The organism is Pseudomonas sp. GM50 (assembly GCF_000282375.1).
In the GTDB taxonomy this organism is placed as follows: domain Bacteria; phylum Pseudomonadota; class Gammaproteobacteria; order Pseudomonadales; family Pseudomonadaceae; genus Aquipseudomonas.
Window position 1 is genome coordinate 1 of sequence record NZ_AKJK01000005.1, and the last position, 113251, is coordinate 113251.

107 protein-coding genes, 2 tRNA genes and 1 pseudogene (1 of these 110 cut by a window edge) are annotated in these 113251 nt (G+C 58.1%); 44 read left to right on the forward strand and 66 right to left on the reverse strand.

Annotated elements, in window-relative coordinates; all coding sequences use genetic code 11:
- Positions 1-53: 53 nt before the first annotated feature.
- The 11 genes from PMI30_RS28555 to PMI30_RS28505 all read right to left on the reverse strand — a co-directional run bounded on the left by PMI30_RS28555 (position 54) and on the right by PMI30_RS28505 (position 11795).
- Positions 54-698 carry a methionine ABC transporter permease gene (locus PMI30_RS28555; protein ID WP_008005138.1) on the reverse strand — a complete coding sequence of 215 codons (645 nt, stop codon included), beginning with the start codon at positions 696-698 and terminating at the stop codon, positions 54-56.
- A complete protein-coding gene (locus PMI30_RS28550) occupies positions 688-1809 on the reverse strand; it encodes a methionine ABC transporter ATP-binding protein (protein WP_008005140.1) in 1122 nt (373 codons plus the stop codon). The genes PMI30_RS28555 and PMI30_RS28550 overlap by 11 nt, the downstream gene beginning before the upstream one ends.
- Before the next feature lie 2 nt (positions 1810-1811).
- On the reverse strand, positions 1812-2621 hold the full coding sequence (locus PMI30_RS28545; RefSeq protein WP_008005143.1) for a MetQ/NlpA family ABC transporter substrate-binding protein: 810 nt from the start codon (positions 2619-2621) through the stop codon (positions 1812-1814).
- A gap of 130 nt (positions 2622-2751) precedes the next feature.
- A complete protein-coding gene (locus tag PMI30_RS28540; protein ID WP_008005145.1) occupies positions 2752-4110 on the reverse strand; it encodes an LLM class flavin-dependent oxidoreductase in 1359 nt (452 codons plus the stop codon).
- On the reverse strand, positions 4110-5303 hold the full coding sequence (locus PMI30_RS28535; protein WP_008005147.1) for an SfnB family sulfur acquisition oxidoreductase: 1194 nt from the start codon (positions 5301-5303) through the stop codon (positions 4110-4112). Before PMI30_RS28535 ends, PMI30_RS28540 begins: the two co-directional genes overlap by 1 nt.
- 23 nt (positions 5304-5326) lie before the next feature.
- On the reverse strand, positions 5327-6568 hold the full coding sequence (locus PMI30_RS28530; RefSeq protein WP_008005148.1) for an SfnB family sulfur acquisition oxidoreductase: 1242 nt from the start codon (positions 6566-6568) through the stop codon (positions 5327-5329).
- A gap of 411 nt (positions 6569-6979) precedes the next feature.
- Positions 6980-7738, reverse strand: a complete 759-nt coding sequence (locus PMI30_RS28525; RefSeq protein ID WP_008005151.1) for a hypothetical protein — start codon at positions 7736-7738, stop codon at positions 6980-6982.
- A gap of 504 nt (positions 7739-8242) precedes the next feature.
- Entirely contained in the window at positions 8243-8992 is a 750-nt protein-coding gene (tcyN, locus tag PMI30_RS28520; RefSeq protein ID WP_008005153.1) for an L-cystine ABC transporter ATP-binding protein TcyN, read from the reverse strand.
- A 4-nt stretch (positions 8993-8996) separates the two neighbouring features.
- Positions 8997-9662 (reverse strand): cystine ABC transporter permease, encoded by a 666-nt coding sequence (gene tcyL / locus PMI30_RS28515; RefSeq protein ID WP_008005155.1) that lies wholly within the window; start codon positions 9660-9662, stop codon positions 8997-8999.
- A complete protein-coding gene (gene tcyJ, locus PMI30_RS28510) occupies positions 9662-10456 on the reverse strand; it encodes a cystine ABC transporter substrate-binding protein (RefSeq protein WP_008005157.1) in 795 nt (264 codons plus the stop codon). Before tcyJ ends, tcyL begins: the two co-directional genes overlap by 1 nt.
- Positions 10457-10802: 346 nt before the next feature.
- Positions 10803-11795 (reverse strand): D-cysteine desulfhydrase, encoded by a 993-nt coding sequence (locus PMI30_RS28505; protein ID WP_008005158.1) that lies wholly within the window; start codon positions 11793-11795, stop codon positions 10803-10805.
- A gap of 190 nt (positions 11796-11985) precedes the next feature.
- Between PMI30_RS28505 and epsC the strand changes: the two genes are divergently transcribed.
- The gene (epsC, locus tag PMI30_RS28500; RefSeq protein ID WP_008005160.1) at positions 11986-12912 is read left to right on the forward strand and encodes a serine O-acetyltransferase EpsC; all 927 of its coding nucleotides are present in this window, start codon (positions 11986-11988) and stop codon (positions 12910-12912) included.
- A gap of 400 nt (positions 12913-13312) precedes the next feature.
- Entirely contained in the window at positions 13313-15268 is a 1956-nt protein-coding gene (gene betT / locus PMI30_RS28495; protein WP_177318824.1) for a choline transporter BetT, read from the forward strand.
- Positions 15269-15285: 17 nt separating this feature from the next.
- On the opposite strand, the gene PMI30_RS28490 is transcribed toward betT, so the two are convergent.
- The 3 genes from PMI30_RS28490 to PMI30_RS28480 form a co-directional block, all read right to left on the reverse strand.
- Complete coding sequence (locus PMI30_RS28490) at positions 15286-15543, reverse strand: hypothetical protein (protein ID WP_008005164.1); 258 nt, start codon at positions 15541-15543, stop codon at positions 15286-15288.
- A gap of 142 nt (positions 15544-15685) precedes the next feature.
- Positions 15686-16573, reverse strand: a complete 888-nt coding sequence (locus tag PMI30_RS28485; protein WP_008005165.1) for an SDR family oxidoreductase — start codon at positions 16571-16573, stop codon at positions 15686-15688.
- A 40-nt stretch (positions 16574-16613) separates the two neighbouring features.
- Positions 16614-17354, reverse strand: a complete 741-nt coding sequence (locus tag PMI30_RS28480; protein ID WP_008005167.1) for an SDR family oxidoreductase — start codon at positions 17352-17354, stop codon at positions 16614-16616.
- Between the two features lie 125 nt (positions 17355-17479).
- Here PMI30_RS28480 and PMI30_RS28475 point away from each other — a divergent pair, with 125 nt between their 5' ends.
- The 4 genes from PMI30_RS28475 to mgrA all read left to right on the forward strand — a co-directional run bounded on the left by PMI30_RS28475 (position 17480) and on the right by mgrA (position 20347).
- The gene (locus tag PMI30_RS28475) at positions 17480-18370 is read left to right on the forward strand and encodes a LysR family transcriptional regulator (protein WP_008005169.1); all 891 of its coding nucleotides are present in this window, start codon (positions 17480-17482) and stop codon (positions 18368-18370) included.
- Positions 18371-18498: 128 nt separating this feature from the next.
- Positions 18499-18681 (forward strand): type II toxin-antitoxin system HicA family toxin, encoded by a 183-nt coding sequence (locus tag PMI30_RS28470; protein ID WP_008005171.1) that lies wholly within the window; start codon positions 18499-18501, stop codon positions 18679-18681.
- Entirely contained in the window at positions 18678-19142 is a 465-nt protein-coding gene (locus PMI30_RS28465) for a type II toxin-antitoxin system HicB family antitoxin (protein WP_008005174.1), read from the forward strand. The genes PMI30_RS28470 and PMI30_RS28465 overlap by 4 nt, the downstream gene beginning before the upstream one ends.
- Positions 19143-19309: 167 nt before the next feature.
- On the forward strand, positions 19310-20347 hold the full coding sequence (gene mgrA / locus PMI30_RS28460; protein WP_008005176.1) for an L-glyceraldehyde 3-phosphate reductase: 1038 nt from the start codon (positions 19310-19312) through the stop codon (positions 20345-20347).
- Positions 20348-20500: 153 nt separating this feature from the next.
- Here the strand turns inward: mgrA and tauD are convergent, their stop codons facing one another.
- From tauD to PMI30_RS28430, 7 genes are all read right to left on the reverse strand, one after another.
- Complete coding sequence (gene tauD, locus PMI30_RS28455) at positions 20501-21343, reverse strand: taurine dioxygenase (RefSeq protein WP_008005177.1); 843 nt, start codon at positions 21341-21343, stop codon at positions 20501-20503.
- Between the two features lie 126 nt (positions 21344-21469).
- Positions 21470-22318 (reverse strand): taurine ABC transporter permease TauC, encoded by an 849-nt coding sequence (gene tauC, locus PMI30_RS28450; protein WP_008005179.1) that lies wholly within the window; start codon positions 22316-22318, stop codon positions 21470-21472.
- Positions 22315-23109 carry a taurine ABC transporter ATP-binding subunit gene (tauB, locus tag PMI30_RS28445; protein ID WP_008005181.1) on the reverse strand — a complete coding sequence of 265 codons (795 nt, stop codon included), beginning with the start codon at positions 23107-23109 and terminating at the stop codon, positions 22315-22317. Before tauB ends, tauC begins: the two co-directional genes overlap by 4 nt.
- Positions 23110-23125: 16 nt before the next feature.
- Positions 23126-24103, reverse strand: coding sequence for a taurine ABC transporter substrate-binding protein (gene tauA, locus PMI30_RS28440; protein ID WP_008005182.1), 978 nt, complete (start codon positions 24101-24103; stop codon positions 23126-23128).
- A 243-nt stretch (positions 24104-24346) separates the two neighbouring features.
- Complete coding sequence (gshA, locus tag PMI30_RS28435) at positions 24347-25930, reverse strand: glutamate--cysteine ligase (protein ID WP_008005184.1); 1584 nt, start codon at positions 25928-25930, stop codon at positions 24347-24349.
- A gap of 318 nt (positions 25931-26248) precedes the next feature.
- Positions 26249-26632 carry a PaaI family thioesterase gene (locus PMI30_RS0129345; RefSeq protein ID WP_007903088.1) on the reverse strand — a complete coding sequence of 128 codons (384 nt, stop codon included), beginning with the start codon at positions 26630-26632 and terminating at the stop codon, positions 26249-26251.
- Positions 26632-28956: a Tex family protein gene (locus PMI30_RS28430; RefSeq protein ID WP_008005186.1), complete on the reverse strand. Its 2325-nt coding sequence runs from the start codon at positions 28954-28956 to the stop codon at positions 26632-26634. The genes PMI30_RS0129345 and PMI30_RS28430 overlap by 1 nt, the downstream gene beginning before the upstream one ends.
- 360 nt (positions 28957-29316) lie before the next feature.
- Between PMI30_RS28430 and ompR the strand changes: the two genes are divergently transcribed.
- Complete coding sequence (gene ompR, locus PMI30_RS28425) at positions 29317-30057, forward strand: osmolarity response regulator transcription factor OmpR (protein ID WP_007903084.1); 741 nt, start codon at positions 29317-29319, stop codon at positions 30055-30057.
- A gap of 114 nt (positions 30058-30171) precedes the next feature.
- Positions 30172-31485, forward strand: coding sequence for an ATP-binding protein (locus tag PMI30_RS28420; RefSeq protein WP_008005187.1), 1314 nt, complete (start codon positions 30172-30174; stop codon positions 31483-31485).
- 126 nt (positions 31486-31611) lie between these two features.
- Here PMI30_RS28420 and rimK read toward each other — a convergent pair whose 3' ends face one another.
- Both rimK and rimB read right to left on the reverse strand, forming a co-directional pair.
- Complete coding sequence (gene rimK / locus PMI30_RS28415; protein WP_008005189.1) at positions 31612-32517, reverse strand: 30S ribosomal protein S6--L-glutamate ligase; 906 nt, start codon at positions 32515-32517, stop codon at positions 31612-31614.
- Positions 32514-32993: a retropepsin-like aspartic endopeptidase RimB gene (gene rimB, locus PMI30_RS28410; RefSeq protein WP_008005191.1), complete on the reverse strand. Its 480-nt coding sequence runs from the start codon at positions 32991-32993 to the stop codon at positions 32514-32516. Before rimB ends, rimK begins: the two co-directional genes overlap by 4 nt.
- Before the next feature lie 214 nt (positions 32994-33207).
- Here rimB and PMI30_RS28405 point away from each other — a divergent pair, with 214 nt between their 5' ends.
- The 3 genes from PMI30_RS28405 (at position 33208) to PMI30_RS28395 (ending at position 36464) form a co-directional block, all read left to right on the forward strand.
- Positions 33208-33615, forward strand: a complete 408-nt coding sequence (locus PMI30_RS28405) for an RNA-binding S4 domain-containing protein (RefSeq protein ID WP_007903079.1) — start codon at positions 33208-33210, stop codon at positions 33613-33615.
- 225 nt (positions 33616-33840) lie between these two features.
- Positions 33841-34743, forward strand: a complete 903-nt coding sequence (gene hslO / locus PMI30_RS28400) for an Hsp33 family molecular chaperone HslO (protein ID WP_007903074.1) — start codon at positions 33841-33843, stop codon at positions 34741-34743.
- A 179-nt stretch (positions 34744-34922) separates the two neighbouring features.
- A complete protein-coding gene (locus PMI30_RS28395) occupies positions 34923-36464 on the forward strand; it encodes a phosphoenolpyruvate carboxykinase (RefSeq protein ID WP_008005195.1) in 1542 nt (513 codons plus the stop codon).
- 202 nt (positions 36465-36666) lie between these two features.
- On the opposite strand, the gene PMI30_RS28390 is transcribed toward PMI30_RS28395, so the two are convergent.
- From PMI30_RS28390 to PMI30_RS28380, 3 genes are all read right to left on the reverse strand, one after another.
- Positions 36667-37938, reverse strand: coding sequence for a type II toxin-antitoxin system HipA family toxin (locus PMI30_RS28390; protein WP_008005197.1), 1272 nt, complete (start codon positions 37936-37938; stop codon positions 36667-36669).
- Complete coding sequence (locus tag PMI30_RS28385) at positions 37935-38429, reverse strand: helix-turn-helix domain-containing protein (protein ID WP_008005199.1); 495 nt, start codon at positions 38427-38429, stop codon at positions 37935-37937. The genes PMI30_RS28390 and PMI30_RS28385 overlap by 4 nt, the downstream gene beginning before the upstream one ends.
- A gap of 220 nt (positions 38430-38649) precedes the next feature.
- Positions 38650-39003: a DUF1493 family protein gene (locus tag PMI30_RS28380; RefSeq protein ID WP_008005201.1), complete on the reverse strand. Its 354-nt coding sequence runs from the start codon at positions 39001-39003 to the stop codon at positions 38650-38652.
- 206 nt (positions 39004-39209) lie between these two features.
- Here PMI30_RS28380 and PMI30_RS28375 point away from each other — a divergent pair, with 206 nt between their 5' ends.
- Positions 39210-40418: a colicin E3/pyocin S6 family cytotoxin gene (locus tag PMI30_RS28375; protein ID WP_008005202.1), complete on the forward strand. Its 1209-nt coding sequence runs from the start codon at positions 39210-39212 to the stop codon at positions 40416-40418.
- Positions 40415-40642 carry a DUF7683 domain-containing protein gene (locus tag PMI30_RS28370; RefSeq protein ID WP_008005204.1) on the forward strand — a complete coding sequence of 76 codons (228 nt, stop codon included), beginning with the start codon at positions 40415-40417 and terminating at the stop codon, positions 40640-40642. The genes PMI30_RS28375 and PMI30_RS28370 overlap by 4 nt, the downstream gene beginning before the upstream one ends.
- Here PMI30_RS28370 and PMI30_RS30185 read toward each other — a convergent pair.
- From PMI30_RS30185 to PMI30_RS28350, 5 genes are all read right to left on the reverse strand, one after another.
- Positions 40625-40822, reverse strand: coding sequence for a YhfG family protein (locus tag PMI30_RS30185; protein ID WP_081501224.1), 198 nt, complete (start codon positions 40820-40822; stop codon positions 40625-40627). The two genes, PMI30_RS28370 and PMI30_RS30185, sit on opposite strands and share 18 nt — an antisense overlap.
- 127 nt (positions 40823-40949) lie before the next feature.
- The gene (locus PMI30_RS28365; protein WP_008005207.1) at positions 40950-41249 is read right to left on the reverse strand and encodes a hypothetical protein; all 300 of its coding nucleotides are present in this window, start codon (positions 41247-41249) and stop codon (positions 40950-40952) included.
- Between the two features lie 328 nt (positions 41250-41577).
- Positions 41578-41760, reverse strand: coding sequence for an antitoxin PaaA2 family protein (locus PMI30_RS28360; protein WP_008005209.1), 183 nt, complete (start codon positions 41758-41760; stop codon positions 41578-41580).
- Between the two features lie 76 nt (positions 41761-41836).
- Positions 41837-42964: a hypothetical protein gene (locus tag PMI30_RS28355; protein ID WP_008005210.1), complete on the reverse strand. Its 1128-nt coding sequence runs from the start codon at positions 42962-42964 to the stop codon at positions 41837-41839.
- Between the two features lie 113 nt (positions 42965-43077).
- On the reverse strand, positions 43078-43356 hold the full coding sequence (locus tag PMI30_RS28350; RefSeq protein WP_008005212.1) for a hypothetical protein: 279 nt from the start codon (positions 43354-43356) through the stop codon (positions 43078-43080).
- Between the two features lie 311 nt (positions 43357-43667).
- Here PMI30_RS28350 and PMI30_RS28345 point away from each other — a divergent pair, with 311 nt between their 5' ends.
- Complete coding sequence (locus PMI30_RS28345; protein ID WP_008005214.1) at positions 43668-44171, forward strand: hypothetical protein; 504 nt, start codon at positions 43668-43670, stop codon at positions 44169-44171.
- Between the two features lie 285 nt (positions 44172-44456).
- A complete protein-coding gene (locus PMI30_RS28340; protein ID WP_008005215.1) occupies positions 44457-46391 on the forward strand; it encodes a RecQ family ATP-dependent DNA helicase in 1935 nt (644 codons plus the stop codon).
- Positions 46392-46415: 24 nt separating this feature from the next.
- Here the strand turns inward: PMI30_RS28340 and PMI30_RS28335 are convergent, their stop codons facing one another.
- Positions 46416-47918 carry a Fic family protein gene (locus PMI30_RS28335; protein ID WP_008005217.1) on the reverse strand — a complete coding sequence of 501 codons (1503 nt, stop codon included), beginning with the start codon at positions 47916-47918 and terminating at the stop codon, positions 46416-46418.
- A 309-nt stretch (positions 47919-48227) separates the two neighbouring features.
- Between PMI30_RS28335 and PMI30_RS28330 the strand changes: the two genes are divergently transcribed.
- Both PMI30_RS28330 and PMI30_RS28325 read left to right on the forward strand, forming a co-directional pair.
- Entirely contained in the window at positions 48228-49454 is a 1227-nt protein-coding gene (locus tag PMI30_RS28330; RefSeq protein ID WP_008005218.1) for a 3-hydroxyacyl-CoA dehydrogenase, read from the forward strand.
- A 176-nt stretch (positions 49455-49630) separates the two neighbouring features.
- Positions 49631-50062, forward strand: a complete 432-nt coding sequence (locus PMI30_RS28325; RefSeq protein WP_008005219.1) for an acyl-CoA thioesterase — start codon at positions 49631-49633, stop codon at positions 50060-50062.
- A gap of 70 nt (positions 50063-50132) precedes the next feature.
- Here the strand turns inward: PMI30_RS28325 and PMI30_RS28320 are convergent, their stop codons facing one another.
- From PMI30_RS28320 to PMI30_RS28305, 4 genes are all read right to left on the reverse strand, one after another.
- Positions 50133-50621, reverse strand: coding sequence for a glycine zipper domain-containing protein (locus PMI30_RS28320; RefSeq protein WP_008005224.1), 489 nt, complete (start codon positions 50619-50621; stop codon positions 50133-50135).
- A gap of 335 nt (positions 50622-50956) precedes the next feature.
- On the reverse strand, positions 50957-53305 hold the full coding sequence (locus PMI30_RS28315) for an FdhF/YdeP family oxidoreductase (RefSeq protein WP_008005227.1): 2349 nt from the start codon (positions 53303-53305) through the stop codon (positions 50957-50959).
- On the reverse strand, positions 53302-54141 hold the full coding sequence (gene fdhD, locus PMI30_RS28310) for a formate dehydrogenase accessory sulfurtransferase FdhD (RefSeq protein WP_008005229.1): 840 nt from the start codon (positions 54139-54141) through the stop codon (positions 53302-53304). Before fdhD ends, PMI30_RS28315 begins: the two co-directional genes overlap by 4 nt.
- A 92-nt stretch (positions 54142-54233) precedes the next feature.
- Positions 54234-55121: a LysR family transcriptional regulator gene (locus tag PMI30_RS28305; protein ID WP_007895225.1), complete on the reverse strand. Its 888-nt coding sequence runs from the start codon at positions 55119-55121 to the stop codon at positions 54234-54236.
- A 137-nt stretch (positions 55122-55258) separates the two neighbouring features.
- Here PMI30_RS28305 and lysM point away from each other — a divergent pair, with 137 nt between their 5' ends.
- Entirely contained in the window at positions 55259-55699 is a 441-nt protein-coding gene (gene lysM / locus PMI30_RS28300; RefSeq protein WP_008005230.1) for a peptidoglycan-binding protein LysM, read from the forward strand.
- A 126-nt stretch (positions 55700-55825) separates the two neighbouring features.
- Here the strand turns inward: lysM and yrfG are convergent, their stop codons facing one another.
- Positions 55826-56488 (reverse strand): GMP/IMP nucleotidase, encoded by a 663-nt coding sequence (yrfG, locus tag PMI30_RS28295; RefSeq protein ID WP_008005231.1) that lies wholly within the window; start codon positions 56486-56488, stop codon positions 55826-55828.
- Positions 56489-56576: 88 nt separating this feature from the next.
- On the opposite strand from yrfG, the gene nudE reads away from it, so the two are divergent.
- Positions 56577-57143 carry an ADP compounds hydrolase NudE gene (gene nudE / locus PMI30_RS28290; protein WP_008005232.1) on the forward strand — a complete coding sequence of 189 codons (567 nt, stop codon included), beginning with the start codon at positions 56577-56579 and terminating at the stop codon, positions 57141-57143.
- Positions 57140-57973: a 3'(2'),5'-bisphosphate nucleotidase CysQ gene (cysQ, locus tag PMI30_RS28285; RefSeq protein ID WP_008005233.1), complete on the forward strand. Its 834-nt coding sequence runs from the start codon at positions 57140-57142 to the stop codon at positions 57971-57973. Before nudE ends, cysQ begins: the two co-directional genes overlap by 4 nt.
- 168 nt (positions 57974-58141) lie before the next feature.
- Here the strand turns inward: cysQ and PMI30_RS28280 are convergent, their stop codons facing one another.
- The 4 genes from PMI30_RS28280 to rfbC form a co-directional block, all read right to left on the reverse strand.
- Positions 58142-58600: a YiiD C-terminal domain-containing protein gene (locus tag PMI30_RS28280; RefSeq protein ID WP_008005234.1), complete on the reverse strand. Its 459-nt coding sequence runs from the start codon at positions 58598-58600 to the stop codon at positions 58142-58144.
- Between the two features lie 40 nt (positions 58601-58640).
- Complete coding sequence (locus PMI30_RS28275) at positions 58641-60029, reverse strand: sigma-54-dependent transcriptional regulator (protein ID WP_008005235.1); 1389 nt, start codon at positions 60027-60029, stop codon at positions 58641-58643.
- Positions 60026-61834 (reverse strand): sensor histidine kinase, encoded by a 1809-nt coding sequence (locus PMI30_RS28270; RefSeq protein WP_032834687.1) that lies wholly within the window; start codon positions 61832-61834, stop codon positions 60026-60028. Before PMI30_RS28270 ends, PMI30_RS28275 begins: the two co-directional genes overlap by 4 nt.
- A gap of 106 nt (positions 61835-61940) precedes the next feature.
- Positions 61941-62486 carry a dTDP-4-dehydrorhamnose 3,5-epimerase gene (gene rfbC / locus PMI30_RS28265; protein WP_008005237.1) on the reverse strand — a complete coding sequence of 182 codons (546 nt, stop codon included), beginning with the start codon at positions 62484-62486 and terminating at the stop codon, positions 61941-61943.
- Positions 62487-62663: 177 nt separating this feature from the next.
- Between rfbC and PMI30_RS28260 the strand changes: the two genes are divergently transcribed.
- From PMI30_RS28260 to PMI30_RS28245, 4 genes are all read left to right on the forward strand, one after another.
- A complete protein-coding gene (locus PMI30_RS28260) occupies positions 62664-65576 on the forward strand; it encodes an aminotransferase (RefSeq protein ID WP_008005238.1) in 2913 nt (970 codons plus the stop codon).
- 329 nt (positions 65577-65905) lie between these two features.
- The gene (aguB, locus tag PMI30_RS28255) at positions 65906-66784 is read left to right on the forward strand and encodes an N-carbamoylputrescine amidase (RefSeq protein WP_007895250.1); all 879 of its coding nucleotides are present in this window, start codon (positions 65906-65908) and stop codon (positions 66782-66784) included.
- Positions 66785-66787: 3 nt separating this feature from the next.
- Positions 66788-67894, forward strand: a complete 1107-nt coding sequence (aguA, locus tag PMI30_RS28250) for an agmatine deiminase (RefSeq protein ID WP_008005242.1) — start codon at positions 66788-66790, stop codon at positions 67892-67894.
- Between the two features lie 245 nt (positions 67895-68139).
- Positions 68140-68352 carry a hypothetical protein gene (locus PMI30_RS28245; protein ID WP_007895252.1) on the forward strand — a complete coding sequence of 71 codons (213 nt, stop codon included), beginning with the start codon at positions 68140-68142 and terminating at the stop codon, positions 68350-68352.
- Positions 68353-68544: 192 nt separating this feature from the next.
- On the opposite strand, the gene PMI30_RS28240 is transcribed toward PMI30_RS28245, so the two are convergent.
- The gene (locus tag PMI30_RS28240) at positions 68545-70638 is read right to left on the reverse strand and encodes a TonB-dependent receptor (protein ID WP_008005243.1); all 2094 of its coding nucleotides are present in this window, start codon (positions 70636-70638) and stop codon (positions 68545-68547) included.
- Between the two features lie 254 nt (positions 70639-70892).
- Between PMI30_RS28240 and PMI30_RS28235 the strand changes: the two genes are divergently transcribed.
- The 7 genes from PMI30_RS28235 to PMI30_RS28205 all read left to right on the forward strand — a co-directional run bounded on the left by PMI30_RS28235 (position 70893) and on the right by PMI30_RS28205 (position 75947).
- Positions 70893-71564: a DsbA family protein gene (locus tag PMI30_RS28235; RefSeq protein ID WP_008005246.1), complete on the forward strand. Its 672-nt coding sequence runs from the start codon at positions 70893-70895 to the stop codon at positions 71562-71564.
- Positions 71565-71581: 17 nt separating this feature from the next.
- Positions 71582-71977 (forward strand): nuclear transport factor 2 family protein, encoded by a 396-nt coding sequence (locus tag PMI30_RS28230; RefSeq protein WP_008005248.1) that lies wholly within the window; start codon positions 71582-71584, stop codon positions 71975-71977.
- Positions 71978-72212: 235 nt separating this feature from the next.
- The gene (locus tag PMI30_RS28225; protein ID WP_008005250.1) at positions 72213-73499 is read left to right on the forward strand and encodes an OprD family porin; all 1287 of its coding nucleotides are present in this window, start codon (positions 72213-72215) and stop codon (positions 73497-73499) included.
- A gap of 232 nt (positions 73500-73731) precedes the next feature.
- On the forward strand, positions 73732-74478 hold the full coding sequence (locus tag PMI30_RS28220; protein WP_008005252.1) for a 2OG-Fe dioxygenase family protein: 747 nt from the start codon (positions 73732-73734) through the stop codon (positions 74476-74478).
- Between the two features lie 46 nt (positions 74479-74524).
- On the forward strand, positions 74525-74938 hold the full coding sequence (locus tag PMI30_RS28215; protein ID WP_177318826.1) for a GNAT family N-acetyltransferase: 414 nt from the start codon (positions 74525-74527) through the stop codon (positions 74936-74938).
- Complete coding sequence (locus tag PMI30_RS28210; RefSeq protein ID WP_008005258.1) at positions 74935-75651, forward strand: AzlC family ABC transporter permease; 717 nt, start codon at positions 74935-74937, stop codon at positions 75649-75651. The genes PMI30_RS28215 and PMI30_RS28210 overlap by 4 nt, the downstream gene beginning before the upstream one ends.
- Positions 75630-75947: an AzlD domain-containing protein gene (locus PMI30_RS28205; RefSeq protein ID WP_008005260.1), complete on the forward strand. Its 318-nt coding sequence runs from the start codon at positions 75630-75632 to the stop codon at positions 75945-75947. Before PMI30_RS28210 ends, PMI30_RS28205 begins: the two co-directional genes overlap by 22 nt.
- Here the strand turns inward: PMI30_RS28205 and PMI30_RS28200 are convergent.
- Both PMI30_RS28200 and PMI30_RS28195 read right to left on the reverse strand, forming a co-directional pair.
- Entirely contained in the window at positions 75864-76790 is a 927-nt protein-coding gene (locus PMI30_RS28200) for a LysR family transcriptional regulator (protein WP_008005262.1), read from the reverse strand. The genes PMI30_RS28205 and PMI30_RS28200 overlap by 84 nt on opposite strands.
- Before the next feature lie 481 nt (positions 76791-77271).
- Entirely contained in the window at positions 77272-78429 is a 1158-nt protein-coding gene (locus PMI30_RS28195) for an AAA family ATPase (protein WP_008005264.1), read from the reverse strand.
- 317 nt (positions 78430-78746) lie between these two features.
- On the opposite strand from PMI30_RS28195, the gene PMI30_RS28190 reads away from it, so the two are divergent.
- The 4 genes and pseudogenes from PMI30_RS28190 (at position 78747) to PMI30_RS28180 (ending at position 80866) form a co-directional block, all read left to right on the forward strand.
- The gene (locus PMI30_RS28190; protein ID WP_007897514.1) at positions 78747-78968 is read left to right on the forward strand and encodes a tautomerase family protein; all 222 of its coding nucleotides are present in this window, start codon (positions 78747-78749) and stop codon (positions 78966-78968) included.
- A gap of 3 nt (positions 78969-78971) precedes the next feature.
- Positions 78972-79228: pseudogene (locus PMI30_RS0129350) on the forward strand (DsbA family oxidoreductase); the annotation flags it as partial.
- A 43-nt stretch (positions 79229-79271) separates the two neighbouring features.
- On the forward strand, positions 79272-79982 hold the full coding sequence (locus tag PMI30_RS28185) for an SDR family NAD(P)-dependent oxidoreductase (RefSeq protein WP_008005268.1): 711 nt from the start codon (positions 79272-79274) through the stop codon (positions 79980-79982).
- A 134-nt stretch (positions 79983-80116) separates the two neighbouring features.
- Entirely contained in the window at positions 80117-80866 is a 750-nt protein-coding gene (locus tag PMI30_RS28180; RefSeq protein WP_032834691.1) for a hydroxypyruvate isomerase family protein, read from the forward strand.
- Positions 80867-80895: 29 nt separating this feature from the next.
- Here PMI30_RS28180 and PMI30_RS28175 read toward each other — a convergent pair whose 3' ends face one another.
- Positions 80896-81798 (reverse strand): LysR family transcriptional regulator, encoded by a 903-nt coding sequence (locus tag PMI30_RS28175; protein ID WP_008005271.1) that lies wholly within the window; start codon positions 81796-81798, stop codon positions 80896-80898.
- Between the two features lie 92 nt (positions 81799-81890).
- Between PMI30_RS28175 and PMI30_RS28170 the strand changes: the two genes are divergently transcribed.
- A complete protein-coding gene (locus PMI30_RS28170; protein ID WP_008005273.1) occupies positions 81891-82898 on the forward strand; it encodes an aldo/keto reductase in 1008 nt (335 codons plus the stop codon).
- A 68-nt stretch (positions 82899-82966) separates the two neighbouring features.
- Here PMI30_RS28170 and PMI30_RS31185 read toward each other — a convergent pair whose 3' ends face one another.
- A complete protein-coding gene (locus PMI30_RS31185; RefSeq protein ID WP_008005275.1) occupies positions 82967-83104 on the reverse strand; it encodes a hypothetical protein in 138 nt (45 codons plus the stop codon).
- A gap of 108 nt (positions 83105-83212) precedes the next feature.
- Between PMI30_RS31185 and pyk the strand changes: the two genes are divergently transcribed.
- The 3 genes from pyk to PMI30_RS28155 are packed head-to-tail and all read left to right on the forward strand — an operon-like array spanning position 83213 to position 86321.
- Positions 83213-84646, forward strand: coding sequence for a pyruvate kinase (gene pyk, locus PMI30_RS28165; RefSeq protein ID WP_032834676.1), 1434 nt, complete (start codon positions 83213-83215; stop codon positions 84644-84646).
- Complete coding sequence (locus PMI30_RS28160; RefSeq protein ID WP_008005280.1) at positions 84647-85381, forward strand: hypothetical protein; 735 nt, start codon at positions 84647-84649, stop codon at positions 85379-85381.
- Positions 85382-85385: 4 nt separating this feature from the next.
- On the forward strand, positions 85386-86321 hold the full coding sequence (locus PMI30_RS28155) for an AEC family transporter (protein ID WP_008005281.1): 936 nt from the start codon (positions 85386-85388) through the stop codon (positions 86319-86321).
- Between the two features lie 418 nt (positions 86322-86739).
- Here the strand turns inward: PMI30_RS28155 and PMI30_RS28150 are convergent, their stop codons facing one another.
- From PMI30_RS28150 to PMI30_RS28145, 3 genes are all read right to left on the reverse strand, one after another.
- On the reverse strand, positions 86740-89112 hold the full coding sequence (locus PMI30_RS28150; protein ID WP_008005283.1) for a TOTE conflict system archaeo-eukaryotic primase domain-containing protein: 2373 nt from the start codon (positions 89110-89112) through the stop codon (positions 86740-86742).
- A 196-nt stretch (positions 89113-89308) separates the two neighbouring features.
- Positions 89309-89584, reverse strand: a complete 276-nt coding sequence (locus PMI30_RS30190; RefSeq protein WP_081501221.1) for a hypothetical protein — start codon at positions 89582-89584, stop codon at positions 89309-89311.
- Positions 89581-90561: an integrase domain-containing protein gene (locus tag PMI30_RS28145; protein WP_008005285.1), complete on the reverse strand. Its 981-nt coding sequence runs from the start codon at positions 90559-90561 to the stop codon at positions 89581-89583. The genes PMI30_RS30190 and PMI30_RS28145 overlap by 4 nt, the downstream gene beginning before the upstream one ends.
- Before the next feature lie 1139 nt (positions 90562-91700).
- Here PMI30_RS28145 and PMI30_RS28140 point away from each other — a divergent pair.
- The gene (locus PMI30_RS28140) at positions 91701-93689 is read left to right on the forward strand and encodes an RNA-binding domain-containing protein (RefSeq protein WP_008005286.1); all 1989 of its coding nucleotides are present in this window, start codon (positions 91701-91703) and stop codon (positions 93687-93689) included.
- 9 nt (positions 93690-93698) lie between these two features.
- Here PMI30_RS28140 and PMI30_RS28135 read toward each other — a convergent pair whose 3' ends face one another.
- The 7 genes from PMI30_RS28135 to PMI30_RS28105 form a co-directional block, all read right to left on the reverse strand.
- Positions 93699-95021 carry a tyrosine-type recombinase/integrase gene (locus PMI30_RS28135; RefSeq protein WP_008005288.1) on the reverse strand — a complete coding sequence of 441 codons (1323 nt, stop codon included), beginning with the start codon at positions 95019-95021 and terminating at the stop codon, positions 93699-93701.
- Positions 95022-95192: 171 nt separating this feature from the next.
- Positions 95193-95268, reverse strand: a tRNA-Thr gene (locus PMI30_RS28130).
- 521 nt (positions 95269-95789) lie between these two features.
- Positions 95790-97040 (reverse strand): methyltransferase, encoded by a 1251-nt coding sequence (locus PMI30_RS28125; RefSeq protein ID WP_008005290.1) that lies wholly within the window; start codon positions 97038-97040, stop codon positions 95790-95792.
- On the reverse strand, positions 97021-97710 hold the full coding sequence (locus tag PMI30_RS28120; protein ID WP_007897471.1) for an ABC transporter permease: 690 nt from the start codon (positions 97708-97710) through the stop codon (positions 97021-97023). The genes PMI30_RS28125 and PMI30_RS28120 overlap by 20 nt, the downstream gene beginning before the upstream one ends.
- Complete coding sequence (locus PMI30_RS28115; RefSeq protein ID WP_008005292.1) at positions 97707-98402, reverse strand: ABC transporter permease; 696 nt, start codon at positions 98400-98402, stop codon at positions 97707-97709. The genes PMI30_RS28120 and PMI30_RS28115 overlap by 4 nt, the downstream gene beginning before the upstream one ends.
- A gap of 78 nt (positions 98403-98480) precedes the next feature.
- Positions 98481-99227, reverse strand: coding sequence for an ABC transporter substrate-binding protein (locus tag PMI30_RS28110; protein ID WP_008005293.1), 747 nt, complete (start codon positions 99225-99227; stop codon positions 98481-98483).
- A 13-nt stretch (positions 99228-99240) separates the two neighbouring features.
- Entirely contained in the window at positions 99241-100014 is a 774-nt protein-coding gene (locus tag PMI30_RS28105) for an ABC transporter ATP-binding protein (protein WP_007897462.1), read from the reverse strand.
- Between the two features lie 116 nt (positions 100015-100130).
- Here PMI30_RS28105 and PMI30_RS0129355 point away from each other — a divergent pair, with 116 nt between their 5' ends.
- Both PMI30_RS0129355 and gabP read left to right on the forward strand, forming a co-directional pair.
- On the forward strand, positions 100131-100313 hold the full coding sequence (locus PMI30_RS0129355; RefSeq protein ID WP_032834679.1) for a hypothetical protein: 183 nt from the start codon (positions 100131-100133) through the stop codon (positions 100311-100313).
- A gap of 255 nt (positions 100314-100568) precedes the next feature.
- Positions 100569-101960, forward strand: a complete 1392-nt coding sequence (gabP, locus tag PMI30_RS28100) for a GABA permease (protein ID WP_008005295.1) — start codon at positions 100569-100571, stop codon at positions 101958-101960.
- A gap of 70 nt (positions 101961-102030) precedes the next feature.
- Here the strand turns inward: gabP and PMI30_RS28095 are convergent, their stop codons facing one another.
- From PMI30_RS28095 to PMI30_RS28075, 5 genes are all read right to left on the reverse strand, one after another.
- Positions 102031-102483 (reverse strand): hypothetical protein, encoded by a 453-nt coding sequence (locus tag PMI30_RS28095; RefSeq protein ID WP_008005297.1) that lies wholly within the window; start codon positions 102481-102483, stop codon positions 102031-102033.
- A gap of 6 nt (positions 102484-102489) precedes the next feature.
- Positions 102490-102906 carry a hypothetical protein gene (locus tag PMI30_RS28090; protein WP_008005298.1) on the reverse strand — a complete coding sequence of 139 codons (417 nt, stop codon included), beginning with the start codon at positions 102904-102906 and terminating at the stop codon, positions 102490-102492.
- Positions 102907-102943: 37 nt separating this feature from the next.
- Positions 102944-103885: an alpha/beta hydrolase family protein gene (locus PMI30_RS28085; protein ID WP_032834695.1), complete on the reverse strand. Its 942-nt coding sequence runs from the start codon at positions 103883-103885 to the stop codon at positions 102944-102946.
- A 90-nt stretch (positions 103886-103975) separates the two neighbouring features.
- On the reverse strand, positions 103976-105658 hold the full coding sequence (locus tag PMI30_RS28080) for an ATP-binding protein (protein ID WP_008005303.1): 1683 nt from the start codon (positions 105656-105658) through the stop codon (positions 103976-103978).
- Positions 105655-106713, reverse strand: a complete 1059-nt coding sequence (locus PMI30_RS28075) for a PDDEXK nuclease domain-containing protein (protein ID WP_008005305.1) — start codon at positions 106711-106713, stop codon at positions 105655-105657. Before PMI30_RS28075 ends, PMI30_RS28080 begins: the two co-directional genes overlap by 4 nt.
- 262 nt (positions 106714-106975) lie before the next feature.
- Between PMI30_RS28075 and PMI30_RS28070 the strand changes: the two genes are divergently transcribed.
- Complete coding sequence (locus tag PMI30_RS28070; protein ID WP_008005307.1) at positions 106976-107425, forward strand: hypothetical protein; 450 nt, start codon at positions 106976-106978, stop codon at positions 107423-107425.
- Between the two features lie 84 nt (positions 107426-107509).
- On the opposite strand, the gene PMI30_RS28065 is transcribed toward PMI30_RS28070, so the two are convergent.
- From PMI30_RS28065 to PMI30_RS28045, 5 genes are all read right to left on the reverse strand, one after another.
- Positions 107510-107585: transfer RNA gene (locus tag PMI30_RS28065), tRNA-Phe, on the reverse strand.
- A 103-nt stretch (positions 107586-107688) separates the two neighbouring features.
- Positions 107689-107961, reverse strand: a complete 273-nt coding sequence (locus PMI30_RS28060; protein ID WP_007897448.1) for an oxidative damage protection protein — start codon at positions 107959-107961, stop codon at positions 107689-107691.
- Complete coding sequence (gene mutY, locus PMI30_RS28055) at positions 107958-109025, reverse strand: A/G-specific adenine glycosylase (protein WP_008005309.1); 1068 nt, start codon at positions 109023-109025, stop codon at positions 107958-107960. Before mutY ends, PMI30_RS28060 begins: the two co-directional genes overlap by 4 nt.
- Positions 109022-111256, reverse strand: coding sequence for an AsmA family protein (locus tag PMI30_RS28050; protein WP_008005311.1), 2235 nt, complete (start codon positions 111254-111256; stop codon positions 109022-109024). Before PMI30_RS28050 ends, mutY begins: the two co-directional genes overlap by 4 nt.
- A 77-nt stretch (positions 111257-111333) precedes the next feature.
- Positions 111334-111738 carry an acetyl-CoA sensor PanZ family protein gene (locus tag PMI30_RS28045; protein WP_008005313.1) on the reverse strand — a complete coding sequence of 135 codons (405 nt, stop codon included), beginning with the start codon at positions 111736-111738 and terminating at the stop codon, positions 111334-111336.
- Positions 111739-111997: 259 nt separating this feature from the next.
- Here PMI30_RS28045 and PMI30_RS28040 point away from each other — a divergent pair, with 259 nt between their 5' ends.
- On the forward strand, positions 111998-113251 hold the 5' portion of the coding sequence (locus PMI30_RS28040) for an OFA family MFS transporter (RefSeq protein ID WP_008005315.1). Its footprint extends 411 nt past the window's final position; 1254 of the gene's 1665 nt are visible here — the first part of the coding sequence; its start codon is at positions 111998-112000; its stop codon lies beyond the right edge, outside the window.

The following is a 113251-nucleotide window of genomic DNA, read 5'->3' on the forward strand; positions in this document are numbered from 1 at the left end:
CAAGCCCCCTCGCCACAAAGGTGCTCTCTCCATAATGAGTGTTCGCAACATGCTTAGCGTTTGTTCAGTCCTCGCGCCAATCTGTCCCCACCCAACTGAATCACCGCCACCAACACCACCAGCAACACAATCACCGTCAGCATGATCTGGCTATCAAACCGCTGATACCCATATCGATAAGCGATGTCCCCCAACCCACCGGCCCCAATCGCCCCGGCCATCGCCGAGGAGTTGATCATCGTCACCAACGTAATCGTGAAACCACCGACAATCCCCGGCAGAGCCTCGGGCAGCAGCACATGCCAGACGATATGCCAGCGTCGGCAGCCCATCGCTTGCGCCGCTTCGATCAACCCATGGTCGACCTCGCGCAAACTGACCTCGGCAATGCGCGCAAAGAACGGCGTGGCCGCAATGGTCAGTGGCACCACGGCTGCCCAAACGCCGTAGGTGGTGCCGACAATCAGCCGGGTAAACGGAATCAGCGCCACCATCAAAATCAGAAACGGAATCGAGCGAAACAGGTTCACGAATGCACCCAATGCGCGGTTCAACGCAGGTGCTTCGTAGATCCCGCCTTTGGCGCTGGTGACCAGAATCACCGCCAACGGAATGCCCGCCAGCAGCGCAATCAACGACGACACGCCGACCATCAAAAACGTGTCGATAAACCCCTGAAGCAACCGATCAAACCACATAACCCAGCACCTCCACCTGTTGCGCCCAGTGGCCGGCGCGCTGACGCAATTCCTCGGCGCCCAGGGACGAGCCGGTCACCGCCAGCAGCAATTGCCCGAGCGCATGGCCCTGAATCCGTTCCACGCCCCCTTGCAGCAAGCGCACGCGGCCACCGAGGGCGCTGAACAGCGCCGCCAGGTCTGGCTCCTCGCTTGTGCTGCCGGTGAATTGCAAACGCAACACCACGGCGGCGTCCGAAGACTGCGGCTGCGCTCGCAAGCGGCTTTGCAGTTCTTCCGGTAGTCCGTGTTGCAATGGCGCGAGCAAGGTCTTGCTGACCTCATGTTGCGGGTTGCCAAAGACTTCCCAGACCGGCCCTTGCTCGACGATTCGCCCGTGTTCCAGCACCACCACCCGATCACAGATGTCGCGGATCACCGCCATCTCGTGGGTAATCAGCACGATGGTCAAACCCAGCCGTTGATTGATCTCGCGCAGCAGGCCGAGGATCGATTGCGTGGTCTCTGGATCGAGGGCCGAAGTCGCCTCGTCGCACAGCAGAATTTCCGGGTCATGTACCAGCGCGCGGGCGATGCCGACGCGCTGTTTCTGCCCGCCGGACAGCTGCGCCGGGTAGGCTTTGTGTTTCTCTTGCAGGCCCACCAGTTCCAGCAGTTCGCGAACTTTGCGCTCGCGCTGCTCCTTGGGCACGCCGGCGACTTTCAGCGGCAATTCGACGTTCTGCCAAACCGTCTTGGCCGACATCAGGTTGAAGTGCTGAAAGATCATGCCGATCCGTCGACGTAGCGCCACCAAGCGGTCTTCATCGAACGCGCCGATGTCCACCTGATCGATCAGCACTCGCCCGCTGCTCGGCTGTTCGAGGCGGTTGATGGTGCGGATCAGCGACGACTTGCCGGCGCCGCTGCGACCGATGATGCCGAACACTTCACCGCGCTGGATCGCCAGGTCGATGCCGTGCAAGGCCGCCACCGGACCTTGCTGACCGTTGTAGGTTTTGCCCAGGCCGATAAAGCGCACATGGGCTCGATTGAGGTCTGGGTGCAGTTCGGTTTGTGTGGCGTTATGTGGCTCCGGAAGTTCCAGTCGCCGTTGGATCGCGGCCGTCATGCTTAGCTTTCCCAACCGGCTTGATAGAGCTTGCCGTGGGCTTTATCCAGCGCTGCACGAACGGCTGGCGAATGCTGGTAGATGTCGACGAATTTGATCAGGCGTGGGTCGGTTTTGCTTTTCGGCTGGATCACAAACTGGATCACGTATTCCTTGTGATCGAGGCCATCGAATAGCAGGGCGGAGCTGGCATCGAAGGTCTTCGACAGACGGATGTAGGCCGGGTAGCCCTGGACCAGATCGGCGTCGTCGTAGGCGCGCACCAGTTGCACGGCCTCGACCTGAAGGATTTTGATTTTCTTCGGGTTGGCGATGATGTCTTCTTCGGTGGCCTTGTAGCCGACGCTTGGTTTAAGCGTGATCAGCCCGGCCTTGGCCAGCAGTTGCAGGCCGCGACCGCTGTTGATCGGGTCGTTGGCGATGGCCACGCTGGCGCCTTCGGGCAACTCGTCGAAGCTTTTGTATTTCTTCGAATAGAGGCCGACGTTGTTGATGATCCCCGGGGCGAACGGCACCAGGTCAAAACCGGCGGCGGCCTTGGCGTTTTCCAGGAACGGGATGTGTTGGAAGTAGTTCACGTCGATGTCGCCCGAGGCGAGGCTGACGTTGGGGGCGATCCAGTCGCTGAACTCCACCAGTTCGACTTTCAGGCCTTGTTTGTTGGCTTCTTCTACTGCGGCTTCCAGGGGGATGGCGAAGGCGGCGGTAGTGCCGACCTTCAGCGGTGCGTCGGCGGCGAAGGTGACGGAACTGAAGAGGCCGAGGGCCAGGGCCAGTGCTTTGACTGGGTGGGAGAGGTAGGTCTTTTTCATGATGGGGTTTCCAGTCAGTGCATGAATTTTTGGTGTTTGGGCGGGCCTCTTCGCGGGCAAGCCTCGCTCCTACAGGGTTTTTGTGAACACCGCAGATCCCCTGTAGGAGCGAGGCTTGCCCGCGAAGCTTCTAGCGGCGGAATGCCGAACCTGTGTGTTGCTCAGGTAAATGCGCGTCACGGTGAAACAGCTTTTCCCGCAGGCTGCCGTCGTCGTAAGCGGTCTTGTACGACCCTCTGCGTTGCAACTCCGGAATCACCAGTTCAATGAAGTCCACATAGCTTTCCGGGGTGACGATCCTTGTCAGGTTGAAGCCGTCCAGGCCGGTTTCGGCGATCCACGATTCCAGCTCATCCGCCACCTGCTGCGGCGAGCCGACCACGGTGATGTAGCGGCCACCGAGGGCGTGTTGTTCCAGCAGTTTGCGGCGGGTCCAATCGTTGTTTTGCAGGTTCTTGGTGGCGGACTGGATGGCGTTGCTCTTCACGTACTGGATCGGTTCGTCGAGTTCGTACTCGGAAAAATCGATCCCGGTGGACGCCGAAAAATGTGCCACGCCGGCCTCGGCGCTGGCGTAGCTCAGGTACTCGGCATGCTTGGCCCAGGCCAGCTCTTCTGTCTCACCGACAATCACGTTCAAGCCCATGAACACCTTGATGTCCCAGGGATTGCGCCCGGCCTCGACGGCGCTGGCGCGCACCTTGTCCACCTGAACTTTGGTCGACGGTTTGTTCTGACCGCTGATGAAAACGCACTCGGCGTGGCGCCCGGCGAACAGCAAACCGCGATCGGAACTGCCGGCCTGGAACAACACCGGCGTGCGTTGCGGCGACGGTTCGCAGAGGTGATAGCCCTCGACCTGATAGAACTCGCCCTTGTGCTCGACCTTGTGCACTTTGTCTGGCTGGGCGTAGATCCGTTGCTCGCGGTCGTTGAGCACCGCGCCGTTTTCCCAGCTGCCTTCCCAGAGTTTGTAGAGCACTTGCAGGTACTCGTCGGCCTGGTCGTAGCGGCGGTCGTGTTCCACCTGTTCGCTCAGGCCCATGGCCTTGGCGGCGCTGTCCAGATAGCCGGTGACGATGTTCCAGCCGACCCGCCCACGGCTCAAATGATCAAGCGTCGACATGCGCCGGGCGAACAGATACGGCGGTTCGTAGGTCAGGTTGGCGGTCAGGCCGAAGCCGAGGTTTCTGGTGACCGCAGCCATGGCCGAGACCAGCAGCAACGGGTCATTGACCGGCAACTGGATCGACTCTTTGAGTGGCACGTCCACCGAGTTTTGATAGACGTCGTACACGCCGACGATGTCGGCGATGAACAAACCGTCGAACAGTCCTCGTTCCAGCAACTGAGCCAGTTCGGTCCAGTATTCGATGGTTTTGTACTGGGTGGAATTGTCCCGTGGATGCGTCCACAGGCCATGGTTGATGTGCCCGATGCAGTTCATGTTGAACGCGTTGAGCAGGATTTTCTTTTTGGCATCAGCCATCAAATGGTCCCTCGCAATGGAGGGTTTTCATCGTTGAGGTAGTAATTGCCGATGGCGTGATATTTCCAGCGCACCGGGTCGTGCAGGGTATGCACCCGGGCATTGCGCCAGTGGCGATCCAGGCCGTGTTCGGCCAGGGTCGCCTGGCTACCCGCCAGTTCGAACAGTGTGCTGCCGGCGGCGAGGGAAATTTCGGTGCTGATGGCGCGGGCTTCGGCAATGGCAATCGACGCGGCGGCGACGGTCTCGGCATTGGTGTTGGCCTGGGCCTGGTCGAGGAATTCGCCGGAGCGTTCCAGCAGGGCTTCGGTGGCGTGCAGACGGATACTCAAGTGGCCGAAGCTCTTGATGGTCAGCGGGTCTTCGGTGGCTTTTTCATGAGTGGCGTCGATCCACGGCCGGGTCTTGGTGCGTACAAAATGCAGCGCATCTTCATACGCGGCGCGGGCGATGCCAGTGTCGATGGCGGCGTGGAGAATCTGCGCCAGCGGGCCCACGGTAGTCGGGCGCTCGAAAGCGCTTTGAAACGGAATTATGTCCTCGGCGGCGACGTAGACATCCTCGAACACCACCGAACCGCTACCGGTGGTGCGCTGGCCGAAACCGCTCCAGTCGTCGATCACCGTCAGCCCTTTGCTGTTGCGCGGGACGAACGCCAGTTGCTGCACGCCGTTTTCGTCCACCACCGACGTGGGGATGCGCTGGGCGTAAATCGCGCCGGTGGCGTAGAACTTGCGACCGTTGATGCGGTAGCCGTTGCCATCGCGAGTCAGGCTGGTGACGCGATCATGGGCGGTTTTTGTGCCCAGTTCCGCGAGTGCATTGCCGAAGCGCTGGCCGGCCAACACTTCGGCGTACAGGCGTTTTTTCTGCTCATCAGTGCCGTTCACGCGCAGCACTTCGAGGGCATAGAAATGGTTCTGCGGGATTTGTCCGAGGGAGCCGTCGGCCTCGGCGATCAACGCGATGACCTTGGCCAGGGTGACGTTGGAAACCCCGGCGCCGCCGTATTCTTTTGGCACGCTGATGCCCCAAAGACCCGAACGGGAAAACACTTCCAGTTCCGGGTATGGCAAACGACGTTCGCGGTCGCGCAGGGCGCTGTCGCGTTTGAAATCGTCGGCCAGGTCACTGGCGACAATCAGGGCTTGCTCATCGCTGGTGATGACCGCGACGTGGTGAGAAAGAGTCATGTGTTTCTCCAGATGTCTGGTCGTCAGATCCAGGAATGCCGCGCAGGCAAGGTTCCATTGAGGTGGTAAGCGCCAACCGCGTGATACTTCCAGCGCACCGGGTCGTGCAGCGTGTGCACCCGGGCGTTGCGCCAGTGGCGGTCGAGGTTGAATTCGGCGAGGGTGGCGCGGCTGCCGGCCAGTTCGAAGAGCTTTTCGCTGGCCAGCAGCGAGATCTCGGTGGTCAGCACTTTGGCTTCCGCCACGGCAATCGAGGCGCGTGCAGCGGACTCGGCGGTGAGCGGCGCGGCGTTGACCTGATCGAGTACTTGGCCTGCCTTGCGCAGCAGTGCTTCGGCGGCGTGCAGTTCGATTTTCAGCTTGCCGATGTCGGCGATCACATAGAGGTCGTCGCTGGCCCGGTCGACCTTGGCGTCGATCCACGGCCGTGCGCGTTTTTGCACGAATTCTATGGCGTCATCGATGGCGCCCCGGGCAATGCCGGCGTCGATGGCTGCTTGAATCAGCTGCGACACGGCGCCTTGAGTATTCGGGCTGTCGTTGATCTTCCAGTTATCCACCACCAGCTCGGCGTCGACCCGCACGTTGTTGAGCAAAATGGTGCCGCTGGCTGTAGTGCGCTGGCCGAAACCCGACCAGTCATCCACGATGCGCAACCCCGGGGTACCACGCCGGACGAAGGCCAGCACTTGCTTGCCGTAGTCATTCAGCGCCTTGACGGCCACCCAGTGGGCGAACAGGGCGCCGGTGGAATAGAACTTCTGCCCGTTGATGACGAAGCCATCGCCATCGGCGGTGATCCGCGCTTTGAGCTCCAGGGTATTTTTGGTCCCGCGTTCTGGTCCCGCGTTACCGATTCGCCAGCCTTCGAGCACACTTTTGAACAGCTGTTTTTTTTGCGATTCGGTGGCGCTGCCGAGTATCAGGTTGAGAATCCCGAACTGGTTCTGCGGGATCTGCCCCAGTGCCGGGTCAGCCGCGGAAATGATCGCGAACACCGAGGCCAGGGTGACGAATGAAACCTGCGGGCCGCCGTACTCACGAGGGATGGCAATGCTGCCCAGGCCGCTGCGGGTGAACTGTTCGATTTCCGACCACGGCAACTTGCGTTGCTGGTCACGTTTGGCTGCTTGCAGGCGGGCGACTTGCGCCAGCTCATGGGCAGCCTTGATGGCTTGTGCGTCGTTGCGCAAGACCTGCGCGGGCAACAACAATGGGGCGATGTCCAGATCACTCTGGACGATTGCATCTGCCAGACTGGACATCAGTGCCGCTCCTTGGCTGCACGCAATGCCCTGGCGATTTGCACTGGGGTGATTGTGTTCCGGACCATACCTACCTCACATCTCATGAAAGCGCCGCATGGGTTGCGGCGAACGAAAAACACGAATGTCCGGTGGTCCGGTGTATATACCCTAAACGTGTATAAATAATTAATGAACTAACTTTTAGGAATATGCATAGAAGGTCTGTTCTGAACCCCGTGGCGAGGGGGCTTGTCGGAACGCCGCATCGCCCCGTTCGGCTGCGAAGCAGTCGTAAATCCGGCCTATGCGGTTTGCCTGACACAACGTCGGGCGTTCAAGTTTCGGGGGCCGCTTCGCGACCCAACGGGGGCGAGCCCCCTCGCCACAAAGGCCCCCTCCCCACAGAAGTTGGTGTTTACAGCAAGGGCTTCACTTCTTTCGGGATTCAGCGGCCATGAGCGCTTCTTTCGGCGGCACTTTCAGGTAGGGATTGGCACAGCCGATCTTCAGCGTGCGTGCCGGTGCCCACCGCGAGTTGTTACCCACGCGGTCGAGGATGCAGTAGGTCACTTCCAGTCGAAGGTCTTCGCCGGCTTCGACAATGATCGCCGGTGGCACCCACACCTGAATTGGCTGACCCACATCGCAAGCCTTGAGCTTTGGCAGGTCCATGCGCACATCGCCCCAGCGCAGGGTGATTTCGTCGTCGACGGCCATGTTCAGGTACGGTTCGATGGTCAACGGGACGCCGCGTTTTATCTGGTTCGGATTGACCCCCTGACGGCGAATGGTCTCGGGGATAAGCACGGGTGCCAGGCTCTGGTTTTCCTCATCGCAAAGAAGCAGGCCGCCCGGGCAATCGAGTTTGATCTGGACGCGCGCCGCCGGTGATACCGCCGGCCCTTGCCCGACCTGCATGACCTTGTAATGGACGCGGGCAGAACCATTGGCAATGAAGCTTTCCGGAACCCGCAGGCTCACGGCTTTGCTGTCATGGTCGGACCCCAACACGCTGGAGGCGACATAGCAGTTGTCCCAAAACAGCTCGATCAGATCGCCTTCATCCATGCCGGGGTAGGGTGGCACGTCGATCATAAGGTGCGCGGCCGAGGTGATGTTGATACCGGCCTTGTGGCTTTGCGCCAGGGTCGGGGCTGCAAGTTCAGGTTTGTTTGAAGTGCTTGTCATGGGTTTCTCTCCTTGAAGCTTTGCCGCGAAGTCCATTTCTGAAAGATCGAAAGGCGTGAATTACCAAGCAACAAAACGATTCGTTATTTGCGCGCTTAAACAATAGTTGAAGGTGAAGGTTGTTGCCTGTTGGCACCTAGATAAGAGTGCGCTCGAATAAGTGTCAATAGCGCTGGTTGGTTAAAGGTTAGTTCTTGCGTGATTCAGAAAGCTCCTACGCGGTGTGGTTAATAATCCGCATCGCTCTGTCGAATATAGTCCGGTATTTGATGAGTTTTAGCCTCCCAGGCAGCAACCCTTTGAGCGTGGACAGCGAGGTGTTTTATAGATTTTAGGCGATATGAATCTGTTGCAGGACATATATATGTACCGCATGGGACGGCGGGAAGTTATTTAGTATGGGGGTGAGTCATGTGAGTCGTTGAAAGCTGCTATACGATTTTATAAAGCGGAGTTAATGTCACTTCCATCCATGGAAGTTGACAGTTTTCGAGCGGGGCAGCACTAGGCGTTATTAAGAAACTTGCTGAGAAACTGCTTCGTCCGTTCCTCTTTCGGATTGGCAAACAGTGCCTTGGCTTCGCCTTGTTCGACGATCACACCCTTGTCGAAAAACACCACGCGGTTGGCCACGTCCCGGGCAAAGCCCATTTCGTGGGTGACGATGACCATGGTGCGTCGCTCTTCGGCGAGGCTGCGGATGGTCGCCAGCACTTCACCCACCAGCTCCGGGTCGAGGGCTGAGGTCGGTTCGTCGAACAGAATCACTTCCGGCTCCATCGCCAGCGCGCGGGCAATCGCCACACGCTGTTGCTGACCACCGGAAAGGCGTCGCGGGTAAGCGTCTTCCTTGCCCGCCAGGCCGACCCTGGCCATCAGCTTTTTACCCAGGGCAACGGCTTCGGCGTGCGGGATCTTCTTTACGATGATCGGGCCTTCGATAACGTTTTCCAGGGCGGTGCGATGAGGGAACAGGTTGAAGTTCTGGAACACGAAACCCACGTGCTGGCGCAAGCGCCGTACCAGGCTCTGCTGCTGGTTCAGCGGACGGCTGCCATCGATCTCGATGTCACCGACCTTGATCCGGCCGCTGGTGGGTTCTTCCAGGAAGTTCAGGCAACGCAGGAACGTGGTTTTACCCGAGCCGCTAGGCCCGATGATCGCCACCACCTCGCCTTCCTTCACTTCCAGATCAATGCCGTTGAGCACCACTTGACCCTTGAACTGCTTTGTCAGTTTTTCCACGACAATCATTGGGTCAGGACTCCAGATCGTGCCGATTGACCCGTGCTTCCAACTGGTTCTGCAGGTGCGAAAGCACCGTGGCCAGAACCCAGTAGATCAGCGCGGCGGCAAGGTACATGGTGAAAATTTCAAAGGTACGGGCGGTAATCAGCTGCGCCTGACGGAACAGTTCCGGCACCTGAATGGTGGCTGCCAGCGCGGTGTCCTTCACCAGCGAAATGAAACTGTTGCCCAATGGTGGCAGAGCCGTGCGCATCGCTTGCGGCAGGATGGCCCGGCGCAAGGTCTGCGCGCGGGTCATGCCGATACTGGCGGCGGCTTCCCACTGGCCGCGCTCGATGGAGCTGATGGCGGCACGCAGGATTTCGCAGGCGTAGGCGGCCATGTTCAGCGAGAAGCCGATCAGGGCGGCCGGCAGCGGATCAAGTTCGATACCCAATTGCGGCAAGCCGTAATAGATCACGAAAAGTTGTACCAGCAACGGCGTGCCGCGAAAGAACGACACGTAGATGCGGGCGATCCAGCTCACCAGTTTGAAGCGCGACAGGCGCATCAATGCCAGGCCGAAGCCCATCAGCAGGCCGAAGAACATTCCGCCCAGGCTCAGGATGACTGTGTAGTACGCGCCCTTGAGCAGAAAGGGCGCGGAGTCCAGCGCAAGTTGGAAAGCTTCTCCCATTATTGAGTGACGTCAGCGCTGAAGTATTTTTCCGAAAGCTTTTTCAGCGTACCGTCGGCACGCAGCTTGTCGATGGCTTTGTTCACTGCGGCCAGCAGCTCAGGCTCGCCTTTGCGCAGGGCAATACCGGCTTCCTGGCGGGAGAACGCTTCGCCGGCGGCGGCAGTGTCCTTGGCCTTCCTGGCATATTCCAGCGCGGCCAGGCGGTCGATCAGAATGGCGTCGATGCGGCCGACGCGCAGATCCTGGAACTTGCTCGGATCATCTTCGTAGGTGCGGACGTCAGCCTTGGGCACATTCTCTTTCACCCACTGCTCGTAGTTGGTGCCCAGGCCTACGCCGACTTTCTTGCCGGCCAGATCGGCGGCGGTCTTGATGGTGTCTTTGTTTTTGGTCAGGGTCAGCGCCTGAATCCCGGAAACGGTGTAAGGCGTGGAGAAGTCGTACTTCTTCTTGCGCTCTTCGGTGATGGTCACCTGGTTGATCACCGCGTCCAGACGCTTGGATTCCAGGGCAGCGAGGATGCCTTCCCATTTGGTCGGCTGCAGTTTGACCTTCACGCCCAGCTCTTTGGCCAAGGCTTCGGAGAACTCGACTTCGAAGCCGCTCAGTTTGCCGGCCTCGTCGACGAAGCTGAACGGTGGATAAGTGCCTTCCAGACCGACGTTGATCACGCCTGCGTCCTTGATTTTTTGCAGTTGCTCACCGGCCACTGCCTGCCCGAGCAGACCGGCGCTCAGCGCCAGGCCCAGCGAACCCACCAGCAGATTTCGACGTAATGCGGAAAAATTCATGACAAGCCCCTGTGTTTTCTTATGGAAGACGCTTAAGGAAAGTTGGCAAATTCGGGATTTGAACGACTGCGATATCCTGCCCTAAAGCAGCTTATGCGTCTTGCTGCAAATTCGCCTGCGGCGCGACTATATGATGTTGCCTTTAGATAGGAAAATACTAAATATAAAGTTTGTTATTCTTTAAATGAATATTGTGGAGTGCGTTCCTGTGGCGAGGGGGCTTGCCCCGTTCGGCTGCGAAGCAGTCGCAAAGCCAGCCAACGCGGTCAACCTGAAAGAACCCGATCATAGGTTTTGGGGCCACTTCGTGACCCAACGGGGGCAAGCCCCCTCGCCACAGGGGAACTTAAAAGACAGAAGTATAAGCAAACAACGCCGGCGCCCCGCCGGTGTGCAGGAAGATGATCGGGCCGTCATTGAAGCGCTGGCGTCCGATGCCGTCGAGCAAACCGGCCATGGCTTTGCCGGTGTACACCGGATCCAGCAACAACCCTTCCTGGCTCGCCAGCAGCTTCAGCGCTGACAATGTCCCGGCATTCGGCTCGCCATAACGCGGGCCGAAATATTCGTCCCACAGTTCGATTTTGAAATTCGCCGGCAGGCTCACGCCCAGCAGTTCGGCCGTACGCTCTGCGAGGCCCTGGACTTTCGGTCGTTGCGCTTCATCGCTACGGGAAACCGTCACGCCGATCACTGGCAAATCCGGCAGTACTTCACTCAATGCCAGCGCCAGGCCGCTGTGGGTGCCGGCACTGCCGGACGCCAGCACCACTGCGGCGAATTGCAGCCCGGTGTCCTTGATCTGTTCGGCCAGTTCCAGGCCTGCACGGACATAACCCAAAGCGCCCAATGCATTGGAGCCACCAATCGGCACCAGATACGGTTTCTTACCATTACTGCGCAGACGCCCGGCCAGCGCTTCCAATTGCTCGTCGGCGTTGTCGAGGTTTTCCACCAGCTCGACCTTGGCATCGAACAGGTCCAGCAACAGCCGATTGCCGTTGCCGACATAGTTGCTGTCGTCGGTGCCCAGCGGATTTTCCAGCAGAGCCACGCAGCCCAGGCCAAGCTTGGCCGCAATGGCAGCCGTCTGGCGCACATGGTTGGACTGGATGGCGCCAGCGGTGATCAACGTATCAGCGCCTTGGGCCAAGGCATCTGCGGCCAGGTATTCGAGTTTGCGCAGCTTGTTGCCGCCCAGTGCCAATGGCGTCAGGTCATCGCGTTTGACGTAGACATCGCGGCCCAGCCAGGTCGACAGGCGTTCGAGTTTTTCCAGCGGAGTAGGATGACCGAGCAGGTCGAGGCGGTTAAAGCGGGCAAGCTGTTGTTTGATCATGGGTCCGTACTGGCGGAGGAAGATGTCAGGACTATAGGCACGGGTATTTAGTCGGGCAACTGTCAATCGCTTATAGCCAAAAGTATTGAGCACAGCACTATTGGTTCTTAATTCGGCTGCAAGCCGTTGCCGTAAAGTAATCGCGGTTAACGCGGCCAGACCGTCCGGCCGCCCGTGAGGAGTTTTTACCGTGAGCGAGCGTTCCAGCCATTGGCAATTGCAGACCATCGTCAGCCAACTGCGTACGGCACGCGACCAGTGGCGCGCACAAAACGGCCGTGCCAGCGGTGAGCAGGGCGGTCGCGAGTTGCCGTCCCGAGCGGCCATGGCGGACATTCTCGAAGCCTTGTGCGGTGCGTTGTTCCCGATGCGATTGGGGCCAGTGGATTTGCGTGAGGAGAGTGAGGACTTCTACGTCGGCCACACACTCGACGTCGCATTGAACGCGTTGCTGGCGCAGGCGCGGCTCGAACTGCGTTACGCCGCGCGCCACAGTGCCCAGGCCGACACTGAAGTCGAGGCCAAAACCATCCAGATCATTCAGGATTTCGCCCTTGCTTTGCCGGGGCTGCGCACTCTGCTGGACACCGACGTACTGGCGGCCTATCACGGCGACCCGGCGGCTCGCAGTGTCGATGAAGTATTGCTCTGCTATCCGGGAATTCTGGCGGTGATTCACCATCGTCTGGCCCATCATTTGTACCGCGCCGGCTTGCCGCTGCTGGCGCGGATCAGCGCGGAAATCGCCCACTCGGCCACCGGCATCGACATCCATCCGGGGGCGCAGATCGGGCGCAGTTTCTTCATCGATCACGGGACGGGTGTGGTGATCGGCGAGACCGCGATCATTGGCGAGCGGGTACGGATTTATCAGGCGGTGACCCTGGGCGCCAAGCGCTTCCCGGCGGATGAAGACGGCCAGTTGCAGAAGGGCCATCCGCGGCATCCGATCGTCGAGGACGATGTGGTGATCTATGCCGGTGCGACGATTCTGGGGCGGATCACCATCGGCAAAGGCTCGACCATCGGCGGCAACGTCTGGCTGACCCGTAGCGTGCCGGCGGGGTGCAACCTGACCCAGGCGAATCTGCAGCATGATGATGGGACGCAGAAGTAGGTCCCTGAGTATCGGGTGACTGATCTGGCCCCATCGCGAGCAGGCTCGCTCCCACACTGTTCCTTGTCGTTCACAGTTCTTGTGTTCACTGGAGATCCACTGTGGGAGCGAGCCTGCTCGCGATTGATTTCATGCCGAACCGAGATAAGGCATTCCAAACCCCAAGTCATATCCTCCCCCTGAACTAATGTAGGAAAGCTACCGCCGAGCCCTGCGATTAGTCCTTAGCCCCCTATCCATGTTTAACTTGAACGCTCATTCAAGTTAAACCGCCGGTTTGCTGCCCGCTCACAACAGGAGGCTTGCCTTTGCCGAGTCCGTTATTGATTGCCCTGTTTCACCCCCTTGAGGTGCACCTTTCATGAGTGCACCGTCCACCCCCGCAAGCGGCCAGGTCCGCATGAATCCGCCGGTGTTTTATTTCGCGGCGACCTTCATTCTGTTGTTCGCTGTTGTCGTCATGGCGATACCCGAACAGGCCGGTGCCTGGCTTCTGGAAGCGCAAAACTGGGCGGCCAATACGGTCGGCTGGTACTACATGCTCGCGATGACGCTGTATCTGGTCTTCGTGGTGGTCACCGCCTTGTCTGGCTACGGCAAGATCAAGCTCGGTGCCGACCACGACGAGCCCGAATTCAGCTACCTGTCCTGGGCCGGCATGCTGTTCGCCGCCGGGATCAGCATCACGCTGTTTTTCTTTTGCGTGTCCGAACCGCTGACGCATCTGGCACAACCGCCGCAAGGTGAAGCCGGCACGGCGGATGCGGCGCGTCAGGCAATGCAGATTCTGTTTCTGCACTGGGGCCTGCACGGTTGGGGCGTGTTCGCCTTCGTCGGCATGGCGCTGGCCTATTTCGCCTATCGACATAACCTGCCGCTGGCCCTGCGTTCGGCGCTGTACCCGTTGATCGGCAAGCGCATCAACGGCCCCATCGGCTACGCGGTGGACGGCTTCGGCATCATCGCCACGGTATTCGGCCTCGGTGCCGACATGGGCTTTGGTGTTTTGCACCTCAACTCAGGGCTGGACTATTTGTTCGGCATCGCCCACACCCAGTGGATTCAGGTCGGGTTGATCACGCTGATGATGGGCGCGGCGATCATCGTTGCGGTGTCCGGCGTCGATAAAGGCGTGCGGGTGATGTCCGACATCAACATGCTGCTGGCCTGTGCGCTGCTGCTGTTCGTGTTGTTCGCCGGCCCCACCCAGCACTTGCTCAATACGCTGATCCAGAACCTCGGCGATTATCTCGGCGCCTTGCCGATGAAGAGTTTCGACCTCTACGCCTATGACAAACCGAGCGACTGGCTGGGTGGCTGGACGGTGTTCTACTGGGCCTGGTGGATTGCATGGTCGCCGTTCGTGGGCCTGTTTATCGCACGGATTTCCCGTGGCCGGACCATCCGTGAATTCGTCTTCGGCGTGCTGCTGATCCCGCTCGGTTTCACCCTGGCGTGGATGTCGATCTTCGGCAACAGCGCCATCGACCAGGTCCTCAACCACGGCATGAGCGCGCTCGGCATGTCGGCCATCGACAACCCGTCGATGACCCTGTACCTGCTGTTGGAAACCTACCCGTGGAGCAAAACCGTGATTGCGGTCACGGTGTTCATCAGCTTCGTATTCTTCGTGACATCCGCCGACTCCGGCACTGTGGTGTTGTCGACCTTGTCCGCCAAGGGTGGCAACCCGGATGAAGACGGGCCGAAATGGCTGCGAGTGTTCTGGGGCGCGATGACGGCGCTGGTGACCAGCGCGCTGTTGTTCTCCGGCAGCATCGACGCATTGAAGTCAGCGGTGGTGTTGACCTCGTTACCGTTCTCGTTGATTTTGCTGCTGATGATGTGGGGACTGCACAAGGCGTTTTATCTGGAATCGCAGAAGCAGATCGCGCAACTGCATTCCCTCGCTCCGGTGTCCGGCTCGCGGCGCGGCGGCTGGCGTCAGCGCTTGAGTCAGGCGGTGCATTTCCCGTCGCGCGATGAGGTCTATCGCTTCCTCGATACGACGGTGCGTCCGGCGATTGAAGAAGTGACGGCAGTGTTCGTCGAGAAGGGCTTGCACGTGGTCACTCAGCCCGATCCGGCCAATGACAATGTCAGCCTGGAGATCGGTCACGGCGAACTGCATCCGTTCATCTATCAGGTGCAGATGCGCGGTTATTTCACGCCGTCCTTCGCCCGTGGCGGCATGGGTTCCAAGCAACTCAACAACCGCCGTTACCACCGCGCCGAAGTGCATTTGCGCGAGGGCAGTCAGGACTATGATCTGGTGGGCTACACCAAGGAGCAGGTCATCAACGACATCCTCGATCAGTACGAGCGGCACATGCAGTTCCTGCACCTGGTGCGTTGATCGAGCGCCGGTGGCGCTCAGGCGTTGCTCATCGCCATGAACAACACCAGCGCCGCCACCGGCACGCCGAACACCACACTGCCGATCACCAGCTCCGAGGTCACTGACTGGTTGGCGGTGACCACGCCGATGGCGCCGTTGATGACGCTCAAGGCCAGCCACAACGCCACGAAACTGTAGGTCAGCGTGTGGCGGCTGAAGCCGAGTTTCTGGCCGATGTACAGCATCAACGCCAGCAGGACCAAGCCGAAGGTGATGATGATCGTGGTGTGCATGATGTGTTCCGTCCTTTAGATGTGTGCTGCCCTTGAGGCCGCCTTCGCGGGCAAGCCTCGCTCCTACACGGGTTCGCGTCGATTACGGGATTGCCGTCCGACACAATCCCTGTAGGAGCGAGGCTTGCCCGCGAAGGCGTCCTTACAGATTCACACCAAGCAAATCATCAATACCAATCCGCTTGGCGAAATCCACCCGAACCCGCTCCGCAACCTCAAGCACTTGTGCCGCGCCATCCCCGACAAAGTCGATCACCGACCGTGCCGGCCGCGAACCCTGCGCCAGGCCGACAATCCGCACGATGTCATCGGCCACCGCTTGTGGGTCGGCATCTTCCGGGGTCAACGCGCTCAAACGTTCGCCCACTTTATCCATCACCCCGTCATATCGAGCATAGGCGTCGCTACGTGCTACGTCGGCCGGTTTGCCCGCGCTCGGGAAATGATCGGTACCGCGAGTGAACGCCCCGGGCACCACGATCGAGGTTTCGATGCCGAAGCGCGTCAGCTCGTAGGACATGCTCACCGCCAGGGAATCCATCGCCGCTTTCGCCGCCGCGTATGGCCCCATGAATGGTGGGAAACCGCCCTTGGTCGTGGTGCTGCTGATCCACAACACTAATCCTGAAGCCTGGGCCCGCATCTGTGGCAACACAGCACGACTGACTCGCTGGGCGCCGTAGAAGTTGGTGTCGAAGACTTTCATGATTTCTTCAGCGGTGAAGGCCTCGGTCGGGCCGATCACCAAGTGCCCGGCGTTCTGCATCACTACGTCGAGACGACCTTGTTGCGCGACGATGGTCGCGACCGCGGCGTCTGCGGAATCTTGCGACAGCACGTCGAGTTCCAGCGGGTGCAGTTCAACATTTTGCTCTTTGGCCCAGAGGCGAATGTCCTCGGCCCGTGCAGCGTTGCGACCGTTCACGTCACGCATGCTGGCGTAAACGATGTGCCCGGCCTGGGCGAGGGACTCTGCGGCGAGTTTGCCGATACCGGTACCGGCGCCGGTGATGAGAATGACGTTTTTCATGAGCTTCACCTTGATCTCGGATATTCGGAAAAATTGAGGCTTAAGCCAACCCGCCGTTGACGCGCAGGATTTGCCCGTTGACCCAGCCCGATTCAGGGCCGACGAGGAAGGACACGACGCGGGAAATGTCTTCCGGCTGAGCCAATCGCTCCAGCGGAGGCATTTTGGCGAAGGTCTGGATCTGCTCTTCGCTCTTGCCGTGCAGGAACAGGTCGGTGGCGACCGGGCCAGGAGCCACGGCATTGACGGTGATGTTGCGACCGCGCATTTCCTTGGCGAACACTTGGGTTAGGGATTCCACCGCCGCTTTGCTGGCGATGTACACCGCGTAGCCCGGCAGGTTCATGCCGACGGTACTGCTGGAGAAGTTGATGATCCGGCCACCGCTGTTCAGGCGGGTTGCCGCTTCACGCAAGGTGTTGAAGGTGCCGCGAGCGTGAATGTTGAAGTTCTGGTCGAACAGTTCATCGCTGTGTTGCGCCAGTGGCAGAACCTTGAGGATGCCGGCGTTGTTGACCAGCACGTCGACCTTGCCCAGTTGGGTTTCGGTTTCGTCGAACAGTCGGCGTACATCATCGGCGTTGGCCACATCAGCCTTGATCGCTATGGCGCGGTGGCCGGCCTGACGCAGTTCCACAACCAGTTTCGAGGCTTCAGTGGCGCTGCTGGCGTAGTTGATGGCGACGGCGAAACCTTCGCTGGCCAGTTGCTTGGCGATCACAGCGCCGATGCCGCGGGAGGCGCCGGTCACAATGGCAACTTTCGAAATTTGAGTAGTCATGGCGTTGATTCCTTGGAGTGGCTTGGGTGTGGAGCCAATTTCACATGTTTACTCAGGCCGATAAATGCACGAGAGTTGCCTTGACTGTTCAATAATCGCCAACAATCGAGCGCCAGGAGTGACCCGTGGATCAAGTCAAAGCGATGAAGGTGTTCGTGCGCATTTACGAGCGCAGCAGCTTCACCCTGGCGGCCGATGACCTGAACCTGCCCCGGGCGACGCTGACCCACACACTGAACCAGTTCGAAGCCTGGCTCGGCACCCGTTTACTGGAACGCAGCACGCGTAAGGTCCGTCCTACGCTGGATGGCGAGGCGTATTACTTGCGTTGTGTGCAGTTGCTGGCGGAACTGGAAGAAGCCGAGCTGGCGTTTCGCGGCGTGGCGCCGAAGGGCCGATTGCGAGTGGATTTGCACGGCACGTTGGCCAAACACTTCGTGATCCCGGCATTGCCGCAATTCATGGCGCGCTACCCGGATATCGAATTGTCCATCAGCGAGGCCGACCGCTTCGTCGACCTGATCGCCGAAGGCATTGATTGCGTGTTGCGCGCCGGTACCTTGGGCGACTCGGCGCTGATCGGTAAACGTGTCGCCAACCTGCGACAGATCACCTGCGCCAGCCCCACCTACCTGCGCAAATATGGCGAACCGAAAAGCCTCGATGACCTGAGCCGCCACCGCGCGGTGAACTACGTTTCGCGTACCACCGCCAAGTTGTTTCCGTTCGAATTCATGGTCGATGGCGAACTCAAGGAAGTGGCCATCGAAGGCGCAGTGTCAGTGTTCGGTGCAGAGATTTACGCGGCCTCGGCGATTGCCGGATTGGGCCTGATCCAGTGCCCGCATTACCGAATGGAAACCCTGATTTCCCAAGGGCTGGTGCAGGAAATCCTGGTCGACACACCACCGCCGCCGATGCCGGTTTCGGTGCTGTACCCGCACAACCGACACATGTCGCCGCGGGTTCGGGTGTTTGTGGATTGGTTGGGGGAAGTGTTTGCGGATGCCCGGTAACCGATGGTCTGCGGGCAATCCGGCCTGCTTGTGTTCGGCTAATATTTATCAGAGTGTGTACCGTGTGTATTGAGGGTGTGATCATCGCGTAATGTGCTCAGCAGATGCTGCCCACAAGGACGAAGGTGATGCGAAGTCGGGAAATGATCAGGATGATCGAGGAGGATGGTTGGTATCTGGTGGCCGTGAAAGGTAGCCATCATCAGTACAAGCATTCGTGCAAGTCAGGCAGGGTGACGATAAAACACCCTGATTCGGATCTTCCAAAAGGAACGATCAACAGCATATTGAAACAGGCGGGTCTGAAATGAGGCCCGACATCGGAAACGAGAGCCTCGAAGGGGCCACATCACAGGAAGGACTCATCGAAATGAAATTCCCGGTCGTTCTGCACAAGGATGCCGACTCAGAATACGGAGTGATTATCCCGGACGTGCCGGGGTGCTTCTCCGCGGGCGCTACTGTGGCGCAGGCATTTGAAAACGTGAAAGAAGCGTTGGCTTTGCACTACGAAGGTCTGGTCGCCGATGGTGATCCACTTCCGCAGGTGCGTGAGATTGACGCTCATCTGGATAATCCTGATTACGCTGGCGGCGTGTGGGGTGTGGTCGAATTCGATATCACGCCTTATTTCGGCAAGTCGGTGCGCTTCAATGCCACGCTTCCTGAGCAGTTGCTTGAGCGTATCGACCAGACGGTCAGACGAGATCAGCGATACAGCTCAAGATCTGGCTTTTTGGCGGCTGCCGCGCTACGTGAGTTGTCGGCGTAAGCGTTGGGCGTGGATATCGACACTATGGAGGTAGGTCAGTTTTAAATAATCTATGAAACGTTTCAGCAATTAGTCGAAACCGGGGTTTTCTGGCGTTTGTCTGGGCGTATGCTGGGCTGCTTGCAAAGCAGTCGACACCCCATTCAAGACCGACAAGAGAGGACTCGATGACCTACACCGCTGCCGAAAATCGCTACGATTCCATCCCTTACCGCCGCGTGGGTCGCAGCGGGTTGGTGCTGCCGGCACTGTCCCTGGGCTTGTGGCACAACTTCGGCGACAGCACGCCGATCGACACCCAGCGTTCGTTGCTGCGCACGGCATTCGATCTGGGCATCAACCATTTCGACCTGGCCAACAACTACGGCCCGCCGTATGGCAGCGCCGAGATCAACTTCGGTCGTTTGCTGCGTGAAGACTTCAAGCAGTACCGCGATGAGTTGATCATCTCCAGCAAGGCTGGTTGGGACATGTGGGCCGGCCCGTACGGTCAGGGCGGTGGTTCACGCAAATACGTACTGGCCAGCCTTGACCAGAGCCTGCAACGCCTGGGCCTCGACTACGTAGACATCTTCTATTCCCACCGCTTCGACCCGGACACGCCGCTTGAAGAAACCGCCAGCGCACTGGCCACCGCCGTGCAGCAGGGCAAGGCGCTGTACATCGGCGTCTCGTCCTATTCCGGGGTGAAAACCCGGGAAATCGCCGGGTTGCTGAAGGAGTGGAAAGTGCCGTTGCTGATTCACCAACCGGCCTACAACCTGCTGAATCGCTGGGTGGAAAAGGATCTGCTGGATACCACCGATGAACTTGGTACCGGCGTGATCGCCTTCACGCCATTGGCTCAGGGGCTGTTGACCGACAAGTACCTCAATGGCGTACCAGCGGATGCGCGGGTCAATCGTCCGGGCGGTGGTTCGCTGCAGGCGTCTCACCTGTCCGAAGCCAACATCGCCCATGTGCGGGCGCTCAATGAAATCGCCAAACGTCGCGGTCAGAGCCTGGCGCAGTTGGCGCTGGCCTGGACCCTGCGCGATCCACGGGTGACCTCTGCGCTGATCGGTGCGAGCCGGCCGGAGCAGATTATCGAGAATGTCGGGGCGTTGAAGAATCTGAGTTTTAGCGTGGAAGAACTGGCGGAGATTGACCGGTTTGCCCAAGAGGGTGGGATCAATTTGTGGGAGAAGCCTTCGACGGCGGAGTAAGTGTTCGGCGCCGGTTTTTCCGGCGCCTGTTCCGGCCTTTTCGCGAGCAAGCCCGCTCCCACAGTTGACCGCATTTTCAGCAATGACTCGGGATAATGTGGGAGCGGGCTTGCTCGCGAAGAGGCCCTCAAAGTCGATAAAGAACTCCGTGGTTCACCGGAAAAACGGCACATCCCCCAACACCGTCGCCCGCTGCATCACCCGCCGCGCCGGGTGGTAATCATCCACCGCGTAATGCTGGGTCACGCGGTTGTCCCAGAACGCGATGTCGTCTTTCTGCCAGCGCCAGCGGATGGTGAAATCCGGCCGTGTGGCGTGGGCGAACAAGAATTTCAGAATCACTTCGCTTTCCGTCTCAGACAGCTCATTGATCTTCGACGTGAACCCTTCATTGACGAACAAAGACCGGCGCCCGCTCACCGGGTGCGTGCGAATCACCGGGTGCGATAACGGCGGGTTCTTGCGCCGGGCTTCTTCCCACTGGGCCAGGGCCTGCGGTGTATTGCCATAGCGTTCCAGCGGGAACGAACGGGTGAAGTCGTGAGTAGCGGTCAGCCCTTCTAGCAAGGTTTTCATCGGTGCGGACAGCGCTTCATACGCCGCAATACCGCTGGCCCATAGTGTGTCGCCGCCAAATTCCGGCAGCAGTTTGGCGCTGAGCACCGCGCCCATGGCCGGGGTCGGCAGGAAGGTCACGTCGGTGTGCCAGATTGCGTTGTCCCTCACGTCGGTGACGGCGGTGTCGAGGATCAGTACTTCGGGTTGTTCCGGCACGTTCGGGTAGATCGGGTGGATGTGCAGGTCGCCGAAATAGGCGGCGAATCGCGCTTGTTGTTGCGGCTCGATCGGCTGGTCGCGGAAGAACAGCACTTGATGCTTGAGCAGCGCCTGCTCGATGGCGTCGCGTTGTTCCACGTTCAGCGGCTGGCTGATGTCGAGGCCGCTGATTTGCGCACCGAGTGCCGAGCTTAAAGGGACAATAGTCAGGCCGCTCATGGTATTTCTCTTCGAATTCGGGGTATCGAGCTTTTGTGGGAGCGGGCTTGCTCGCGAAAGCGGTCTAGCATTCAACATCTAAGTTGACTGACACGGCCTCTTCGCGAGCAAGCCCACAATGAATATTCAGTGAGCCTGACCGTGCCACGGCACCAGTTTGCGTTGCAGCGCACGCAGGCCCATTTCCATAGCGAAGGCGATCAGCGCGATGACCAGGATCCCCAGCACCACCACATCGGTGACCAGGAATTGCGCGGCCGATTGCACCATAAAGCCCAGACCACTGGTGGCGGCGATCAACTCGGCGGCCACCAACGTTGACCAACCCACACCCAAACCAATCCGCACGCCGGTCAAAATGTCCGGCAAGGCACTGGGCAGAATCACATGCCGAATCAACTGCGCCCGAGTCGCGCCCAGCGACTGCGCGGCGCGCAATTTCGCCGGGTCGACGGTGCGTACGCCAGTGGCGGTGGCGATCGCGATCGGGGCGAAGATCGCCAGGTAGATCAACAAGACTTTCGACAACTCACCGATGCCGCACCAGATCACGATCAAGGGCAGATAAGCCAGCGGCGGAATCGGGCGATAGAACTCGATCAGTGGATCAAGAATGCCGCGAGCGATGCGGTTGTGGCCGATGGCGATGCCCACCGGAACGGCGGTCAGCACCGCGAAGCCCAGGCCCAGGCCAATACGGCCAAGGCTCGCGCCCAAATGCTGCCACAAGGTCGAATCCATGTAGCCGGTGGTCACCAGCAGCCAGCCTTTTTGCAGCACGGCGGACGGCGGCGGCAGGAACAGCGGTTCGATCAAACCTGTGGCCGTGACGGCCCACCAAATGGCAACGAGAGCGACCAGTGTCAGCATGCTGATCCAGCGCGTGTTCAAACTGCGACGCAGCGGGATTACCGCCGAGCTCTTCACCTTTGAGCCCGGTTTCACCGTCGCGGCGGGAATTTCATAGGTGCTCATGCGCGCTCCTGCCGCTGGACGGCACTGCGTTGGGAGAACACTTTGGCGAGCACGTGTTCGCGGGTTTCGATAAAGCGCGGGTCGGATTTGATCGCCCGCGCCGATTCGCCGGCGGCGTAACGCTGACCGAAATCCAGGCTCAGACGCTCGACGATTTGCCCGGGGTTGGGCGCCAGCAGAATCAGATCCGTGGCGAGGAACACCGCTTCTTCAATGTCGTGGGTAATCAGGAACACCGGTTTGGCGGTGCGTTGCCAGACTTGCAGCAACAGCTCTTGCATCTGTTCGCGGGTGAAGGCGTCGAGGGCGCCGAAGGGTTCGTCCATCAGCAAAACCCGAGGGTCTGCTGCGAGGGCGCGAGCGAGGCCGACACGTTGTTTCTGCCCGCCCGAGAGCTGCCAGATTCGGCGATTTTCGAAACCGGAGAGGTCCACCAGCGCGAGCATTTCCCGGGCACGGATTTCGCGTTTGTCCCGGGCGACGCCAGCCAGTTCCAGACCGAAGCCGACGTTGGCCAGCACATCCTGCCAAGGCAGCAGGGCGTCGTCCTGGAACACCACGCCGCGCTCGGCGCTCGGGCCTTTGACTGGCACGCCGTCAAGGGTGATGCGCCCGGCACTGGGTTCGACGAAACCGGCAATCAGGTTCAACAGCGAGGTCTTGCCACTGCCGGACGGGCCGAGGGCGACCAGCAACTGCCGGGGCCCAAGGCTCAGGGAAATATCCGCCAGCACAGGTTCCGCTGCGCCGGGGTACTGTGCGCAGATACGCTCCAGCTGTAGCAAAGCCATCGCGGTTAACTCCCGATCAATTGGTGATGTATTTGGCGCTGACGTACGGCGCGTAGTCCGGCAGCACGGCCTCGACCTTGCCCTGTTCCTTGAGGAACACTGCTGTGTCGGTGATGGCCTTGGTGGTCGGCGCGCCGAGGGTGAGCACCTGATCAGCCGCGAGTGGGAAGACGTTGCCTTGCAGCAGCAATGGAATGTCGCTGGCCTTGGCACCGGAGAGCTTCACCAGTTTGTCGACATTGCTTTGGTTGGCGAGCCAGGCTTTCGGGTCTTTGCGGTAGTCTGCATAGGCATCGAGGGTCACTTTGGCGAACGCGGTGACGATTTCCGGGTGCTTCTCGGCGAAATCCTTACGCACGATCCAGGCATCGAAAGTCGGTGCGCCGAACTTGGCCAGTTCGCCCGAGGTGATCAGCACTTTGCCGTTTTCCTTGGCCACACCGAGGGCCGGGTCCCACACGTAGGTGGCGTCGATATCACCGCGTTTCCATGCCGCGATGATCGCTGGCGGTGCGAGGTTGAGCACGGTGACTTTCGACGGGTCGATGTTCCAGTGTTTCAGCGCGGCCAGCAGGCTGTAGTGGCCGGTGGAAACGAACGGTACGGCGATTTTCTTGCCGATCAGGTCTTGCGGAGTCTTGATCCCGGAACCGTCGCGCGCAACCAGCGCTTCGGCGGCGCCGATCTGGGTGGCGATGAGGAAAGTTTCCACCGGGACTTTGCGGGTGATTGCTGCCGTCAGGGGGCTGGAGCCGAGGTAGCCGATTTGCACATCGCCGGAAGCGATGGCGGCAATGATGTCGGCGCCGTTATCGAATTTGCGCCAGTCGATGTTGGCTTTGGTGGCTTTTTCGTAGGTGCCGTCGGCTTGGGCGACTTTGGCCGGGTCAACGGTGGTCTGGTAGGCGACGGTCACATCTGCCGCCTGAGCCAGGACACTCGCCGACGCCAGGAACGCGGCGGCCAGAAGGCGAAGAGGGGAAGTCAGTTTCATCGGGAAGCTCCTTGTCAGGCGACCGAGAGTCGGCGTGAAAAGGAGACTAAATGATATAAGAATCCGAAAATAAATAACTTTTTCGAATTACCTTATGAGCGGAAAATTCTAAGGGAGACCGTGGTGTGGCCTTTGCGGGCAAGCCTCGCTCCTACAGGTTTTATATGTGCCGCATGATTTGGCACGGCACATACTTGTAGGAGCGAGGCTTGCCCGCGAAAAGGTCCGAAGGACCTTCAGAGATTAGTTGCTGATCGCCAGAATACTCGCCTGATACGACCCGACAAACACATCGAAATCGCCGACTTCGTTCTGCTCCAGCTCAATCTGCTCGGCCAGCGACGAACGCGCCCGGTCTTCAAATTTCGCCTGATCTTCGCTTGAAAGCGGCTCGCTACGGAAAAATTCCGCATGCACCTGACTCTGACGCAAGGAGAACTGAGCAAAGCTTTCCTTGTGCTCGGCCATCGCCGCCAACACCTGGGCCGATGGCGTCAGGGACGAGTCCTTGACCTTGGCCAGTTGTGCGTCCAGTGCCTTGCTGTGGGCATCGCCGCCGTGGCTTTGATCCAGCAACGCCGCCAGTGGCGCAATCTTTTCCAGCAATTCGCCGGCCCATTCCTTGAGGTCTACCGGGAGCCCGTCGCGTTGCAATTGCAGGCCCGGACGACGACCTTCCTTGACCACGCTGAGGAAGTTCGAGGTTGCGTTGCCGCAGCTGGTACTGGTCAGCAGCGGGCTGTCGTTCAGCGCGCAGTACAGCAGGAACGCATCGAGGAAACGCGACTCGGTGAGGTCGATGCCCATCGGCAGGAACGGGTTGATGTCCAGGCAACGCACTTCGACGTACTGAATGCCGCGGGCCACCAGCGCCTGGATCGGCCGTTCGCCGGTGTAGGTCACGCGTTTCGGACGGATGTTGGAGTAGTACTCGTTTTCGATCTGCAGGATGTTGGTGTTGAGCTGAACCCACTCACCGTCCTGGTGCGTACCGATCTCGACGTACGACGGGTAAGGCGTGGCCACCGCTTTGCGCAGGCTGTCGGTGTAGCTGGTCAGATCGTTGTAGCACGGCGTCAGACCGGCCTGGGCGTTACTCTGGTAACCCAGGTCACTCATGCGCAGGCTGGTGGCGTATGGCAGGTACAACGTGTCCGGATCCAGCTGTTCCAGCTGATGCGAGCGACCGCGCAGGAAACCGGCGTCCAGCGCAGGCGAGGCGCCGAACAGGTACATCAGCAGCCAGCTGTAGCGACGGAAGTTGCGGATCAGCGCGATGTAGGCCGACGACTGATAGTCGCGATCGGTGCCGACAAAGCCTTCGGCTTCTTTAAGCAGCGGCCAGAGCTTTTCCGGCAGGGAAAAGTTGTAGTGGATCCCGGCGATGCACTGCATGGTCTTGCCGTAACGCAGAGCCAGGCCCTTGCGATAGACGTACTTGAGCTGACCGATGTTGGAGGTGCCGTAATAAGCGATCGGGATGTCTTCCTCGGCCGGCAACGGGCACGGCATCGAAGGGCTCCACAGGTACTCGTTGCCGAGCTTGCTGTAGGCAAACCGGTGAATCTTGTCCAGGCTCGCCAGGGTATCCGCCGGGTCTGGCAGGGCCGGCGTGATGAACTCCAGCAGCGACTCGGAATAGTCGGTGGTGATTTGTTCGTTGGTCAGCGCGGAACCCAATTCTTCCGGGTGCGGCGTTTGCGCCAGGCGCCCTTCGCCCGTCACGCGCAGGCATTCACGTTCGATGCCGTGAAGGCACTGTTCGAGCAGAGAGAGGTTAGCGCGCTCGCCGAGCAGAGCCAGGCGGCGGTTGAGAAGTTCGCTCAAGTTGGATTCCTTCACGCGTCAGTCGCCCCAATATGGGGGTGGGCAAGACGGTCTACAAGGGTGAAGTTAAAACTGGCGTTTTCGCCTGGTTTTTTCGAGCCGCACAGGCCTAATGCCGGTCAGTCAGGAATTGCACAATCCCTGTGGGAGCGACCTGTGGCGAGGGGGCTTGCCCCCGTTGGGCTGCGAAGCGGCCCCAAAATCTCTGAGTTTCCAAAATCTTGTGAGTGCTACGCACTCAAACGGGGGCAAGCCCCCTCGCCACAGGGTTCCACAGGTTGCATTGCGCAGAAATTAACTCAAATTGATGAAGAGTATCTACAGGACAGCGAACGTGCCTTGTGCTTTTGCGACGAGTTTGTCGCCTTGCATCACGTCGGCTTCGACCACCAGCGTGCGGCGGCCCGGGTGGATCACCCGTGCCGTGCACATCACTTCACCGTCGGCGACGGCGCGGATGTAGTTGATCTTGCACTCGATGGTCGCGCTCTGCTGGTCAAAGCCGTGGGTGCTGGAACAAGCCAGCCCCATGGCAATGTCGACCAGACTGAACAAGGCGCCGCCGTGCAGTTTGCCGCCGCGATTGCGCAGTTCTGGCGCAAGCCCCAGGGCGACTTGCGCCACCCCGGTTTCCAGACTGTGCAAGCGACACCCCAGCAGCTTGAAAAACGCGCTTTCGGTCAAGCCGGCCGGGATCTCCATCAGCGTTTTTTCAACTGTTTGGCGTTAGCGAACAGCGAGGCCATGGCGTTGTTGGCCGGGGCTGCTGCCGTGGTTTCCTTGCGCGGAGCGGTGTTCTGGGATTGGCGTGGTGCCGATCCCGGACGCGCACCACGGGCACCGTCGATCTTCTCGCCCGGGGTATCGCTCATGCGCATCGACAGGCCAACGCGTTTGCGCGGGATGTCGACTTCCATGACCTTCACCTTGACCACATCACCGGCCTTCACCGCTTCGCGCGGATCCTTGATGAACTTCTCCGACAGCGCGGAGATGTGTACCAAACCGTCCTGATGCACGCCGATGTCGACGAAGGCGCCGAAATTGGTCACGTTGGTGACCACGCCTTCGAGGATCATCCCCAGTTGCAAGTCCTTGAGGTCTTCGACGCCTTCCTGGAACTCGGCGGTCTTGAACTCGGGACGCGGGTCGCGACCGGGTTTTTCCAGCTCTTGCAGGATGTCGGTGACCGTCGGCAGACCGAACGTTTCGTCGGTGTACTTCTTCGGATCGAGACGCTTGAGGAAGCTCGCGTCACCGATCAGCGAGCGAATGTCGCGATCGGTTTCAGCGGCAATGCGCTGTACCAGCGGGTAGGCTTCCGGGTGGACCGCGGACGAATCCAGCGGGTTGTCACCGTTCATTACACGCAGGAAGCCTGCGGCCTGTTCAAAGGTTTTTTCACCCAGACGCGCGACTTTCTTCAACGCTGCACGGGTTTTGAAGGCGCCGTGCTCGTCGCGGTGGCTGACGATGTTTTGCGCCAGGGTCGCGTTGAGGCCGGAGATACGCGCCAGCAGCGCCACGGAGGCCGTATTGACGTCGACGCCCACGGCGTTCACGCAGTCCTCGACCACCGCGTCCAGGCCGCGCGCCAGTTTCAGCTGCGACACGTCGTGCTGGTACTGGCCGACGCCGATGGATTTCGGATCGATCTTCACCAGCTCAGCCAGCGGATCCTGCAAGCGACGGGCAATCGACACTGCGCCACGGATCGATACGTCGAGGTCCGGGAATTCCTTGGAAGCCAGTTCCGACGCCGAGTACACCGATGCACCAGCCTCGGAGACCATGACTTTGGTCATCTTCATGGCGGGGTATTTTTTGATCAGCTCAGCGGCGAGCTTGTCGGTTTCGCGGCTGGCGGTGCCGTTGCCGATGGCGATCAGGTCCACCGAATGCTTGGCGCACAGGGCGGCAAGGATCGCGATGGTCTGGTCCCACTTGTTGTGCGGCACGTGCGGGTAAACCGTGGCGTGGTCCAGCAGCTTGCCGGTGGCATCGACCACGGCGACCTTGCAGCCGGTGCGCAGGCCCGGGTCGAGACCCAGGGTGGCGCGCGGGCCGGCCGGGGCCGACAGCAGCAAGTCGTGCAGGTTGTGCGCGAACACGTTGATCGCTTCGGTTTCCGCGCCGTCGCGCAGCTCGCCCAGCAGATCGGTTTCCAGGTGGGTGTAGAGCTTGACCTTCCAGGTCCAGCGCACCACTTCGCCCAGCCATTTGTCGGCGGCACGGTTCTGGTTGTGGATGCCGAATTGCTGGCCAATCATGCCTTCGCACGGGTGCATGGTGCCGGGCAGTTCATCGCCGACTTTCAGTGCAGAACTCAGAATGCCTTCGTTGCGGCCACGGAAAATCGCCAACGCACGGTGCGAAGGCATGCTTTTCAGCGGTTCGTCGTGTTCGAAGTAGTCGCGGAACTTGGCGCCTTCCTCTTCTTTGCCGGCGATCACGCGGGCACTGAGGGTGGCTTCCTGCTTGAGGTAGTTGCGCAACTTGTCCAGCAGGCCCGCGTCTTCGGCGAAGCGCTCCATGAGGATGTACTTGGCGCCTTCAAGGGCAGCTTTCACATCGGCCACGCCTTTTTCGGCGTCGATGAAGCGTGCGGCTTCGGCGTCTGGCGTCAGGGTCGGGTCGTTGAACAGGCCGTCGGCAAGCGTACCGAGGCCGGCTTCCAGGGCGATCTGGCCCTTGGTGCGGCGCTTCTGCTTGTACGGCAGGTACAAGTCTTCGAGACGGGTCTTGGTGTCGGCGAGTTTGATGTCGCGTTCGAGTTGCGGGGTCAGTTTGCCCTGCTCTTGAATGCTGGCGAGGATGCTGATCCGCCGTTCGTCGAGTTCTCGCAGGTAGCGCAGACGCTCTTCCAGATGACGCAACTGGATGTCATCGAGGCTGCCGGTCACTTCTTTCCGGTAGCGGGCGATGAAGGGAACGGTAGACCCTTCATCGAGTAGCGCGACGGCCGCTTCGACCTGTTGTGGGCGTACACCGAGTTCCTCGGCGATGCGGCTGTTGATGCTGTCCATAAAACCACCTGACAAATTGTGAAAGCAGGCTCGCAGGCGCAGAGATAAAGGCTCGGCGAGTCTGGTTGAGCGGCCTGGCGTGCGCCGCTACCTGAGCCAACAGGCTTCCCGTTGACCCGTGAAATCGAACAATTACTGCCAGCGCCATGAAAAAAAAGCGGCTGCCTACAGTAACGATCAGACGTTGCCTGACACAAAAGGCCGCGCATTATAACCAGCGTTCTGTCCATTCGGGGGCATCGCGGGTTGTAGGCACAATGCCCGGTTTTCTGGCGGTGAAGGAAAAATCTGCTAACAATGCACACGGTGCGTATAACGGCAGCTACGCCATAATGCGCGCCGAGATCAAAGGAGCATCCAATGAGCAGCACTGCAAACATTGCTGAAGGCGAAAAAATTCTTATTGTTGACGACGATCCTGGGCTGAGCAGCCTGCTGGAGCGTTTTTTCGTCAGCAAGGGCTACCGTGCCCGCGCCGTACCGAATACCGAACAAATGGACCGCCTGCTGGCGCGTGAGGTGTTCAACCTGGTCGTCCTCGACCTGATGCTGCCCGGCGAAGACGGCCTGACCGCTTGCCGCCGCCTGCGCACGGCGAACAATCAGATTCCGATCATCATGCTGACCGCCAAGGGCGATGAGCTTAGCCGCATCAAGGGCCTGGAACTGGGCGCCGACGATTACCTGGCCAAGCCGTTCAACCCGGACGAGCTGATGGCTCGTGTCAAAGCGGTTCTGCGGCGTCAGGCGGCACCAGTGCCGGGCGCACCGGGCAGCGAAGACGAAAGCGTGACCTTCGGTGACTACGAACTGTCCCTGGCCACCCGCGAACTGAAGCGCGGCGACGAAGTGCACATGCTCACCACCGGTGAGTTCGCGGTGCTCAAGGCGTTGGTCATGAACGCGCGTCAGCCACTGACCCGCGACAAGCTGATGAATTTGGCCCGTGGTCGCGAGTGGGATGCCCTGGAGCGTTCCATCGACGTGCAGATCTCCCGTCTGCGCCGGATGATCGAACCCGATCCATCCAAACCACGCTACATCCAGACCGTCTGGGGCGTGGGTTACGTGTTCGTTCCGGATGGCGCCGCCACGAAGTGATCGGTGATTTGTAGGCGCGGGTCTTGCGGGCAAGGGGTCAGATGACCTTTCCCGCAGACCCGCGATCCGCAATATGCGAGCATGCTCGCTCCTGCAAGTGTGTAGCGGTTACCCATGAAAACCCCTGTTTGGTTCCCCCAGAGCTTCTTCTCCCGCACCTTGTGGCTGGTGCTGATCGTCGTCCTGTTCTCCAAGGCGCTGACCCTGGTTTATCTGTTGATGAACGAAGATGTGCTGGTGGATCGCCAATACAGCCACGGCGTCGCTCTGACGCTGCGTGCCTACTGGGCCGCCGACGAAGAAAACCGCACCAGGATCGCCGATGCCGCGACCCTGATCCGGGTGGTGGGGGCCGGTGTGCCGGAAGGCGAACAGCACTGGCCCTACAGCGAAATCTACCAGCGACAAATGCAGGCCGAACTGGGTGCCGACACCGAAGTGCGATTACGCATGCATTCGCCGCCGGCGCTGTGGGTTCGGGCGCCCAGCCTGGGCGATGGCTGGCTGAAAGTACCGCTGTACCCGCATCCGTTGCGTGGCCAGAAAATCTGGAACGTGCTCGGCTGGTTCCTCGCCATTGGCCTGCTGTCCACCGCCTCGGCGTGGATCTTCGTCAGCCAGCTCAATCAACCGCTCAAACGTCTGGTCTATGCCGCGAGGCAACTCGGTCAGGGCCGCAGCGTGCGCCTGCCGATCAGTGATACACCGAGCGAGATGACCGAGGTTTATCGCGCCTTCAACCAGATGGCTGAAGACGTCGAACAGGCCGGGCGCGAACGGGAACTGATGCTGGCCGGGGTGTCCCACGACCTGCGCACGCCGCTGACCCGTTTGCGACTGTCCCTGGAACTGATGGGCGACCACAGTGACCTGACGGACGACATGATCCGCGACATCGAAGACATGGACGCGATTCTCGACCAGTTCCTGGCGTTCATTCGTGACGGACGTGACGAGTCGGTGGAAGAAGTGGACCTGAGCGATCTGGTTCGCGAAGTCGCCGCGCCGTACAACCAGAACGAAGAGAAAGTGCACTTGCGCCTGGAGCCGATCCAGCCGTTCCCGTTGCGTCGGGTGTCGATGAAACGGCTGCTGAACAACCTGATCGGCAATGCCCTGCATCACGCTGGCAGCGGCGTCGAAGTGGCGGCTTACGTGTCCGGGGATACCAGTGCGCCGTACGTGGTGCTGAGCGTCATGGACCGTGGCGCGGGGATCGATCCGTCGGAGCTGGAGGCGATCTTCAATCCGTTCACTCGTGGCGATCGGGCCCGGGGCGGGAAGGGGACCGGGTTGGGGTTGGCGATCGTGAAGCGGATCGCTTCGATGCATGGCGGCAATGTCGAGCTGCGCAATCGGTCCGGTGGTGGGCTGGAAGCGCGGGTGCGGTTGCCGTTGGGGTTGATGTTGCCAAGGGATGCCGTCTAACCCGATCGTTCCCACGCTCTGCGTGGGAATGCCTCTTCGGACGCTCCGCGTTCGGCTCTGGAGGGGACGCGGAGCGTCCCGGGCTGCATTCCCACGCAGAGCGTGGGAACGATCACCGAGTCAGCTTCAGCCTTTCCCTTTGGTCCGCGTCATATTCGGCCCGCCATTCTTCTCCAGATGTTCGATGATGATCCCCGCCACGTTCTTCCCGGTGGTGGTTTCAATCCCTTCAAGCCCCGGTGACGAGTTAACTTCCATCACCAGCGGCCCATGGTTGGAGCGCAGGATGTCCACCCCCGCCACCGCCAACCCCATGACCTTCGCTGCACGCAATGCGGTCATGCGTTCTTCCGGCGTGATCTTGATCAGGCTCGCACTGCCACCGCGATGCAGGTTGGAGCGAAATTCCCCCGGCTTGGCCTGACGCTTCATCGCCGCGATCACCTTGTCGCCGACCACGAAACAACGAATGTCCGCGCCGCCGGCTTCCTTGATGTATTCCTGAACCATGATGTTTTGCTTCAGGCCCATGAAGGCCTCGATCACCGATTCCGCCGCCGTGGCCGTTTCACACAGCACCACACCGATGCCCTGAGTGCCTTCCAGTACCTTGATCACCAGTGGTGCGCCGTTGACCATCTCGATCAAGTCAGGGATGTCATCCGGAGAGTGGGCAAAACCGGTGACCGGCAAACCGATCCCTCGGCGCGACAGCAGTTGCAGCGACCGCAGTTTGTCTCGCGAACGGGCGATGGCTACCGATTCGTTGAGCGGAAACACCCCCATCATTTCGAACTGGCGCAGCACCGCGCAGCCATAAAACGTTACCGAAGCGCCGATCCGCGGGATCACTGCATCGAAACCTTCCAGCGGTTTGCCACGGTAGTGGATCTGCGGCTTGTGGCTGGCAATGTTCATGTAGGCGCGCAAGGTGTCGATCACCACCATTTCATGGCCACGCTCCATACCGGCTTCGACCAGACGACGGGTGGAATACAGACGCGGGTTCCGCGACAGCACAGCGATCTTCATGCAACACCTGTGGAGAAGGTAGATACCGGGAACACCGGCTTGTCTTGTACATACTTAATGCCCGGATTGACCACCAACTGGCCGTCGATCAGGGCTTTGGAACCGAGTAACAGGCGATAGCGCATGGACTTGCGGCAGGCGAGGGTGAACTCGACCCGCCAGACCCGATCACCGAGGGCCAGGGTGGTGCTGACCACATAGCGCATCTGCGCATGGCCATTGGAGCTTTTAATGGTTTTCCTCGTTACCAGCGGGGCTTCGCAGCGCCGGTGCCGCAGTTGTACCACCGTGCCCAGGTGCGCGGTAAAGCGCACCCACTGTTCTCCATCGCGCTCGAACGGCTCGATATCGGTGGCGTGCAGGCTGGAGGTGCTGGCGCCGGTGTCGATTTTTGCCCGAAGGCCCGCGACTCCCAAATCCGGGAGCGCCACCCACTCGCGCAGACCGACAACGGTCAAATGGTCAAATGTCTTCAAAAGTGCTCAACCGGCAAAAACCGCTCAGGCCGCATGCGGCCGAATTCGCGGTATTCACGCAGAATAATGGGTAAAAGGCGACAGATATCTACGGCCCGGATTTCCATCCCTCAATGTGCGGGGGAATGCCTGCATTCTAATCCACAGCGTGAGGATTCATGGCACGACAGAAACGGTAGTACAGTTCATCGATATTTCAGAATGAGGTCATCCAATGGCACAAAAAAGCGAAGAGGACGACAAGGTCCGTCTCGATAAATGGTTGTGGGCCGCGCGTTTTTATAAAACACGTGCCTTGGCCAAGGCCGCGATTGAAAGCGGCAAGGTGCATTGCCGGGGCGAGCGCTGCAAGCCAGGCAAGGAGCCGAGGGTCGGCGATGAGTTTCAGATTCGCACCGGCTTCGAGGAGCGTACGGTGGTGGTCCAGGCGCTGTCGATCGTGCGTCGTGGCGCGCCGGAGGCTCAGGCGCTGTATGCCGAAACCGAAGCCAGCATCGCCAAACGTGAAGCGGCTGCGGCCATGCGCAAGGCCGGGGCGTTGGGCGTGAGCACCGATGGCAAGCCAAGCAAGAAGCAGCGCCGGGATCTGTTCAAGTTTCGCGGTAATAGCAACGACGAGTAGTGATCGCCGTCGGGCGCAGACTTGCAATCGCGCACCTGTGCAGCCATATGGGTGTACTCGACAGCGGCAAAGTGAAAATGCCGTTCGTCGAAAACCGAGGTTTTACCTTGCTTGGAACAACCCCGGATTGTTCATAAAATGCCCTTACGGCTGAACTTTTTCCGCCCAAAAATGCGGAAATGACGCGATTTTCATTTTTTGTCACCCTTTCAGATACCCAGACCTATGACCAATCTATCGGATAACGACTACACCCAACGCTTCATCTTCGATGACAGCGACACCCGCGGCGAGCTGGTTGGGTTGGAGCGTAGCTATGCCGAAGTCCTCGCCAAACACGCCTATCCGGAGCCGGTCGCGCAATTGCTGGGCGAGCTGATGGCGGCGGCAGCGTTGCTGGTTGGCACCTTGAAGTTCGATGGCTTGCTGATTCTTCAGGCCCGTTCCGAAGGCCCGGTGCCGTTGCTGATGATCGAGTGCTCCAGCGAGCGTGAAATCCGTGGCCTGGCCCGTTACGAAGCCGACCAGATCGCCCCCGATGCGACCCTCGCCGACTTGATGCCCAATGGCGTGCTGGCGCTGACCGTCGACCCGACTCAGGGCCAACGCTACCAAGGCATCGTCGACCTCGACGGCGCGACCCTGTCGGAGTGCTTCACCAATTACTTCGTCATGTCCCAGCAGACCAATACCCGCTTCTGGCTCTACGCCGATGGCCGTCGTGCCCGTGGCCTGTTGCTGCAGCAATTGCCTGCCGACCGTCTGAAAGACGAAGAAGAACGCGCCGCCAGCTGGCAGCACATCACCACGCTGGGCGGCACGCTGACCGCCGATGAATTGCTGAGCCTGGACAACGAAACCGTGCTCCATCGCCTCTATCATGAAGAGCAGGTGCGCCTGTTCGATGTGCAGAAACTACGCTTTCATTGCAGTTGCTCCCGGGAACGCTCGGGCAATGCGCTGGTCAGTTTGGGTCTGGAAGATGCTCAGAAGCTGGTCGTCGAACATGGCGGCCGCATCGAGATCGATTGTCAGTTTTGCAACGAACGTTACCTGTTCGACGCGGCCGATATCACCCAATTGTTTGCGGGTGCAGGGGTCGATACGCCGTCAGATACCCGTCACTAAAACGTTTCAGTGCAGGTAAATTCACTGCTTAACGCCGGAATAACGCCGTTCTGACGGGAGGGCCCTACACTTTTTGGGCTTTTCTGGCATAATCCGGCCCACTTTTTTCGCGGTAGTAGTGCACGACTTTCTACTACAAAACGTTTGGAGCACTCGGCCACTGGCCGACGGGGAACCTCATGACGCAAGCCAATAACGCCGTGTACACCGATCTGAGTGTTGATGATCTGGTTAAAGAAGCCCTGAAGCGCGGTGAAGGCGAGCTTGCCGATACCGGCGCGCTGGTTGTTCGCACCGGTCACCGTACCGGCCGTTCGCCAGTCGATCGTTTCATCGTTGAAGAGCCGACCACCCAGGACGCCATCGCCTGGGGCCCGATCAACCGCAAGTTCCCGGCCGACAAGTTCGATGCCCTGTGGGCTCGCGTCGAGGCGTTCAACAACGCGCAAGAGCATTTCGTTTCCCACGTGCATGTAGGTGCTGCCGAAGAGCATTACCTGGCCGTGAAGATGACCACCCAGACTGCCTGGCAGAACCTGTTCGGTCGTTGCCTGTTCATCAACCCGGCCCAGTACAACCCGGCTGGTCGTGAAGAGTGGCAAGTCCTCAACGTTGCCAACTTCGAATGCGTGCCAGAGCGTGACGGCACCAACTCCGATGGCTGCGTGATCCTCAACTTCGCCCAGAAGAAAGTGCTGATCGCCGGCATGCGCTACGCCGGTGAAATGAAAAAAGCCATGTTCTCGGTGCAGAACTTCCTGCTACCGGCCGCCGACGTGCTGCCAATGCACTGCGCTGCCAACATCGGTGAAGCAGGCGACGTGACCCTGTTCTTCGGTCTGTCCGGCACCGGTAAAACCACCCTGTCCGCCGACGAAAGCCGTTACCTGATCGGTGATGACGAACACGGCTGGGGCGAGGGCGTGGTGTTCAACATCGAAGGCGGTTGCTATGCCAAGTGCATCGACTTGTCCGAGAAGAACGAGCCGGTCATCTGGAAAGCCATCAAGCACGGCGCAGTCCTGGAGAACGTCGTTATCGATGACGCCAAGCACGCCGACTACGCCGACGTCAGCCTGACCCAGAACAGCCGCGCTGCCTATCCGCTGGAGCACGTTGCCAAGCGTTCCGAGAAAAACCTCGGTGGTGAGCCAAACGCTGTGATCTTCCTGACCTGCGACCTGACCGGCGTATTGCCGCCAGTCTCGATCCTCAGCGAAGAACAAGCGGCCTACCACTTCCTGTCCGGCTACACCGCTCTGGTGGGCTCGACCGAAATGGGTTCCGGCAGCGGCATCAAGTCGACCTTCTCCACCTGCTTCGGCGCACCGTTCTTCCCGCGCCCGGCCGGCGAATACGCAGAACTGCTGATCAAGCGCATCCGCGGCTTCGGCTCCAAGGTCTACCTGGTCAACACCGGCTGGACCGGCGGCGGCTACGGCGTCGGCAAACGCTTCAACATCCCGACCACTCGTGGCGTGATTGCAGCGATTCAGAGCGGCGCGTTGATTGGTGCCGAGACTGAGCACCTGGACACCATCAACCTCGACGTGCCACTGGCCGTACCGGGCGTTGAGACTGGCCTGTTGAACCCACGTAATACCTGGGCTGACAAGGCTGCTTATGATGAAGCTGCCAAGGCGTTGGCTGGGTTGTTTGTTGAGAACTTCAAGAAGTTTGAAGTAAGCGACGCGATCAAGGCTGCTGGGCCGAAGTTGTAAGTATCGGTAGTGGTTTGAGGTAAGAGAAAGCCGCCCTTTGAGGGCGGCTTTTTTGTGGGTGCCCAGCATGGGCGCAATCTTGTGGGTGAAAGTCCCCGTAAGTTGATCACAGCGAACGAAGTGAAGCGCAACTGCATGAGGGCGACCGAGTGTGGGGAGGAAGCGTGAATCGAAGCCATGAGCCGTAGTTGGTGCGTTGAGGCTAATTACCTGCCAGCCGAAACGCTGGGGCCATGTTGTCTCTCTCTCGCTTCGAAAGCCCCAAAGCACTAGCCACGGTTGACCATTGGCTGACAGCTTCCCGGAAATTCTCGATAATTTCGTCTGCGTCTTTACGGCTGATACGGAAGTACTCTGCAACTTCGCGAGCGAGCTCAAGATCCAGGGCGTTGTCTGAATCGGTGATGTTGAGTTTCAATCCATCGGCATGTGGTACCGGGTTCATATCGTAGGCTTCAGACAGGCGCCATCCTCGACCAGGATCAAGGATAAAACCATGATTGCGCAGGTGGTCGTCGGTATTGGAAACCAAGATGTTGAACACGATACGAGACCATAGCTCGCGAAGATCCGCGTTAGTTTCTGAACCGTGCTTCATGAGCACTTCAGCCAACTCCAGGTAGCTGGCACCTGCCGATGCATCGTCGCCGTCTACCCTATCTGTCATGGTCATGGCTGAGGCGAAATGCAGTCGACCACCATTTTTTGTTCGGTCGAAGCGCTTAACCATGAAGCAGTGATGATCGCTCGCGAAGCGTTGCGCCACACCATTCGCTACCCGCAGCCCGCAGCTATCCGCCAAGGCATTCACTACCAGTTCCCAACCGCCGACGTCATAGTCATCGCGAGTGCTTGGGAATTTGGCGATCCACAAGTGACCAGCTTCGTCAGCGACGCTGGCCTTAGGTCTGGCTCCACCCAATGAGCCGCCTGGTGCAATCAACATTCTCAACCATTCACGTCCATCGGGAGCAGTGTTGTCCTCATCGCTCTCCAAGGCGCGACTTGCCTGCTCCAAGGCGCGTAACTCGACGAAGGGCGGAGCAGCCAATCCATCGCGATCATCCAGAAAATTGCCTTGGTCATTGAGTTTGTAGCGGATCGCCCCGACCCGGTAGCGGTCATGAACCCCCAAAAGAAAGTCGGATTCGTACAGCTTGGTTCCGTCAGGTACCAAGCCCTCGCGGATATCTCGCTCCAGCCGACGTTTCATCAGCAACTGACCCCACCGATCAGGGCTTGAGTCAGCAAATAGGCCAAACCGGCTCTGATGTTGACCTGGGTACTGACGGCCTTCAAAAAGCCCGATACGAGGATCAAGAGAAATGAAATTTAACGCTGGATCGGCCAGTGCGGCAGAGTCGTACTCAAACTCAAATACGTTTGCGGAGCGAGTCTTTCTTACGTGCAAGAACCCAAGTCGTCTTGGACCGTTCAAGGTCTCCCAATCGGCATACACAGCGATTAATGTCATTTTTCACTTTCCGTAGGTTTGTTTTTTTTCTTGATCACCAAGCGAGATAACGAGTGGGTGCTGAAAGGGAAATCAGGAATGCGATTTGATTCGGGACCGGATTTTTCAATGAATTGGCCGCTCTTTTCATCAGCGGGGGGCGGCGTTCTGGTCGCAGCAATGCTTCGTGCGCTTCGGCGTTTATTGACTGTGAGTTTCGCTCCGGGGGTTAACTGAGCATCTTGCAGTTGGCGCCCTAACTCATCCACTGCGGCGAGCTTGCTCAAGTCCTTTTCCAGCCCCAGCACCTGCATGACCGACAAATACGCGCCCATGGTCACACCTGCTCCGCCTGACTCCAGATTGCGCAGTGTTGTCAGTGACATGCCAGCCCTTTCGGCGACTTGCTTGGCTGTCAGTTTTCGGCGCAGTCGAGCGAGTTTCAGTCGCTCGCCAAACTCAGAGAGCAGCTTGGATGCGGCGGGCAAAAGTGGCGCTGTTTTCTTAGCCATATGCCATTATTCCTTCACTTTTAAGCCTAAACTACCAGAATAATAGCACTTAATGAAAATGCCGCTTCACTGTCTCACGAGGTTACGAGATCAGCTTGTTAGCAGCGGACAGGATTTGATAGATCATCATTAACTGCCATTATTCCAGTCGAAATAGGCTTAAACAGCCAGAATAATGCCACTTGTATCGGGGGGCAGCAGTTGAGTGGCGATATACGCGTTACAGGCCTTCCAATCCTTGTGTATCCCACCGTTGCACCTTGATCGCTTGGTAGAGCATGCCAATGGTCAGTGGCACCTTGTCACCGCGCCCTTTCGCCCGACGCTTGAGAAACACATCAAACTCTTCCGGCTGAAAATATCGATACGCATCGTAGTCCACGAAGTCGATCCCGAACTGCTCCTCCAGCGCTTCCATCAAATGCCGCGCATCCGCACCGTTGCAGCCCAGATCGAAGTTGATCGAGGTGGTGAGGCTGATGGTTTTACGTTCGGGCAGGCCGAGTTCTTCGTGCAGCAGCTGCATGAGCAGGTGCATGGTGTGGTCGTCGGGGAAGTTGGGGGCGAGGTTCATGGTGCATCTTCCGTTAGGGGCATGCCGATGAGTCGGCTTGGTCCTGATTTTGCGGCAAGTTTTGAGTGGAATCATCCGCAATAGACGATGAAGAAGGATCGCACGGTAGGTTCAGATTAGCCCTACAACCGCACTTTCTAACACTCGGTAACTTCACCTGCCTCGGCATTGAGCCGGGGTTTTAGTGGTGACCGAGAGGGTGACGGATGGGCAAGGGCACACCGCAAGTGTGGCAGCACTACGATAACGATGGGGGCGGTTACCGTCGGTTACGGGACATGACCGCTACTGAATTGGCGGAGAGGGAGGCCAGGCAAAACGCCCACGAAGCCATGCTCGCCAGGCAGGACGCATTCGAAAAGAGCCGGGAAGTGGCGTTTCAGAAAAAGCGCCAGTCGCCCGCCGGTTGCGTCTTTGCCAAGTCTTGCAAGTTGCCGGACTCAATCATCGATTACACCAGCCCATCCGGGTTTGTGCCGACGGACAGTGTCGGTGAGTATGGTGAGTTCACCTTGCTGGGAGGCCGTCAGGCTGATGGCTCTGGCCGTTTGCCGCTCAAGAAGATCAGTGGTGTTTTGCCGGCGGGTATCGGCTCTTTGGCATTGGGAGGGGCAGCAATTGCTCCGGCAACGTCCTCTGTCGTGGGCACTGGCGCTGGAGTTGTCACCGCTGGTGTTGCTGCCGCTTCTTTGGTGGGGCTGGTTGCTTTGCTCGCGCCATCGAGCCTGGGTGATGGTGCGCTGTATACCGACGATCAACTCAGATCACTCAAACAAGCTCGAACACGGGTTCGTTTGCGGGTAGAGGAGCAGGCTGACGGAACTGTCAAGGGCTACGGCTACAACACCCAGAGCCGGCGTGATTGGGAAATGGTCCCTGTCGTGATGTTTGAAACGCGTGGATCGCAGCAGGTAGCTGACTTTGGCAGCGGGGTTGAGCTGATCTGGACGCCCGCAGAAAACCCGGCGGATACGTTGGGTGTCCCGGCGCTGGAAGCGGCACCGCAAGCGCCTCAGGTGTGGATTTTTCCACCGACGGAGCAGGCGGACAACATTATCGTCAGCCCGGTTTATCCGCCGGAGTATCAGGATTTTATTCTGGTGTTCCCGGCGGATTCGGGTGTTCAGCCGCTTTATGTCGTGTTGAGTATTTCCGATCACAAATATCACCCGACTCCTAAAGGTGTCCTCCCCGCTTTTCCTGATCTTGTTCGCGGGCGATCAAAAACTTCCGTACAGGGAGGAGGTGGTCTACGTCCACGCTGGTTTGATCGGGTGGGTAATATTTATGAGTGGGACCGGCAGCATGGTGCTTTGGAGAAATACACCAAACGTGGAAAACATCTAGGTGAGTTCGATCACGTCACAGGCGAACAGACAAAAAGTGCGGATAAGACGCGAGAGGTAGAACCATGAATTTTTCGGTGATGGGTTTTCATCCGGATAAGGATGAATTGGTATTTGAGCAGACCATTAGCTTATCGGTGGAGGACTTGACCCCCGTGATGCAATGGACGAACAGCAATGACTGCGTGGGTGTGGATTTCCGGCTCACAACAGCACAGGCGCTTGAGATTGAACGCTTGGCCTCGATGACTTTTCCTGAAGAGCTGGATCTTTATCTAACTTCTTCTGGTTGAGGGGAGAGGGGCTCTTTTGTCTTGTCGGTATTTGGCAAGTGCTTCTTCTCGAGTAGGCAGCGGTTTTTCGAGGTCTGTCGGTGACGTGTCGAAGCCTGCGAGCCGCAAGCTGGCCAAGTAGTTTGAGCGGCGCATTTTTTCGTAGTGAGCTGATTTTTGTCTGAACGTTAATTCGCTCATCGCGGTTGTCTCGGGTTGCGAGTGTTCGATCATCGCCATGGGTGACGCTCTGCGTTCCAAGAGCCGAACGCGGAGCGTCCGTGGAGGCATCCCCACGCGGGAGCGTGGGAACGATCTTCACCCGGTATCAGCTTGGTGCTTTCCAGTTCAGCATGCGTTGCTGGGCAACCTTGAGCAGGTCGCAGCCGTCCTGGGTCAGCAGGTAGAGCGCGTGGGTGATGTGGGGGATGTCTTCTACGTCGCCATGTTTGAAGCAAACGCAGTGCAGGGTTTTGAGGAGATCACTGGAGGCTCTGATTCGCTGGAGAGCGGCTTCAAGGATGTCTTGGGGATTGGCCTCTGTGTCGATGATCAGGGGCGGGGAATCGGTGAGGCTGGATTGGAGCGGGCGGTAGCGTTCGGTTGTGAACTTATTCCAGTTATTCATAGTGAGAATTCTCAAGTGCATTACGAGAAAACCACCACCATCGTGACCAAGCGATGGGAGGCGGACTGTGTTCGGGTTGGTCAAACCGGTGAGAACTCACTTTGCCGGTACGTCCGAAGACGTCCCGAACACAGCCACCATATAGCGTGCAGGCACTTGAGGTGTCGCAGCATACAACGGAAGCGAAATGAGTTCTCTACTCGGGTGACCAAGCCCGGTCGCTGATTTGGCAGCGACAGTCACGACTATAGATTTGAGCTACAGGGCAGCGATAGGCGACAAGGAGTCTTCTGTTGTAGGAACGGGATGAAGCTTTGATAGGCCGTTCCTACCGATCCGGTAACCGCTTAAACAGTTCGCGTTTTTCCGCCATCAAACGCCTGGCTTCATAGTCAGGAATGCTTGGTCGGGGATCATCGATGCTGGCCTGCACCTGCTTGATAAACCATGCCTCGTAGGCCACATTGTCGATTTGCGCTTCGATGCCGTTGCCGCGGTTTTTCTCCGTCATTCAACCTGCCTCTGCATAGTTTTTAGAATTCCCGCGCCCACCGCAGGCAAGCTATCGCCCAGCGCCGCCCACCCGATCAACAAATATGCTGATACGCCGCAACATCCAGCACGCTAGTCGTCAGCCCAGTCGCCGGGGCATAGACCGTGCCTTTCACCGTCGAGAAGTTGACCCCTTTGCTGCCCAGCGAAACGTAGCGTTCGCCTTGGTCCAGTTCGGTGAAGTAGGTGTAGGAGTAGTTGTGCATCAGCCGGTACTTCGCTTCGGCGTCGACCATGGCTTTGCCAAGGTTCTGCAGATCGGCATGGGTCAGGTTCAACGACTTGTCCAGTTGCACGCCCCAGCGCTGGAGGCAGACTTCAGCAAAATGGCGGACGAACCGGCCTGGCTCGGCCAGGGTTTTCGGGCCGCTGACGCCGTCGGGGGAGGCATTGCCTGACACGGTGGCGTGACGGCCGGGTATGGGGTAAATGTGGGTTTGGGTGCCGGTGGCAGTTTGCGGGATGACGCAGCAGAAGCCTTTCGAGCGTTCGTCCCGGGCATAGAAACCTACATATTCTTTGACGTTGGCACCGAGTTTGACTTTGTCGTCCTGGAAGTTGCTAATGCCAGGCACCGGATCAATCGCAAAAATATTCACCGGAATGTTTTTAAGTTCGCTGTCTTTGAACATCGCGTTGGCCAGCATGTGGCAACTAATGCCGCCGCGACTCCAGCCCACCAGGTTTACTTGGGTGGGAATAACACCGTCCTTGCGGAAGGTTTTAATGATCTGTTCTTGCAACGCCTGCTGGGTCACGCTGCGATCGCCATAGTTGTATTTGCGCCAGAACCACGAGCCTTCAACTTTTACGTCTTCGATGGGAATGCCGGCCGCTTTGAGGCGGCTGTATTCTTCTTCGGTCAGTTGCTCGCGCTGCCAGTCACACTGGCCTTTGATGATGTTGATCGCGTGTTGGACGTTTTGCTCCCAGCCTTTGCCGAACAGTGTGCCGCTGAGACCGTACTCCTCGGATTTGGTAAAGAGATCGTCGGCTTGCAGATTACCGCTGCCGGGACCATCGACCACGATCCATTCGGCGAACTCCCTGCCAAGATGGTGGGAGGCAAGTGTCGATACCAGTTCGCCGTCCCAGTAATTTTCATTAGTGGTGTCGAATTTAGTTGAGCCGGTGCCGCAGAAGAAAATAGTTAATACAGTCATTTGTGTTGCCCTTGCTTGATATAAGAGCTGGCACGCTAGTTTGTATTGTCTGAATAGTGAAGTGATTAGTTGTTGCTGTTTTTGTGCGAGGTGTTAGTTGTTGTTTGAAAGTATTATTTGATGAGTTGTTTGGCGGTCTCAAGAAGTTGGCAGCCATCCTGGGTCAGCAAGTAAAGCGCGTTGACGATATTGGGAATGTCTTTCACGTCGGCCTGTTTGAAGCACAGGCAATAGAGCGTTTCGAGCAGGTCGCTGGCGGCGCGGATGCGTTGCTGGGCGGCATCGAGAATCTCGTGCGGATTGGCCTCGGTGTCGATAACCAACACAGGGGTATCGCTGTAGTTGGTTTTGAGTGGGCGATAACGGTCGGTTAGCGAGTTGAACGTGTTCATCGAGATCAGTCCTGTGGGAAGTCGGGCAGGCTCGCCGGCGGGCCGACACAGTGTTTTCTGCCGCGTCGGAAACTATAGAGGGCGGCGGCGAGGCGTCGCAATAAGACGTAAATGGACAGGTTTTGTAGGGGGTTTACCGGCGCTGTCGACCTTTGCCTACGCAGGCTCCGACTATTTTTTAAGCTTTTCCTCCGAGAGGTCGATATTCCTACGGGATTGTCAGGCGTAGCGCATCAAACCTCCGTAGGGTGCGCGCCAGAATTTGTAGGACGTTTCGAAACGTCTGAGTCGACTCTTAAAGGGAATTAGGTATGCAATGGCTGCGTATGGCCTCGATATTGTTGTTGTGGGCCGGTGTTTGCAGTTTCACCGGCGCTGCCGATGCGGGTAATTCGCTGATCCTCGCCAACATGGACCGCACCGGTTGGCCGGATGCCCTGACCACTCAGGCAGACGTCGACACCGCATCCCGCGCCGAGGTGTTGATGGTGGGCAAGGCGCTGCTGGCCAGCGAAGCGCTGGACGAACAGGGTCTGAAACAGCGACTGGGCGTGCAGGCTGTGAAGCTCAAGTCGGTCAGGCAAGTGCGTGAGGGGTTGTGGGATCGGTTGCTGATTACCTATCGCAACGCCAGTCAGAACTGTGACGGTGAGCCCTTTTGCCCTCGTGTGCGAAGTGTCGCGGATTTGCGTCAGTTGGCGGCGGCGTTCACTGGCGAAATCAGCCCGGCCCATGCGGTTTGGGCGAGCAAGAGCCAGGTGTTTCATGAGCAGGCGCTGGATGAGCAACTGCGGGTGGCGGTGTTGGTGCCCTGATTTTTTATCGATGTTTTTGAGGCGGCTTTGCTGGCCTCTTCGCGAGCAAGCCCGCTCCCACAGTGGATCTCCTGCGTACACAAAATTGGTGAGTGACCGAGATCCACTGTGGGAGCGGGCTTGCTCGCGAAAGCGATCTGATCGGCGCCCGATCCCTCAAGCCTTGCAATCCCGATACCCCATCCGCTGTATCATCCCGTATCGTTTTTGCCCCCGACCTTTCTCGACTCGCTGCGTTCGCCGGCTAGGCTTTGGGCTTCGCAGCGGTCAATGGAGTGACAGCTTATGCACAACACCCTGGAACAGGTTTTCGGTTATCCACAGTTTCGGCCGGGTCAGGAGGCGGCGGTCAGTGCTGTGTTGGCCGGGCGCTCGGCGGCGGCGATTTTCCCTACCGGTTCGGGCAAGTCTCTTTGCTATCAATTGCCAGCCTTGTTGTTGCCGCATCTGACGCTGGTGGTCTCGCCGTTGCTGGCGTTGATGCAGGATCAGTTAGCCTTCTTGCAGCGCCACGGCATTGCGGCGGGCAGTATCGATTCGGCCCAGAGCCGCGATGACGCCAGCGATGTGATGGCCCGGGCAAAGTCCGGCGAATTGAAGATTCTGATGATTTCCGTGGAGCGCCTGAAGAACGAGCGCTTCCGCCATTTTTTGCAGCAGGTGCCGATCTCGCTGCTGGTGGTGGACGAGGCTCACTGCATCTCTGAATGGGGTCACAACTTCCGCCCCGATTACCTCAAGCTGCCGGACTACCAACGCCAGTTCAACATTCCTCAGGCCCTGCTGCTGACCGCCACCGCGACACCCAAGGTGATTGCCGACATGGAGGCCAAATTCGCCATCGCCCCCGAGGATGTGGTGACCACTGGCTTCTACCGACCCAACCTCAATCTGTTGGTGGAACCGGTACGCGGCCAGGACAAGCGACGACGCCTTGTCGAGTGGATGAGCCAGCGTCCCGGCCAGCCGAGTATTGTCTACGTCACCCTGCAGAAAACCGCTGAGCACATCGCCGAACATCTGGGGCGCAATGGCATTCAGGCCGAGGCCTATCACGCCGGTTTGCCCCATGAACAACGGGAAGGGATACAAAAGCGCTTCATGGGCGGGCAGTCCAATTGCATCGTCGCCACCATTGCCTTTGGCATGGGCATCGATAAAAGCGATATCCGCAACGTGGTGCATTTCGACCTGCCTAAATCCATCGAAAACTACAGCCAGGAAATCGGTCGCGCCGGGCGTGACGGGCAGCCATCCGATTGCCTGGTGCTGGCCAACCGCGACAGCCTCAACGTGCTGGAAAACTTCGTCTACGGTGATACGCCGGAGCGGGACGGCATTCGTTGCGTGCTCGAGGAGTTGCAAGCCGCTGTGCCCGAGGGGCAGTGGGAGTTTCTGCTGGGGCCTTTGGCCGATCAGAGCAACATTCGCCAGTTACCGCTCAAGACCTTGCTGGTACAGCTGGAGTTGCGCGCAATAATCGCACCGCGTTATGCCTATTACGCCGAATACCGCTTCAAGTATTTGCAGGAACCCGAAGCTTTGCTTGCCCGATTTGAAGGTGAGCGAAAGGACTTCGTCTCGGCGATCATCCAGACCTCCAGTCGCGCACGGACTTGGGCCACGGTGAATTTCGATGCGCTGTATGAGCAGTATTCCGCCGAGCGCAGTCGGGTGGTCAAGGCGCTGGATTACTTCCAGGAAAAGGGTTGGGTCGAGGTAGAAAGCAAGCAGATGACCGAGGTCTACAGTCTGTTGCAAGCGGCCTTTGATTCCCAAACCCTGAGCGCTGAATTGCACGCCTACTTCACCCAACACGAGCGCACCGAGATCGCTCGGATTCACGCCATGCTCGATCTGTTCGCGACTGACCACTGCCTGGGCTATCGCCTGGCGGAATACTTCGGCGACGAAAACGCACCGAAGCAGTGCGGGCATTGTTCCGTGTGTCACGGCCACGTGGCACGGCTGCCAGCGCCACCGGAATTGCCAGCGCTTGTGGATAAAAATTTCGAGGCGCTATGTGGTGATTTTATCCACAGGCACGAGCAGCACACGGGGAGTGTTCCATCGGCAGAGCGCGTGACGCGGTTTCTGTGCGGGATCAGCGTGCCGTTGTTTACCAAGCTCAAGGCGCGGTCGATTCCGGGGTTTGCGGCGTTGGAGGATTATCCGTATGGCGACGTGCGCGACTGGTCCCTGTCGCACCTGCCAAGCTGAAACACGGCCTCCTACAGAGGCCGTTCAAACGTCTTCAGTAGACTCACCGTAAGCATCGGCCAATAGCGACTGAGCTTGTTGCTCAAGAAAGTCGAAGACCTCTTCCTGAATTGATCCTTGGTATTGTTTGCGACGGCCTTTGGACACGATGCCGTTTTGATCCAGGCACTGCATGACTAGCCTGGACAAAAGATTGCCTCGAACGTCGTAGTTTTCGTTTACAACCTTCACGAGAGCATCGAAGCGCTGAAGAAAATCGGTTTCCTCTCTCAGCTCTATCTCGAGGGCCCGTTTGGCCATTTCCATCGTGAACGCTACGCACTCGGTGGCATCCCAATAGCGATAGATACTGGAATCACCGATGAAGTTGAAAGTCATTGTTTCCGCATCGATCCAGCGAACATCCCAAAACTCACGAACTGGCTTTGAAAAAGACTGTAGTGCTTCCAGATAGTGTTGTTCTTCACGCTTCATAGCGACCGAAACAGGTAGCAAGAGGCCGTTTTCGAGAGCACCACTTCGGCACAGAGCCAGGTGGATCAGGAAGCGCGAAAGACGGCCATTGCCATCCATGAAGGGGTGCAGAAAGACGAAGCCAAAAGACGCGATGCCTGCGGCGACCAATGGGTCGAGTTGCTCTGGTGCTCTGTTGGCGAAGGTCATCAGCTCTTCCATCAACTCACGGCAGAGCTCGGGGTCTGGAGGCACGTAGGTCACGCCAGCAGCACCGCGAAATGAATTACTCAGGTGGTTTTGTTCGTGTCGGAATGCTGCTGCACGATCAAAGGGGTTGGATATCGCGCTGTTCTGCAGGGCGACGAGATAATCTTCCGTAAGCGGCTGGCGCTCATGTGCCTGGCGGAGCAGTTGCACAAATCGTTGCGCCTTCTGCTCACTGGGGGCTTCCTTCTCGATTGCAAACGAGTATTCGGTTTCGCTCAAATACGCCCAATTGATCGCCCGATCCATCATTTCTTTTGGAAGGGAGCCAATAAAGGCTTTTGATCGCCCAAGAATGTCATAGTCGAGTAGGGTCTGAATCTCAGCTGTGCGTTCGACTGTTGCGCAATATTGAAGTGTGCCTAGCCCATTGAAGTCGACTCGCCAGCGCGAGTTTCGGACTGATGGCCCGGTGATGTAGTTGTCCGGGTCAAATAGAAAAGTAGCGGTGCCGCGAGGGTTGTCGGGATAGTCCAGGTGCTGGTCGGTGAAAAACTCCCAGAGGAAACAAATTTTGCGCAGGTAGGCGCTACTGGGAGCCTCGGTTATTGCTTCGACCAATATTTGGCCATCAATGCGGGGGAGTGCCTGAGCCAGAATGGCAAGATTGACGCCCTCATGCTTTAGCGCAAACATGATGTGTGCGAGGTAGTCTTCTTTCGCTGGCGCAACGCTCAGCGGAACGGACAACGCACCGCCGATTTTCTCCAGGCGGGTAACTGGCTGGATGAGCGCAGGCCGTTTCACCTCGATAGCTTTTAGATCTAGCGCATCAATCAAATGGGCGTAGCCCACTCTGTTTCCCATCGCAGTTCCCCTATCTGGGTCAGATTTTTTTTACCACGCCAAGATTTTTTTTAAAACCATCAAATCAGATAAGAAAATTTTAACCTGATTCAAGTTGTTGGCTAGCGCTCATTTGGGCCTGGTTCACTCCTTTGTGATTCTTCCTGAGTTCTGGGTCCCCAGAGCAGATAGCGGTTGTGGGAATGGGCTTCCCGCAATGAATGGCACATCCATCCCCTGAATGTCGCTCATCACAGGAATAAATTTCAAAAAAGCCCGGCGCCTGACTATGGTGAGGACTGTCTTTGGATCGCTAACAAGAGAACAACCATGAGCCAGACACCGTTCGATATTCAGCGCGCCGCCGTGATCGGTGCGGGCACCATGGGCCGTGGCATTGTCATGTGCCTGGCCGACGCCGGGGTGCCGGTGCAATGGGTCGATAACAATCCGCAGATGCTTGAACAAGCGCTGGCCAGCGTGGCTGAGACTTACGCCCACAACGTGCGTCAGGGACGGATCGATCAGGCCGAGGCCGATGCGCGCATTGCACGGGTGACGGCGCCTGCCGATTACGCGGCGATCCGCGATGTCGATCTGGTCATCGAAGCGGTTTACGAAAACCTCGAGCTGAAACAGAAGATCTTCCGCGAACTCGACGGCCTGCTCAAACCTGAAGCGATTCTGGCCAGCAATACCTCAGCGCTGGACATTGACGCCATTGCCGCTGCCACTCGCCGTCCGCAACAGGTCTTGGGCCTGCATTTCTTCAGCCCGGCGCACATCATGAAATTGTTGGAGATCGTGCGCGGAGCCCAGACGGCGCCGGCGGTGCTTGATGCAGCCCTGGCGCTAGGCCAGCGCATGGGCAAGGTCAGCGTGGTGTCGGGCAACTGCCACGGTTTCATTGGCAACCGCATGCTGCATCCCTACGTGCTCGAAGCGCGCAAGATGCTGCTGGAGGGCGCTTTGCCTTATCAGGTGGATGCGGCGCTGCAAGGTTTTGGTTTCGCCATGGGGCCGTTCCGCATGTACGACGTGGTCGGCATCGATCTGGAATGGCGTGCTCGGGAGCTGGCTGGCAAGGGCCAGGACGCGCCGGAAGTTCAAGTGGACAACCGCTTGTGCGAGCTGGGGCGTTTCGGTCAGAAGAGTGGCGACGGGTATTACCACTACGAACCGGGCAGTCGCCAGGCTGAGCACGATGTGGGAGTCGATGCGCTGGTACTGGAAGTCAGCGAAGAGTTGGGGTTCCAGCGTCGTGAGATCGGCCCTGAAGAGGTTCTAGAGCGTTGTCTGCTGGCGCTGGTCAACGAAGGGGCGAAGATTCTTCAGGAAGGTATTGCGACGTCGGCGCACGACATCGATCTGGTCTACCTCAACGGTTATGGCTTCCCGGCGGCGAAGGGCGGGCCGATGGCCTGGGCGGATCAGCAAGGGTTGGAAGATATTCATCTGCGGTTGTTGCAGCTTGAGACCAAGCAGGGCGATCACTGGGCGCCGGCGCGGTTGATTGGTGAGTTGGCGGCAGAGGGGCGAGGGTTCGCTGACGTGTGATTTTATGTGGCGTCTGTGAAGGCCCCTTCGCGAGCAAGCCCGCTCCCACACTGGATCTTCATTGATCACAGGTTTTGTGTTCGACCGAGATCCAATGTGGGAGCGGGCTTGCTCGCGAAGAACGATAACGCGGTTTTCGCTTTAGACTCGCTGTCCAACTCCAGGAACCAACACTGATGTCCAACCCGATGCCCCAACGCACCGACTACCCGCACTTCCAGTCCATCACCACTCGCTGGCACGACAATGACACCTACGGTCACGTCAACAATGTCACCTACTACAGCTTCTTCGACACGGCGGTGAACACCTACCTGATCGAAGTCGGCGGCCTGGATATCCATGACGGCGAAGTGGTGGGTTTTGTGGTGAGTTCGGCTTGCGACTACTTTGCCTCTATCGCTTTTCCGGACCGGATCGAGATCGGCCTGCGGGTCGGCAAGTTGGGCAATAGCTCGGTGCAATACGAATTGGCGGTGTTCAAGGCTGGAGAAGATGAAGCCTGTGCGGCAGGGCGCTTCGTGCATGTGTTCGTGGATCGGGCGTCGAATCAACCGATGGCGATTCCTGCCGGATTGCGCGGGGCATTGGAACGACTGGCGGTTTGAGGGGCAAAAAAAATCGCAGCCCGAGGGCTGCGATTTTTTGATCTACCGGTAAACGGGGGCGATTCAAGCCTCAGTCGCGATAGCGATGCTTATGCTTGCGATGGCCATAGGCATGGCCGCGACCCGGGTGGCCACGGTAGTAGCGACGATCATCATCGTCATAACCACGACGATGGGAACGACGATCATCGTCGTCATCGCTCTTGTTGCCCATGTAGTTACCCAGCGCGCCACCGGCGCCGCCGCCTGCTGCGGAACCGATCAGGCTGCCGGTGGTGCCGCCCATGCTGCGGCCGACCACGTTACCGCCTGCTGCGCCCAGCGCACCGCCAATGGCGGCTTCGCCACGGCTGCGTTTGTCTGCGCCGACTGCGCTACCACCCGCGCCGCCCAGGGCCGCGCCAATGGTTGAACCTGTATTGCCGCCTAGCGATTGACCGACGACCGAGCCAAGAACCCCGCCCAATGCGCCGCCCACACCTGCTTCGGTGGTGCCGCCAGCAGAAGCGAAGCCACTGACCAGGCCAAGGGACAACAAGAGAATCGAGGAGAACTTCATAGAGGAACCTCAAGGGGATGACGGCGCGATCCTGAGGCTGTGTCATGGTTGTGACAATCGAAATCCGACGAGTAACACGACTTGAGCACAATTCTATAAGTTACTGTTTTTTGGGTGGAACTTAACTGTTTTTCGCCGGTCTTTAACTACTTCGCAAAGGCCGTTTTTATATAAAAACGGCCTTTTTTGTGGGCGATCGGAAAGTGCTCGTCTATCAGTTTTCAGGTCTGACGCCTTCGCGGGCAAGCCTCGCTCCTACAGATTGCGTGTCCCTTGCAGGGCGAAAATCTGTAGGAGCGAGGCTTGCCCGCGAAGAGGCCATACCTGCTGCCACGTCAAGCCGACTTGGCCATGATCAACCCAGTCTCACTCGCCGCTTCCAACCGAATCGCCACAAACTTCGACGTCGGCGTATGGCTGCCATCCCCGGTGCTTTCCAGCGGCACCAGCGGGTTCACTTCCGGATAGTAAGCGGCCGCTTGCCCGGCAGGAATATCAAACGCCAGCAGCGTGAAACCCTTCACCCGACGCTCACGGCCATCATCCCAGATCGACACGATGTCCGCCTTCTGTCCTGGCTTGAACCCCAGGCGAATGATGTCGGCTTCATTGACGAACATCACATTCCGCTGACCTTTCACCCCGCGATAACGGTCATCAAGACCATAAATCGTGGTGTTGTACTGATCGTGGGAGCGCATCGACTGCATGATCAGGTCCGGCAGTACGCCGGTAGCGCGGGTGCGTTCGTGCACCAGGTCTTTGGGCAGAATGTTCGCACGGAAATTGGCCCGCCCCGACGGGGTATTCCAGCGACGTGCGCCGGCGCTGTTGCCCAGGTAGAAACCACCCGGGTTCTGGATTTTCTCGTTGAAGTCCCGAAAGCCCGGAATGGTGTCGGCGATCAGGTCGCGGATGCGGCTGTAATCGGCCACCAGCCAGTTCCAGTCCACCGGTTTGCTGCCCAGGGTCGCGGCGGCGATGCCGGCGATGATTGCAGGCTCCGAGCGCATCTGGTTCGACAGCGGCTGCAGCTGACCGTTGGAGGCGTGGACCATGCTGAACGAGTCTTCCACGGTTACCGCTTGAGCGCCTTCGGTCTGGACATCGATGTCGGTACGGCCCAGGCACGGCAGGATCAGCGCGTCTTTACCATGGGCCAAATGGCTGCGGTTGAGCTTGGTGCTGATCTGCACGGTCAGGTCGCAGTTGTTCAAGGCCTGGAAGGTCCGTGGGCTGTCCGGGGTGGCTTGGGCGAAGTTGCCGCCCAGGCCGATGAAGACTTTTGATCGGCCGTCGGCCATGGCGTGAATCGCCTCGACCACGTTGTGGCCGTTTTCACGCGGCACTTTGAATTGGAAGCGACGCTCCAGAGAATCGAGGAACGCCACCGGCGGACGTTCGTTGATGCCCATCGTTCGGTCGCCCTGCACATTGCTGTGACCACGCACCGGGCACAGACCGGCACCCGGTCGACCGATGTTGCCGCGCAGCAGCATCAGGTTGGCGATTTCCTGGATGGTCGCCACCGAATGACGATGCTGGGTAATGCCCATGGCCCAGCACATGATCACGTTCTTGCCTTTGGCGTACATGCGCGCCGCTTGCTCGATCTCCACCAGGGTCAGACCGGACTGCTCGACGATCTGCTCCCATGGGGTGTCGTCGATGACGCCCATGTATTCCAGCACGTTGACCGCATGTTCATTGAGGAAGTCGTGATCGAACACCGCCGGGGCGCCGGTCTTCTGCGCATCGCGTTCCCATTGCAGCAGGAACTTCGCCATGCCGCGCAGCACCGCCATGTCGCCGCCCAGTGCCGGGCGGAAGTAGGCGGTGTTGGTCGGCTTGTCGCCGTTGGTGAGCATTTCCAACGGGTGCTGCGGGTGCTGGAAGCGTTCCAGGCCGCGTTCTTTCAGCGGGTTGACGCACACTACCTGAGCGCCGCGTTTCACTGCTTCGCGCAGAGGTTCGAGCATCCTCGGGTGGTTGGTGCCGGGGTTCTGGCCCCAGACAAAAATCGCATCGGCGTGTTCGAAATCATCGAAGGTCACAGTGCCTTTGCCAACGCCGACACTTTGCGCCAGCGCCACACCGCTGGCTTCGTGGCACATGTTCGAGCAGTCGGGAAAGTTGTTGGTGCCGAAGGCGCGCACGAACAGTTGATAGAGGTACGCCGCTTCGTTGCTGGCGCGGCCCGAGGTGTAGAACTCGGCTTGGTCCGGGCTCGACAGACCCTGCAAATGTTTGCCGATCAGCGCGAAGGCGTCATCCCAGCTGATGGGTTTGTAGCGGTCGGTCTCGGCGTCGTAGCTCATCGGCTCGGTCAGGCGGCCCTGATATTCAAGCCAGTAGTCGCTCTGCTCCAGCAGCGAGCTGACGCTGTGTTTGGCGAAAAAAGCAGCGTCGACACGGCGTTTGGTCGCTTCCCAATTCACCGCTTTGGCGCCGTTCTCGCAAAACATCACCATGCCTTTTTCCGGAGAATCACCCCAGGCGCAACCGGGGCAGTCGAAGCCGCCGTTCTGGTTGGTCTTGAGCATTATGCGGAGGTTTTTCAGCGCGTTATCGCTGGTCAACCAGGCCTGGGCGACGCTGATCAGCGCGCCCCAGCCACCGGCTGGGCCTTTGTAGGGCTTGTAGCGTGGGACGGGTTTCTGGTCGGCTTGACGATGTTGACTCACGCTTGATTCTCCGTCGCGGGGCTGTAGACCCGCGGCGCACTTTTCTGCGGCAGGTGGATGAGGTTGAGGTTATGTCGACGGGCCCATTGCACGGCAAGGCTCGTGGGCGACGACAGGCTGACCAGGGTCTGGATGCCGGCGCGTAAAACTTTCTGGATCAATTCAAGGCTGCAACGGCTGGTGACGATCGCCAGGCCGCCAGTGGTCGGGATTTTCTGGCGGATCAACCCGCCGATCAGCTTGTCGAGGGCATTGTGTCGACCGATATCTTCACGGCCCAGCAGCAATTCGCCATTGCCGTTCATGAACACCGCTGCATGCACCGCGCCGCAATGTTGGCCCAGCGGCTGAAATTCGCCGATGCGTTGGCGCAGGCCGTCCAGCCATTCGGCCGGGGGCAGCGGGGCGCCAGGCAATACTTTGAGGTCGGGCAGCGCTTGCTCCACCGCTTCCACGCCACAGAGCCCGCAACCGCTGGTGCCAGCCAGTTGCCGACGCTGCTGCTTGAGGTTCCAGAAGGCGCGATTGGCGATGGTCACTTGCGCGTATTGCGCCGAACCTGTGCCACTGAGTTGCAGGTCGTAGATATCTGAAGCGTCTTCGATGATGCCGCTGCCGAGGCTGAAGCCGACGATGAAGTCTTCAAGATCCGTTGGCGTCACCAACATGACCGCCTGGCTGATGCCGTTATAGGCAATTGCCAACGCGACTTCCTCGGCCAGCGCGGTGCTGGCCGATTCGGTGTATTCAAGGTTGCAGTAACTGTACGTCTGGCTTGCGGCGGTCGCGGGCGTTTCAACGGCAGGCGCCGCGCGGGCAGGGCGCTTGGCGTTCATGGGCTCACCAACGGTTTGGTCAGCTTTAAGACTAGGCGTGTCAACTTGTCGCGTCTAATTGCTATTACTGATCTGCCGATAGATGGGGTCGATCAAGAGTCTGTCGGTGATTGCTGATAGATCGCGAAACAGGCTTCTGCGAGCGCCGAACGTGGAGCACTGCGACGCATGATCAGCCCCAGCCGGGCGAGGGTCTGGGCGCTTTCGATGGGTTGGAGGCGCAAGTGATCGGTAAGATTTTCGAGGCCACCATCCAGCGGCATCACGGCGCAACACAGACCGCCGTGTACTGCTTGTAACAATTGGTGAACCGAATCGGTTTGCAGCAACGGTTGGGGGGCCAAGCCACGACTGTGGAAGTTATGGTCGATGGACTGGCGAAAATGCATGCCGCTGGTGAGCATGCCCAGCGGCAGTTCAATCAACGATTTCCAGCTTAAGGGCGCGTCGCCGAAACTGAAGAAACGCTGATCGTAAAGCAATCCCATGCGGGTTTCGCTGAAGGCCAGGGAGTCAAAACGCTCACCGTCCAGACGCTCCAGGTACGACACGCCGAGGTCGAGACGGTTGTTCGCCAGCTGTTCGAGGATCTGCTCGGAACTCAGGGCCGAGAGTTCGAAGCGCAGGTTCGGGTGCTCGGCGTGCAGGCGATGCATCAGCGGTACCGGGTCGAAACTCGACAGCGGCACCACGCCCAGGCGCAACGTACCCACGAGGTTGCCGCGACAGGCTGCCGCTTCGGCCTGCAAACCGTCGTAGGCCGCCAGCACCGTACGTGCCCATGCCAGCACACGCTCGCCCGGCGCGGTAAAACCTTCGAAACGCTGGCCACGATTGACCAGCGGCAGTTCGAGTTCTTCTTCGAGGCTGCGCAGGCGCATGGACAGGGTCGGTTGGGTGATGTGACAACGCGCGGCGGCCTGACCGAAGTGCCGGGTTTCGTCGAGAGCGATGAGGAATTTGAGCTGCTTGATGTCCATCTTCGCTCCAGGGCGCGGGCAAGGTTCGCGATTCTACCGCCTGCGCGGGGTTGGGTCATTGGTCGGCTGGGAGCCGGTCTTCTCAAGGCTGGTCTAGTCTTTGGCGTCTGGAACCTAAATCCCAAGGAGAATGCACCATGAGTATTTTTAGCTTTGTGAAAGAAGCAGGCGAAAAACTTATTGATCTGCTGACGCCTGGCAATGCGAATGCCAGTGAGCAGTTGAAGGAACACATCAGCAAGGTCGGCCTGGGTAATCCGAATGTTCAGGCGACCATCGAGGGCGACAAAGTCATCGTCACCGGTGAAGTGGCGAGTCAGGAAGAGAAGGAAAAGATTCTGTTGGCCGTGGGCAATATTGCCGGTGTCGGTAGCGTGGATGACCAGATCACGGTGACCGGGCCGGTGGCGAAGGCCGCTCGCTTCGTTACAGTGAAAAAGGGCGACACCCTCAGCGCGATTTCCAAGGCCGAATACGGCGACGCGAACAAGTACAACAAAATCTTCGAGGCCAACAAACCAATGCTGTCGCACCCGGACAAAATCTATCCGGGGCAGGTGTTGCGGATTCCTGAGTAAGGTTCAAGACCGTGTGTTGGCTTTCGCGGGCAAGCCTCGCTCCTACAGGTCTGTGTCGTGCGCATACTCCGCGAACGACGTAAATCCGTAGGAGCGAGGCTTGCCCGCGAAGCAGACGACTCGGTATCAGAGCCCTGCGATGAGCTCCCGATAATCCCCCACCGCCGCAAACTCGGCCGTGTCCTTCGGCCCTTTGCGGCTGTCTGGCTCGCTCACGGCCAGCAGATGCGCCACGCCAAAATTGCGCGCACTGCGCAGAATCGGCAACGTATCGTCGATAAACAGACTGCGCGCCGGATCGAAGCCGATGTCGGCCTGCAAGGCATCCCAGAATTGCGGGTTTTCCTTGGGGAAACCGTAATCGTGAGAGCTGATCAAGCGTTCGAAATACGGCGCCAGTTCAATTCGCTCCAGCTTCAATGACAGCGAGTCGCGGTGGGCGTTGGTGATCAGTACCACGCGTTTGCCGGCCCGTTTGATCGCGGCCAGAAAAGTGTCTGCATCCGGACGCAGGGCGATCAGGTGCGCGGTTTCCAGTTTCAGTTCGCGCACCGACAGCTTCAGCTCGGCGCTCCAGAAGTCCAGGCAGTACCACTGCAACTGACCGGCATTGCGTTCGAACAGCGGCTGCAACTCCAGCTCCGCCATGGCCCGGCTCACCCCGTGCAGCTCGGCATAACGCTGGGGCAGGTGCTCCATCCAGAAATGGTTGTCGTAGTAAAGGTCCAGCAGCGTGCCGTCCATATCCAGCAAAACGGTATCGATGTCATGCCAGGGCAGCAGGGACATAAAACTTCTCCAGCGGTAAAAAAGATATCCGGGATAAACAATCAGGATAGGCCGGGTATAGTAACCCGCTTACGCCAAGGAGCCTCCCATGCGCCAGAAACCCACCGTACTCGCTCGCGAGATCGTCGCCACCAGCCGTTTGTTCTGCGTCGAAGAGCTGAAATTGCGCTTTTCCAATGGCGTGGAGCGTACTTACGAGCGTCTGGTCGGCAAAGGCACTGGTCATGGCGCGGTGATGATCGTGGCGATGCTCGACGCGGACCACGCGGTGTTGGTGGAGGAATACTGCGGCGGCACCGATGCCTATGAACTGTCCCTGCCCAAAGGCTTGATCGAACCGGGCGAAGATGTACTGGCGGCGGCCGAGCGAGAGCTCATGGAAGAGGCCGGGTATGGCGCGCGGCAGCTGGAACATCTGACCGAGTTGTCGTTGTCACCCGGCTACATGAGCCAGAAGATCCAGGTGGTGCTGGCCACCGACCTGTACGAAGAACGCCTGGAAGGTGATGAGCCTGAGCCGATGGGGGTGGATAAAATCAACCTGCGTGAATTGTCGTCCCTGGCGCAGAACCCGCGATTCACCGAAGGCCGTGCCTTGGCCGCGCTGTATCTTGCCCGTGACTTACTGACTCAGCGTGGGGTGTTTTTGCCGTGAACTTGAATTTTCCCCATCCGTTGATGGCGCCAGTCGTTGAACTGGCTTTGAAGGCTGGCGAGGCGATCCTGCCGTTCTGGCGCGTCAACGTTGCCGTGACTGCAAAGGCCGATGATTCCCCGGTCACCGCCGCCGACATGGCCGCTCATCATGTGATTCTGGCCGGGCTGACGGCGCTGGACCCGAGCATTCCGGTGCTGTCCGAAGAGGACGCCAATATCCCCCAGAGCGTGCGCGCCGGGTGGCAGCGCTGGTGGCTGGTCGATCCGTTGGACGGGACCAAGGAGTTTATTTCCGGCAGCGAAGAGTTCACCGTCAACATTGCGCTGATCGAGCAGGGGCGGGTGGTGTTTGGCGTGGTGTCGATGCCGACCAACGGGCGCTTTTATGTCGGCGGTACCGGGTTGGGTGCCTGGCGTGGCGATAAAGGTACCGAGCCATTGCCGATTCAGGTTCGCGAGGTTCCGGCTGCGGGCGCAGCCTTCACGGTGGTTGCCAGTCGTCGGCATTCGAGCCCTGAGCAGGAGCGGTTACTCGCGGGGTTGAGTGACAGTTTGGGTGAGCTGCAACTGGCGAATATCGGCAGTTCGCTGAAATTTTGCCTGCTGGCGGAAGGGGCGGCGGATTGTTATCCGCGGTTGGCGCCGACTTCGCAGTGGGACACGGCGGCTGCGCAAGGCGTGCTGGAAGGTGCGGGCGGTGAGGTGTTGGATTTGAGCGGTGAGCCGTTCTGCTATCCGGCGCGGGAGTCGCTGCTGAATGAGTTTTTCCTGGCGCTGCCGGCCAAGGCGGCTTGGCGGGAGAAACTGCTGAAACTCGCACGTTCCTGAGTACGCCGTACCCCTGTGGCGAGGGGGCTTGCCCCCGTTGGGCTGCGCAGCGGCCCCAAGTCCAGCCACCGCGAAATATCAGTTACCCCCCATTGTCTGAATGGCGACCGCTGCGCGGCCGAACGGGGGCAAGCCCCCTCGCCACAGGGTTTGCGTTGGCCCTGACACCTAGCGGTGCAGCACGTACTGCCCCACGAACTTCACTGCATCTTCTTCACTCCCGGCATTCACAATCCGTGAATGCAGCGTCAACCGCGCCCGCCCGTACCGCTGATACATCGCCAGAAACTTCTTCCACACCGCCGCACTCGGTGCCTGGCAAATCGCCGTCGCGTCTGTAGTAACCGGTAGCGGATAGCTGATCTGCCCTTCCTGAATCACGATGTGCCCGTCTTCGATGATGCCTTCTTCACGCAAACGCAAATGCAGCCAGCCCCAGCCGGCCAGCACCGCGCCGCAATACAGACTGCCACCGAACATGGTGCTCTTGTGATTGACGTTGGCCGCAAGCGGCAGGTGCAGGCGCAGTTGCTGATCGTGCCAGTCGAGCACTTTGAGGCCCATATCCCGCGTGAGGGGGATGTCAGAATGGAGGATCGATTCCAGGTGACGACTGTCGCGGTTCATTCACGGGCCTTTTGTTTGAAGGGGATGAATTTACGGTAGCTCAATCAAGGTCGTCAGTGTGGCTGCTGGCGCCGGCGAAGTTCAGACCATGCTTGCGCAGTTTGTCATGCAAGGTTTTGCGCGGAATTCCGAGCGCTTCGGCGAGACTGCGCACGGAGCTGTGCGAGCGCGCCAGTTCGGCGGCAATCAAGCTCTTCTCGAAGTTCTCCACTTGCTCGCTCAGGCCGCCGCTGACCACCTCAATTGTGCTGCCGACGCCGCCATCCGGCGCATTGTTGTCCAGCGCCAGTTCCAGACCCAGGGCAAAGCGTTCGGCGGCGTTCTGCAGTTCTCGCACGTTGCCTGGCCAGGTATGGCGCAGCAGTAGCGCCCGGTGTCCCGGTTGCAATTCGTGGGGTGGCAAACCGTGACGGGCACTGGCTTCATCAGCGAAATGCTGGAACAGCATCAGCGCATCTTCACCCCGCTCGCGCAGCGGCGGAATACGCAGCGGGGCGACGTTCAGGCGGTAATACAAGTCGGCACGGAAGCGGCCCTGATCGGCGGATTGACGCAGGTCTTCCTTGGTCGCGGCGATGATGCGGATGTCCAGCGGGATCAGCTGGTTGCCGCCCAAGCGCTCGACGACCCGCTCTTGCAGCAAGCGCAGCAGTTTCACCTGCACATCCAGGCTCATGCTTTCGATTTCATCGAGGAACAACGTACCGCCATTGGCAAATTCGAACTTGCCGATGCGACGCTTCTGCGCGCCGGTGAAGGCTCCGGGCTCGTGACCAAACAGCTCGCTTTCCACCACCGACTCGGCCAAGGCCCCGGCGTTGATCGCCACGAATGGGCCGTTACGCCGACTCGACAGGTCGTGCAGCGCGCGGGCCACCACTTCCTTGCCTGCACCGGTTTCGCCGAGGATCAGCACGTCGGCCTTGGTCGCCGCCAAGGCACCGATCTGTTCACGCAGGCGCAGCATCGGCGCCGATTGCCCGACCAGTCGAGCGCTCAGTTCGTTGCGATCGCTCAGGGCCAGGCGCAGGCTGCGGTTGTCCAGCACCAGCCGGCGCAGGTCCAGGGCACGACGCACGCTGTCGAGCAGGGCGTCGCTGGCGAAAGGTTTTTCCAGAAAGTCATAGGCCCCGGCGCGCATGGCTTGTACCGCCAGAGGCACATCGCCGTGGCCGGTGATCAGCAGCACCGGCAGCTCCGGGTCCTGGGTGTGGAGTTCAGTCAGCAGTTCGAGACCGTCCATGCCCGGCATACGGATGTCACTGACCACCACGCCCGGCCAGTCACGTTCCAGTTGCCCGGCCAGGCCTTTGGCTTCAGCGAGCGGCAGGATCTTCAGGCCGGCCAGGTCCAGGGTCTGGCTCAGGGCTTGGCGCAGGTGAGGATCGTCGTCGATCAACACGACCTGGATGCGGTTGTCGATGGTCATGCACTTCGGTCCTCGGACGGTTGCAGGCTCACGCCCGGTGCGCCTGCGCGCAGCTTCAGGGTAATCAGGGCGCCGCCTTCCTTGTGGTTGGAGAACGACAGTTCACCACCAAAGGCGCGCATCAGGGTGTCGCAGATCGCCAGCCCCAAGCCAAGCCCCTGAGTGCGGGTCTTGGTGGTGTAGAAGGGCTCGCCGGCACGACCCAGTGCTTCCAGGCAGAACCCGGGGCCGTTGTCGCGAATGTACAGATTGACGCCGTCGACGGTGGACTCGGCACTCAACCAGAGTTTACGCGGCGGGCCTTTTTCCGTCAGGGCATCGAGGGCATTGGCCAGCAGGTTGCCGAGTACCTGGCGCAGACGGGTTTCCCCGGCCTCGACCCATAGGGTGGCAGCCGGCAGGTCACGGATCAGCTCGACTTCCATGCTGCGCCGACGCTTGGCCAGTAACGCCAGCGCATCGTCCAGTGCCGGTTGCAGGGCAACACTTTCCGGGGCGTGGCGATCACGCCGGGCGAAGGCACGCAGGTGGGCGATGATCGAGGCCATGCGCCCGGTCAATTCGCTGATCAGCTTGAGGTTGCCGCGAGCATCCTCGGTGCGCTGATGATCGAGCAGCACTTCGGCGTTTTCCGCGTAGCTGCGGATTGCCGCCAGCGGTTGGTTGAGCTCATGGCTGATGCTCGCCGACATCGTCCCCAGCGCCGAGAGCTTGCCGGCCTGCACCAGGTCATCCTGAGCTCGCACCAATTCCTGCTGAGCGTGTTCGCGCTCCAGCACTTCCTGCTTCAGTCGGCGGTTGAGGCCTTCGAGGTCGCTGGTCCGTTCGGCGACCCGGCCCTCCAGTTCGTGGCGGGCCTTGCCTTCGAAGGCGATCCGCTCCAGGTAATGGCGCCGGCGTTGCATCATCAGGCCGAGCAGCAGCATCAATACCAGCAGCGTTGCGCCGCCGATAGCCACGACTGTGCGTACCGGGCGGTCGATCAGGGTGCGCGGCGCAAGGATACTGACGCTCCAACCGGTTTCTTCGATCTGCCGGGTTTGGGTCAGCCAGGCGTTGGCGTCCAGATTCAACGGCTTGGGATCGCGGGTTGGATAGGGTTGAATCGCGGTGATGGCCTCGCGCTCCGGGTCGCTCAATGGGCGGGTCGAGCGGAAACGCCACTCTGGCCGCGACGTGAGGATGACCACGCCATTGTGGTCGGTGACCAACAGTTGTTCCGGGGTTTTACCCCAGAGGCTTTCGGTGTGGTCGAGGTCGACCTTGACCACCAGCACGCCGATGATTTTTTCGCGATCACGTATCGCCGCCGCGAAGAAGTAACCCCGCTTGGCGGAGGTGGTGCCCAGGCCGAAGAAGCGCCCCAGACGCCCGGCCATGGCTTCACTGAAATAAGGACGGAAGGAGAAATTGCGGCCGACAAAGCTGTCGTGTTTGTCCCAGTTGGAGGCCGCCAGGGTCTTGCCCGTGGTGTCCATCAGGTACATGACTTCGGCGCCGGTCTGGGCACTGATGTTTTTCAGCAGGCGATTGGCATTACCTTGAACCACACCCTCGTCGGGTGCGGCCAATGTCGCACGCAGAGCAGGCAGCTCGCCGAGAATCTGCGGCAATACTTCATACCTGTGCAGGGTGCCCAGCAGGTTGGCGACATAGAGGTCGAGGGTCTGACGGTTCTGTCCGGCCAGTTCGCTGCGGTAGTAACGCTCGGCCAGATGCTCCAGCGGCCACAACAAGGGCGCCAGGCACAACGCGAGTAGCGCCAGGCTGCGCCAGCGAGGTCTGCGGGGAAGGGTCGGAGTCATGAGCATCAAGCGCCTGTGGGTACAGACGCATTATGCCTAGGCTTGCGGGCGCAGTCTGCGCACCTGGGATCAAGTGCGCGCTGGCGGTGAAAATTCACACAGGAATTCAGGAAAAGACTTCAGCGTCCTTGAAGAACGCGGCGCACTGATCCTTGGCCGACAGTTTCGGTGCTTCGTCCAGCTGCCAGTCAATGCCCAGGTCCGGATCGTCCCAGCGAATGCTGCGCTCGGCCGACGGAGTGTAGTAGTCGGTGGTTTTGTAGAGGAACTCGGCGAAATCACTCAACACCACGAAACCATGGGCAAAACCTTCCGGCACCCAGAGTTGGCGATGGTTGTCGGCGGACAGACGCACAGCGACCCATTTGCCGAAATGCGGCGAGCTGCGGCGAATATCCACCGCCACGTCCAGCACTTCACCGGCGGTGACCCGGACCAGTTTGCCCTGGGTGTTTTCCAGTTGGTAATGCAGGCCGCGCAGTACGCCTTTTTGCGAGCGGGAATGGTTGTCCTGAACGAATTGGGTGTCCAGACCAGTTGCTTCCTGGAAAGCCTTGGCGTTGAAGCTCTCGTAGAAGAAGCCGCGCTCGTCACCAAATACCTTGGGTTCGATGATCAGAACACCGGGCAGGTCGGTGGTGACTATATTCATGGTGTTTCTCCGGCAATAGGCGTGATGGCCGACATTCTCACGCAAAGTGGCGGCGGGTGCGAGTGGGACGGTGAAGAGAGTTGTGCGGGCATTTGATTTGCGCCCACCAGGAAGGGGTTGCGTATCGCCCGAAGCAGTGGCGATATAAGCGCCTAATAAAATTTCAGGGGTCGTTGTATGCCACTCGCCACGTTGATTCACCGCGCCAGTTTGCCCAGCCCGCACGTGTCTGCGGCGCAAGCGCTTGAGCTGCTGGAGGAACATTATGGGCTGAGTGGGCGGTTGCAGACGCTTGGTAGCCAACAGGATCTCAACTACCGGGTCGACAGTGACCAGGGGCGTTTTGTCCTGAAAATCTGCCGTGGCGATTATTCGGCGCTGGAGCTGCAAGCCCAGCACGCAGGGCTCAAGCATCTGGCTGAACATCCCGGCATGCAGGTGCCGCGAGTGGTCCCGGCCAGGAATGGTGCAGACCTTCTCTCTCTGGAGGTTGGGGGGCAGGCGGTGCACATGCGCCTGCTTGATTACATCGACGGCCAATCCCTGACGCATCTCGATCATCTAAGCCATTCAGTGGTTGCAGGTTTCGGTCGGCTCTGCGGCGAAATGGACCTGGCACTGGCTGGTTTCGATCATCCGGGCCTTGAGCGCACCCTTCAATGGGACGCCCGCCACGCCAATGCGTTGATCGCGCATTTGCTGCCGGTGATCAAGGATGAGCGGCAACGGGCGTTGATTGCTGAAGCGGCCGAACAAGCCGAGCGCCATTTGCAGCCCTTGGTGGACAAGCTGCCGGTGCAGGCGATTCACATGGACATCACCGACGACAACGTAGTCTGGCAGCGAGATTCGCAGCGCCAATGGCAGTTGCAGGGCGTCATCGATTTCGGCGATCTGGTTCGAACCTGGCGGATCACCGATCTGTCGGTGACTTGCGCCGCGCTGCTGCACCATGCCGATGGCGATCCGTTCTACATTTTGCCGGCGGTTCGGGCTTATCACGCGGCCAATCCGTTGCAGCATGAAGAATTGCTGGCGCTCTGGCCGCTGATCGTTGCGCGTTCGGCGGTGCTGGTGCTGAGTGGGGAACAGCAGGTCAGCATCGATCCGGGCAATGAGTACAGTCGTGACAACCTGACCCATGAGTGGGAAATTTTCCGTGTTGCCACATCGGTGCCGTTGGCGTTGATGGAGGCGGCGATTCTTACGGCAGTCGGTCAAAGCCTGCCGAGCATCGGCAGCGAGGGTTTCGCGCCATTGTTGCCGAGTCTGGTGGGGCGTGAATTTGCGTTGATCGATCTGGGCGTGCTCAGTCCGCATTTCGAGGCTGGTAACTGGGAGCAGCAAGGGATCGATCTGCGTTTGTTGACGCAAGCCGCCGCGGCTCATGGTCTGGCGGCCAGTCGATATGGCCAGTATCGTTTGTCCCGCACTCGGCCGGACTGTGCCAGCGAACCGGATACTTTCCCGTTACACGTTGCATTGCGAGTGCCCGACGGCACGGCGGTCGAAGCGCCGTTTGCCGGGGTTATCCATATCGAAGGAGAGAACCTGCTGCAACTGGACGGCCCAGAGCTCAGTGTCCGATTGTGGGGTGTGACCCCGTCGGTACGCAGTAGCGCGGCGCTGGTCAAAGGCCAAGTGCTGGGTTCGGTCAGCGGGCCGTTGATTGTGCAATTGTGTCGAAGCGCTCAGCTCGACGCGCCGTTGTTTTGCACACCTTCGCGCGCGGCAGCCTGGCAGGCATTGTGTCCTTCACCTGCCGTGTTGCTGGGCCTGGCCTGTGATGCAGAAGAAGAACTCGACCCGCAGACATTGCTGGCCCGCCGTGACGCGAGTTTCGCTCGCTCCCAGAAGCACTATTACGTCGACCCGCCGCGTATCGAGCGCGGTTGGCGCAATCACCTGATCGACATGCAGGGCCGTTCTTACCTCGACATGCTCAACAACGTCGCGGTCCTGGGGCATGGCCATCCGCGCATGGCCGCCGTTGCCAGTCGACAGTGGTCGTTGCTCAACACCAACTCGCGTTTTCACTACGCGGCGATTGCCGAGTTTTCCGAGCGCTTGCTGAAGCTGGCACCTGAAAACATGGATCGAGTATTTCTGGTCAACAGCGGCACCGAGGCCAATGACCTGGCGATCCGTCTGGCTTGGGCCTACAGCGGCGGTCGCGACATGCTCAGCGTGCTGGAGGCTTATCACGGCTGGTCAGTGGCGGCGGACGCGGTTTCGACCTCGATTGCCGACAACCCCAAGGCCTTGAGCAGCCGTCCGGACTGGGTGCATCCGGTGACCGCGCCGAACACCTATCGCGGTGAATTTCGTGGCGTCGACAGCGCACCGGACTACGTGCGCAGCGTCGAACACAACCTGGCGAAAATCGCCGAGCAGAAACGCCAGTTAGCCGGTTTCATCTGCGAGCCGGTGTACGGCAATGCCGGCGGTATCTCGTTGCCGCCGGGTTATTTGAAGCAGGTTTATGCACTGGTCCGCGCTCAGGGCGGGGTGTGCATCGCCGACGAAGTGCAGGTCGGTTACGGCCGCATGGGCAAATTCTTCTGGGGCTTCGAAGAGCAGGGCGTGGTGCCGGACATCATCACCATGGCCAAAGGCATGGGTAACGGCCAGCCGTTGGGCGCAGTCATTACCCGACGGGAGATTGCTGAAGCGCTGGAAGCCGAGGGTTACTTCTTCTCGTCGGCCGGTGGCAGCCCGGTCAGTTGCCGGATCGGCATGGCAGTGCTGGATGTGATGGAAGAAGAAAAACTCTGGGAAAACGCCCAGGTCGTGGGCAGGTATTTCAAGGAACGTCTTGAAGCGTTGATCGACCGACATCCGTTGGTGGGGGCGGTGCATGGCTCCGGTTTTTATCTGGGCGTGGAGTTGATCCGCAATCGAGAAACCCTGGAGCCCGCGACTGAAGAAACCACGGCGTTGTGCGATCGCCTTCGTGAGTTGGGGATCTTCATGCAGCCGACGGGTGATTACCTGAACATCCTCAAGATCAAACCGCCGATGGTTACCTCGCGTCAGAGCGTGGATTTCTTCGTCGACATGCTGTCGAAGGTGTTGGACGAAGGGTTGTAAGACTTGAGATCGCTTTCGCGGGCAAGCCTCGCTCCTACAGGTCTGTGTCGTGCGCATATTCCGCGAACGACATAAATCCGTAGGAGCGAGCGGTGCGGCGATCCGACTTGCCCGCGAAAGCGTCATAAAGGCATGCATAAATATCGATTGTTATCGGGTTTAAGTGGAGTATTTTAGACAGAAAGAATATTTATCGCTTTAAAAGCCGATTTTTATCGGCTATAAAGTCGCCACTGCCCACGGTGTGGATGAACCACGCCCGGTGCTGCCTCTTTCTGTCATCGGTCGATGCCACCCTCGACCCTCAGCACTTGCCCAGGAGATGATTCATGAGCCGTATCGTTACCGTCGCCGCTACCCAGATGGCCTGTTCCTGGGACCTTGAAGCCAACATCGAGACCGCTGAAAAGCGGGTCCGTGAGGCCGCGGCGAAAGGCGCGCAAATCATCCTGATCCAGGAGCTGTTCGAGGCGCCGTACTTCTGCCAGAAACCGAACCCTGACTACCTGCAGCTGGCCACGACGGTAGAAGACAACGTCGCCATCAAGCATTTCCAGAAGGTCGCCAAAGAGCTGCAGGTTGTTCTGCCAATCAGCTTCTACGAGCTGGCCGGCCGCGCGCGTTTCAACAGCATCGCGATCATCGATGCCGACGGCAGCAACCTCGGGATTTATCGTAAAAGCCATATCCCGGATGGCCCTGGCTATCACGAAAAGTACTACTTCAACCCGGGTGATACCGGCTTCAAAGTCTGGAACACCCGTTACGCGAAAATCGGCGTGGGCATCTGCTGGGATCAGTGGTTCCCTGAGTGCGCCCGCAGCATGGCGCTGCAAGGCGCGGAAATCCTGTTCTACCCGACCGCCATCGGCAGCGAGCCACACGACAAGACCATTTCGTCCCGCGACCATTGGCAGCGCGTGCAACAAGGCCATGCCGGCGCCAACCTGATGCCGCTGATCGCCAGCAACCGCATCGGCAACGAAGAGCAGGACGGCTACGACATTACCTTCTACGGCTCGTCGTTCATTGCCAACCAGTTTGGCGAGAAAGTCCAGGAGCTGAACGAAACAGAAGAAGGCATTCTGGTTCACAGTTTCGACCTCGATGAGCTGGAACACATCCGCAGCGCATGGGGCTCGTTCCGTGACCGTCGCCCAAACCTGTACGGCGCGATCAAAACCCTCGACGGTTCCCTGGAGTCCTGAACCATGACCACTTTGAACAGCACCCCTCGCACCGACGGCTTTTACATGCCCGCCGAATGGGCACCACAGACCCAGACCTGGATGGTCTGGCCCGAGCGCCCGGACAACTGGCGCCTGGGCGGCAAACCGGCGCAAGCCGCGCATGTGGCGGTGGCCAAGGCCATCGCGCGTTTCGAACCGGTGACCGTGGCGGTTTCCGCCGGCCAGTACGAAAATGCTCGCGCCCGTCTCGACGTGCCGAATATTCGTTTGGTGGAGATGTCCAGCGATGACGCTTGGGTTCGGGATACTGGTCCGACGTTCGTCATCAACAACGGTGGCGAAGTCCGCGGTGTGGATTGGGATTTCAATGCCTGGGGCGGTTTCGACGGTGGTCTGTATTCGCCGTGGAACCGTGACTCGCAGGTGGCGGGCAAGATCCTCGAAATCGAGCGCAGCCCGCGCTACCGCACGGAAGGTTTTGTGCTCGAGGGCGGCTCGATCCATGTCGATGGCGAAGGCACCCTGATCACTACCGAAGAATGCTTGCTCAACCGCAATCGCAATCCGCATATGGACCGTGCGCAAATCGAAGCGGTGCTCAGCGCCAATCTGGCTGTGGATAAGATCATTTGGCTGCCGGACGGTTTGTTCAACGACGAAACCGACGGCCATGTGGATAACTTCTGCTGCTACGTGCGTCCGGGCGAAGTACTGCTGGCCTGGACCGACGACCCGCAGGACCCGAACTATCCGCGCTGCCAGGCGGCAATGAACGTGCTGCAAAACAGCACCGATGCCAAAGGGCGCCCATTCACGGTGCACAAGATGCCGATTCCTGGGCCGCTGTACGCGACCGAAGACGAGTGTGCTGGCGTGGATCCTGTAGATGGCACTCAGGAACGTAATCCAACGGTTCGTCTGGCCGGCTCTTACGTGAACTTCCTGATCGTCAATGGCGGCATCATCGCGCCGAGCTTCGATGATCCATTGGACGGTCCGGCCAAAGAGATTTTGCAGGCATTGTTCCCGCAACACGAAGTGGTCATGGTGCCGGGTCGCGAACTGTTACTGGGGGGCGGTAACATCCACTGCCTTACCCAACAACAGCCCGCGCCGCACAAGGAGTGAGTGAGGTTGTAACAGCCTGAGTTGCTTGAAGAATCGTTTGAGCAACGATTTAGCCTCGTTATTTCACACAAAGCCCGCAGCCCGTCAGGACCGCGGGCTTTTTTGTATCCACTTGTCGACACTTCGAAAACATTGGCACAGCTCTTGTATCTTCGTTGGCGCAACATGGGGAGGGAGAGAACTTCGATGTTCTGTCATAAACCTTGGATAAGTTAGCCGCTCACAAACCAGGAGAGAGCGCTGAGATGAACGCCGAAATGAACGTCGTGAGCGAGCACGCAATGCATCCCCTGGCAGTTAACAGCGAATCGCTCCAGGTCTTGGCGCAGTGGTTGAAGTCCAATGGAACGCGTCAGATCAGGGAACCTGATCCGCGCCGGATGATGATCGAGCGCTACCCCGCTGGTTTATTCAGTGAGGCGGAACTGGAAGCACTGTGGGATGTGATGGAAGGATAAGAAGAAAAACAACGGATTGATAAAAGCGCTGCCGGGAAGGCGGCGCTTTTTTATGGGCGAAGTTTTTTTGTAATCACTGAAAATTAACTGTGGGAGCGAGCCTGCTCGCGATGGCAATTTTACAATCAACGAATATGTTGAATGTAATGGCCTCATCGCGAGCAGGCTCGCTCCCACAAGGTTTTGCAGTGGTTAGAAGCTGTAGGTTCCGGTCACGACCAGGCTCCGTGGTGCGCCCGGCTGGATCTGCGCCGCACTGGTGGCCGACGAGTAATACTCGCGATCGGTGATGTTGTTCAGCGCCGCCCGCAAATCCCAATCCTTGTGCCGGAACCCGGCCAACGCATCCCAACGGCCATAGCCTGGCAGTACGGTGGTGTTGAGGTTGTCGGCGTAACGTTGGCCCACCAGGGTCAAACCGGTTTCGGCGTACCAGCCCATTTCCGGTTTCCAGGTCAGGAACAGGCTGCCGTTGTGCTTGGCGACGTTGCTGATGCGTTTGCCTTCGAAGCCGTTGTTGTCCTTCTCGACTGTTGCGTCCTGCACGCCCACGCCACCGCGCACGTACCAGTTGCCAGCGATCTTGCCGGTACCGGTCAGCTCGATCCCACGGGAGCGTTGCAGGCCGGTGAGCAAGGTCACGGTTGGATCGTTCGGGTCGCTGGTGCGACGGTTGGAGAGTTCCAGTTCATAGATCGCCAGCGTAGTGCTCAGGCGATCGTCGAGCCAGTCGCTCTTCACGCCGATTTCCTTCTGCTTGGTCAGCTCGGGACTCAGGTCGTTGCTGTTGCCGGCCGCGCCTGGCGTGATGCCGATCAAGCCGCCACCGACCGGGGAGAAAGTCTTGGTCCAGGACGCGTAGAAGGAGTGATTGTGCAGTGGAGTCCAAACCACGCCTACGCGCGGGCTGGTGCTGTGACTGTCGCGATCTTCGGAAATGTCCCGCAGCTTGTTGGTCGATTCGATATCAAAGGTGTCATAACGCAAGCCGGCTAGCAGTTGCCATTGATCGTTCAGACGCAGTTGATCCTGCACGTACACCGCACGGCTTTCGACTTCAGTGTGGGTGCTGCTAGACACCTGCATCCGCCCGGTATGGCGCAAGTCGCGATTCGGGTTGTACAGATCCAGCGCCGGTACCGGCGAACTACCACGCCCGGAGGTTGCTGCGTTATATAAAGTAGGATCGCGACGCTGGCTGCCGATCTCGATACCGGTCAGCAGGCGATGCTCCAGGCCGAATGTATCGAAGCCGCCTTCCAGTTCGACGTTGTTATAGACATTGCGGGTGGTCAGGTCCTGCTGCCAGTGTTGGCGCGTGACCTTGTTGGTCGCGGGGGTATAGCCCGTCAGGTAAGTGTTGTCGAAATCGCTGTTGAGCTTGAATACACCCAGGGTATGGCGCAGCTGCCAGTTGTCGCTGAGTTCATAGCTGAGTTTCGAGCGTAGGGATTGCGACTTGTCGTCGATGAAATCGTGCTCGCTGCCGTAGGTCGTGTCCCTTCCTACGTCTGCCGGGCGCCCGTTGACACCGGGGATGCCGCGATCCGGCGTACGGTTGTAGCGGCTGTATTCGTACTGCACCAACCAGTTCAGGTCGGGCGTCAGTTGCCAGCTCATCGACGGCGCGAACAGTTGGCGATTGCCGCTGACGCCATCGCGAAAACTGTTCTGGTCCATGTTGCCCATATTCAAGAGCAGGCTGATGTTCTCGCTTGGATCGGTGCTGAGGTCGGCATACAGGCTGCGCAGATCGTCGCTGCCGCCTTGGGCCTCAATGGTCGAGCGACGACCGAACTCCGGCAGCTTGCTGACCCGGTTGACGATCCCGCCCTGGCTGCCACGGCCATACAACACCGCCGCCGGGCCTTTGAGGACTTCGATGCGTTCGATGTTGTGCAAGTCGCGCACGTACTGGCTGTCGTCACGGATGCCATCGAGGTAGAAGTCGTTGCTGGCGTCGAAACCACGGATGCGCAGGCTGTCGAAGCGGGTATCGGCACCGCTGCTGACGTTGGGGATGCCGCTCAGCGCCGTGCCCAGATCGTTGGTGCCGTAATCCACGACGTTCGCGGTTTTCACCGAATCGATGGCCTGCGGCACGTAACGCACCGGGGTGGCGGTGCGGGTCGCGGTGCTGGTTTCCTTTACGCGTGGATCGTCAACTTGCGCTTCGGCGCTGATCGAGGTTTCGGGTAAAACGGTCGTGGCGGCGCAGGTAAAACCTGCAGACAGGAAAGCAGAGAGCCCAAGGGTGATGGGCGTAAGGCGGGAAGGGGCAGGCATCTGAAGCGCATCCGGAAGGGTAGAAAAATTCGAGGGCGCGAATGGTAATGCTTGCTATTTACTTTCGTTAACTATTCTTGAACGGTTCTCTTGTTTGATTGTTTCAAGTTATGTCGTGATTGGTACAAAGGTGCAACGGGGTCATTCGACCGATTCATGAAACAGACTGAAAGCCATTCCAGCGTTTTTCCGAAACTGTCTGGGGATTAATCTGCCGGCATTGAGTTTTCCTACTTTGTTGCCGGAGTTTTCCCATGATCCTTCACTACATTTACGACCCATTGTGCGGTTGGTGCTACGGCGCCAAACCATTGGTGCAAGCCGCCCAAGCGGTGTTGCCTGTCATCGCCCACGGTGGCGGCATGATGACCGGTGCCAACCGCCAGACCGTTTCGCCACAACTGCGTAACTACGTGATGCCTCACGACCGACGCATCGCCGAGTACACCGGCCAGCCGTTTGGCGAGGCGTATTTTGAGGGTTTGTTGCGCGATGAGACGGCGGTGTTCGATTCCGCGCCGCCGATTGCCGCTGTGCTGGCCGCCGAGCAGATCGCTGGGCGCGGGCTAGTCTTGCTGGGGCGTTTGCAGACCGCTCATTACATGGAGGGTCGACGCATCGCTGACGAAGCCGTTCTGCTGGAACTCGCCACACAGACAGGCCTTGAACCTGAGGCGTTCCAACAGGCATTTAATGAAGCCGACACCGAGCGCCATATCAAGGACAGTCGCGCACTCTTGGCTAATGTTGGCGGTCAGGGTTTTCCGACTTTCGCACTGGAGCAGGATGGCCAATTCACCCTGGTCGATATCGGGCCCTGGCTCGGCAAGCCGCAAGCGTTCGTTCAATGGTTGAGCCAGTCGCTTGCGGTAAAAGAGTCTTCATCCGCGCTTCAAGTCTGTGGCCTCGACGGCTGCGCCCATTGAATTCACCTGGAGTTACCATGGATAACCTGAGCCTGATAAAAAGCACCTACGAAGGCGCCAATTCCCAGGAGAATGCGCGCAACACCGCCGCGGCGCTGGCCGACGACGCTCGTTGGACCGAAGCGGCGGGTTTTCCATGCGCCGGCACCTACGTCGGTTTCGATGCCATCGTCGAAAACGTCTTCAAGCGTTTGGCCACTGAATGGGACGATTTTCAGTTCAAGGTCGAGAACTACGTCGCACAAGGCGACAAGGTGTTTGCCTACGGCAATTACAGCGGCATCTACAAAGCCACCGGCCGCCCGATGAATGCTCGGGTCGCCCACTTGTGGACCCTGGCTGACGGAAAAGTCACGCATTTCGAACAATTCGTCGACAGCCACACCGTGCAATTGGCTATCGCTGACAAGTGATTTCTTAGACGATTTTCGCCTATTTACAGACGATTCATGAAATTGACACCTTATTAAGGGCGCGGATAGGATGCGCCCCACGCCTGTGGCTAACCGCCATGACTCACAAAACAATAAAAGGCCCGCCGCGAATTTTCGTGGGCGGGCCTTTTTGTTTTTGGGTGAAAAAAGAGCGCGATAGCGCCATTTCAGTGGTTCGACACAGCGCGTATCAACCCGTAATAAGGAAAATAACATGTTGAACAAGCGAATCAGCCTGATCGCACTGGGGATGTTGAGCGCCACTCAGGCCATGGCTAACGACCAGGCCGAATCCAAGGGTTTTGTTGAAGACAGCAGCCTCAAAGTGCTGTTGCGCAACGCCTATATCAATCGTGACTACAAGGACGGCCGACAGGACAAAGCCGAGTGGGGCCAAGCGGCCATCGGTACTTTCTCGTCCGGCTTCACCCAAGGCACCGTCGGTGTCGGTGTGGATGCCTTCGGTCTGTACGCGCTGCGTCTGGATGGCGGCAAGGGCCGCAGTGGTGCCGGTGGTATCGACTTTTTCAAACAGGGTGATAGCGGCAACGCAGCTGACGACCTGTCGAAGGGGGGCGCGGCAGTCAAGTTCCGTCTCTCCAGCACCACGCTGACCTATGGCGACCAGATGCCGGCCTTGCCGGTGCTGAACTACGACAACTCGCGCCTGCTGCCGGAAAGCTACACCGGCACCCTGATCACCTCCAAGGAGATCAAAGGCCTGGAGCTGAACGCAGGTCGCTTCACCGCCGAATCGCGCAAAAGTGCTGAAGGCCGTGACAGCGGTGGCTTGAAGTCGATCAACGTGTTGGGTGGTAGCTACCAGTTCACCGAACAGTTCAAGGCTGCGCTGTACGCGTCCGACGTCGAAGACGTGCTGAAGAAGCAATACGTGAACGCCAACTACGTGTTCCCGATCGACAAGGATCAGTCCCTGACCCTGGACTTCAACGGCTACCGCACCAAGCTGGACGATTCCTATGTCCGCGAAAGCGGTGCTACCGGCGACGATAACAAGATATGGAGCCTGGCAGCGACCTTCGCCACTGGCCCGCACTCGTTCACTCTCGCTCACCAACGCAGCACCGGCGACAGCAACCTGGGTTACGCCTACGGTGGCTACCAGAAGGGTCAAGGTCGCGTCGGCGACGGTGGTAACACCATCTATCTGGCCAACTCCTACTGGTCCGACTTCAACGCCGAAGACGAACGCAGCTGGCAGTTGGGCTACGGTCTGGACTTCAGCGCATTCGGCATTCCTGGCCTGAGCTACAACGTTGCCTACGTGCGCGGTGACAACATCACCACCTCCACCAGCGAAGGCGGCACCGAGCGCGAGATCTTCAACCAGTTCAAGTACGTCGTGCAAAGTGGCCCGGCCAAAGACCTGAGCGTGAAGGTACGCAGCTCGATCCTGCGCGTTTCGCAGAAATCCAGCGAGTACAACGTCAGCGGCAACGAACTGCGCGTATTCGTGGATTACCCGATCAACATCTTCTGATGATCGGCTGAGTTGTTCAGACTCGATAAAAACCCCGACTGGGTCGGGGTTTTTTTTCGCCTCATGACCGTCAGAAAATACGAAAAATGGCTGTTTTCGATCGTAAAAAGTTGAATTAAAGCAACTTCATAGCGCGTTTCAATCAGCGCTTGATATGCCTGAAATTCTTTCTCATGGGCCGCAAATCCCGCACCTACTAGATTAAGCCGCTAAATGCAGTGGAGACCTAGTAATGATCGTTTTGAACAGAGAAGTTGGCGAATCGCTACGGCGCGACAAGTATGTCAACGTCCAGGGAGCCGACTTCAATCTCTTCGGTCATTTTTCCGACTTCGTCAGATTGACCAAAAGTTGGGAAAGCATGGAGCCGGACAGTTATTACGGCCAGGCCGATGCAGGCATGCGTTTCCGTCGTTACAGCGATTTCGAATACAACCCGGTCACCCGTGACTTGACGCAGCTGGAACACCGCGCCTACGTGCAATCGAAGGCCAACAACAGCTACGTCGGCGGACTGGAGCGGCACTTCCAGGACTTCTCCAATGAAGTCATCAATTCGCCGGTGATGCGCAGCCTCATCGATGCGGATTTCGAGGTGTACAAAAACGTATTGCCGCCAGAGTTGCACGACGAAATCTGGCAATGCCAGATCCATCAGATCCGCATCGAAATCAAGCCAGGCAAGCAACTGGAAATTACCCCTGAAGGTATTCATTGCGACGGTTATCCGTTCAGCGGTGTGCATTTCTGGGGCCGCAACAACGTGGATGGGGCGGAGAGCCGTTTGTATTCGGCCCAAGAGGAACAGCTGGCGGCGACGACTTATCTGGAAATCCTCGACACCACCTACTTCCTCGATCGCGACATGCGTCACTACGTGACACCGGCACGCAACACCCATGCTCACGAAATGGCCTATCGGCAGATTCTGGCTATTTCCTTCTCGCGGCCCGGGACCGCTTTCGACATTGTTCGCTGAACAGCTCGATCCCATGACGCACATCGCCGAATGCCCTGCACCGGTGATGCTGTGGCGCGCGACGGCCAAGGATGCCCAGCGCCTGGAACGCTTCTTTCGGCAATTCGAAGAAGTGTCGTTCTGTGAATGGCAGGACGCCAAATGCCTGCGCGGTGTGTTGGTGCAGAAAACCACCACCGCGTTCCTCGCGCTCGATATCCATGGCGAAGTGGTCGGCGCGGTGTTGGGCGGCATGCTCGGCAGCCGCGGCACCATCAATCACCTGGCGGTGAGCCCGGTGTATCGCAGCCAGGGTGTTGGTCAGCGCCTGGTGGAAGCGGCTTCGGCAGACATGAAACGGGTCGGTGTGCTGCGGATGTTCCTGTTCGTTGACGATGCTAACCTTGCCGGCAAACGTTTTTGGAGTGCCCAAGGCTTTTGCGAGCCGTGCGGCGAAACTACCTTTGAGAGGGACCTATGAATGAGACGTCCAGCAGCCAGCCGCTGATGGTCGAGCCCCAGCCCTCGCGCACTTTCGCTGAAGCCAGCCCGGTGATTGCGGGCTACTTCACGGTGTCGTTTGTGTTCGGTTTGATGGCCGTCAATGCCGGATTGCCTGTATGGCTGCCGGTCGCGATGTGCCTGTTCGTCTATGCCGGTGCCTCGCAGTTCGCCGCCCTGGCGCTGATCTCCAGCGGCGCATCGCTGACCACCATCATCCTCACCACGTTTCTGATCAATGCACGGCACATGCTGATGTCGGTCTACATGGCCAAGGCCTTGCAGGCGATGGGGCTCAGTCGTCTCGAGCGCTGGTGTTATGCCGGCGGGCTGACCGATGAATCGTTTGCCTTCCACAGCGTCAAACTGGGCAAGGGCTCGCCGGTCAATGTGCGTTACCTGATCGGCTTCAATCTGTATTGCCACACATCGTGGGTGCTCGGCGGTTTGCTGGGAGCAATCTGCGCGCAGTACGCGGCGCACCTGATCAAATATCAGCTCGACTATGCGCTGACCGCGATGATGCTCTATGTGCTGGTATCGCTGTGCAACACCCGCAACAAACTGATCGCCGCACTGGCCGCGGTCGCCTGCATGGGTGCCTTGAGCCTGATCGGCAACTCACCCTTCAACGTGTTCATCGCCACATTCGTGGGCTGTGGAGTGGGTGTATGCCTGACCAAACGTTCCTGATCCTGGTCGTCGCGTTGATGATGGCCGTGACTTTCCTGCCGCGTGCGTTGCCGCTGCAGGTGAACACTGACCATTGGCCACCCCTGGTCGCCCGGGCGCTGGAATACCTGCCGGTGGCGATCGTCGCTGCCATCAGCCTCACACCGTTGTTGATCAAGGATCAGCAGGTGCAGCTCGATCGCCCGGAATTTTATGCAGCCATTCCGACGTTGTTATGTGCGTATTTCAGCAAAAACCTCTTTCTCAGCGTAGCGGTGGGAACGGCTGCGTACATCGCGCTCGGGTCGTTCATGTAGCGACAGAGCGACCACGTCGTTCAGGGCCTGGCCCGACAACTCAGGGTTATTGACCGCCAGCCGCACTTCGAGGGAATCCTCGAAACCCGGGAAAATGGTCAAGCCGTTACGCAGGGCCGCTTCACGGGAAACCATGCCGAGGCCGTCCATTTGCGTGATCAATGACAGGGTCAGGGTCTCGCTGCAGGAATAGATCATCCGCTTGCCTGACTCGTAATTACCAAGGCCGGCGTCGAGAAAACGCAAGAAGCTGTGGGAGTACGGACAATCGTCGGCAGGACGAACCTGAAACTTATTGCCGAGCAGCATCAGGGGATCGTTTTCCTGACCGCAATGAGCACCCACCACCTGCACCTGCACATCGGGCAGGGCAATGCTGGGTAACCCAGGTTGTTGCGGCCCGATCAGCACGGCCAGGTCAAAGTCCTCATTCTTCAGCTTGCTGAGGTTTTCCATCGACTCCGCGTAGCTGAATTCCAGCTGATAATCAGGAAACACCTCAATGAGGCGTCCGATCATTCGCCGGTTGAAGTCAGCCGAGAGCGTGGTGTTAAGTGCAACCTTGAGCGTGCGCTGCCCAGGCACCTTGAGCGCGGCGACTTTTTCTTCCAGTTGCCGCGTGGCGACCAACACTTTGTCCATGTAGGGCGTGAGCTCCGTGCCCTGCGTTGTCAGAGTCAGCCCCTTGTTGGAGCGACGAAACAACCGAAAACCGAACTGCTCTTCGACCTTGTTCAACTGTGCGGCCAAGGCCTGCACGGTCAAACAGGAATGCTCTGCCGCCGCCGACAATGAGCCGGTCTGCACAATGCGCATGAGGTTACGTAAGGTTCTGCTATCCATTTGGGTAATGCCCTCTAAAGTGGGCTGGCTATTGTTGTGTACCTGATCGCCCGGTGGGCGTCGGTCGCGTGCTGGCTATGATCCTGCACCTGAGCATGCTTGTCCCGAGTTTAGTAGCGAAATGATTCCGCGTCCGATGGTTGGAGGCTTACACAGGATCGAGGTTTATCAACGAGACCTTTTCCCAAGGCAAAAAAAAGCAGCCTGATCAGGCTGCTTTCATGAAAAGGTGCTTGATATTGTGCTCCCTCAAGCAGGGGAGGAGAGGTCTTGCCAAGCGTTGATTTCCAGGTCATCAACGGGGTTCCTACGTCGACTATTGCCACCTGAAGGCAGTCGGTTTCGCGCTCTCGATTAAATTTTCTGCCCCTGTGAGGCGGGTGTCAACGTGCGTATTGGACCGTGCGTCGGCGTCTTTTCAGGCCGCAAAAAACTGCGCGAAAAACGTACGGGTACTCGTCATCATCCATGACTAAATACCCTAACTAGCCTCAATCAACGCTCGCTCCTCCAACCAGATCTCCTGAACAAACTGATCCGTAATCGCATAAATCCCATGCCCACGCCGCATGATGATGTTCTCGGCGACTAGCGCAATCACCACCGGTTGAATCTCTTCAACCCGCACCTCGCGACCTACAGTCTTCGAATATTCAGCTGCCGCATCAGTGGAGAAAATCCCTCGTGCATCGCCTTCCGTGGACGCGATTTTGTTGAAAATAGCCTGGGCCAGGCTGCCTAACTGCTCTACTTTCTCAAGCTCAATACCGGCCGCCGCCGAGCGCAAAGTACTGGCAATAACCGGCAAGAAAAGATCGGGATCACCTTCTTGCTGCATCAACTGCCGCAACGCCTTGAGCATTTCCTCAGGCCGATTCCCCAAGGTATTGAACGCTTCAATGGCAACCTCAAGCGACGGTAACTTTTCCTTCTTCACCGTCATCGCGAGCCGGTTGAGCAGGTACTCAACGTAATCACCTTTCAATACCGGATAAGCCGCCGACGTTGCGCCGGAAAACGCTTGGTTACGCTTGGCTGTCAGTTCACTGACTTGTGCCCGGTGCGATCCCGTTCCTATAAACAAAAAGTACCCCGGTGTCTTCGGGCGAGGATTGATCGCGTCCCGAGCGGCTTTGAGTCCCAGGAGCAGCTGATTGCCATCGTCAGAGGAGATGGCGTGCTGCACTTCGTCGATGATCAGCACCAAATCTGTCTTCGCTTGATCGACGACTTCTGTTAGCGCCTGTGCCAGCGTGGGCCCACCTGCCTTGCCAACGCTGTCAAGCTTGAAACCGAACTTGAATCCGGCTACTGCGACGTCTGCACCGCTAACGCGCTTGAGCATTTCCAGCAAACTGGAGCCGGGGGTTTGAAGCTCTTCCAGACGCAGGCGGATTGCGTCATGCACGAGCGTCGCAGGATTGGCCAGCGTATCGCTCCATAAGTCGACGTAAATGACCAGAGCGCCCGCTTCTTCCAGGGCAGGGATGAGGTCATTTCTCAGAAATGTCGTTTTACCGGTCCTGCGCTGGCCGGACAGAAACAGACCTGAGCGCAAACCTTCATCGAGAACACCTGGATTGAGAAGCTGATTTGCCATCTCTTCAGCTAGTTCGGGGCGCTGAAAAATGCTGCTCATGCATTACCTCTTTTTATGGGTACGCCATAATTATTGGCCAGCCATAATTTAGCATAAAGGTTGGAACCTGGCCTGAGGCCGCTCAGATCAGTGTTTTTCTGAGGCGGTAGAAAAGTCTCGTTATGTCGCTAAACCTGAAAAATAGCGGCACGTCTATGTAAGCATTGTTGGGCTAAGCCCAACATCTCACTGTTAACTCATTACACCACGTCACTAATGATGTTCCCGCCCCCACCTTTATCCCCCTGACCCAACCCAATACATTTCTCTCCAACGCCTCCCCATCATCCCGATGAGAAGGTCACTGGAGATTCCTCATGCCTTTCGTAAGCGTACGCATCACCCGCGATGGCGTTACCTCAGAGCAGAAAGCTCAGGTGATCGCCGAAATCACTGAAACCCTGGAACGCGTCCTCAACAAGCGCCCGGACCTGACCCACATCGTGATCGAAGAAGTCGACACCGATAACTGGGGCTACGCCGGTATCACCACCACCCAGTACCGAAAACAACTGGCTGAGGCGCAGGGACAGTCATGACGCGACGGCCAGAACCCGAGTGATCGCGAGACGCTGGTTCGTCTGGCGGCGGAAGTGGGGCTGGAGGCGCGCGTGAGGTGCTGGAGTCGGGAGCGTTTGCCGAGGAAGTGCGTGAACTTGAGGCGTTTTATCGCGAGCGCGGCATCAACTCGGTCCCGGCCATGGTGCTGAACGGTCGTCACCTGGTGTCCGGTTCGCAATCGGTCGAGTACTACGAACAGATGCTGAGGCAAATGGCGCATTCACCCGCCCAAGCCTGATTGATCACTTTTTCAAACCATCATTTATTAGTTGAGGTTCATCATGAGCAATTCGAAAAAAGTCATCGTCATTACAGGCGCATCCCAAGGTCTCGGCGCAGGCATGGTCAAGGCTTTCCGTGAGCTGGATTACAAAATTGTCGCCACCTCGCGTTCGATCCAGCCGTCCACCGACCCGGACATTCTCACCGTGGCCGGTGACATCGGCGACCCGGCAGTCGCCCGGCGCGTCATCCGTGAAGCGATCGAACGTTTTGGCCGTATCGACACCTTGGTCAACAACGCCGGGATCTTCGTCGCCAAGCCGTTCACCGCCTACACCCACGAAGACTACGCAGCGGTGCTGTCGGTGAACCTGAATGGTTTCTTCTACATCACCCAACTCGCCATCACCGAGATGGAAAAACAAGGCAGCGGCCACGTCGTCAACATCACCACCAGCCTGGTAGACCATGCCATCGACGGTGTGCCATCGGTACTGGCGTCGTTGACCAAAGGGGGGCTGAACTCTGCAACCAAATCCTTGGCCATCGAGTACGCCAAGCGCGGGATTCGGGTGAACGCGGTTTCCCCGGGCATCATCAAGACCCCGATGCATAGTGAGGAAACCCATGAAGCGCTGGGGAGTTTGCATCCGGTTGGGCGCATGGGGGAGATCAGCGACATTGCTCAGGCTGTGGTGTATCTGGACAGCGCCAACTTTGTCACTGGGGAGATTCTGCATGTTGATGGCGGGCAGAGTGCGGGTCACTGAGACCTGATTTACACCCCAGAAGCAACAAAGCCCTCGCATTGCTGCGAGGGCTTTGTTTTGATGCAGTGCTGGAGCTGCGAAGGATGCTCCAGGCCGATGATTTCGTTTCTTCCCAAGGATGGAATATTTACCCAATGCTCAAGTTCAATGCTCATCTCGGTTTCCAATTCAATGAATTGCCTTTTCTGCAACGCATCGAAGCAGCCGCCGCAGCGGGTTTTCGGGCGGTGGAGTTCCCGTCGCCCTATGAATTCGACGCGAGCCTCCTGGCCGACCACCTGGCGCAATACAGTCTGCCGTTGATTCAGTTCGCCGTACCGGCTGGCGTTACCAAAGGCATCGCTGCCTTGCAGGGCAAGGAAGAAGAGTTTCGCCACGGTTTGCTCCAGGCCGCCCGCTATGCAAAGGCGCTGGCATGTTCGGATGTCCACATCATGTCTGGCGTTACGACGCAGGATGACGCAGGACCTATCTTCAAAGGCAACCTTGAGTATGCCGTCAAGTACTTCGAGGATCAGGGGTTGCGGCCGCTTATCGAAGTCATTTGTACGCAAGAGATGCCGGGCTATTACATGTCTGACTTCAGCAAGGCGCAACAGGTGCTGGAGACCTTCCCGAGTGTCGGGCTCATTCTCGATCTTTACCATGCCCAGCTTCTGACCGGAGACGCGGCAGATATTCTGGCTCGGTTTTATGACAGAACAGTCCATGTGCAAATTGCCGACTGCCCGGGTCGTCACGAACCGGGAACCGGGAACATCGACTTCGCAGCTTTGTTCGCGGCGCTGGAGCAGCGTGGCTACACAGGATGGATCGGGTGTGAATACCGTCCTTGCGGTTCTACCGTAGCGGGCCTCGACTGGATCAAGCAGCTAAGTGCTTAGCGCTTGCGGCGGACGGGATTTCAGATAAATCAGGTCCGCACGTCGCCCGCTCTGATGAATTCAATGAGGGCGCTCAAGGCCGGTGGCACATGGCGCCGGCTGGAGTAATAAAGAAAGAATCGGCTTGGTGGTGCTTTCCATTCCTGGAGTATTTCTCTGAGATGCCCGTTGCGGATGTCGTCGCGCGCCAGTTCCTCGTAGACATAGGCAATACCGGCGCCATCTTTCGCCGCCTGGATCATCAGCGCATCGTCTTCCAGAATGAGCGGGCCTGTGACGGATAACCGTATCGGTTGCCTGTCTGCTTGATACTCCCAGGCGTAAAGTTTGCCACTGGGAAAACGCCTGGCAATGCACGCATGCTCGAGCAGATCGCGAGGGGCGTGCGCGATTCCGTTAGCGGCCAGATAGGCATCCGAAGCAACCGTCACGAACGATTGAGGTGCGCCGACAGGGACTGCGATCATGTCGCCGGCCAGGCTTTCACCAAAGCGGACTCCCGCGTCAAACCCGCCGCTCACGATATCGGTCAATCCATCATCGGTGATCAGGTCCAATTGAATACGTGGATACCTGGCCACGAAGGGTGCGAGCACTTTCGCAAACACGACGCGAGCCGCCGGACGCGCCACGTTGAGGCGAAGCTTGCCAGCGGGCACTTCCTGCATCGAGGTCAACTGCGCCAATGCTTCGTTAACCTGGTTCAGGGTCGGGACCAGCGTCGCCAATAGCTGCTGACCAGCCTCGGTCGGAGTCACGCTGCGAGTGGTTCGGTTTAGCAGCCTGATACCCAGGCGTGCCTCCAACGCTCGCATTGCGTGACTCAACGCGGAAGCCGAAACGCCACGCTCATCCGCGGCCTTGCGAAAGCTGCGATGGCGAGCGACGGCGGCAAAGGCATCGAGTTCGGAGAGATCGGGGCGATTACTCATGAATGTCGTTCAGTAGTTCAAATACGATTACCTATCTTATCGTCACGAGATATCTCTCAGATACTTCTCACATCATTTGTGGAGAGGTTGCCATGCAAAAGAATCGTCTTGGATCATCGGATTTTCATATTTCGCCAATTGGCCTGGGGACATGGGCAATCGCCGGCACCGGTTGGGAATACAGTTGGGGAGCGCAGGATGACAACGACAGCCTGAGCGCACTTGAATATGCCGTCGAACGCGGCGTGAACTGGATTGATACCGCTGCGGTTTATGGCTTGGGCCATGCGGAGCAATTAGTGGGGCAATTGCTGCGTCGGGTGCCGGCCTCGCGACGTCCTTTGGTGTTCACCAAAGGCAGCCTGGTCTGGGACCCGGTCACGAAGCAGATTTCGCACTCCCTGGCCCCCCAATCCTTGCTCGCGGAAATCGACGCAAGCTTGCGCCGGCTTCAAGTTGATACCATCGATCTTTACCAGATCCACTGGCCTGCTTTTCCTGCCGACGCCAGCAGTGAAGGTATTGAAATGGCACTTTCGGCTTTGGCCGCCGCGCGCGATCAAGGAAAAATTCGCGCTATCGGCGTATCGAATTTCGATGTCGCTCAACTCAAGCGGGCGCAGGCGGTGACAGAAATCGTTTCGCTCCAGCCGCCGTACTCCGCCTTGATGCGGGACATCGAGAAGGACGTCCTGCCATTCTGTGAGCAAGTGGGGATGGGTGTCCTGGCCTATTCAACACTTCAATCGGGGCTACTGTCCGGCAGCATGACCCGTGAACGCATCTCGCAACTGCCCGAAGACGATTGGCGCAAGGCCCGAAGTGCGGATTTCCAGGAGCCCCGTTTGAGTGCGAACCTGGCATTGGTTGACGTCATGGCACGCATTGGAGAAAGGCACGGGGTGAGCGCAGCGGCAATCGCCATCGCCTGGGTACTTCGCCAACCGGTAGTGACAGGCGCCATCGTCGGAGCCCGCCATCCAGCACAAGTAGACGGGCTGATTGCAGCCTCGGAGTTGCGCCTTAGCGTCGCGGAAATCGACGAAATTCGACCGTTCTTGCCGTCGGGCATGGGAACAAATGTTCCTGGGGCTGCCTGATGTTTTTGAGCAGCCTGCGGGCCTTCCGGGGAGGTAGCTGGATCAGCTTCTGGGTCGAAATCTGAAGATCAAAAGATTGTGGCCTTCGGCAGTTCCGAGGGGGCCAGAAACAACAAAGCCTTCGTATTTCTACGAGGGCTTTGTTTTGTATGGATGGCCTCGTCGACGTTGAAGCCAGCAACTGCTATGCGCTCCAGTTTGATCATGATCACGCCTTATTACTTTTGGATCCAATGAGTGCGATTAAATGTATTTCCGTTCATGTCATAAAAGTGACATAAATCGCCGCAACCAACATGGATAGGGTGATTTATATGAAAAGAACACGAGTGATAGCGACAATAGGTCCGGCGTCCCGTAGTCCTGAAGTTTTACGCGCTCTGAGCAAGGCAGGTATGTCGGTGGCACGGCTTAATGGCTCGCACAGCAATCTTGCCTGGCACGAAGAAACCATCGCATTGATACGTGACACTCTCCCCGACACACCCATCTTGCTCGATATACCTGGACGTAAAATAAGAACCCTGCAGTTAGAACATGAACCGGTGTTCCTGGCAGGTCAGACTATTATTCTGACGACTGATACCAACCACACCGGAAAAGAAAAGGTACCGGTGGGGTACGATAAACTACATGAGCGATTGACGGCGGGAGTTAAGCTATTTGCAGACGATGGCACACTTTCCTTTGAAGTCATCAGCGTTACGGGACGCGACATATTAGTTCGTGCAGACATGGATGGTCAGCTCAAAAGCCGTAAAGGTATAAATGTTCCAGGGATCGACCTCGGCCAATCACTGGTGACAGCCAAAGATAGGGACATGATAGCCTTTGCCAAAAAACAAGGTGTTGATTACATCGGCATCAGTTTTGTGGAAAGCAAAGCGCATATCGAGGCCATTCGCTCCCTAATTGATGGGCACACTCCTAAAATCGTCGCCAAGGTTGAAAATGCCGGCGGCATTGAACATTTGGAAGAAGTCGTTTCTGCAGCCGATGTCATTATGATTGACCGTGGAGACTTGGCAGTTGAAACGTCTATTGATCGGGTTGCTATTTATCAAAAGCAAATATTGAGATCAGCCACTCTTGCTGGCAAGCCCACGATAGTCGCAACTGAAATGCTGCACAGCATGATCGAAAACCCGTTGCCGACCAAGGCGGAAGTTAGTGATATTACGAATGCGGTATTCGATGGGGCCGCGGCGGTAATGCTGTCTGGCGAAACAGCCGTAGGTCGATATCCAGTGGAGGCAGTTTCCAGGATTTCCGGGATATCGCAGCTGGCTGAAAGGTATATCTCAAATCACCGGGAAACCGCTTTGCCAGATAAGAAAAATGACATCCGCAGCGCCATACAGGCGCTTACCCAAGCGCTTCCGGTGACGAAAATCATAGTGTTGTCACGCTCAGGGTACGGCGTGAGAATCGCATCCATGTCAGGCAGCGGCATTCCGGTTATTGCGGTGGGGCACGATCCTGCGGTAACGCGTAGCTGGAATCTGTTTCCCGGCGTCACGGGTATTGCACTGGATCTGGCGGGTTTATCCAGTAGCGCCCAAGACGCCAAGTTGATACAAACATTGCTTGAGCGTCGGTTGGTACGTGAAGATGACTACACGTTGATCCTCAGTACACAATCTGATTACGCGCATCTGAGTGGGAACTTGCTGCGGACGCTGAATATACAGTCGTGGTTGGGCAATGTGGGTGAGCGCCAACGTTCGGCCGCTATTGAGGTCGCGTAAATGGAGGATCAATATCTCTATTTTTTGATAGTGGCTATTTTTGCAATCGTCCAATCTATATTCGGCATGGGGATTCTGGTTTTCGGGACACCTACATTATTATTGCTAGGGTTTGAGTTTTCGACGGTGTTGGCGTTGTTGCTGCCGTCTTCGGTATTGATCTCCTTAACACAAGTCATCACATCAGGCTCCATCGCATTTCAGAGACGAGAAAAACAAAATATAGCCATATGTACGCTTTTTGTGCTTGGTTTTTTGGCGTTCATACTTAAGTTTAAGTTGAAAATCAATATCGATATTCTGGTCGGCGGAGTATTACTGTTTTCCGCTCTGGTCCGTCTCAGCCCAACGTTCAGGGCGAAGGTGAAACAATTATTGAGCAAAAATGAACGCTTATTTGTTGTGGTCATGGGCTCGGTACATGGACTTACCAACATGGGAGGAGCACTGCTTGCCCTTTATGCATCTTCCACCCAAGAAGGTAAGCTTGAAATACGCACGACGATATCGCGTTATTACCTGGCATTCGGCTTAATACAATTGTCTACACTCGCGGTTCTCAAATTTAATGCGTTAAGTCTGTATGGCTTTGTTGCGGCGCCGCTGGCTCTATTTGTCTATCTTGTCGTGGGTAGCTTGATCTTCAAAAAAACCAGCTCTTTCACTTATGAAAGGCTTGTCACTTTCTTTATTGCAGCATACGGAGTAATTGTTTTGACCAAAGGATATCTGTAACTAAATGATGGTAATTACCTTGCTGTCCCTGCTGCCAATAATGTTCCTCATTGCTATGGGGGTTATTCTTCGAGTCAGGAACCTCATTGATGTCAGTTTTTGGCTCCCTTGTGAAAAGCTTAATTACTACTACCTTTTTCCTGCCTTGATGTTTTCATTGGTCGGCAAGGCGGACTTGAGTGAGTTTCCGGTCAAGCCCATTGCGTTTTCGATACTTGGGGCGGTGTTTATTGGTGGAGTAGCACTTTGGCTGTGGCGGATATGGTTAAAGCAATCCGGGCCGATTTTCTCTTCGGTCATGCAGGGCGCGTTGCGCCCTAATACCTACATAGGGGTGGCGGCTGCGGCTGCCACCTACGGGCATACCGGGCTGACGGTGACTTCTATCAGTATTGCCGTAGCCATTCCCCTGCTGAACGTAGCCTCAATCGTAGTCCTGATGCACTATGGGGAGGGTAGCAAGCCTGGCTGGCCACAAATTATCAAAACTCTGGTCAAAAACCCGGTCATTTTGTCTGTGTTGGCTGGATTGTTGTTCAACAGCAGCGGACTATCTTTACCGGTCGCTATTGACAGCATCTTGAAGATATTGGGTGGCGCTTCCTTGCCTCTGGGCCTGCTTGCTGTCGGCGCGGGTCTGAACATTCGGGCGGCCAGGGCCGGACACGGGCCGGTGATGCAGTCCTCTTTCGTGAAGTTACTACTGGTGCCAGTGGCCACCTTGTTCATAGGCACATCCCTCGGCATTTCTGGTGCGGTGCTTGCGACGGTGGTGCTGTTTAATGCATTGCCTTGCACGCCGTCCGCTTACATCATGGCTAAGCTGCTGGGAGGGGACCACCAATTGGCCGCGGGCATTATCACCGTCCAGACATTATTTGCTGCCGTCACTATTCCGCTGGTGCTGATGCTTACGCAGTTACTCACGTATACGGGCTGACCGGTTGCTTAGTGATGCCCGCCTTGAAGTGGCACTAATCCAGGAAAACTAAAGTCTCCACTCGATCTGAATGAACCTCGGAGGCCGGGCGGTGATATAGAGATTTTGGTGCGGGGGGAGGCAGTATCTACAGGTGCCGTTTTTCTGGATGCCAGAAACAACAAAGCCCTCGTATTTCTACGAGGGCTTCGTTTTGTATGGTGCGGCACCAGGAGTCGAATTATTTCATAAGCTATTGAATCAGCTGATTAATACTTAAAGATTTGTACGACTCTACCTCTAAAGCTACCTCAAGGTTCTCGTACGCCTGAGGATCTTGCTTGACTAACGGCGAAGGGCCGGAGTCGACCCCACAACGGCCGGTCATTCGTCTATGAAAGTGGGGCCGTTGATGTGTCAAACGTCAACCACGTTAGAGTTAGAGTAGGTCCATGGTGGCCATGGAATCAGCCATGCGGTAGCCCATCGCTTTGTAACCCGCCTGGCGCTTATCCCACATCCTCATCAGCGCGACATTACCCTCGTCAACGAAGTCGATCACTCGCACGTCGGCCTTATCGGCATGTGATCGATGCAACCGCCCCGCATATTGCTGAAGGATTCCCTTCCATGAGATGGGCATTGCCAGCACCAGCGTGTCCAACGGCGGATGATCGAAGCCTTCACCTACTAGTTTTCCTGTTGCCAACAGCACTCGTGGAGCATCAGGGGGAAGGGACTCAAGCTCATGCATACGGGAAATCCGCTGTTTCTTAGGCACTCGCCCATGAAGCGTGAAAAGGTTATGCACGCGCTGCTTCAATTCTAATTCAAGGGCATCCACATGTTCCGTCCGCTCCGTTAGCACTAGAATTTTTCTACCCTCGTTGTACGCCAGCTCAATCTCCGAGACGATTTTGGCTGTCCGCTCAGAGTCGTCGGCTAGACGCCGAAAAACGTCCTGAATCCCAAAGCCGTCGGGGACCACTATTGGTTTGGGCAGCAATCGAGGCACGACAGATAGGTCATGGGGCGCACTCGCTGGTCGAGCAGCAGAATGTCGGATCGGTCCGCACTGCATGAAAATAATGGGCTGCTGCCCATCTCGGCGCACTGGGGTTGCTGTGAGTCCCAGTACGTACCGCGCGGTCGCGCTCCTCAGTAGTGCCTCGAATGACACTGCTGATAGGTGATGACACTCATCAACGATGATCTGGCCGTAATTTTTTACCTGATCGCTGATCTCGCCTTTTCGCGATAACGACTGCATTACGGCAATGTCGATGATGCCGGTAAGCTTCGCTTTTCCGCCCCCAAGAGTACCAACGACACCATTCCCAACTCTCAAGAACGCCTGCAAGCGCTCTTGCCACTGCCTTAACAGTTCTGTCCGATGCACAAGCACCAACGTGTTAATGCCAAGTGCGGCAATCAACGCAGCAGCACTCACCGTTTTACCGAAAGCTGTCGGTGCGCAGAGGATACCGGTGTCATGACTTAGCATTGCGCTGACAGCAGCCTCTTGGTCAGAACGCAGGGTCCCGAGAAAGCTCACGTCGATGGGGTCGCCCGCGAAGCGTTCGTCTTTAAGAATAGGGGTAACCCCGTTTTCCTCTAAAAGCTCCAGCGCAGCATCCAAACAGCCACGTGGTAACGCAATATGTTTGGGGAAGTTCTGGGCACAGCCGATAATCCTTGGCTTGTTCCACACTGACATGCGCATGGCCTGCGCTTTGTAGAACTCAGGATTTTGAAAGGCAGCGAGCCGGACAAGCTGGTTTGCCAATGGCTGTGGCAATTCCGACTTTTCAAAGTAAATTAAGTTAGCCAGCGTGATGTTGACAGCAGCAGGCAACGGGCATGTCAATTTACGTGATCTCGATTCACGATCTTTCCAAGGTTCTGCATCACCTTCGTCATCGACATAGGCGACCCCTAGAGGGTCCCGATTACCCATCGCCTGGATAATAACGGGCTGGATATCTTCTGGACTCATGCGCTGAATCGATGCCAGGAAGGCCCATTGATCAGGATGAGGCTCAAGCGAGTCGTCTACAAAAACGCTATTGTTTTGGGCCCTGGCCCGCTTTTGTAAAGGGAGCGCGATGAGATTTCCAAAGCCGCCTTTGGGCATATAGTCCTGGTTTGGAAACAGTCGATCATAGGAGCTGAGCGCCAACTGGCGGGTGCGCTCACAGGCATGACTGATGATTGCGGCACCGAGGCGGCGCGCATCGCAGGCAGGAACATTACGCTCAAAGAAAATCCAGCCATGAGCCCCTAGGCCTGAGCGCGATATTTCCAGCGCCACCGGGACGTTCAGCTCGTGGCATGACTGTACAAAAGCTTTGGAATCATCACGCCATTCGGCCTCATCGAAGTCGACTGCCAAAAAATAACAAGTGTCATCAGAGAGTAGGGGGTAGATACCAACGACCACTTCGCCCGCCAGATGGCGATAGACCACCTCATCGGTCAGCGGAAGCAGCTGGCGGTTACCGCAGTCGCCACATTTAATTCGGGGCTTCTCACAAACGCCAGGCCTCCATTCGTTTGCGCAAGCGGGTGCGTATCCTGATTTGCCTGCCTTGCTTTCCCAGCGGATGGGATAAACGTCCGTCCTACCACGAAACAAGCTTCGGAATAGGGCAAGCTTTCCATCAGTATCGAGTTGCCGTGATTGTTCTGCTTGGACAATCGCTATCTTGACTGGCTCAGCAGGCGGGCGCCATTCGATGCCATGAGCATCCAGCAAGGCAACCAATCTTGCATTCTCAGCCCTTAGCTTCGCCACCAGACTAGTGTCTATCACCGCCTTCAGCCTCTACGTCTCAGGTGAAGCTTGTAGCCTCGAACTACAACCCTCAGTCCATCAGTAAAACATAGAGGTTATCAAACAACAGAGGTTAGGTTCAGGGTCTCAAGAGGTCCGCCCTAATCCCAATCAAATTGTTGGCTGGCTCAATCTGCCAGTTAGGGATACAGAGCGCGCAGTTGCTGGCATTCGGCTAACGTTGAAAATTCCAGGATTTTCCTAGGCGCAGAGTGATCAGGCTTGTGGTCAGCAGGTAGTAGTAGCGCGTCGATTTCGAGTTTGAGTTCATGTGGTGGTTCAAAAACCAAACGAGATGCTTTCTTTGCCATGTCCATGGATTATCTCGGTTCCAGCGTTCAGAAATGGCTGCTTGAATAGTCTTTGCCTGGCGGATGTGACGTTCTCGTGTGGCATGTGCTCCAGTCAGTACCCCAGCCAAGAAGATCTCCATATCGAATGGTTTACTCATACACGACCACCGATATACGCCGATACCACGTCGATTCGACCGTGTCCCAGCTCATAGCTGATTTGTAAGCGTGCCTCTCGATCAAGGCGTGGATCGAGGCGCCTGCCCCTGCCACCGTTGATGGGCGCTAGGTGATGGGTGATCTGCTCATAGCGTTCGCATGCATAAGCCGCGCGCAATTCGTGGAAGCCTTTGAGGTTGTGCGTATGGAGGATGTCTCGGGCGGGGCGTATGACACTCGGTTGGAAATCGAGGTAGCTCTCGTTCGGTGCCAGCAGGTTGCGGCTACCGTCGGGAGAGACCTGTTCGGCGTACCTGAGCGCTTCGCGAATATGGTCATCCACCCTGATCCAACGAGGCGCGGTTGCGCCGCCGCGGCCACCTTTGGTGCCGTCCTGGATGTTGATCTTGTCGTAGTGTTCAGCTTCTCTTCGCAGGCGCGGAAGGTCGGCCAAGATGGCCTCGCGCAAGCGCATGCCGGTGGCTCGCGCCAACTGGGCGATGGCCGCCGCGCGCGGCATTTGGTGTTCGCAGAGCACGTCGACGATCCGCTTCACGTGTTCGTGGTCTTGGCCTTGCGGCACCGAGCAACGAACACTGTTCCGCCGCATTCCCAGCGTCTTGCTCGGACTCGGCACTTTCACATACTGATCACCGCGAAGTGCGGCCATGGTTCGGTTTACGCTGGACAACCGGTTTTGCGCGGTGGCGATGCTAATGGCGCCTTGTTCAACTTGGTCACACAGATGACCGGCGTAGTCCAGCAAGGTCCGCCAATCAATTTGCCTCGCATCATTAAACCCGGGCCCATCCTCAGACCGACACCATCGTACAAATGCCAGCCAACGATCACTATGCGCTTTGACGGTCCCGTAATGCCCTCCGCCGAACATGTCTTTTAACGCCTGCGGCCCGGCATAACTCAGTTGTCGTCCATACCCAAAATTCCGCCCGTCCCGTCTACCTACCAGTGCCATGATCAAACTCCTCTCGAAGCCAAACCTTTAAAACTTCCCCACGTCATCCCGCCAAGAATGTTGAGTGTTATCAGGGATCAAGGCCCCTGCGACCAGTGAGGGTTGTCCACTAACGCGGGACTGGCGGCTCTTTACGACCGGGAGCTTGGGCATCTCATGATCTGGCCTCCTGAGCACTCCCGAAGATGGCGGGTGGAGGCTGCACTGGCTGACGAGACCAAGCGCCGCGAGATCCTGAGTCAGGTGAAGGCAGTGATGCGATGATTGGGGTATGCCTGACTGTCAGTCAGGTGCAGTCCATTCCATGGGCTGCGGCACCATCATCTGCATCGCTGTTGCTGGTGACTCCGGTGTTTGTCACGCCGATTGTCACGAGGGGGAATGCCGCAAAGCCTTGTACGAGTTGGGCTGCAGCAGCGGTAGGAGCGCCCGTCTCTTTCCGGGAAAAAGAGACGGGCGCAGGTTGGCGCAAGGAAATGGCCACGCGGATAGGTTGCTGCAGGGCAGCTATGAAGGGGGATGAGTTGCCGCAGTGGGCACACTGGTAAAAGTAGGCATCCATCACATCGCTGTGACCGTGCGAGCCGCCGGACGCTAATCGCACTTTGGGAGAACCACCACGGTTGGCGTAGCCTTAAAGGTTCTGGCTACCTGGGTTGCTGTCAACGACAGCGCTTTGCCCGATCTTTTCTACGCCTGTGGATAATTCGGGTCAAGACTCGAATTTTTGGGAGTTCTGCGGCTGTGGATGAAATTATCCACCGGTGGAAATCAGTGGTTTTCCACAGACACTTGTGTGGGCTTTAGATTTTTTAAGTGAGGTCCATCCAAGCAGGGCGGCTTTGCAGCCCTGCTTGGATGGACCCGCGTGGACAAGCGGATCATCGAGATTTCGAGAACGTACGCTTACTTTGCTGCGCCGCGATTGGCTTTTGGCCGTGTGACATTCGTGCAGAGTCGTGAGGAGTGACATCCTCCTGCTGATGGGTGACTGGGAATCGGCTCCACCAGTTCATGATCAGTCTCCGCTCGTCGAGTTGCGTGCGACTATGGAAGACTGAGTACAATCCCCGCACGTATGTCTTTTCTTCGACCTTTTGCAGCTACGTGAAGCAGGCTGATCATTTAGGAAGTCTTTGATGTCACTCAATCCCCACACCCTTGAAGACCTGCCCTCGCTGGTTGAATCTGTCGAGCTCGAATGCAAGCTCGCTCAGGGGCAGGATGGGAAGGGAGAGTTGCCTAAGGATTTCTGGTTAACCTACTCCGCTTTTGCTAACACTCAGGGTGGGGTAGTACTGCTAGGCGTGCGCGAGAAGGATGGGCGGTTCAGCGTTGCAGGCCTATCAAATATCGAGAAAGTACGTACTGACCTGTTCAATACCCTCAACAATCCGGCCAAGGTCAGTGTCAATCTGCTGACTGACCGGGAGGTGGTCGTCAGAGAGCTGGAGGGCAAGCAGGTACTTGAAGTGAAAATCCCGGCAGCTTCGCGTAAGCAGAAGCCGGTATTTCTCAATGGTCAGCCGCTAGGTAACACTTATCGTCGATTACATGAGGGTGATCGGCGTTGCTCTGAGGAAGATGTTCGCCGCATGTTCGCAGAGCAAGTGGAGGACTGTCGGGACGAGCGGATTTTGCCGAATTACGACTTCGCGGACATTGATCCGGACAGTCTGCGTATCTACCGCCAGATGCTTAGCGACATAAAACCAGGCCATCCAGCGCTGGAGCACCAAGGGATTGAGTTTCTCCGACAGATAGGAGGTTGGCGTAAGGACCGCGCGAACGGAGTCGAAGGGCTGACTCTGGCAGGTTTACTCATGTTCGGACGCTGGCTTTCGATCCAAGAGAGTGTGCCGCATTACTTTGTGGACTATCAGGAGCGGCCGTACGCCAAAACAGAACTACGTTGGGTGGATAGGCTCGTCCCTGATGGAACCTGGTCAGGAAATCTGTTTGATTTCTACCGGCGGGTTTATCGCAAGTTGGTTGAGGACTTAAAGGTACCGTTCGCTCTCAAAGGTGATCAGCGCCAGGATGACACACCGGTACATGAAGCTCTGCGCGAGGCTTTGGTTAATACCTTGGTCCATGCCGACTATACCGGGCGGGTTTCTGTGTTAGTCGTGAAACGTCCTGACTTGTTTGGTTTTCGCAATCCTGGCGGCTTACGTTTACCCCTTGAGCAGGTGTTGCAAGGTGGTACCAGCGATTGCCGGAACAGGCTAATGCACCAAATGTTTCTTCTCATCGGCCTTGGCGAGCGTGGTGGTTCTGGGGTTCCAAAAATCTACAGCGGGTGGCGCAGCCAGCATTGGCGACCGCCAGCCCTTTATGAAAAGCCCGAGCCCGAGCAAACCCTTCTTGAGCTTCGCATGTTGGACTTGCTTCCAGAAGGGGTGGTGGAGCAGTTACGAGAGCGATTTGGGGTTCGTTTCGAGAGCTTGGAACATACTGCCAGGTTGATTTTGGCCACGGCCGCGATTGAGCGGGTGGTCAGCCATAATCGTCTCCTTGAGATTTGTGATACTCATGCTCATGACTTGAGCCAACTGCTTGCGCGGTTGGTACGCGAGGGATTCCTTGTGCCCGACGGGCGCTCGCGGGGCATGATTTATCACCTGCCAGGTGAGCAACTGCCTACGCCGGAGCAAGTGTTCGCAGGTCCGCTACAGAGCTCCGAACATTACGCCGGCAGCTCCGAACATAACAGGGCTAGCTCCGAACATAACGCAGGTAGCTCCGAACATAAGGTCGAGCTGGATATGCAGCGAAACGATGATGGCTGCTTGTTGAGCGATCATATTGACGCGCCGCTGATCGATGCTTTGGACAGGCTTGATGCAGGGTTTCGAGAAAAGCTCGAAATACTGGCTGAGGAGCCGCGCAATCGAGAGCGCATGCAAAAGGATCGTATGCAACAGGTGATTATCACCCTATGCAAGGAGCACTATCTGACGCTCAACGTGTTGGCTAATTTGGTAAAGCGCAGCCCAGATGCCCTCCGTCAGCAGTACCTGAATGGAATGGTGAAAAGTAGGCAGATTCAGTTGGCATTTCCGTCCAAGCCGACTCATGAAAGGCAGGCGTACAAAGCGTACGTTGGTGGGCAGGACGAGGAGTAGGCTAACGGCCTACTCCCTCAAGCGGCTTTTCGCCTTGAGCCGCGTGACGTTCGTCCCGGTCTGGTTTGCAAACTCGTGTGGAGTGATATGCTCCTGCCGGTTGGCCTCTAGGTACCGGCTCCACCAGTTCATGATCAGCCTACGCTCCTCGATGAACTCAGCCTTGTGAATGTAGGCGGCGCGGACGTTGTTGCGTTCCTTGTGGCTCATCTGCCTTTCAATGGCGGTCTCGGACCACAGTCCTGACTCGATCAGTGCGCTGCAGGCCATCGAACGAAACCCATGCCCGCAGATTTCGGTTTTGGTGTCATAGCCCATTTTTCTGAGTGCGCTGTTCACCGTGTTTTCAGACATGGGTTTCCAGGGCTTGGCGTCGCCTGCAAACACCAGGTCGAATTTGCCGGTGAGGACGTGGATCTGTTCAAGCAGAGCCACGGCTTGCGGCGATAAGGGTACAAGGTGGATGTCCCCGGCCATCTTCGTACCCCTTGTTGAAAAGGGTACTCCGTCCAACGCGGGTCGAGTGTCGGGTATCTCCCAAGTGCCGCGCTTAAGGTCGAATTCGCTCCAGCGGGCGAAGCGCAGTTCGCTGGAGCGTACGAACACATGCAGCGAGAGCATGACCGTCAGCCGGGTAAGTATGCGGCCTTTGTAGGTGTCGATACGCTCCTGCAATTCAGGCAGACGCGATAAGGGTAGAGCGGGCCGATGAATCACTCTTGGGGCTTTGATCAAGCCTTCAAGGTCGTAGGCAGGGTTTGCCGTGATCTGCCGAGAACGCTTCGCCTCGCGCATAATGCTTTGCAGGTAGTTTTGTACCCTTAAAGCGACGTCAATCGTGCCGCGCTTCTGGATCGCTTCCAGAGGTTGCATCAGGTCATGGGTGTCCAGATCGACAATGGAGCGAGCACCGATCAGTGGGAAGACATGGGCTTTGAGGCGGCTCAGAACCGTCTTTGCATGACCCGGTGCCCATTTGGCAGACATCGCTTTGTGCCATTCCAGTGCAGCGCTTTCAAAGGTTCGGCCTTTGATTGCGGCCTGCGTCTTGGTTTGGTATTTGTTCTCTATGGGGTCGATGCCTTCCGCCAACATCCGCTTGACCGCCAGACGCTTGTTGCGCGCATCGGCGAGGCCGACCACGGGATAGCTGCCGAACGAGGTCAGTCCTTCGCGTCCATCAGGTTTGACATACCTGAGACGCCAGCCTTTACGGCCATTGGGCTGGACAAGAAGGTAGAGGCCGTCGCCGTCGAAAAGCTTGTAGGCGCGGTCGGTGGGCTTGGCTGAGCGGCAAGCCGAATCGGAGAGTGGAGCAGTGGTGCGCGACATAAGGGTACTCCCCCTTTATCGAATTACCTTACCCCTAACATTACCCCTAAAGCGGCTGGAATCCACCAGATTTTGACGTAACCCGACAGAACGCCAAAACGAAAAAACCCGCCAGAAGGCGGGTTTTTCGGGGGTTCCAGAGATTTTGAAAGCCTTCTCTGGAACCTTGTATGGTGCCGGCACCAGGAGTCGAACCCGGGACCTACTGATTACAAGTCAGTTGCTCTACCAACTGAGCTATACCGGCGTGTTGGGCGACGATTATAGCGATTGGGTTGGTTCTGTAAACCCCTGAATTCAGACTATTTTTGCGCAGGCTTTCGGTCAGGCGCGAACCAGCACTTTCTTGAGTTTCTGGAGGGCGCGTCAGGTTCGGCTGTTTTTCAGGGCGCGCAGTTGGGCTTCTGCGGATTCGGCGCGTTGCAGGGCGGCGGGTGAGGTGGTTTTCGGTGTCGGTGACGGGGTGGCTGAATTTGTGGCCAGGCCAGGTTGCATGGCGAGATTCGGCGCTCGTAGCAAGGGCTGTTGCAAGGCGCAATTTTCCACTATGGGTGTCCGGTATTCGGCGGTTATGTCGTTTTGATGAAATGCTTATGCACAATGGACTAGGGGCGATTGCCTGTTCATTACGATTTTGTAGACTGGTTCTCATTTGTCCGCAAATGCCTGTTTTGCGGGTTTTTTATTTGTGTGAACAAAAAATGACCAGTCGAGTTTAACGCCTAAAACAGCGTGGATATTGGATCCACGATAATTCCATCAACAGAGTTATCCACAGGCTGTGGTTGTTTGAGGGCGTTCTGCCAGGAGCAAAAAATTGCGCGGTGTGAGTGGGGTTTCACAGAAGGTGCCGAGGCGAACGGCGTAACCCTGCTCAATGAGGAAAAGTGCCCGATCAAGTACCAGCCACAGCTCCAGCGGCCGTCGGAAAAGGCCTCGCAGCAGCTCCAGGTTGCGCACTTCGGCTAATCGCTGCCAACCGGCGGCTTGCAGTGTAGTCCAATCTGGCGCACCGACTGTGGATAAGTCTTTGAGTGCAGCCAGGTCGCGGCAGTAATCGGCGAAAGGTTTGTCCAGCCAGGCACTGGGCAGGGAAGGGGTTGGCAGGTATTCATCGACGCCGCGCAGTTGTCGTTGCAGCAGGTCGAACGCCAGGCGCCGGGCCATGGAGGTGTCGCGCTGGCGTCGGACACGAGCGCCGGCGGTGACGGTTTCGCTCATTGGCAGCGCAAGATCATCGAGGGAAAGGTGTAGGCCGGAGCGCTCAGCCGCGCAGGAAAGCGGCTGATAGGTATTCAGGCTGATCCGGTTGTAGCAGCACGGTGCGATGGCCAGTTGTTTGCAACCGGCGGCGCTGGCGAGCTGGATCAGTCGCACATGCAGATCGCCGCAGGCGTGCAGCGCGACCGGCGTGTGATCGGCGTTCAATAGAGAGGCTGCGGCAGGCGCGAGTACATCCTGCTCGACATGCAGTGCATGCAATTGATGACGCTGGCTGAGTGCCTGGCCGCTGGCGACCAGCGCCGGGTCGTATTCCAGGCAAGTCAGCTGTTGCCCGGTTTGCAGCAGGCGTCGCCCCAAATGGCCTTTGCCCGAACACCAATCCAGCCAATGCGTCGGCGCTTGAGCAAACTGCAGGCGACCGGCGAACGCTTCAATCTGCTGCCATTTGCGTCCCGGCACATCCACATTCAAGCGATGGCCTGCCGCTTCAAGTGCGCGAGCCGGCAATTCACCCACCGCGCTCAGTTCAGCAGACATCGCTGCCAATGAAGCAAATGGCTCCGGCGCATCAAGCAAACAAGGTTGGTTATGACTGCTTTCCGCATCCTCCAGCGACCGCCCGCGTAGCCATAACGCCAACTCCGGGTAGGACGCTTCCCAAGGCAATTGCAGATGAGTAAACGGTCGAGGCTTCCACAGCGCCTGATGCTCGATCAGAAAAGCATCCAGCGCGGTGAAACGGGCGAGCAGGGCCTCGCCCGTCAGCACGCAGGAGTCAACGCCCTTGGCAGGCATCGACGCGCAGCCAGCGCTCCAGCAGCTTGAAGCCGCGAACCAGCACGTAAGCCATCAGCAGATAGAACATGCCCGCGGCGAAGAAAATCTCCACCGGCAGGTAGGTGCGGGCAATGATGGTGCGGGCCATGCCGGTCAATTCCAGCAGGGTCACGGTGCTGGCCAGGGCACTGGCCTTGAGCATCAGGATCACTTCGTTGCTGTAGGCCGGCAGGCCGATGCGCGCCGCACGCGGCAGCATGATGTAGAACAGCGCCTTGGCCCGGGACATGCCCAGCGCCCGTGCCGCTTCGATCTCGCCCGGAGGAATCGCCTGGATCGCGCCGCGCAGGATCTCGGCGATGTAGGCTGCGGTGTGCAGGGTCATGGTCGCGGTGGCGCACCAGAACGGATCGCGCAAGTACGGCCACATCGAGCTGTTACGCACCGCGTCGAACTGCGCCAGGCCGTAGTAGACCAGGAACAGCTGAACCAGCAACGGCGTGCCACGGAAAAAGAAGATGTAGCCGTAGGGAAATGCCCGCACGTACCAGAGTCGCGACGAGCGGGCGATGCCCAGCGGAATTGCCAGCAGCAACCCGGCGATCACGGCGATGGCCACCAGTTCCAGGGTCAGTGTTGCGCCCTGAGCCAGTTTCGGCAGCCACTTGATGATGACTTCCCAGTTCATTGGGTGCTCCTGGCGAAGCCGCGAGCGGCGCGTCGTTCCATAAAGTGCATGCCGGTCATGGCCAGAACGGTCAGGCCCAGATACATGAAGGCGGCCACCATATAGAAGGTGAACGGTTGCTTGGACACGGTCACGCCGATTTGCGCGTGACGCATGATTTCTTCCAGGCCGATGACGGATACCAGCGCGGTGTCTTTCATCAGGATCATGAACAGGTTGCCCAGGCCCGGCAGGGCGATGCGCCACATCTGCGGCATGATCAGCTTGGTGAAGATGCGAAACTTCGACAGGCCCAGGGCCACGCCGGCTTCACGGTGACCTTTGGGGATCGCCAGAATCGCGCCGCGAAACACTTCCGTGGCGTAGGCGCCGAAGCACAGTCCCAGCGCAATCACGCCGGCGGCGAAGGCATTGAGTTCGAGGTCGGGGTTGCCGAAGAACTCGCCCAGGGCACGCATCAGGTTGACCGTGCCGAAGTAGATCAACAGCACCCAGAGCAATTCCGGGATGCCGCGAACCAATGTTGAATAAGTACCGCCAAGCCATTGCAGCGGCTTGTACGGGGAAGTCTTGGCCAAGGCGCCGAGCAGACCGAGCACCAGCCCCAGGCACAAGGCCGAGAGTGCCAGTTTCACAGTCATCAGCGCACCAGCGGCGAGCGCCGGGCCGAATCCGTAGAGGTCGATAATCATGGATTTCTTTTCAAATCGCGGCAGGCAATGCGAAGGACCGGCACCGTCAGCGGACGGTGCCGGTCAGGCAGCTCAGAATCAATAGATGCTGAACGGGAAGTACTTGTCGTTGATCTTTTTGTAAGTGCCGTCAGCGACGATTTCTTTCAGCGCGGTGTTCAGCTTCTCGCGGATCGCGTCGCCTTTACGTACAGCGATACCGATCTTGTCGCTTTCTTCCACCGGGTCGCCCTTGAATTCATAAGCACGGCCGGCGTCGCTTTTCAGCCACTCGTAGTTGACGTACTTGTCGGCCAGGATGCCGTCCAGACGACCCGAAGTCAGGTCCAGGTAGGCGTTTTCCTGGGTGTCGTAGAGTTTGATTTCGACGCCTTCCATGTTGTCTTCAAGCCAGGTGCCGGCCAGGGTCGCGCGTTGGGCGCCGATCACCTTGCCTTGCAGCGAAGCCTTGTCGGTTTTGAAGTCGACGTTTTTCGGCGCGATGAACTGCAGCTTGTTGGAGTAGTACGGTTCGGTGAAGTCCACCGCTTGCTTGCGCTCGTCGGTGATCGACATCGAGGAGATCAGGAAGTCGAACTTCTTGGCGTTCAGCGCCGGGATGATGCCGTCCCAGTCGGACGTAACCACGGTGCACTCGACTTTCATCTTGGCGCACAGGGCATCGCCGATATCTTTGTCGAAGCCGACGACATTGCCACTGGCATCTTTGTTGTTGAATGGCGGGTAAGCCGCTTCGATGCCCATCTTCAAGGTCTCGGCGGCGGCACCGGCACTGAAGGCCAGGGTGACGGCAGCGGCCAGGAAGATTTTTTTGTAGTTCTGCATGCGGGTAGCTCCGTTAGCGGTTGCTGGACATGAATTGTTTGCAGCGCGCCGAAAGCGGGTTTTCGAACACCTGCTGTGGCGATCCTTGCTCTTCTACCAAGCCTTGGTGGAGGAACACCACTTCGCTGGAAACCTGACGGGCAAAGCCCATTTCATGGGTCACGAGCAGCATGGTGCGGCCTTCTTCGGCCAATGCGCGGATGACATTAAGTACTTCCTGGACCATTTCCGGGTCAAGGGCGGAGGTGGGTTCGTCGAACAGGATCACCTTGGGCTGCATCGCCAACGTGCGGGCAATGGCCGCGCGTTGTTGCTGGCCGCCGGAGAGTTGCGCCGGGTAGGCGTGACGCTTGTCAGCGATGCCGACCTTGGCCAGCAAGGCTTCGGCGACTTCGATGGCTTCGGCTTTGCTTTGGCCGAGCACGCGGCGCGGGGCTTCGATGATGTTGTCGAGCACGCTCATATGCGGCCAGAGATTAAAGTTTTGAAATACAAAACCAATCTCGCTGCGCAGGCGATTGATCTGCTTGCCGTCGGCCGCGACCAGTTCACCGTTCTTGGCGGCTTTGAGTTTGAGTTCTTCCCCGGCCACCAGGATCTGGCCCTGGTGCGGGTTTTCCAGCAGGTTGATGCAACGCAGGAACGTGGACTTGCCGGAACCGGAGGAACCCAGGATCGAGATCACGTCGCCGTCGCGGGCGGTCAGCGAGATGCCTTTGAGCACCTCAAGCTGTCCGTAGCGTTTGTGCAAGTTGCGGATTTCAAGCGCGGGCGTGGCCTCAGCCATGTGCGTTCCTCATAGTGTTTTGCGCTCCTGCTGTTGGTGGCCTTCCTGGCGAGGCGGCCAAGCTAGCATAGCGTTCGAATGGCAGCCAACAGCGCTACGGACGGTAAGCGGGTGGCATGTGGCAGGTTGTCGCATCGGCACAGCAGACTGTCGCCCCATCAACAACCGAACAGCCGTTTGAACAAGCTTCGGCGCGGCTGTCGCGTAAAAAAAGGCGCGATGTTGCCAGCTTTGGCGGGGTGTTGGAAGCGCTAACCGGCCAAACGTTCCTGATCTGCACTTTTATTGTGCGCGCCTGAATTTTTTGGTGTGTTTCCGGTGCGCTGATTCGTTCTTGAAGTGGGTGGCAGGGTAACGCTCTGGCGAAATGCCATTAATCTCAATGACTTGCGATTATCGCTCGTTCAGCGTCCAGCCCCCGTGAACCGGGCGCATGAAACATTTTGGCGCAATTATTGCGTGCAGAATAAGGAACGCCCTGTTGGTTTCTTTTTACGAGAAAGAAAATGCCAGACGGGGTGGACTGAATCGCTTTCCTTGCAAAGGTAGTTTCAATGAGCAGCACCCAAAGCTCCAATGGCCTCGAACAGGGGCTCAAACCGCGTCATGTGACTATGTTGTCGATCGCCGGGGTGATCGGCGCCGGCCTGTTCGTTGGCTCGGGTCACGCCATCGCAGCTGCCGGTCCAGCTGTGCTGTTGGCCTACGCTGCCGCCGGTGCCCTGGTGGTGCTGGTGATGCGCATGCTTGGCGAAATGGCGGTTGCTTCGCCGGACACCGGCTCCTTCTCGACGTACGCCGATCGCGCGATCGGTCACTGGGCCGGTTTCACCATCGGCTGGCTCTACTGGTGGTTCTGGGTTTTGGTCATCCCGCTGGAGGCAAACGCCGCCGCGACCATCCTGCATGCCTGGTTCCCGAATGTGGCGATCTGGGCGTTCACCCTGGTCATCACATTATTGCTGACGGTGACCAACCTGTTCAGCGTGAAGAACTATGGTGAATTCGAATTTTGGTTCGCCTTGGTCAAAGTCATCGCGATCATCGGTTTCATCGGCCTCGGCATTCTGGCGATTTTCGGCTTCCTGCCGACCAGCCAGGTCAGCGGCGTTTCGCACCTGTTCGATACACAAGGCTTCTTGCCAAACGGCATGGGCGCTGTGCTGGGTGCCATCCTGACCACCATGTTTTCCTTCATGGGCACCGAGATCGTGACCATTGCGGCCGCGGAATCGAAGAACCCAGGCCAGCAAATCTCCAAGGCCACTAACTCGGTGATCTGGCGGATTGGCTTGTTCTACCTCGTGTCGATCTTCATCGTCGTGGCCTTGGTGCCATGGAACGATCCGGTTCTGGCCAGCGTCGGTTCCTACCAGACTGTGCTGGAACGCATGGGTATCCCGAATGCCAAGCTGATCGTCGACATCGTGGTGCTGGTTGCGGTAACCAGCTGCCTGAACTCGGCGCTGTACACTGCTTCGCGCATGATGTTCTCGTTGGGCAAGCGCGGCGATGCGCCGGCCGTTTCCCAGCGCACCAACAAGAGCGGCACACCTTACTGGGCCGTGATGCTGTCGACCGCAGCTGCGTTTCTTGCAGTGTTCGCCAACTACGTGGCCCCGGCCGCCGTGTTCGAGTTCCTGCTGGCCAGCTCCGGCGCTATCGCGCTGCTGGTGTACCTGGTGATCGCCATCTCCCAACTGCGTATGCGCAAGCAGCGTATGGCTCGCGGTGAAAAAATCGCCTTCAGCATGTGGTTGTTCCCGGGCCTGACCTACGCGGTGATCGTATTCATCGTCGCGGCCCTGACCATCATGCTGTTCCAGGAAGCCCATCGCGTGGAGATCCTCGCGACCGGTTTGCTGAGCCTGTTGGTAGTGGCTGCCGGGTTGTTTGTGGCTCGCCGTCGCAAGCTGGAGCGGCGTGGAGCGGTGGTGTTGAATTGATTCGCACTGCGTAACGCAAAACGGCCGCTGTCAGTGATGACAAGCGGCCGTTTTTACTTCCGGGGTAGCCTTACTCGGCCTTTTCTTCCGGGGCATCCAGTGACTGGCGATAGCTGTCCAGCGCATCGCCAAAGTCGGTGATGAATTGCGGGTCGGTCAGCCAGGCCTGGGCGGCATCGCGGTCCATGCCATCAGCCCACATGCGGTAGTCGATCAGCATGTCGGCGGCCAGGTGCGTGGCGGCCATGGCTTCGTTGTCGGCGTTTTCCATGTCCAGCAGTTCTGGATGATCGCTGATGATCCCGGCGAGGTTCGACAGCAGGGTCAGCAGCATGTCGTTGCGGCTGATGGCTTCGGCGTCACGCATTTTGCTGAACATCGCCAGGGTGTATTCCGGGATCGGCTCACCGATGTCGCCCAGATCATCATCCAGCGTGGCGGGTTTTCTGCCGTGGATATTGATTTGCTTGGCTTTGATCTTTGCGCGTTTGGCGCGTTTCTGTTGTTTGTTCAGGGATGCCATGGGAACTCAGTTTGGTTTCTGTTGGGTTTGGGCCGCGATGGCGTCGGACGCCGCCACGTAGTCAGCCTGGAAGGCCGCAGACTCGATCCACGCCAAGGCGCCGGCTTCGTCTGTCTCGGTGGACCATTGGCGGTATTCGATCAGTGCCGCGAGGATGAAGTCCATTGCGCCTTCCTCGCCTTCCTGTTCGTACACCAGTTCCAGCAGCGGGTCTTCGAGGAAGGCTGCGCACATCGCTTGCTGACTGGTTTTTTCAGCGTCGATCATTTTCTTGAACAGTTCGGTCAGGTCCACCGATTCGAAGTCGATGCGATCGTCGTTCGGGTCCAGCTCGACCGGCGCGGCAGCCCGCTGGGTGCGGTTCTGCTTGGCCTTGGCTTTGGCGCGGGAGGCGCGTTTGTTCTGCTTGTTGGCGGAGGCCATGGGTGTCGTTCCGTAATTCATTGAGGGGGCGCATCCATCAACTGCGTGGCACTCGCCGCCCGGGTGTGTCGGGGGCCAGCTCGCCGGTTTGCAGCCAGGACAATGCAATGGGCCATAGTGTGGCTTGGTATGCGCTGCGAAAAAAGGCGAAATGTCCGACTTCTTCCTCGCCGATGTCTTCGGGGGCGATTCGCAGGTGGGTATTTGTGCTGCCAGTGAAGTAACCGAGCAGGCGTTCGATAGCCGCAATCGTGCCGTAAGGATCGTCGCTGAGGCTGATGGCCAGGTTTTGTGCGGTGACGCTCCCGAACGGCAACTGGCCGCTTTTGACGTGGATGACGCGACCGCTGGGGCGTTTCTCGTATCGGGCGGTGGGCATGCTCCAGTCGCGAACTACACCGGCCGGCGTGTCTTCGAGCCAACCCAGGCGCTTGCCGGGGAAGTAGCCGTAAAGCATCGTTATCAACGGCATTGCCACATGCCACTTGGCGAACATCCGCCAACGATGGGCGGGGGCATAGTCGCGCCAGTAAGCGAACTGCGCACCCACTGTCACCAGGCGTCGGATCACATGCCCCGAGGCACCCAGCCCTGCCGCACAGCCGCCGAAGCTGTGGCCGACGACATCGACGGGTTGCTGTGGAAATTCGCGTTGCGCTCTTTGCAACATTGCCTCGAAATCCAGCGCGCCCCAGTCGGACCAAGAAGCCTCAAGCCCCTTCAGCGACGCAGGGCGCGACTCGCCGATGCCGCGGTAGTCATAGGTGATCACGTCGAAGCCGTTGGCGAACAGGTAATCGGCAAAGCGCGAGTAGTGTCGGCAACGGACGGAGGTGGCAGCGTTGATGATCACTACCGGGCGGATTGGGTCTTGATTCGCATGCCGCCAGGTGAAGCCGCCAAGGATGAAACCGTCGGCGGCGGGTTCGTTGAACGGCTCTCCGGCGGCACTGGAGGGGCGTTTTCCGAATTGGAGCATTGGAAATTGCGTGAGCAGGATTTGTTGTCTCATTGGTGCTCCGTTGCTAACCGGGCCCATTCAGAGCGAGAAAGTTTGTCTAGAGTTTGTCTACGGTATTGCGTCAGTAAAACGCCTGAGAATCCAGCGGCCTTTGTGCAAACTGCCTGATTTTTCAATGCTTTGGTCACGTGTCGACATCGAGTGCAGCAAATTGCGAAATTTGTTCTGCTTTTGTTTTTCGTCTAAAGCATCCGATAGTTTATCTAGGATTAGCGCGACTAGCTCAAGGCGTGATGCTGAGCCATATTGCCTCAAATAATCGAGAATCAGATCTTTGTAGTAGCCATCATTGAAAGCTCGGTTGCGGATATAGTCGCTTTGGTTTCCCGTGCTGCGCGCCACTTGGGCGGCAGCGTAATAATTCGGTTTTCGCCCCTCGATAAGCCCTTGCTTGCGCAGCAAGGCCGCGGCATTTTCTGTGATGGGTTGTCTTTTCTGCACCCTGTCCAGCAGCATGACTGTGTTCAATGGCAGATCCTGATTTTCCAACAGTAGACGGGTGTAGTTTTCGTCGATCACGTTCCCGTAAATCTCCAGCACAACTTTGTTTTCCTTGGACTTGCTGTAGTCCGGCAGTGGGAAGTATCGGCTACGTTGGGACAGAGTCATGGTGGAAATGCCGAAACCCATGGTGTCGATCATGTTCAAGCCGACCATCGCTTGGGTGAGCCAAGGGTTACGGTAGCGGCTTGGCGTATGCTCGCCGCTGAAGTAATCCTCAGGTTCACCCTCATAGAAACCGCCAGCATTTTCGAATACCAATCTGTCGACGCGCTCGATGACGATGATGCGTGAGCGCAGTTGATAGTCCTGATGGGCAATGCAGTTGTGCAAGGCTTCCAGGATGACGCGAGTGTCATATTTGCTGACTTCGGTGGCCAGTAATTGGTTTTGTGGAAAAAGCTTGTAGTCAAGATTACGTATGCGATGCAGCACCTGAGTCGTCGTCAGTAAAAACGGTAGGCCAAAGTGTTCGTATGCCTGTTCTTCGCCTGCGAGTTTCCAGGTGATTTGTGCCAGGGTTGGCAGAAAATGACTGGCTTCTCGTTTGCCCACCAACAACAAAGCGGAGTGCGTGATGCATCCCTGAATAGTCAGCTTCGCCTTGTCCAGAAAAGTCGCCAGATCCCAGGTTTGAATGTCTTCAGCAAATGAAGCATTACGGTGTTTCTCCGCAAACTTCTGTCGTGCTACGTCGACCGCCTGTTCATCAAGGTCGGCGTGGGTCGCGCCTAATACCGTCTGAGCCGACCAATCCTGTATGTCGATAGGCTCATTCAAAATAGCCTCTAGCCGTTCCTGCCGCATCTCAATCAATACATCGTCCAACCGCTGCCAAGCTTTATCGTGCGCATAAACCGGCAGCCTCGGCCTATGCCTGGGAATATGAAACACCCAGACGGTCTTGCCGGTATCGCTGGTAGTGAAACTTTCGATGCAAAAACCTTCCGAGTTCAGATTGCAGCAACGCCCGAGCAAACGCTGGCGAATGTTTTCAGGTGTGTAGTCATGGAACTGCTGGACTCCGACAATGTGTAGCGAACAATCCTGGACGCCGATCACCAAATGACCTCCGGCCATATTTGCGATGGCGGATAGATAACTCGCAATATCTGCACCTTTGCGTCCGGACACGGCATGAGTAAGGTTCTTGAACTCCTTCCACTCGCAGGCAGTGTTTTCCTTGGGGTATTTGCCGCGTAGGTAGTTTTGAAGGGCCAACTCGTTCACCGGATTACCCTGCCACGCAACCGCTCCTCAAGCACCGCCCATTCCCGATCCAGTTCTGTGCGAAGCTCCTCCTCGCTCGGCAGCACCGGCCGGTAGGTACTGGCGAACAGTTGTTCGTTGCCTTGCAGCACTGAATAGCGCACCACCGACTCATCTTTTTGCGCGCAGAGAATGAGGCCGACGGTGGGGCCATCCTCCGGTCCGCGCTTGAGGTCGTCGTACATGCGCACGTACATGTCCATCTGGCCGACATCCTGGTGGGTCAGTACGCCGCGCTTGAGGTCGAAGATGACGAAGCACTTGAGCAGGTAGTTGTAGAACACCAGGTCGATGTAGAAGTCTTTGCTCTCGGTACTGATGCGTTGCTGACGGGCGATGAAGGCGAAGCCTTTGCCCAGTTCAAGCAGGAAGCCCTGGAGTTGATTGATCAAGGCTTGTTCAAGTTCGCTTTCCTGGATCAAGCCCGCATTGGGCAGGCCGAGAAACTCCAGTAGCACGGGGTCCCGGATGAATTCCCGAGGGCTGGCGTTCATTTGCTGGATGTTGGTGTCGGCTTCCTGTTTGACGGCAGCCCGGTCGCGGCTCGCCAGCAAGCGTTCGTAATAGAGGGTATTGATCTGGCGCTCGAGGGCGCGACTTGACCAGTTCTGCAGTGCAGATTCGTTCATGTACCAGTGGCGAGCATTGTCGTTGTCGACTCGCAGCAGTCTGCGGTAGTGGGTCCAGCTCAATTCGTGACGCAGTGCGTCACGAATTGGGAATGCTTGATAGAACAGGCGCATGTAGCGAAGGTTGGAAGCGTCAAAACCTTTCCCAAACTCCGCCGTCAGTACTTTCGCCAGCGTCGATAGCAGCTGCTTGCCATAAACCGCCCGCCGAGCGCCTTCCTGCTCGAACTCCACAATATGCCGTCCGATTTGCCAACAGGTTTGTACCTGAGCGGTATCGACCGCTCGCAGCACCTTCTGACGCGCTTCACGGATCAACTCGCCAAGATTGCCGAGCAGTGAAGTGATCTGTGAATCTTGAGTGTTACCGGGTTTGAGAGGGCTCATGACATTTTCCGCGGCTGAAGGAAACAGACGCAAGAGGATGGCAAGAGAGTGATAGTCCGCGATGCCGGGCGTTGCTGGTAAATCGGAAGGAAAGGCGAATTTGCATTGCAGGACCGGGCCGACGGAAGCCCATGCATGAGGAGCACATCACGTAGTCCGATTCGCAGTGAGCTCAAGTGCGAATCGATCTAAAACTTGAACATTCGGTAACAAATCTAAAAAGAGTAACGATTGGGTTCTGCGTAACCCGGGAGTCGCCATCATGAAGAACGTCCATTCATTCATGCTGCCCATCGCCGCCGTCGGCGTACTGATGTTTCCGGTCGTGCTTAACGCCGCCAGTCTTGAACCGATCGATCCTTCAGGCGTGCAAGTCCAGCAGCAACAGAAAAACGGGATTACCTACCTGTCCGGCGGGATTGGAGAGGATGAGGCTAAAGCCATTCAACAAACCCAGGGCTACAACCTGCACATGACCTTTTCTACCGGGCCTAAGGATGAATACGTTCCCGATGTGGATGTGGTCATTGAAAAAGCCGCAGGGCAACCCGTGCTGACGCTGAGTGAGGCTGGGCCGCTGGTTTACGTTCAGCTGCCTGCCGGCAAGTACACCGTTGTCGCGACACATAAGGGTGAGGTGCGGCGTGATACAGCGGATGTAGGCAGCGGTGCCGCTCGCAATCTGGTCTTCCACTGGGGTGGTGAAAACTAGCAAGGAGAGACGACTTGCGCGACGTCTGATCAAATCGCGGGCATAAAAAAACCCTGAATCTTGCGATTCAGGGTTTTCGGTATTTGGTGCCCAGAGACGGAATCGAACCGCCGACACGGGGATTTTCAATCCCCTGCTCTACCGACTGAGCTATCTGGGCAACGGGGCGCATTAAACTGGTTTTTCAGGGGGTCGTCAAGAAAGTTTTCAAAAAAATTTTAATTATTACCGTCGCTTACGATCCACCCCCCGAAAAAGCGGGGTTATTCAGCCGGCGGAACGTAGCCTTCGGCCTTGGCGTATTCCTCGCCGGAAAAGAACTTGTCCATCTCGCCCTGAAGATATTTGCGATCTTCGGCGTTCATCATGTTCAGGCGTTTTTCGTTGATCAGCAGGGTCTGGTGTTTCTGCCAGTCGGCCCAGGCCTTGGCGGAGACGTGGTCAAAAATGTCCTGGCCTTTTGCGCCTGGGAACGGGGCGCGCTCCAGGGCGGGCAATTCTTCTTTGTACTTGCGGCACATGATGGTGCGGGTCATGACGACTCTCCTGCGTTCAATACGACGGCCGCGCGTTCGAGCAAGGTTTTGACCGGGGCGGCAAGGCCCAGGCGCGGCGGGGTGGCGAGGTTATACCAGAGCCAGTCGGCCTCGGCCACGTGATGGCCGGCCTCCTGGACCTGAACCAGCCAGGGTTCGATGGATAACTGAAAGTGGCTGAAGGTGTGTACCAGGCTTGGCAGTGCCTGTTGGCTGCCCAGTTCCAGCGAGTGCTGCGAAGCCAGATGCTGAAGGTCGTCGAGGTCGTCGAGTTCCGGCAGGCTCCAGAGACCGCCCCACAGGCCCGTGGAAGGGCGACGATAAAGCAGAATCGCCCCTTCGCCGTTGGCGAGCATCGGCATCAGCGTGCGCTTCTGTGGCACGGTTTTGCGCGGCTTGGGGATCGGGTAGCGGGTTTCCAGGCCAAGCATGTGCGCCTCGCAGCCCTTTTCCAGCGGACAAAGCAGGCAGCTCGGTTTGCTGCGGGTGCAGAGCGTAGCGCCCAGATCCATCATCGCCTGGGTGTAGGCGTTGACCCGATCATGTGGCGTGAAGCGCTCAGCGTTGGCCCACAGCTGTTTGGCAACCTTGGGCTCGCCCGGATAACCCTCTTGCGCGGTAAAGCGCGCCAGCACCCGTTTGACGTTGCCATCGAGGATCGGCGCCCGCAGGCCCATGCTCAGGCTGGCAATCGCGCCGGCCGTGGACAGGCCGATACCCGGCAGGTCGGTGAGCTTTTCCACATCACGGGGAAACTCGCCGCCGTATTCGGCAACGACAATCTTCGCGGTCTTCTGCAAGTTGCGCGCGCGGGTGTAGTAACCGAGGCCGGTCCACAGGTGCAGCACTTCGTCTTCCGGCGCGGCGGCCAGGGCTTCGACCGTCGGCAGCGAGGCCATGAAACGGTCGAAGTAGTTCAGCACAGTGCTGACCTGGGTTTGCTGCAACATGATTTCCGAGACCCACACCCGGTAAGGGGTGATGCCCTGTTGCCAAGGCAAATCGTGGCGGCCGTGGCGGTCGTACCAATCCAGCACCGCCGTTGAAAATTGCTCGGCTCTCATCGCTTGAACAGCCCCTTGAGCGCGTTTTTCAGTTCCGGGCTGACTTTATCGCCAAGCTTCTCGTCGATTTTTTCGCTGATCCGCTCGCCGGCCAGTTTGCTCGCGACTTGTCCCATGCGTTCGTTGTCGACGCGGCAAGCCTTGGCACCCAGTTCCAGCGGGCCACGGCAGCGCAGCGGCCACTCGATGCCGACGTAGCGCTCGCCGACCTGGCAGGCCGGGTCCGGCATGTCGCTCTTGTCGCCTTCGACGATGACGCCGACGCGGTAATCCATGCCCAGCACCCGCAGGTCGATGTCGCCGTTACCGTTGACGGTCATGCCCGGGATGCGCACTTTCAGGTCAGGGTTACTGGCCACGCCGTTGTGGAAAGTCAGGTTGCCCTTGAGCTCTTCGAACGGTGTGTCCTTGCCCCGAGGCTCGCCCGTGAGGGTTTTGCGATTCAGGGTGGCGATGCCTTTGCACAGTTGCTGCTCAAGGTTGGCATTGAGCAGCACGCCGTTGTTGATGACGAAACTGGCATTGCCGTTGAGGTTATCGATCAGCACGCTCTGGCTATTGCCGCTGCTGGTCAGCGCGCTATCGAGTGAAACCAGGCCTTGGACCGGTGGATTTTTCCCCTGGCTTTCGAGGATTTTTTCTACAGGCACTTTGCTGATGCGCGTCTGCATGTTCAGCGCCGGCACTTGCTGGCGCACGTCCAGGGTTCCTTTGGCTTCGAAGTTGCCGTCGTACAGCTCGCCGCGCAGGTTCTCCAGCGTCAGCAGGCCGCCAAGGCCTGTGGCCTTGAGTGCCGCATTCTGAATCGGCAGTTTGTCGAGGGTCAGCTGGCCGAAGGTCAGGTCAGCGTCCACGTCGAGTTTGCTCAGGCGTTCCACCGGCAACAGGCGCTCGGTGCTCCATGGGCCTTTGGTCGGTGACGGTGGTAGCGGTGAGCTGCCCGCACCAGCCATGGCCTCGCTCTCGGTGTTGGCCACTTCGGCCTGACGCACCTGCTTCGCGCTGTCGGCTTCGGCGGACTTTGGCGGCAAGTAACGATCGACGTTGAAGGTGTCAGCCTTGAGGTTCAGTCGCAGCGATTGCTTGGCGAAGTCCTCGACAGCGATGCGGCCGCTGAAAGTGCTGTCGTCGAGTTTCAGGTTGAGGCTGTCGAGGGACAAACTGGTCGGCGTGCCGGCAACCTGGCTGGCCAGTTCGACTTTGCTCAGGCTGCCTTCGGCCATCGCCGGGAGTTTCTGGCCGATGCTGTCGACGAACTTCGCCAGATCGAACTGGGCAATCGACAGGCCGCCGCTGATTTGCGGGGTCTTGTCGAGGTCGTTGGCTTTCAGTTCACCCAAGGCGCGCAGCTGATTGGCGGAGATCTTGATGCCGGTCCATTCGGCGACGTTGGCGGCCTTGTCCAGCAGCAGCTGACCTTGAGCGGCGAAGGTCATGGTCTTACCTTGCAGCGGATCGCCTGCGACTTCACCGGAGAGTTTCATGTCTTCGAATTTGTAGCGCTGCAGCGCACGCTCGAAACGCAACTCGCCGGCTAGCTCGGTCCGCACCCGCAGAACCGGTTGGTTGGTGCCGAGGAATGCGGTGAGTTTGACCGGGATGTTGGTCGAGTCGTGCACGGGGCCGGTGCTCAGCTGGATGCTTTCGGCGCTGAACTGCTTGCCGGTTTTCTCATCGCTGTATTCAACGCGGGCGTTGTTGACGGTCAGGCTATCGATGTCCAGGCGGATCGGCTGGGCCGGTTTTTCTGCTTGAGCGGTAGTCGTTGGGGCGGGTTCGCCTGTGGCGGCGGGCGGCGTGGCCGAGGTACTCGGGGTGGCAGGCGCCGGGACCTTGCCGATGTCTTCCCAGTTGCCGTGGCCGTCCTTGTCGCGGTTCAGGCGCAGGTTCAAGCCTTCGACGCGCACATCGCTCATCTGCACTTCGCGGCGCAGCAGCGGAATCACGCGGACCGACAGGCCGAGCATCTGCAAGTCTGCGAACGGTTCGGTAGGCTTGGCCAGGGTCGCAACACTGGCTTCGTGCAATTCCAGGCCCAGCCAGGGAAACAGGCTCCAGCCGATATCGCCATTGAGCGTCAGCTCGATGTGGGCCTTGTCGCGGGCAATCTGGCGAATCTCGTCTTTATAGTCGTTGGGATCGAAGAGGTGGGTCAGGGCAAAGCCCAGCGCCACAATGATCAGCAACAGCCCGAGAAGTACCAGACCCAGGATTTTGCCGAACGCTTTCATGGGCGAGTCCTTGTATTAGTCGAATTCGAAATTTAGCCGGGGAGTATAGCGCTCCGAAGTGGCTGACCGGTCAGCGATCACATCGGGAGCTCATCCAGCGGCACCTTCAGCTTAGCCGCCAGCGCTTGAGCTTCGAGGTGCCCGGCAGGCGCCAACAGCCGCAATGTCGCGCCCGATTGCGACGCCATTTTTTGCGCTTCGTTCACCAGACGCTCGGCAACGCCACGGCGACGGGTGATTTTTCGTACGCATAAATGGGACAAATGCCAGACGTCGTGGTGCTGTTGCAAACGTGCCGCCCCCAACAGCCGATCGTTGAAGCGTCCGCCGATCAGCGAACCGTCTTGCAGGCAGTCTTCGATCAGCTGCGTCTCCCCTGTGAATGGCGCAAACAGCCAGTCCGGGGCGTCGCGGTAGATCTTCTGCAGATCTTGCTGATCCTGACAAGAGGCTTGGTTCAGTGGCTCGACAACGATCGGCATGGCGCTTCCTTTGAAAAGTTAATCCGGACCCGGACACATGTTCGTCCAGTGGTACGAGATCAGATGACATACAAAAGGTGATATCAGTTTGGTTTTTCTGTCACGTGCAAATGGTAACCTCTGCCCGTTCGTCCGTCCCTTCTGCGGCGTGATGTCGCACCAAAATGGAGCTTCACCTAAAAAACAGTCATGCCTGCGTGCATTAAGGCTGGGGGTGAAGAACGGCTGGCGAACAATACTAATAATTGGGGGAAACACCATGACTACGAGCATCACGGCGGACGGCATCAAAGCCGACCAGCCCGCGTTCCTGTCCAAGGAACGCATCATCGCCAAGCCCGGTTTTAACCGTTGGCTGGTACCACCGGCCGCTCTGGCCATCCACCTGTGCATCGGCATGGCCTACGGCTTTTCGGTGTTCTGGTTGCCGTTGTCCAAAGCCCTGGGTGTCACCAAGGCCGTGACTTGCGCGCCGGACATGAGTTTCATCACTCAGGTCTTTTCGTCTCAATGCGACTGGCCGATCTCGATGCTCGGCTGGATCTACACCCTGTTCTTCATCTTCCTTGGCTGCTCGGCAGCAATCTGGGGCGGCTGGCTGGAACACGCCGGTCCTCGCAAGGCTGGTGTCGTGTCGGCACTGTGCTGGTGTGGTGGTCTGCTGATTTCGGCGCTGGGGGTCTATACCCACCAGATCTGGCTGATGTGGATCGGCTCCGGGGTCATTGGCGGTATTGGCCTGGGCCTGGGTTACATCTCGCCGGTCTCGACCCTGATCAAGTGGTTCCCGGACAAACGCGGCATGGCCACAGGCATGGCGATCATGGGCTTCGGTGGCGGCGCGATGGTTGGTGCTCCACTGGCTGCAGCGCTGATGGGGCACTTCGCTTCGCCAACCAGCGTGGGCGTGTGGCAGAGCTTCCTGGTAATGGCCGCGATCTACTTCGTGTTCATGATCGGTGGCGCGCTGTCCTACCGCGTTCCGCCAACCGGCTGGAAGCCTGAAGGCTGGACTGCTCCGGCGAAAAAAGCCTCGAACGCGATGATCACTCACCGTCACGTGCACGTGAATGTGGCGTGGAAGACCCCGCAATTCCGTCTGGTGTGGCTGGTACTGTGCCTGAACGTTTCGGCGGGTATCGGTATCCTCGGCATGGCTTCGCCGCTGTTGCAGGAAGTCTTCGCCGGTAAATTGCTCGGCACCGACCAGACGTTTGGTCAGCTGGACGCCGGGCAACTGGCCTCGATCGCAGCAATTGCGGCCGGTTTCACCGGTTTGCTGAGCCTGTTCAACATCGGTGGCAGGTTCTTCTGGGCTTCGTTCTCGGACTACCTGGGTCGCAAAAACACTTATTTCGTGTTCTTCGCCCTCGGTTTCGCGCTGTACGCGCTGATCCCGAACCTCGGTCACCTGGGCAGCGTTGCGCTGTTCGTGGCGGCGTTCTGCATCATCCTGTCGATGTACGGCGGTGGTTTTGCGACGGTGCCGGCTTACCTGGCTGACTTGTTCGGT

Bases quoted from the DNA above. Each gene is read 5' to 3' on its own strand.
- PMI30_RS28045 (WP_008005313.1), bottom strand. From the start codon at position 111,738: ATGCCGATCGTTGTCGAGCCACTGAACCAAGCCTCTTGTCAGGATCAG.
- PMI30_RS28105 (WP_007897462.1), bottom strand. From the start codon at position 100,014: ATGGCTGAGGCCACGCCCGCGCTTGAAATCCGCAACTTGCACAAACGC.
- PMI30_RS28145 (WP_008005285.1), bottom strand. From the start codon at position 90,561: ATGGCACTGGTAGGTAGACGGGACGGGCGGAATTTTGGGTATGGACGA.
- PMI30_RS28355 (WP_008005210.1), bottom strand. From the start codon at position 42,964: ATGACTGTATTAACTATTTTCTTCTGCGGCACCGGCTCAACTAAATTC.
- PMI30_RS28330 (WP_008005218.1), top strand. From the start codon at position 48,228: ATGAGCCAGACACCGTTCGATATTCAGCGCGCCGCCGTGATCGGTGCG.
- PMI30_RS28230 (WP_008005248.1), top strand. From the start codon at position 71,582: ATGGATAACCTGAGCCTGATAAAAAGCACCTACGAAGGCGCCAATTCC.
- PMI30_RS28550 (WP_008005140.1), bottom strand. From the start codon at position 1,809: ATGACGGCCGCGATCCAACGGCGACTGGAACTTCCGGAGCCACATAAC.
- PMI30_RS28240 (WP_008005243.1), bottom strand. From the start codon at position 70,638: ATGCCTGCCCCTTCCCGCCTTACGCCCATCACCCTTGGGCTCTCTGCT.
- PMI30_RS28200 (WP_008005262.1), bottom strand. From the start codon at position 76,790: ATGGATAGCAGAACCTTACGTAACCTCATGCGCATTGTGCAGACCGGC.
- PMI30_RS28160 (WP_008005280.1), top strand. From the start codon at position 84,647: ATGGAGGATCAATATCTCTATTTTTTGATAGTGGCTATTTTTGCAATC.
- tauC (WP_008005179.1), bottom strand. From the start codon at position 22,318: ATGAGCACCTATGAAATTCCCGCCGCGACGGTGAAACCGGGCTCAAAG.
- PMI30_RS31185 (WP_008005275.1), bottom strand. From the start codon at position 83,104: ATGATCAAACTGGAGCGCATAGCAGTTGCTGGCTTCAACGTCGACGAG.
- PMI30_RS0129355 (WP_032834679.1), top strand. From the start codon at position 100,131: ATGTGGCAGGTTGTCGCATCGGCACAGCAGACTGTCGCCCCATCAACA.
- PMI30_RS28340 (WP_008005215.1), top strand. From the start codon at position 44,457: ATGCACAACACCCTGGAACAGGTTTTCGGTTATCCACAGTTTCGGCCG.
- PMI30_RS28370 (WP_008005204.1), top strand. From the start codon at position 40,415: ATGAATTTTTCGGTGATGGGTTTTCATCCGGATAAGGATGAATTGGTA.
- PMI30_RS28395 (WP_008005195.1), top strand. From the start codon at position 34,923: ATGACGCAAGCCAATAACGCCGTGTACACCGATCTGAGTGTTGATGAT.
- PMI30_RS28245 (WP_007895252.1), top strand. From the start codon at position 68,140: ATGAACGCCGAAATGAACGTCGTGAGCGAGCACGCAATGCATCCCCTG.
- PMI30_RS28320 (WP_008005224.1), bottom strand. From the start codon at position 50,621: ATGAAGTTCTCCTCGATTCTCTTGTTGTCCCTTGGCCTGGTCAGTGGC.
- betT (WP_177318824.1), top strand. From the start codon at position 13,313: ATGAATCCGCCGGTGTTTTATTTCGCGGCGACCTTCATTCTGTTGTTC.
- gabP (WP_008005295.1), top strand. From the start codon at position 100,569: ATGAGCAGCACCCAAAGCTCCAATGGCCTCGAACAGGGGCTCAAACCG.
- PMI30_RS28120 (WP_007897471.1), bottom strand. From the start codon at position 97,710: ATGAACTGGGAAGTCATCATCAAGTGGCTGCCGAAACTGGCTCAGGGC.
- tcyL (WP_008005155.1), bottom strand. From the start codon at position 9,662: ATGGGAGAAGCTTTCCAACTTGCGCTGGACTCCGCGCCCTTTCTGCTC.
- PMI30_RS28090 (WP_008005298.1), bottom strand. From the start codon at position 102,906: ATGGCCTCCGCCAACAAGCAGAACAAACGCGCCTCCCGCGCCAAAGCC.
- PMI30_RS28465 (WP_008005174.1), top strand. From the start codon at position 18,678: ATGAGGCCCGACATCGGAAACGAGAGCCTCGAAGGGGCCACATCACAG.
- PMI30_RS28095 (WP_008005297.1), bottom strand. From the start codon at position 102,483: ATGGCATCCCTGAACAAACAACAGAAACGCGCCAAACGCGCAAAGATC.
- PMI30_RS28190 (WP_007897514.1), top strand. From the start codon at position 78,747: ATGCCTTTCGTAAGCGTACGCATCACCCGCGATGGCGTTACCTCAGAG.
- PMI30_RS28125 (WP_008005290.1), bottom strand. From the start codon at position 97,040: ATGCCTGCCAAGGGCGTTGACTCCTGCGTGCTGACGGGCGAGGCCCTG.
- PMI30_RS28205 (WP_008005260.1), top strand. From the start codon at position 75,630: ATGCCTGACCAAACGTTCCTGATCCTGGTCGTCGCGTTGATGATGGCC.
- PMI30_RS28385 (WP_008005199.1), bottom strand. From the start codon at position 38,429: ATGGCTAAGAAAACAGCGCCACTTTTGCCCGCCGCATCCAAGCTGCTC.
- PMI30_RS28210 (WP_008005258.1), top strand. From the start codon at position 74,935: ATGAATGAGACGTCCAGCAGCCAGCCGCTGATGGTCGAGCCCCAGCCC.
- PMI30_RS30185 (WP_081501224.1), bottom strand. From the start codon at position 40,822: ATGAGCGAATTAACGTTCAGACAAAAATCAGCTCACTACGAAAAAATG.
- PMI30_RS28170 (WP_008005273.1), top strand. From the start codon at position 81,891: ATGCAAAAGAATCGTCTTGGATCATCGGATTTTCATATTTCGCCAATT.
- PMI30_RS28140 (WP_008005286.1), top strand. From the start codon at position 91,701: ATGTCACTCAATCCCCACACCCTTGAAGACCTGCCCTCGCTGGTTGAA.
- nudE (WP_008005232.1), top strand. From the start codon at position 56,577: ATGCGCCAGAAACCCACCGTACTCGCTCGCGAGATCGTCGCCACCAGC.
- PMI30_RS28215 (WP_177318826.1), top strand. From the start codon at position 74,525: ATGCTGTGGCGCGCGACGGCCAAGGATGCCCAGCGCCTGGAACGCTTC.
- mutY (WP_008005309.1), bottom strand. From the start codon at position 109,025: ATGAGAGCCGAGCAATTTTCAACGGCGGTGCTGGATTGGTACGACCGC.
- PMI30_RS28380 (WP_008005201.1), bottom strand. From the start codon at position 39,003: ATGAACCTCGCCCCCAACTTCCCCGACGACCACACCATGCACCTGCTC.
- PMI30_RS28420 (WP_008005187.1), top strand. From the start codon at position 30,172: ATGAAAACCCCTGTTTGGTTCCCCCAGAGCTTCTTCTCCCGCACCTTG.
- PMI30_RS28485 (WP_008005165.1), bottom strand. From the start codon at position 16,573: ATGAAAAACGTCATTCTCATCACCGGCGCCGGTACCGGTATCGGCAAA.
- PMI30_RS28075 (WP_008005305.1), bottom strand. From the start codon at position 106,713: ATGAGCCCTCTCAAACCCGGTAACACTCAAGATTCACAGATCACTTCA.
- PMI30_RS28110 (WP_008005293.1), bottom strand. From the start codon at position 99,227: ATGCAGAACTACAAAAAAATCTTCCTGGCCGCTGCCGTCACCCTGGCC.
- PMI30_RS28335 (WP_008005217.1), bottom strand. From the start codon at position 47,918: ATGGGAAACAGAGTGGGCTACGCCCATTTGATTGATGCGCTAGATCTA.
- PMI30_RS28545 (WP_008005143.1), bottom strand. From the start codon at position 2,621: ATGAAAAAGACCTACCTCTCCCACCCAGTCAAAGCACTGGCCCTGGCC.
- lysM (WP_008005230.1), top strand. From the start codon at position 55,259: ATGAGTATTTTTAGCTTTGTGAAAGAAGCAGGCGAAAAACTTATTGAT.
- PMI30_RS28470 (WP_008005171.1), top strand. From the start codon at position 18,499: ATGCGAAGTCGGGAAATGATCAGGATGATCGAGGAGGATGGTTGGTAT.
- aguB (WP_007895250.1), top strand. From the start codon at position 65,906: ATGAGCCGTATCGTTACCGTCGCCGCTACCCAGATGGCCTGTTCCTGG.
- PMI30_RS28505 (WP_008005158.1), bottom strand. From the start codon at position 11,795: ATGATCAAACAACAGCTTGCCCGCTTTAACCGCCTCGACCTGCTCGGT.
- PMI30_RS28195 (WP_008005264.1), bottom strand. From the start codon at position 78,429: ATGAGCAGCATTTTTCAGCGCCCCGAACTAGCTGAAGAGATGGCAAAT.
- PMI30_RS28490 (WP_008005164.1), bottom strand. From the start codon at position 15,543: ATGCACACCACGATCATCATCACCTTCGGCTTGGTCCTGCTGGCGTTG.
- PMI30_RS28480 (WP_008005167.1), bottom strand. From the start codon at position 17,354: ATGACTACTCAAATTTCGAAAGTTGCCATTGTGACCGGCGCCTCCCGC.
- hslO (WP_007903074.1), top strand. From the start codon at position 33,841: ATGACCAATCTATCGGATAACGACTACACCCAACGCTTCATCTTCGAT.
- PMI30_RS28070 (WP_008005307.1), top strand. From the start codon at position 106,976: ATGAAGAACGTCCATTCATTCATGCTGCCCATCGCCGCCGTCGGCGTA.
- PMI30_RS28260 (WP_008005238.1), top strand. From the start codon at position 62,664: ATGCCACTCGCCACGTTGATTCACCGCGCCAGTTTGCCCAGCCCGCAC.
- PMI30_RS28060 (WP_007897448.1), bottom strand. From the start codon at position 107,961: ATGACCCGCACCATCATGTGCCGCAAGTACAAAGAAGAATTGCCCGCC.
- PMI30_RS28225 (WP_008005250.1), top strand. From the start codon at position 72,213: ATGTTGAACAAGCGAATCAGCCTGATCGCACTGGGGATGTTGAGCGCC.
- PMI30_RS28555 (WP_008005138.1), bottom strand. From the start codon at position 698: ATGTGGTTTGATCGGTTGCTTCAGGGGTTTATCGACACGTTTTTGATG.
- PMI30_RS28275 (WP_008005235.1), bottom strand. From the start codon at position 60,029: ATGACCATCGACAACCGCATCCAGGTCGTGTTGATCGACGACGATCCT.
- PMI30_RS28155 (WP_008005281.1), top strand. From the start codon at position 85,386: ATGATGGTAATTACCTTGCTGTCCCTGCTGCCAATAATGTTCCTCATT.
- PMI30_RS28390 (WP_008005197.1), bottom strand. From the start codon at position 37,938: ATGACATTAATCGCTGTGTATGCCGATTGGGAGACCTTGAACGGTCCA.
- PMI30_RS28235 (WP_008005246.1), top strand. From the start codon at position 70,893: ATGATCCTTCACTACATTTACGACCCATTGTGCGGTTGGTGCTACGGC.
- PMI30_RS28115 (WP_008005292.1), bottom strand. From the start codon at position 98,402: ATGATTATCGACCTCTACGGATTCGGCCCGGCGCTCGCCGCTGGTGCG.
- PMI30_RS28350 (WP_008005212.1), bottom strand. From the start codon at position 43,356: ATGAACACGTTCAACTCGCTAACCGACCGTTATCGCCCACTCAAAACC.
- tauD (WP_008005177.1), bottom strand. From the start codon at position 21,343: ATGAGCGGCCTGACTATTGTCCCTTTAAGCTCGGCACTCGGTGCGCAA.
- PMI30_RS28085 (WP_032834695.1), bottom strand. From the start codon at position 103,885: ATGCTCCAATTCGGAAAACGCCCCTCCAGTGCCGCCGGAGAGCCGTTC.
- rimK (WP_008005189.1), bottom strand. From the start codon at position 32,517: ATGAAGATCGCTGTGCTGTCGCGGAACCCGCGTCTGTATTCCACCCGT.
- ompR (WP_007903084.1), top strand. From the start codon at position 29,317: ATGAGCAGCACTGCAAACATTGCTGAAGGCGAAAAAATTCTTATTGTT.
- PMI30_RS28360 (WP_008005209.1), bottom strand. From the start codon at position 41,760: ATGACGGAGAAAAACCGCGGCAACGGCATCGAAGCGCAAATCGACAAT.
- PMI30_RS30190 (WP_081501221.1), bottom strand. From the start codon at position 89,584: ATGAGTAAACCATTCGATATGGAGATCTTCTTGGCTGGGGTACTGACT.
- PMI30_RS28530 (WP_008005148.1), bottom strand. From the start codon at position 6,568: ATGTCCAGTCTGGCAGATGCAATCGTCCAGAGTGATCTGGACATCGCC.
- PMI30_RS28525 (WP_008005151.1), bottom strand. From the start codon at position 7,738: ATGACAAGCACTTCAAACAAACCTGAACTTGCAGCCCCGACCCTGGCG.
- fdhD (WP_008005229.1), bottom strand. From the start codon at position 54,141: ATGAACGCCAAGCGCCCTGCCCGCGCGGCGCCTGCCGTTGAAACGCCC.
- PMI30_RS28180 (WP_032834691.1), top strand. From the start codon at position 80,117: ATGCTCAAGTTCAATGCTCATCTCGGTTTCCAATTCAATGAATTGCCT.
- PMI30_RS28050 (WP_008005311.1), bottom strand. From the start codon at position 111,256: ATGAAAGCGTTCGGCAAAATCCTGGGTCTGGTACTTCTCGGGCTGTTG.
- PMI30_RS28305 (WP_007895225.1), bottom strand. From the start codon at position 55,121: ATGGACATCAAGCAGCTCAAATTCCTCATCGCTCTCGACGAAACCCGG.
- tauB (WP_008005181.1), bottom strand. From the start codon at position 23,109: ATGGCTTTGCTACAGCTGGAGCGTATCTGCGCACAGTACCCCGGCGCA.
- PMI30_RS28365 (WP_008005207.1), bottom strand. From the start codon at position 41,249: ATGAATAACTGGAATAAGTTCACAACCGAACGCTACCGCCCGCTCCAA.
- PMI30_RS28540 (WP_008005145.1), bottom strand. From the start codon at position 4,110: ATGGCTGATGCCAAAAAGAAAATCCTGCTCAACGCGTTCAACATGAAC.
- PMI30_RS28270 (WP_032834687.1), bottom strand. From the start codon at position 61,834: ATGACTCCGACCCTTCCCCGCAGACCTCGCTGGCGCAGCCTGGCGCTA.
- tauA (WP_008005182.1), bottom strand. From the start codon at position 24,103: ATGAAACTGACTTCCCCTCTTCGCCTTCTGGCCGCCGCGTTCCTGGCG.
- PMI30_RS28535 (WP_008005147.1), bottom strand. From the start codon at position 5,303: ATGACTCTTTCTCACCACGTCGCGGTCATCACCAGCGATGAGCAAGCC.
- pyk (WP_032834676.1), top strand. From the start codon at position 83,213: ATGAAAAGAACACGAGTGATAGCGACAATAGGTCCGGCGTCCCGTAGT.
- PMI30_RS28405 (WP_007903079.1), top strand. From the start codon at position 33,208: ATGGCACAAAAAAGCGAAGAGGACGACAAGGTCCGTCTCGATAAATGG.
- PMI30_RS28430 (WP_008005186.1), bottom strand. From the start codon at position 28,956: ATGGACAGCATCAACAGCCGCATCGCCGAGGAACTCGGTGTACGCCCA.
- tcyJ (WP_008005157.1), bottom strand. From the start codon at position 10,456: ATGAATTTTTCCGCATTACGTCGAAATCTGCTGGTGGGTTCGCTGGGC.
- aguA (WP_008005242.1), top strand. From the start codon at position 66,788: ATGACCACTTTGAACAGCACCCCTCGCACCGACGGCTTTTACATGCCC.
- PMI30_RS28280 (WP_008005234.1), bottom strand. From the start codon at position 58,600: ATGAACCGCGACAGTCGTCACCTGGAATCGATCCTCCATTCTGACATC.
- yrfG (WP_008005231.1), bottom strand. From the start codon at position 56,488: ATGTCCCTGCTGCCCTGGCATGACATCGATACCGTTTTGCTGGATATG.
- PMI30_RS28345 (WP_008005214.1), top strand. From the start codon at position 43,668: ATGCAATGGCTGCGTATGGCCTCGATATTGTTGTTGTGGGCCGGTGTT.
- PMI30_RS28185 (WP_008005268.1), top strand. From the start codon at position 79,272: ATGAGCAATTCGAAAAAAGTCATCGTCATTACAGGCGCATCCCAAGGT.
- rfbC (WP_008005237.1), bottom strand. From the start codon at position 62,486: ATGAATATAGTCACCACCGACCTGCCCGGTGTTCTGATCATCGAACCC.
- PMI30_RS28325 (WP_008005219.1), top strand. From the start codon at position 49,631: ATGTCCAACCCGATGCCCCAACGCACCGACTACCCGCACTTCCAGTCC.
- PMI30_RS28375 (WP_008005202.1), top strand. From the start codon at position 39,210: ATGGGCAAGGGCACACCGCAAGTGTGGCAGCACTACGATAACGATGGG.
- PMI30_RS28135 (WP_008005288.1), bottom strand. From the start codon at position 95,021: ATGTCGCGCACCACTGCTCCACTCTCCGATTCGGCTTGCCGCTCAGCC.
- mgrA (WP_008005176.1), top strand. From the start codon at position 19,310: ATGACCTACACCGCTGCCGAAAATCGCTACGATTCCATCCCTTACCGC.
- tcyN (WP_008005153.1), bottom strand. From the start codon at position 8,992: ATGATTGTCGTGGAAAAACTGACAAAGCAGTTCAAGGGTCAAGTGGTG.
- PMI30_RS28220 (WP_008005252.1), top strand. From the start codon at position 73,732: ATGATCGTTTTGAACAGAGAAGTTGGCGAATCGCTACGGCGCGACAAG.
- PMI30_RS0129345 (WP_007903088.1), bottom strand. From the start codon at position 26,632: ATGGAGATCCCGGCCGGCTTGACCGAAAGCGCGTTTTTCAAGCTGCTG.
- PMI30_RS28175 (WP_008005271.1), bottom strand. From the start codon at position 81,798: ATGAGTAATCGCCCCGATCTCTCCGAACTCGATGCCTTTGCCGCCGTC.